Source organism: Pseudotabrizicola sediminis (assembly GCF_004745575.1).
Taxonomy (GTDB): Bacteria; Pseudomonadota; Alphaproteobacteria; order Rhodobacterales; family Rhodobacteraceae; genus Pseudotabrizicola; species Pseudotabrizicola sediminis.
In genome coordinates this window covers 1-112,998 of record NZ_RPEM01000008.1, presented here as the reverse complement: position 1 = coordinate 112,998, position 112,998 = coordinate 1, and the positions used below count along the sequence as shown (strand labels likewise).

General features: G+C 62.8%; 111 protein-coding genes, 2 pseudogenes and 2 riboswitches (1 of these 115 only partly in view). Of the genes and pseudogenes, 61 read left to right on the top strand and 52 right to left on the bottom strand.

Annotated elements, in window-relative coordinates; all coding sequences use genetic code 11:
* Nucleotides 1–947 carry the 5' portion of an aldehyde dehydrogenase gene (aldA, locus tag EEB11_RS12905; RefSeq protein ID WP_135432005.1) on the bottom strand. The gene continues 535 nt to the left of window position 1, outside the view, so only the first 947 of its 1,482 coding nucleotides appear in the window; it begins with the start codon at nt 945–947; the stop codon falls past the left edge of the window.
* Between the two features lie 20 nt (nt 948–967).
* Nucleotides 968–2,011: a 4-hydroxythreonine-4-phosphate dehydrogenase PdxA gene (gene pdxA, locus EEB11_RS12900; RefSeq protein ID WP_135432003.1), complete on the bottom strand. Its 1,044-nt coding sequence runs from the start codon at nt 2,009–2,011 to the stop codon at nt 968–970.
* 171 nt (nt 2,012–2,182) lie between these two features.
* Between pdxA and EEB11_RS12895 the strand changes: the two genes are divergently transcribed.
* A complete protein-coding gene (locus tag EEB11_RS12895; protein WP_167852737.1) occupies nt 2,183–2,962 on the top strand; it encodes a DeoR/GlpR family DNA-binding transcription regulator in 780 nt (259 codons plus the stop codon).
* A 7-nt stretch (nt 2,963–2,969) separates the two neighbouring features.
* Here the strand turns inward: EEB11_RS12895 and EEB11_RS12890 are convergent, their stop codons facing one another.
* Together EEB11_RS12890 and EEB11_RS12885 are read right to left on the bottom strand one after the other, a co-directional pair.
* Complete coding sequence (locus EEB11_RS12890; protein WP_135431999.1) at nt 2,970–4,013, bottom strand: four-carbon acid sugar kinase family protein; 1,044 nt, start codon at nt 4,011–4,013, stop codon at nt 2,970–2,972.
* A 45-nt stretch (nt 4,014–4,058) separates the two neighbouring features.
* Nucleotides 4,059–4,895: a MurR/RpiR family transcriptional regulator gene (locus tag EEB11_RS12885; RefSeq protein WP_135431997.1), complete on the bottom strand. Its 837-nt coding sequence runs from the start codon at nt 4,893–4,895 to the stop codon at nt 4,059–4,061.
* 242 nt (nt 4,896–5,137) lie between these two features.
* Between EEB11_RS12885 and EEB11_RS12880 the strand changes: the two genes are divergently transcribed.
* The 5 genes from EEB11_RS12880 to EEB11_RS12860 all read left to right on the top strand — a co-directional run bounded on the left by EEB11_RS12880 (nt 5,138) and on the right by EEB11_RS12860 (nt 9,534).
* Nucleotides 5,138–6,394 (top strand): ABC transporter substrate-binding protein, encoded by a 1,257-nt coding sequence (locus EEB11_RS12880; RefSeq protein WP_135431995.1) that lies wholly within the window; start codon nt 5,138–5,140, stop codon nt 6,392–6,394.
* Between the two features lie 84 nt (nt 6,395–6,478).
* The gene (locus tag EEB11_RS12875; RefSeq protein ID WP_135431993.1) at nt 6,479–7,405 is read left to right on the top strand and encodes a carbohydrate ABC transporter permease; all 927 of its coding nucleotides are present in this window, start codon (nt 6,479–6,481) and stop codon (nt 7,403–7,405) included.
* Nucleotides 7,402–8,265, top strand: coding sequence for a carbohydrate ABC transporter permease (locus tag EEB11_RS12870; RefSeq protein WP_135431991.1), 864 nt, complete (start codon nt 7,402–7,404; stop codon nt 8,263–8,265). Before EEB11_RS12875 ends, EEB11_RS12870 begins: the two co-directional genes overlap by 4 nt.
* Nucleotides 8,266–8,291: 26 nt before the next feature.
* Complete coding sequence (locus tag EEB11_RS12865; RefSeq protein WP_135431989.1) at nt 8,292–9,287, top strand: ABC transporter ATP-binding protein; 996 nt, start codon at nt 8,292–8,294, stop codon at nt 9,285–9,287.
* Nucleotides 9,220–9,534, top strand: coding sequence for a PfkB family carbohydrate kinase (locus EEB11_RS12860; protein WP_135431987.1), 315 nt, complete (start codon nt 9,220–9,222; stop codon nt 9,532–9,534). The genes EEB11_RS12865 and EEB11_RS12860 overlap by 68 nt, the downstream gene beginning before the upstream one ends.
* Nucleotides 9,535–9,608: 74 nt before the next feature.
* Here EEB11_RS12860 and hydA read toward each other — a convergent pair whose 3' ends face one another.
* From hydA to EEB11_RS12825, 7 genes are all read right to left on the bottom strand, one after another.
* Nucleotides 9,609–11,009 carry a dihydropyrimidinase gene (gene hydA, locus EEB11_RS12855; protein WP_135431985.1) on the bottom strand — a complete coding sequence of 467 codons (1,401 nt, stop codon included), beginning with the start codon at nt 11,007–11,009 and terminating at the stop codon, nt 9,609–9,611.
* Nucleotides 11,010–11,022: 13 nt separating this feature from the next.
* Nucleotides 11,023–11,919, bottom strand: a complete 897-nt coding sequence (locus EEB11_RS12850) for a MurR/RpiR family transcriptional regulator (RefSeq protein ID WP_135431983.1) — start codon at nt 11,917–11,919, stop codon at nt 11,023–11,025.
* An 11-nt stretch (nt 11,920–11,930) separates the two neighbouring features.
* Nucleotides 11,931–12,671 carry an amino acid ABC transporter ATP-binding protein gene (locus EEB11_RS12845; RefSeq protein ID WP_280950276.1) on the bottom strand — a complete coding sequence of 247 codons (741 nt, stop codon included), beginning with the start codon at nt 12,669–12,671 and terminating at the stop codon, nt 11,931–11,933.
* Nucleotides 12,668–13,768, bottom strand: a complete 1,101-nt coding sequence (locus tag EEB11_RS12840; RefSeq protein WP_135431981.1) for an amino acid ABC transporter permease — start codon at nt 13,766–13,768, stop codon at nt 12,668–12,670. Before EEB11_RS12840 ends, EEB11_RS12845 begins: the two co-directional genes overlap by 4 nt.
* Nucleotides 13,758–14,936 carry an amino acid ABC transporter permease gene (locus tag EEB11_RS12835; protein WP_135431979.1) on the bottom strand — a complete coding sequence of 393 codons (1,179 nt, stop codon included), beginning with the start codon at nt 14,934–14,936 and terminating at the stop codon, nt 13,758–13,760. Before EEB11_RS12835 ends, EEB11_RS12840 begins: the two co-directional genes overlap by 11 nt.
* A 125-nt stretch (nt 14,937–15,061) precedes the next feature.
* Nucleotides 15,062–16,072, bottom strand: a complete 1,011-nt coding sequence (locus EEB11_RS12830) for an amino acid ABC transporter substrate-binding protein (protein WP_135432143.1) — start codon at nt 16,070–16,072, stop codon at nt 15,062–15,064.
* Nucleotides 16,073–16,112: 40 nt separating this feature from the next.
* Entirely contained in the window at nt 16,113–17,354 is a 1,242-nt protein-coding gene (locus EEB11_RS12825) for a cysteine desulfurase-like protein (RefSeq protein WP_135431977.1), read from the bottom strand.
* Nucleotides 17,355–18,017: 663 nt separating this feature from the next.
* On the opposite strand from EEB11_RS12825, the gene EEB11_RS12815 reads away from it, so the two are divergent.
* The 8 genes from EEB11_RS12815 (at nt 18,018) to rsgA (ending at nt 26,437) form a co-directional block, all read left to right on the top strand.
* Nucleotides 18,018–19,136 (top strand): ABC transporter permease, encoded by a 1,119-nt coding sequence (locus tag EEB11_RS12815; RefSeq protein WP_135431973.1) that lies wholly within the window; start codon nt 18,018–18,020, stop codon nt 19,134–19,136.
* Nucleotides 19,133–19,930 (top strand): ABC transporter ATP-binding protein, encoded by a 798-nt coding sequence (locus tag EEB11_RS12810; protein ID WP_135431971.1) that lies wholly within the window; start codon nt 19,133–19,135, stop codon nt 19,928–19,930. Before EEB11_RS12815 ends, EEB11_RS12810 begins: the two co-directional genes overlap by 4 nt.
* 4 nt (nt 19,931–19,934) lie before the next feature.
* Complete coding sequence (locus EEB11_RS12805) at nt 19,935–21,656, top strand: MCE family protein (RefSeq protein ID WP_135431969.1); 1,722 nt, start codon at nt 19,935–19,937, stop codon at nt 21,654–21,656.
* Between the two features lie 31 nt (nt 21,657–21,687).
* On the top strand, nt 21,688–22,314 hold the full coding sequence (locus EEB11_RS12800) for an ABC-type transport auxiliary lipoprotein family protein (RefSeq protein WP_135431967.1): 627 nt from the start codon (nt 21,688–21,690) through the stop codon (nt 22,312–22,314).
* A 145-nt stretch (nt 22,315–22,459) separates the two neighbouring features.
* Complete coding sequence (locus tag EEB11_RS12795) at nt 22,460–23,377, top strand: calcium/sodium antiporter (RefSeq protein WP_135431965.1); 918 nt, start codon at nt 22,460–22,462, stop codon at nt 23,375–23,377.
* A 76-nt stretch (nt 23,378–23,453) separates the two neighbouring features.
* Nucleotides 23,454–24,224: an inositol monophosphatase family protein gene (locus tag EEB11_RS12790; protein ID WP_135431963.1), complete on the top strand. Its 771-nt coding sequence runs from the start codon at nt 23,454–23,456 to the stop codon at nt 24,222–24,224.
* A 247-nt stretch (nt 24,225–24,471) separates the two neighbouring features.
* A complete protein-coding gene (locus EEB11_RS12785; protein ID WP_135431961.1) occupies nt 24,472–25,326 on the top strand; it encodes an amidohydrolase family protein in 855 nt (284 codons plus the stop codon).
* 76 nt (nt 25,327–25,402) lie between these two features.
* Nucleotides 25,403–26,437, top strand: coding sequence for a ribosome small subunit-dependent GTPase A (rsgA, locus tag EEB11_RS12780; protein ID WP_210134419.1), 1,035 nt, complete (start codon nt 25,403–25,405; stop codon nt 26,435–26,437).
* Between the two features lie 32 nt (nt 26,438–26,469).
* Here the strand turns inward: rsgA and EEB11_RS12775 are convergent, their stop codons facing one another.
* On the bottom strand, nt 26,470–27,495 hold the full coding sequence (locus EEB11_RS12775; RefSeq protein ID WP_245298897.1) for a LacI family DNA-binding transcriptional regulator: 1,026 nt from the start codon (nt 27,493–27,495) through the stop codon (nt 26,470–26,472).
* Between the two features lie 64 nt (nt 27,496–27,559).
* Between EEB11_RS12775 and EEB11_RS12770 the strand changes: the two genes are divergently transcribed.
* The 5 genes from EEB11_RS12770 to EEB11_RS12750 all read left to right on the top strand — a co-directional run bounded on the left by EEB11_RS12770 (nt 27,560) and on the right by EEB11_RS12750 (nt 32,337).
* Nucleotides 27,560–28,639 carry an ABC transporter ATP-binding protein gene (locus tag EEB11_RS12770; protein WP_245298896.1) on the top strand — a complete coding sequence of 360 codons (1,080 nt, stop codon included), beginning with the start codon at nt 27,560–27,562 and terminating at the stop codon, nt 28,637–28,639.
* Complete coding sequence (locus EEB11_RS12765) at nt 28,636–29,766, top strand: extracellular solute-binding protein (RefSeq protein ID WP_135431957.1); 1,131 nt, start codon at nt 28,636–28,638, stop codon at nt 29,764–29,766. Before EEB11_RS12770 ends, EEB11_RS12765 begins: the two co-directional genes overlap by 4 nt.
* 78 nt (nt 29,767–29,844) lie before the next feature.
* A complete protein-coding gene (locus tag EEB11_RS12760; RefSeq protein ID WP_135431955.1) occupies nt 29,845–30,711 on the top strand; it encodes an ABC transporter permease in 867 nt (288 codons plus the stop codon).
* Between the two features lies 1 nt (nt 30,712).
* A complete protein-coding gene (locus EEB11_RS12755) occupies nt 30,713–31,537 on the top strand; it encodes an ABC transporter permease (RefSeq protein WP_135431953.1) in 825 nt (274 codons plus the stop codon).
* A 5-nt stretch (nt 31,538–31,542) separates the two neighbouring features.
* Complete coding sequence (locus EEB11_RS12750) at nt 31,543–32,337, top strand: phosphodiesterase (RefSeq protein ID WP_135431951.1); 795 nt, start codon at nt 31,543–31,545, stop codon at nt 32,335–32,337.
* Nucleotides 32,338–32,701: 364 nt separating this feature from the next.
* On the opposite strand, the gene EEB11_RS12745 is transcribed toward EEB11_RS12750, so the two are convergent.
* The 8 genes from EEB11_RS12745 to EEB11_RS12710 form a co-directional block, all read right to left on the bottom strand.
* Entirely contained in the window at nt 32,702–33,109 is a 408-nt protein-coding gene (locus EEB11_RS12745; RefSeq protein WP_135431949.1) for a universal stress protein, read from the bottom strand.
* 92 nt (nt 33,110–33,201) lie between these two features.
* Nucleotides 33,202–34,803 (bottom strand): MBL fold metallo-hydrolase RNA specificity domain-containing protein, encoded by a 1,602-nt coding sequence (locus EEB11_RS12740; RefSeq protein WP_135431947.1) that lies wholly within the window; start codon nt 34,801–34,803, stop codon nt 33,202–33,204.
* A 27-nt stretch (nt 34,804–34,830) separates the two neighbouring features.
* Nucleotides 34,831–36,561, bottom strand: coding sequence for a PHA/PHB synthase family protein (locus EEB11_RS12735; RefSeq protein ID WP_245298895.1), 1,731 nt, complete (start codon nt 36,559–36,561; stop codon nt 34,831–34,833).
* A 315-nt stretch (nt 36,562–36,876) separates the two neighbouring features.
* Nucleotides 36,877–38,451 carry a Na/Pi cotransporter family protein gene (locus EEB11_RS12730; protein WP_135431943.1) on the bottom strand — a complete coding sequence of 525 codons (1,575 nt, stop codon included), beginning with the start codon at nt 38,449–38,451 and terminating at the stop codon, nt 36,877–36,879.
* A gap of 85 nt (nt 38,452–38,536) precedes the next feature.
* Complete coding sequence (locus tag EEB11_RS12725; protein ID WP_135432140.1) at nt 38,537–41,140, bottom strand: cation-transporting P-type ATPase; 2,604 nt, start codon at nt 41,138–41,140, stop codon at nt 38,537–38,539.
* Nucleotides 41,140–41,910 (bottom strand): SDR family NAD(P)-dependent oxidoreductase, encoded by a 771-nt coding sequence (locus EEB11_RS12720; protein WP_135431941.1) that lies wholly within the window; start codon nt 41,908–41,910, stop codon nt 41,140–41,142. The genes EEB11_RS12725 and EEB11_RS12720 overlap by 1 nt, the downstream gene beginning before the upstream one ends.
* Before the next feature lie 37 nt (nt 41,911–41,947).
* Complete coding sequence (locus EEB11_RS12715) at nt 41,948–43,663, bottom strand: cation:proton antiporter (RefSeq protein WP_135431939.1); 1,716 nt, start codon at nt 43,661–43,663, stop codon at nt 41,948–41,950.
* Nucleotides 43,663–43,890 (bottom strand): helix-turn-helix domain-containing protein, encoded by a 228-nt coding sequence (locus EEB11_RS12710; RefSeq protein ID WP_135431937.1) that lies wholly within the window; start codon nt 43,888–43,890, stop codon nt 43,663–43,665. Before EEB11_RS12710 ends, EEB11_RS12715 begins: the two co-directional genes overlap by 1 nt.
* Before the next feature lie 209 nt (nt 43,891–44,099).
* Between EEB11_RS12710 and EEB11_RS20320 the strand changes: the two genes are divergently transcribed.
* Both EEB11_RS20320 and EEB11_RS12700 read left to right on the top strand, forming a co-directional pair.
* Nucleotides 44,100–44,336: a universal stress protein gene (locus EEB11_RS20320; protein WP_135432139.1), complete on the top strand. Its 237-nt coding sequence runs from the start codon at nt 44,100–44,102 to the stop codon at nt 44,334–44,336.
* A gap of 15 nt (nt 44,337–44,351) precedes the next feature.
* Nucleotides 44,352–45,230, top strand: a complete 879-nt coding sequence (locus EEB11_RS12700) for a universal stress protein (RefSeq protein ID WP_135431935.1) — start codon at nt 44,352–44,354, stop codon at nt 45,228–45,230.
* Between the two features lie 85 nt (nt 45,231–45,315).
* Here EEB11_RS12700 and EEB11_RS19575 read toward each other — a convergent pair whose 3' ends face one another.
* The 4 genes from EEB11_RS19575 to EEB11_RS12685 form a co-directional block, all read right to left on the bottom strand.
* Nucleotides 45,316–45,468 carry a hypothetical protein gene (locus EEB11_RS19575; RefSeq protein WP_167852735.1) on the bottom strand — a complete coding sequence of 51 codons (153 nt, stop codon included), beginning with the start codon at nt 45,466–45,468 and terminating at the stop codon, nt 45,316–45,318.
* A gap of 36 nt (nt 45,469–45,504) precedes the next feature.
* Nucleotides 45,505–47,427 (bottom strand): ATP-dependent zinc metalloprotease FtsH, encoded by a 1,923-nt coding sequence (gene ftsH, locus EEB11_RS12695; RefSeq protein WP_354002098.1) that lies wholly within the window; start codon nt 47,425–47,427, stop codon nt 45,505–45,507.
* Nucleotides 47,428–47,694: 267 nt separating this feature from the next.
* On the bottom strand, nt 47,695–47,934 hold the full coding sequence (locus EEB11_RS20455; protein ID WP_167852734.1) for a hypothetical protein: 240 nt from the start codon (nt 47,932–47,934) through the stop codon (nt 47,695–47,697).
* 513 nt (nt 47,935–48,447) lie between these two features.
* Nucleotides 48,448–49,416 carry a LysR family transcriptional regulator gene (locus EEB11_RS12685; RefSeq protein ID WP_135431933.1) on the bottom strand — a complete coding sequence of 323 codons (969 nt, stop codon included), beginning with the start codon at nt 49,414–49,416 and terminating at the stop codon, nt 48,448–48,450.
* A 90-nt stretch (nt 49,417–49,506) separates the two neighbouring features.
* Between EEB11_RS12685 and EEB11_RS12680 the strand changes: the two genes are divergently transcribed.
* The 4 genes from EEB11_RS12680 (at nt 49,507) to EEB11_RS12665 (ending at nt 53,354) form a co-directional block, all read left to right on the top strand.
* Nucleotides 49,507–50,409 carry a dioxygenase family protein gene (locus tag EEB11_RS12680; protein ID WP_135431931.1) on the top strand — a complete coding sequence of 301 codons (903 nt, stop codon included), beginning with the start codon at nt 49,507–49,509 and terminating at the stop codon, nt 50,407–50,409.
* Nucleotides 50,406–51,365, top strand: a complete 960-nt coding sequence (locus EEB11_RS12675; protein WP_135431929.1) for a VOC family protein — start codon at nt 50,406–50,408, stop codon at nt 51,363–51,365. Before EEB11_RS12680 ends, EEB11_RS12675 begins: the two co-directional genes overlap by 4 nt.
* Nucleotides 51,305–52,015, top strand: coding sequence for an alpha/beta hydrolase (locus EEB11_RS12670; RefSeq protein WP_354002097.1), 711 nt, complete (start codon nt 51,305–51,307; stop codon nt 52,013–52,015). The genes EEB11_RS12675 and EEB11_RS12670 overlap by 61 nt, the downstream gene beginning before the upstream one ends.
* A gap of 64 nt (nt 52,016–52,079) precedes the next feature.
* Entirely contained in the window at nt 52,080–53,354 is a 1,275-nt protein-coding gene (locus tag EEB11_RS12665) for an ABC transporter substrate-binding protein (protein WP_135431925.1), read from the top strand.
* Between the two features lie 35 nt (nt 53,355–53,389).
* On the opposite strand, the gene EEB11_RS12660 is transcribed toward EEB11_RS12665, so the two are convergent.
* Nucleotides 53,390–54,994, bottom strand: coding sequence for a XylR N-terminal domain-containing protein (locus EEB11_RS12660; protein WP_135431923.1), 1,605 nt, complete (start codon nt 54,992–54,994; stop codon nt 53,390–53,392).
* Between the two features lie 340 nt (nt 54,995–55,334).
* Between EEB11_RS12660 and EEB11_RS12655 the strand changes: the two genes are divergently transcribed.
* From EEB11_RS12655 to EEB11_RS12575, 17 genes are all read left to right on the top strand, one after another.
* Nucleotides 55,335–56,153 carry an SDR family NAD(P)-dependent oxidoreductase gene (locus EEB11_RS12655; protein ID WP_135431921.1) on the top strand — a complete coding sequence of 273 codons (819 nt, stop codon included), beginning with the start codon at nt 55,335–55,337 and terminating at the stop codon, nt 56,151–56,153.
* A 66-nt stretch (nt 56,154–56,219) separates the two neighbouring features.
* Nucleotides 56,220–57,515 (top strand): ABC transporter substrate-binding protein, encoded by a 1,296-nt coding sequence (locus tag EEB11_RS12650; protein WP_135431919.1) that lies wholly within the window; start codon nt 56,220–56,222, stop codon nt 57,513–57,515.
* A 22-nt stretch (nt 57,516–57,537) separates the two neighbouring features.
* A complete protein-coding gene (locus EEB11_RS12645) occupies nt 57,538–58,266 on the top strand; it encodes an ABC transporter ATP-binding protein (RefSeq protein WP_135431917.1) in 729 nt (242 codons plus the stop codon).
* Complete coding sequence (locus EEB11_RS12640; RefSeq protein WP_135431915.1) at nt 58,263–58,988, top strand: ABC transporter ATP-binding protein; 726 nt, start codon at nt 58,263–58,265, stop codon at nt 58,986–58,988. The genes EEB11_RS12645 and EEB11_RS12640 overlap by 4 nt, the downstream gene beginning before the upstream one ends.
* A complete protein-coding gene (locus EEB11_RS12635) occupies nt 58,975–59,832 on the top strand; it encodes a branched-chain amino acid ABC transporter permease (RefSeq protein ID WP_135431913.1) in 858 nt (285 codons plus the stop codon). Before EEB11_RS12640 ends, EEB11_RS12635 begins: the two co-directional genes overlap by 14 nt.
* A gap of 78 nt (nt 59,833–59,910) precedes the next feature.
* A complete protein-coding gene (locus tag EEB11_RS12630; RefSeq protein ID WP_245298894.1) occupies nt 59,911–60,867 on the top strand; it encodes a branched-chain amino acid ABC transporter permease in 957 nt (318 codons plus the stop codon).
* Nucleotides 60,864–61,874 carry a zinc-dependent alcohol dehydrogenase gene (locus EEB11_RS12625; RefSeq protein ID WP_135431909.1) on the top strand — a complete coding sequence of 337 codons (1,011 nt, stop codon included), beginning with the start codon at nt 60,864–60,866 and terminating at the stop codon, nt 61,872–61,874. The genes EEB11_RS12630 and EEB11_RS12625 overlap by 4 nt, the downstream gene beginning before the upstream one ends.
* Before the next feature lie 12 nt (nt 61,875–61,886).
* Nucleotides 61,887–62,675 (top strand): alpha/beta fold hydrolase, encoded by a 789-nt coding sequence (locus EEB11_RS12620; protein WP_135431907.1) that lies wholly within the window; start codon nt 61,887–61,889, stop codon nt 62,673–62,675.
* 27 nt (nt 62,676–62,702) lie between these two features.
* Nucleotides 62,703–63,923, top strand: a complete 1,221-nt coding sequence (locus EEB11_RS12615) for an acyl-CoA dehydrogenase family protein (RefSeq protein ID WP_135431905.1) — start codon at nt 62,703–62,705, stop codon at nt 63,921–63,923.
* Between the two features lie 55 nt (nt 63,924–63,978).
* Nucleotides 63,979–64,539 (top strand): flavin reductase family protein, encoded by a 561-nt coding sequence (locus EEB11_RS12610; RefSeq protein ID WP_135431902.1) that lies wholly within the window; start codon nt 63,979–63,981, stop codon nt 64,537–64,539.
* Nucleotides 64,526–66,145: a GMC family oxidoreductase gene (locus tag EEB11_RS12605; protein WP_135431900.1), complete on the top strand. Its 1,620-nt coding sequence runs from the start codon at nt 64,526–64,528 to the stop codon at nt 66,143–66,145. Before EEB11_RS12610 ends, EEB11_RS12605 begins: the two co-directional genes overlap by 14 nt.
* Nucleotides 66,146–66,277: 132 nt before the next feature.
* A complete protein-coding gene (locus tag EEB11_RS12600) occupies nt 66,278–66,997 on the top strand; it encodes an ABC transporter ATP-binding protein (RefSeq protein WP_135431898.1) in 720 nt (239 codons plus the stop codon).
* Entirely contained in the window at nt 66,994–67,707 is a 714-nt protein-coding gene (locus EEB11_RS12595; protein WP_135431896.1) for an ABC transporter ATP-binding protein, read from the top strand. The genes EEB11_RS12600 and EEB11_RS12595 overlap by 4 nt, the downstream gene beginning before the upstream one ends.
* Nucleotides 67,704–68,567 carry a branched-chain amino acid ABC transporter permease gene (locus EEB11_RS12590; RefSeq protein WP_135431894.1) on the top strand — a complete coding sequence of 288 codons (864 nt, stop codon included), beginning with the start codon at nt 67,704–67,706 and terminating at the stop codon, nt 68,565–68,567. Before EEB11_RS12595 ends, EEB11_RS12590 begins: the two co-directional genes overlap by 4 nt.
* 9 nt (nt 68,568–68,576) lie before the next feature.
* On the top strand, nt 68,577–69,614 hold the full coding sequence (locus EEB11_RS12585) for a branched-chain amino acid ABC transporter permease (RefSeq protein ID WP_135431890.1): 1,038 nt from the start codon (nt 68,577–68,579) through the stop codon (nt 69,612–69,614).
* A complete protein-coding gene (locus EEB11_RS12580; protein ID WP_135431888.1) occupies nt 69,611–70,447 on the top strand; it encodes a dioxygenase family protein in 837 nt (278 codons plus the stop codon). The genes EEB11_RS12585 and EEB11_RS12580 overlap by 4 nt, the downstream gene beginning before the upstream one ends.
* A 7-nt stretch (nt 70,448–70,454) precedes the next feature.
* Nucleotides 70,455–70,787, top strand: coding sequence for a hypothetical protein (locus tag EEB11_RS12575; RefSeq protein WP_135431886.1), 333 nt, complete (start codon nt 70,455–70,457; stop codon nt 70,785–70,787).
* A 4-nt stretch (nt 70,788–70,791) separates the two neighbouring features.
* On the opposite strand, the gene EEB11_RS12570 is transcribed toward EEB11_RS12575, so the two are convergent.
* Nucleotides 70,792–71,742, bottom strand: a complete 951-nt coding sequence (locus EEB11_RS12570) for a LysR family transcriptional regulator (RefSeq protein ID WP_135431884.1) — start codon at nt 71,740–71,742, stop codon at nt 70,792–70,794.
* A gap of 91 nt (nt 71,743–71,833) precedes the next feature.
* On the opposite strand from EEB11_RS12570, the gene EEB11_RS12565 reads away from it, so the two are divergent.
* The 8 genes and pseudogenes from EEB11_RS12565 (at nt 71,834) to EEB11_RS12535 (ending at nt 80,744) form a co-directional block, all read left to right on the top strand.
* A complete protein-coding gene (locus EEB11_RS12565; RefSeq protein ID WP_135431882.1) occupies nt 71,834–72,916 on the top strand; it encodes a maleylacetate reductase in 1,083 nt (360 codons plus the stop codon).
* A gap of 54 nt (nt 72,917–72,970) precedes the next feature.
* Nucleotides 72,971–74,728 (top strand): FAD-dependent oxidoreductase, encoded by a 1,758-nt coding sequence (locus tag EEB11_RS12560; RefSeq protein ID WP_135431880.1) that lies wholly within the window; start codon nt 72,971–72,973, stop codon nt 74,726–74,728.
* Nucleotides 74,729–75,325: 597 nt separating this feature from the next.
* Nucleotides 75,326–75,862, top strand: a complete 537-nt coding sequence (locus tag EEB11_RS12555) for a TRAP transporter small permease (protein ID WP_167852733.1) — start codon at nt 75,326–75,328, stop codon at nt 75,860–75,862.
* A gap of 3 nt (nt 75,863–75,865) precedes the next feature.
* Nucleotides 75,866–77,167, top strand: coding sequence for a TRAP transporter large permease (locus tag EEB11_RS12550; RefSeq protein ID WP_135431876.1), 1,302 nt, complete (start codon nt 75,866–75,868; stop codon nt 77,165–77,167).
* Between the two features lie 57 nt (nt 77,168–77,224).
* Complete coding sequence (locus tag EEB11_RS12545; protein ID WP_135431874.1) at nt 77,225–78,331, top strand: type 2 periplasmic-binding domain-containing protein; 1,107 nt, start codon at nt 77,225–77,227, stop codon at nt 78,329–78,331.
* A 64-nt stretch (nt 78,332–78,395) separates the two neighbouring features.
* Complete coding sequence (locus tag EEB11_RS19565) at nt 78,396–78,572, top strand: hypothetical protein (protein WP_167852732.1); 177 nt, start codon at nt 78,396–78,398, stop codon at nt 78,570–78,572.
* A gap of 21 nt (nt 78,573–78,593) precedes the next feature.
* Nucleotides 78,594–79,763, top strand: coding sequence for an FAD-dependent oxidoreductase (locus EEB11_RS12540; protein ID WP_135431872.1), 1,170 nt, complete (start codon nt 78,594–78,596; stop codon nt 79,761–79,763).
* 173 nt (nt 79,764–79,936) lie between these two features.
* A pseudogene (locus tag EEB11_RS12535) lies at nt 79,937–80,744 on the top strand (IS5 family transposase).
* A gap of 254 nt (nt 80,745–80,998) precedes the next feature.
* Here EEB11_RS12535 and cobF read toward each other — a convergent pair.
* From cobF to cbiT, 6 genes are read right to left on the bottom strand one after another with little or no spacing between them, the layout of a single operon-like run.
* Complete coding sequence (gene cobF, locus EEB11_RS12530; RefSeq protein WP_135431870.1) at nt 80,999–81,772, bottom strand: precorrin-6A synthase (deacetylating); 774 nt, start codon at nt 81,770–81,772, stop codon at nt 80,999–81,001.
* Nucleotides 81,769–82,512, bottom strand: coding sequence for a uroporphyrinogen-III C-methyltransferase (gene cobA, locus EEB11_RS12525; RefSeq protein ID WP_245298893.1), 744 nt, complete (start codon nt 82,510–82,512; stop codon nt 81,769–81,771). The genes cobF and cobA overlap by 4 nt, the downstream gene beginning before the upstream one ends.
* On the bottom strand, nt 82,509–83,846 hold the full coding sequence (locus tag EEB11_RS12520; RefSeq protein WP_135431868.1) for a cobyrinic acid a,c-diamide synthase CobB: 1,338 nt from the start codon (nt 83,844–83,846) through the stop codon (nt 82,509–82,511). Before EEB11_RS12520 ends, cobA begins: the two co-directional genes overlap by 4 nt.
* A gap of 8 nt (nt 83,847–83,854) precedes the next feature.
* Nucleotides 83,855–84,628: a precorrin-4 C(11)-methyltransferase gene (cobM, locus tag EEB11_RS12515; protein WP_135431866.1), complete on the bottom strand. Its 774-nt coding sequence runs from the start codon at nt 84,626–84,628 to the stop codon at nt 83,855–83,857.
* The gene (locus EEB11_RS12510; protein WP_135431864.1) at nt 84,625–84,993 is read right to left on the bottom strand and encodes a cobalamin biosynthesis protein; all 369 of its coding nucleotides are present in this window, start codon (nt 84,991–84,993) and stop codon (nt 84,625–84,627) included. Before EEB11_RS12510 ends, cobM begins: the two co-directional genes overlap by 4 nt.
* A complete protein-coding gene (gene cbiT, locus EEB11_RS12505) occupies nt 84,990–86,168 on the bottom strand; it encodes a precorrin-6Y C5,15-methyltransferase (decarboxylating) subunit CbiT (RefSeq protein ID WP_135431862.1) in 1,179 nt (392 codons plus the stop codon). Before cbiT ends, EEB11_RS12510 begins: the two co-directional genes overlap by 4 nt.
* Here cbiT and EEB11_RS12500 point away from each other — a divergent pair.
* Nucleotides 86,167–86,934, top strand: a complete 768-nt coding sequence (locus EEB11_RS12500) for a cobalt-precorrin-6A reductase (protein WP_135431860.1) — start codon at nt 86,167–86,169, stop codon at nt 86,932–86,934. The two genes, cbiT and EEB11_RS12500, sit on opposite strands and share 2 nt — an antisense overlap.
* On the opposite strand, the gene cobJ is transcribed toward EEB11_RS12500, so the two are convergent.
* From cobJ to EEB11_RS12465, 7 genes are read right to left on the bottom strand one after another with little or no spacing between them, the layout of a single operon-like run.
* Nucleotides 86,907–87,644, bottom strand: a complete 738-nt coding sequence (gene cobJ, locus EEB11_RS12495; protein ID WP_135431858.1) for a precorrin-3B C(17)-methyltransferase — start codon at nt 87,642–87,644, stop codon at nt 86,907–86,909. The genes EEB11_RS12500 and cobJ overlap by 28 nt on opposite strands.
* Nucleotides 87,641–88,387 carry a precorrin-2 C(20)-methyltransferase gene (locus EEB11_RS12490; protein WP_135431856.1) on the bottom strand — a complete coding sequence of 249 codons (747 nt, stop codon included), beginning with the start codon at nt 88,385–88,387 and terminating at the stop codon, nt 87,641–87,643. The genes cobJ and EEB11_RS12490 overlap by 4 nt, the downstream gene beginning before the upstream one ends.
* A 14-nt stretch (nt 88,388–88,401) precedes the next feature.
* A complete protein-coding gene (locus tag EEB11_RS12485; RefSeq protein WP_135431854.1) occupies nt 88,402–89,031 on the bottom strand; it encodes a precorrin-8X methylmutase in 630 nt (209 codons plus the stop codon).
* Nucleotides 89,028–90,167, bottom strand: coding sequence for a precorrin-3B synthase (gene cobG, locus EEB11_RS12480; protein ID WP_135431852.1), 1,140 nt, complete (start codon nt 90,165–90,167; stop codon nt 89,028–89,030). Before cobG ends, EEB11_RS12485 begins: the two co-directional genes overlap by 4 nt.
* Nucleotides 90,164–93,409 carry a cobaltochelatase subunit CobN gene (gene cobN / locus EEB11_RS12475; protein ID WP_135431850.1) on the bottom strand — a complete coding sequence of 1,082 codons (3,246 nt, stop codon included), beginning with the start codon at nt 93,407–93,409 and terminating at the stop codon, nt 90,164–90,166. The genes cobG and cobN overlap by 4 nt, the downstream gene beginning before the upstream one ends.
* 9 nt (nt 93,410–93,418) lie before the next feature.
* Nucleotides 93,419–94,465, bottom strand: coding sequence for a cobalamin biosynthesis protein CobW (gene cobW, locus EEB11_RS12470; RefSeq protein ID WP_135431848.1), 1,047 nt, complete (start codon nt 94,463–94,465; stop codon nt 93,419–93,421).
* Nucleotide 94,466: 1 nt separating this feature from the next.
* Complete coding sequence (locus EEB11_RS12465; RefSeq protein WP_135431846.1) at nt 94,467–94,823, bottom strand: DUF1636 family protein; 357 nt, start codon at nt 94,821–94,823, stop codon at nt 94,467–94,469.
* Nucleotides 94,824–94,914: 91 nt separating this feature from the next.
* Nucleotides 94,915–95,140, bottom strand: a riboswitch (cobalamin riboswitch).
* 42 nt (nt 95,141–95,182) lie between these two features.
* On the opposite strand from EEB11_RS12465, the gene cobO reads away from it, so the two are divergent.
* Nucleotides 95,183–95,839, top strand: a complete 657-nt coding sequence (cobO, locus tag EEB11_RS12460) for a cob(I)yrinic acid a,c-diamide adenosyltransferase (RefSeq protein WP_135431844.1) — start codon at nt 95,183–95,185, stop codon at nt 95,837–95,839.
* Nucleotides 95,840–95,843: 4 nt separating this feature from the next.
* Nucleotides 95,844–97,289, top strand: a complete 1,446-nt coding sequence (locus EEB11_RS12455) for a cobyric acid synthase (protein WP_135431842.1) — start codon at nt 95,844–95,846, stop codon at nt 97,287–97,289.
* 1 nt (nt 97,290) lies between these two features.
* Here the strand turns inward: EEB11_RS12455 and cobD are convergent, their stop codons facing one another.
* The 7 genes from cobD to EEB11_RS12420 form a co-directional block, all read right to left on the bottom strand.
* Entirely contained in the window at nt 97,291–98,292 is a 1,002-nt protein-coding gene (gene cobD / locus EEB11_RS12450; protein ID WP_135431840.1) for a threonine-phosphate decarboxylase CobD, read from the bottom strand.
* Nucleotides 98,289–98,984 (bottom strand): 5,6-dimethylbenzimidazole synthase, encoded by a 696-nt coding sequence (gene bluB / locus EEB11_RS12445; protein ID WP_135431838.1) that lies wholly within the window; start codon nt 98,982–98,984, stop codon nt 98,289–98,291. The genes cobD and bluB overlap by 4 nt, the downstream gene beginning before the upstream one ends.
* Before the next feature lie 44 nt (nt 98,985–99,028).
* Nucleotides 99,029–99,222: riboswitch (cobalamin riboswitch) on the bottom strand.
* Between the two features lie 166 nt (nt 99,223–99,388).
* A complete protein-coding gene (locus EEB11_RS12440; protein WP_135431836.1) occupies nt 99,389–99,595 on the bottom strand; it encodes a hypothetical protein in 207 nt (68 codons plus the stop codon).
* Nucleotides 99,596–99,680: 85 nt separating this feature from the next.
* Nucleotides 99,681–100,526, bottom strand: coding sequence for a propanediol utilization protein (locus EEB11_RS12435; RefSeq protein WP_135431834.1), 846 nt, complete (start codon nt 100,524–100,526; stop codon nt 99,681–99,683).
* Nucleotides 100,523–101,167 carry a hypothetical protein gene (locus EEB11_RS12430; RefSeq protein ID WP_135431832.1) on the bottom strand — a complete coding sequence of 215 codons (645 nt, stop codon included), beginning with the start codon at nt 101,165–101,167 and terminating at the stop codon, nt 100,523–100,525. Before EEB11_RS12430 ends, EEB11_RS12435 begins: the two co-directional genes overlap by 4 nt.
* Nucleotides 101,168–101,171: 4 nt before the next feature.
* A complete protein-coding gene (locus tag EEB11_RS12425; RefSeq protein ID WP_135431830.1) occupies nt 101,172–101,900 on the bottom strand; it encodes a CbtA family protein in 729 nt (242 codons plus the stop codon).
* A gap of 12 nt (nt 101,901–101,912) precedes the next feature.
* Complete coding sequence (locus tag EEB11_RS12420) at nt 101,913–102,119, bottom strand: CbtB domain-containing protein (protein ID WP_135431828.1); 207 nt, start codon at nt 102,117–102,119, stop codon at nt 101,913–101,915.
* A gap of 209 nt (nt 102,120–102,328) precedes the next feature.
* Here EEB11_RS12420 and EEB11_RS12415 point away from each other — a divergent pair, with 209 nt between their 5' ends.
* Entirely contained in the window at nt 102,329–102,886 is a 558-nt protein-coding gene (locus EEB11_RS12415) for a histidine phosphatase family protein (RefSeq protein ID WP_167852731.1), read from the top strand.
* Between the two features lie 406 nt (nt 102,887–103,292).
* Here the strand turns inward: EEB11_RS12415 and EEB11_RS19975 are convergent.
* The 4 genes and pseudogenes from EEB11_RS19975 to EEB11_RS12395 form a co-directional block, all read right to left on the bottom strand.
* A pseudogene (locus EEB11_RS19975) lies at nt 103,293–103,726 on the bottom strand (transposase); the annotation flags it as partial.
* A gap of 82 nt (nt 103,727–103,808) precedes the next feature.
* Nucleotides 103,809–104,288 carry a DUF411 domain-containing protein gene (locus EEB11_RS12405; protein ID WP_135431822.1) on the bottom strand — a complete coding sequence of 160 codons (480 nt, stop codon included), beginning with the start codon at nt 104,286–104,288 and terminating at the stop codon, nt 103,809–103,811.
* A gap of 98 nt (nt 104,289–104,386) precedes the next feature.
* Nucleotides 104,387–105,694 carry an MFS transporter gene (locus EEB11_RS12400; protein ID WP_135431820.1) on the bottom strand — a complete coding sequence of 436 codons (1,308 nt, stop codon included), beginning with the start codon at nt 105,692–105,694 and terminating at the stop codon, nt 104,387–104,389.
* Nucleotides 105,695–105,952 carry a metal-sensing transcriptional repressor gene (locus EEB11_RS12395; protein ID WP_135431818.1) on the bottom strand — a complete coding sequence of 86 codons (258 nt, stop codon included), beginning with the start codon at nt 105,950–105,952 and terminating at the stop codon, nt 105,695–105,697. It lies immediately after the preceding gene.
* Nucleotides 105,953–106,431: 479 nt separating this feature from the next.
* On the opposite strand from EEB11_RS12395, the gene EEB11_RS12390 reads away from it, so the two are divergent.
* The 3 genes from EEB11_RS12390 (at nt 106,432) to EEB11_RS19560 (ending at nt 108,781) form a co-directional block, all read left to right on the top strand.
* Entirely contained in the window at nt 106,432–107,157 is a 726-nt protein-coding gene (locus tag EEB11_RS12390; protein WP_135431816.1) for a HupE/UreJ family protein, read from the top strand.
* 16 nt (nt 107,158–107,173) lie between these two features.
* On the top strand, nt 107,174–108,001 hold the full coding sequence (locus EEB11_RS12385) for a hypothetical protein (protein ID WP_245298892.1): 828 nt from the start codon (nt 107,174–107,176) through the stop codon (nt 107,999–108,001).
* 624 nt (nt 108,002–108,625) lie between these two features.
* A complete protein-coding gene (locus EEB11_RS19560) occupies nt 108,626–108,781 on the top strand; it encodes a hypothetical protein (protein ID WP_167852730.1) in 156 nt (51 codons plus the stop codon).
* A 264-nt stretch (nt 108,782–109,045) separates the two neighbouring features.
* Here EEB11_RS19560 and EEB11_RS12380 read toward each other — a convergent pair whose 3' ends face one another.
* Both EEB11_RS12380 and EEB11_RS12375 read right to left on the bottom strand, forming a co-directional pair.
* Nucleotides 109,046–110,449 (bottom strand): ATP-binding protein, encoded by a 1,404-nt coding sequence (locus EEB11_RS12380; RefSeq protein WP_135431814.1) that lies wholly within the window; start codon nt 110,447–110,449, stop codon nt 109,046–109,048.
* Nucleotides 110,446–111,171: a response regulator gene (locus tag EEB11_RS12375; protein WP_435531110.1), complete on the bottom strand. Its 726-nt coding sequence runs from the start codon at nt 111,169–111,171 to the stop codon at nt 110,446–110,448. The genes EEB11_RS12380 and EEB11_RS12375 overlap by 4 nt, the downstream gene beginning before the upstream one ends.
* Nucleotides 111,172–111,352: 181 nt before the next feature.
* Between EEB11_RS12375 and EEB11_RS12370 the strand changes: the two genes are divergently transcribed.
* The 4 genes from EEB11_RS12370 to EEB11_RS12360 form a co-directional block, all read left to right on the top strand.
* Nucleotides 111,353–111,862 (top strand): EF-hand domain-containing protein, encoded by a 510-nt coding sequence (locus EEB11_RS12370; RefSeq protein ID WP_135431812.1) that lies wholly within the window; start codon nt 111,353–111,355, stop codon nt 111,860–111,862.
* 76 nt (nt 111,863–111,938) lie between these two features.
* Nucleotides 111,939–112,055 (top strand): SHOCT domain-containing protein, encoded by a 117-nt coding sequence (locus EEB11_RS20515; RefSeq protein WP_494338051.1) that lies wholly within the window; start codon nt 111,939–111,941, stop codon nt 112,053–112,055.
* 15 nt (nt 112,056–112,070) lie between these two features.
* Nucleotides 112,071–112,457: a DUF302 domain-containing protein gene (locus tag EEB11_RS12365; RefSeq protein ID WP_135431810.1), complete on the top strand. Its 387-nt coding sequence runs from the start codon at nt 112,071–112,073 to the stop codon at nt 112,455–112,457.
* Nucleotides 112,458–112,675: 218 nt separating this feature from the next.
* Nucleotides 112,676–112,998: heavy metal-binding domain-containing protein (locus EEB11_RS12360; RefSeq protein WP_135431808.1), on the top strand; the 323-nt coding region annotated here is incomplete at its 3' end.

Below are 112,998 nucleotides of genomic sequence, written 5' to 3'. Positions count from 1 at the left end.
GGGTCGCCCAGCCGCAGCGCCTTGGTGGCCTGCACGAAGCGGGCGACAAAGGCATCGTAGACCTTTTCGTGCACCAGCATCCGTTCGTTGCAAATGCAGACCTGCCCGCAGTTCATGAAGCGCGAGGTGACCGCCGAGGCCACGGCGAGATCCAGATCGGCATCCTCCATCACGATCAGCGGGGCCTTGCCGCCCAGTTCCAGCGAGACGGGCACGAGGTTCGGGGCGGCGGCGGCCATGATGCGCTTGCCGGTCGGCACACCGCCGGTCATCGTCACCAGATCAACGTCCGGGTGCGTGGTCAGAGCGGCCCCCACGGTGTCCCCCGCGCCGGTGACAATGTTCACCACCCCGGCAGGCAGACCCGCCTGTTCAAACAGCCGCGCCATGTACAGCGCCGAAAGCGGCGTTTCTTCATGGGGTTTGAGGACGATCGTGTTCCCGGCAATAAGGGCAGGGGCCACTTTGCGGCTGACAAGGGCGGCGGGATAGTTCCACGGAATGATGCCGACGACGACGCCGACCGGCACGCGCTGAATCCAGATCTGTTCGCCGGGCGCGTCAGAGGGCAGGATCTCGCCCTGAATGCGGCGGGCAAATTCAGCGAAATAGGTGAAGAACTCGGCCGCACCCCCCACTTCGCCACGCGCTTCGGTGATGGGCTTGCCCTGTTCGCGCACGACCAGCCGCGCAAGTGGTTCGGCATGGTCGCGGATCAGCCCCGCGATCTTGTGCATATAGACCCCGCGTTGCAAAGGCGACAGCCGCGCCCAGGCGGGTTGTGCGGCGCGGGCTGCGTCGATGGCCTGCAAGGCCTGTGCCGCGCTGGCTTCGGGGGCATTGGCAAACGCCTCTCCGGTGGAAGGATTGATGACGGGGCGGGTGCCTTCGGCCCCCTGTTCCCAGTGCCCGCCAATCCACATGCTGCTGTGATCGTCGCTTTGCATCCTGTCTCCTCCCAAAGATCTTATTCCGTGATGGTGTTGCCAGCCTTGCTGCTTACCAGTGCCAGGGCGTAGTCGATGGCCTCGATCAGGCTTGTCGCCTCGGCAATGCCCTGACCCGCGATGTCGAAGGCGGTGCCATGATCGACAGAGGTGCGGATGATCGGCAGGCCAAGGGTGACATTCACCCCACTGAGCCCCACCCAGCGGCCGGTTGCCGGATCAACGGTAAAGCCAAGCAGCTTGACCGGAATATGCCCCTGATCGTGATACATCGCGACCACCGCATCAAAAGCCCCGCCGCGCATCTTTACAAAAACCGTATCGCCGGGCACCGGGCCGGTGATGTTCAACCCTTCGCTGCGCAGTTGTGCCACCAGAGGTTCGGTCACGTCGATATCCTGCCGCCCGAAGATGCCGCCTTCGCCCGCGTGGGGGTTAAGGGCGGCAATCGCGATGCGGGGGGTGGCAATGCCCAACCTGCACAGCGCGGTGTGGGTCAGGGTGACAACGTGCCGGATGCGTGCGGTGGTGGCCCGGGCTGGCACTTCTTCCAGCGCGCAATGCGTCGTAACATGTGACACGCGAAACGCCCCATGGGCCAGCATCATCACGCTGCCCTTTGCCCCGGTCAGATCGGCCAGCAATTCGGTGTGGCCCGCGTAGGCATGGCCTGCCAGATGCAGCGCCTCTTTGTTCAGGGGGCCGGTCACGATGGCATCCGCGGCCCCGGTCATAGCAAGCGTGGTTGCCTGCACCACCGCACGATAGGCCTGATCGCCCGCACCGGCGGACACGGTGCCGGGCAGGATCGGACCCGCAGGCGGAACCGTCGGCAAAATTGCTACGCCGCACAGGCTGCGCACGTCACCCTGCGCAATGAAGGGTGGGCAGGGCAGGCCAAGGCTGCCCGCGGTGCGCTGCAGGGTTGCTGCATCGCCGATCAGGACAAGCGCCATGTCCTGTGCAGACAGCCTGTCCGACAGGGCATGGCACGCCTTCAGCGCGATTTCGGGGCCGATCCCGGCAGGGTCACCGATCGAGATGGCCAGAACAGGTGTTGGCATCTTTTGAAGCACCCTTTCCGGTGACTGCAGCGATTCGCAGCAGATTATGACCATTTATGGCGCATAATGAACTATTTTGGTAGTTTCTTGCGAATGTGTGAGAGCGGGCTGGAATATTTTTGCGGTTTTGTGCCAGACTGTGCAGGCAAGTCAGCGATCAACAGGGCGCATATGCTACCAGCAAAAAGACAGGCCCGGATACTGGAGGTGCTGCGCGCCGAACAGATGGTGTCTTTGAAAGACCTGTCGGAAGCCTTGGGCATCTCGATATCGACGGTGCGCCGCGATGTCGATTATCTGGAAGATGCCGGGTATCTGGCCCGCACCCATGGTGGCGCGATTTCCACCGCGCGGGCCTCCACCACGTTTGAGCCCGAAGCGGCCATCGCCTCGGCCTTCGAAAGTGCGGCAAAGGTGGCCATCGGTGCCGCTGCCGCCCAGCTTATTCAGCCGGGGCAGTCGGTGTTGTTTGACAGCGGGACCACAACGGCAGCGGCGGCCAAGGCGGCTGCCAGCCTGAATATTCCCTTCACCGCCATGACGAATGATGTGCAGATCGCGTCCTGCCTGTCGCAGAATGCGCTGGTGCAGACCAGTGTGACAGGCGGGACCATCCGCGCCGGGACCACCACATTGCTGGGGGCGGATGCGGTGAACTCTGTGGCGCGGCTGCGGGCCGATATCGCCTTTGTCGGCACCCATGCAATCACGCCAGAGGTGCTGTCAGATACGTCGTTGGAACTGGCGGACCTGAAGCGCCGGTTTCTGGCAGCGGCAGACCGGGTGATCCTGCTGGTGGACAGCAGCAAGTTTTTCAACCGGGCGTTCTGTGCCTTTGGCGAAACCTCTGCCGTTGATCTGTTGCTGACCGACAGCCGGATCAGCGCGGATGCGATTTCCGCTTTCAAAGACCGGGGCGTTGAGCTGCGGATGGTTGATGTCGCACCGTGAGATCTGATCAGCGCGGCGCGGCGCAGGCGATCAGCCGCGCCACCGTATCCGGCGCGCCAAAACCACCGGATTTGGTGACGATCTGAAGCCCGGGCCATCCTGTCAGTGCGGTTGAAACCGGCAGTCCCGGCAGCACCTCTCCCCGCACCTCAAGCAACCCGATGCCAAGCTCGGACAGGACCGCTTCGGCCGTGGAACCGCCACAGGCCAAAACTGCGGCGGGCTGTGTGGCTTTGACCCATAAGGCGACGCCCGTGGCAAACCGGGCCGCTGCCTGAAGGGGCGATGCTTCAGAGCGGCCGGGTTGCATCTGCAAGATCATCACAGGGTCTGACGCCGCCGGTGGCGGGGGCACAGCGCCATCGGGTGCCGGGGCAACATTGAAACCTGCCAGTTGCGCCAGCGTGATCGGATCACGCGATCCGATTGCAAACAGGGCAGGGGACGCCAGCCCCAGATGGGCGGCTGGCGGGGCGCTGCCGGTCAACCGCCGCGCCAGAGCTTCTGCCAGCCCGGCAGCGCCCACCAGCACGGCAGTGTCAGGCGCCGCTGCAAGCCCGGCGTCAATCTGCGCCTCAGTCCGGGCATTCAGCACGGCAGACACGTCAACCCCGGCGCGCGCAGCCACGGGTATGGCATGCTCAATGCCCATGCCTGTGACATGGCCAGCCTCGACAAACCGGCCCAGCCGTGGGATGGCCGGGCAGACCAGCACAGGCTGGCCCGGGCTGCAAAGCGCCTGAAGCTCGGCGGCGATGTGCCCCTTCATCCGGCTGTCGATTTTTTTGAAAACTATAGCAGTTCGGGCCAACGGGTCGCCTTTCACAGCCGCCCGCACCTGCACAATGCGGGCGACAGCGGCGTCCTGCGTATCGTCGCGCGATCCGGTCGAGACCGCGATCACCTGCGCCCCGCTGTGCAGGGCAGCGTCAAGATGATCGGTCGAGGTGGCACAGATCACCGCCATGCCACGCGCAGCAAAGGCGACAGAGCTGTCCAGCGCGCCAGTCAGATCATCGGCAATGATGATTACCTTTGGCCCAAGGGTCATGCGTTGGCCTGACCGCACAACCGACATATTCCGACAGGGCGCATCCTAGCGGTTTTCCCTTGGCCGGGTTTCGTTGACGGCAATGGCAAGGGCCTGCAACACGCAGGTTCCGATCACCAGCGGATGCGAGGCAATCGGGCTGCGCTGGGGGGTCTCGATCGTCACTCTGGCGAGTGCAGCCAGCGGGCTGAGCACATTGTCCGTCACTGCAACCACAATGCCGCCCCGCGCGGCATGCAGCTTTGCCCCGCGCACAACCGAGGTCTGATAGGGGGCAAAACTGATGGCCAGAATGGCATCCTCCACCCCCAGAAGCTCGATCTGGCGGCCAAAGAATGACCCCGCCTCATCCAGCATGTTGGTGGGCGTGCCAAGGCTGAGCGCGGTGGCGTGAAAGATGCTGCCAAGCGCAAACGACGTTTGCTGCGCCAGAACGTGGATGCGGTCCGCCCGCACCAGTTCGATCACGGCGCGGTCGAATTGCTTGCGGTCCAGTTCCTTGAACAGCCGGTCCAGATCGCGGCGTGCCTCGCTCACCAGCGCGTCTGCAACCGCGATGGCCCCGCTGGCGGGATGGGCGCTGATCGCCTCACGCTCTCGGATTTCGCCCATCCGGTACACAAGGTTGTCCCGGAAGTCGCGTTTCAGCTCGTTGAACCCGGCATAGCCAAGGGTCTGTGCAAAGCGCACCATACTGGAAGGCGGCACACCGATTCGTTTGGCAAGCTGCTGCGCGGTTTCCACCGCAACGGTATCGGCGTTCTGGATCGAAAACTCGGCGATGGCCCGCAACTGCGGACTCAGTTCCGGATAAGCGCGGGCAATACGGTCCCGCAAGCTGGCAAAGGCCCCGTTCGTCTCGGTTTCGGCGATATTCCCCAAAATGAGGCCCTTTCGATCTGCGGTTCAAAAATTCCAATACTGCTTTCAGAATGAAAATTCAATCGTTGACAGGTTTGCGAATTTACGGGTTACTGGTGGCAGGAGGGTAGCGATAGCAGAGTTTCGACCCGTTTTGGAGGACGTGTCGCAACGGAACTTTGGCTTTGACAGCCAGAGAGACCGCAGGACAAAAGCAACCAGGGAGGAAAACAATGAAATTTTGACGCAGAACGACAACGTTCATGCTGACAGCGGCACTGGCACTGGAAACGACCGCGCTTTCCGGACTGTCCAGCCAACTGGCGGCGCAAGAGCGCACGCTCAAGGTCTGGTTCGGGCGGGATCAGTTTATCCCCGAAGATCAGTTCGCACAGTTCAAGGCCGAGAACCCCGATATCGCGGTTGAGTTCGAAGTGATCCGGCTCGAAGACGTCAGCGCGCAGCTTGTGCTGGCCACAAGGTCCGGCAATGCCCCCGATATCGTGCAAATTCAGGCACGCGACATCACCCAGCTTGCGCTGGGCGGCATGCTCAAAGAATTCGACGCGCAGATCGAAACCTTCAAAGAGCAGTTTCCCGACACCTATAACCAGCTTTCCCCCATCGCATGGGAAGGGGCCTCAAGTGCCGATGGCAAGCTTTATGGCGTGGCGCTGTTTGTGCAGTCGATCTACCTGACCTACCGCAAAGACCTGCTGGAAGCTGCGGGTATTGCGATGCCGCTGGAAACCACTGACAAGGTCCTTGCTGCGGCAAAGGCAGTCAGCACCATTCCAGGTGGGGGCGACATGCTTGGGTTCAGCCTGATTGGCTGCTGTGTCGCGCCGACATGGGAACTGCCGCTGTTTCTTGCCATGGGCGGGCAGTTCATCGACGGCGTGCCGCAGATCGACAGTGACGTCGGCATCGAATGGATCGAGTTCTACCAGACCCTGATGCGCGATAAATCGGCCAGCCCGGATTCTGCAAGCTGGGATTCCGGCCAGATGCGCGCAGCCTTTGTCGGCGGGCGCGCCGGCGTGATGCACGAAGGCGAGCATATTTACGTCGAGATTGAAAAGACCATGCCCTATGCCGAGGGCAAGTGGACGTTCGAGCGTCTGCCAACCCGTCCGGGTCAGACAGAGCCGCATGTGCAGTCGGGCTTTGCTTTTCCCTTTGTCGTGACCACGGCAGCGGATGATGATGATGCGGTTGTCCGTGCGCTGGAATATCTGGCCCGCCCTGATTTTGCCAAGCAGGTCGCCATCCGGTATCAGCCGACCACCAATTCGGCGGTCTCGAACGACCCGGAATATCTGGCGGCAAAGCCATGGGCGCAGGATATCGCACCTTTGGCCGCATCGCTGGTACCTTTGCCGACCCACCCGACACGGGTGATCCAGATCTATGACGTGCTGACCCAACTGCGGGATCGGTCTGTCGCCGACACCACGACCCCGGCTGCCGATCTGGCCAAAGAATACCAGGATCTGGTGAACAAGGCCGCGGGTCTCTGACCAACCAACTTTTGCTCCCAAGCAACTGCGGTGCGGATTTATCCGTACCGCCCTTTTCACCCACGCTTAACGTCAGAGGCCCGTATGTCACATACCACGCCCATGGTTGAAGACGGACCAACAGGTGCCGACCGCCTGAAACCGTTTGTTCCCTATCTGCTTGTCTTGCCGGGACTGCTCTTTGTGATGGGCGTTCTGGGCTATGCCGTTGTGGGCGGTATCATCTTGTCTCTGAACGAAACCGACATGTTCATGAACAAGACATTCGTTGGCCTCAAAAATTACATCGATGTCTTTGCCGACCCCCGGTTTCAGGCCGCAATGCTCCGCACGCTGAGCTTTGTGGTGATCAGCATCGTGCTGGGCATCTTCATGTCCATGAGCTTTGCGCTGGTGCTTTACAAAGTGGTGCGTGGGCGGCGGTTTTTTCGCGGCCTCAGCCTTGTGCCGTATTTCGTGTCGGGCATCGCCACTGCCGTCATGTTCCGCTTCATCTTCACCACCAGCGGCGGTTTCGTGAACACGGTGCTGGCGCAACTGGGTCTGCCGGCGCAATCCTGGCTGGGCGATCCGACTTTGGCCTTTGTGGTGGCGATCATGGCCAATTGCTGGTTCATGGTGCCCTTTGCCTCGCTGATCCTGCTGGGCGGGATACAGACCATCGACAAGGATCTGTATGACGCGGCCGCGATTGACGGGGCGAACCCGATCCAGATTTTCTTCCGCATCACCCTGCCGCTGATCAAACCCATGCTGGGGGTCAGCCTGATCTGGGTGTCGTATATCAGCTTTTCCACCTTCGATATCGTGCTGGCCCTCACCTCCGGCGGGCCGCTCAAAGCAACTGAGCTGGTGTCGATCTACATGTATGAACTGGCGTTCCGGCAACTGAACTTCGGTCAGGGCGCGGTGCTGATGGTGGTTCTGCTGGTGTTCAACACGGTGCTCAGCCTGATCTATATCAAGATCTTCGTGATGGGTGACCGCCGCCATTCGGAGGCAGGCAAATGAGAGTGCAAGAGTCCGGCCCGATGGCGCTGCTGTTCCAACGCCTTGGTCCCAAGGTGCTGATCTGGTTCACCCTGACCTTTCTGGTGATCTGGACAGCAACCCCGATCATCTGGGCGATCCTGTCGTCCTTCAAAGACCCGCTTGAAATCTATGAGAGCAAAAGCCTGTTGCCCGAAGTCTGGCGGCTGGATGCCTACCGCAAGGTGCTCAGCATGCCGGGGTTCAGCACATGGCTGATGAACAGCGTCATCGTGACGGTGGTGGCAACGATCGTGCCGCTGATCCTTGCCATTCTGGCGGCCTATGGCTTTGCCCGCTATGCGTTCAAATTCCGCCACGTGCTGCTGCTCTTGTATCTGATCCCGCGCATCATCCCGCGTGTCAGCCTGATCGTGCCGCTGAATGACCTGATGAGCGATCTGGGCCTGATCAACACCTATTCCGTGCTGTTCATCACCTACATTGCCAGTGCGGTGCCCTTGGCGACATGGATTCTGGTGGGCTTTTTCGGGTCGATCCCGAAAGAGATCGAGGAAAGCGCCACGCTGGACGGCGCCAATATGTGGAACCGCCTGCGCCATGTGATGCTGCCGATGGCCTGGCCGGGTGTGGTGACGGCGGCGGTGCTGTGCCTGCGCGAAGCCTGGAACGAGTTTTCATTCGTGCTGGCCCTGGTGAACCAGACCGATATGCGAACGCTGCCCTATCAGCTCTATATGCTCAAGGATTCCATGGGGATACAGGATTACGCCGTCTACAACGCCTTTACCATCCTGACCGTGCTGCCGCTCTTGCTGGTCTATCTGCTGCTGGAACGAAAGGTCGTGGACAGCATCGTATCGGGGGCGGTCAAATCATGACAACGCAAGTATCGGAAGGACAGAAAATGGCAGAGGGCTATGTCGAGTATCGCAATCTGCGCAAAAGCTTTGGCGGGCTGGAAATCCTGCATGGCGTTGACCTGACCATCCCGGAAGGTGCCTTTGCCGTGCTTGTCGGACCATCAGGCTGCGGGAAATCGACGCTGTTGCGGATGACGGCGGGGCTGGAGGATGTGACCAGCGGCGAGATCAACATTGCCGGGCGCATGGTCAACAACGTGCATGCCAAGAACCGCGGCATTGCCATGGTGTTCCAGTCTTACGCGCTTTATCCGCACATGAGCGTCGAAGACAACATGTCCTTTGGCCTGAAGATGCGCAAAACACCGCTGCACCTGATCACCGACCGGATCAAGCGCGCGGCGGCGATCCTTAAACTTGGGCCCATGCTGGACCGCCTGCCATCGCAACTGTCGGGCGGGCAACGCCAGCGCGTGGCCATGGGCCGCGCCCTGACGCGTGAGCCGGAGGTGTTCCTGTTCGACGAACCGCTGTCCAACCTGGACGCCAAGCTTCGGGTGGAAATGCGGGCCGAAATCAAGGCATTGCACCAGCGCCTGAAGACCACGACGATCTACGTGACGCATGATCAGATCGAGGCGATGACCATGGCCGATCTGGTTGTGGTGATGCATGACGACCGGATCGAACAGGTGGGCGAACCGCTGGCCATCTATGATCGCCCGGCCAACCTGTTTGTGGCGGAATTTCTGGGCTCGCCGGCGATGAACCTGATCCCCGGCACCATCGCGCAGGATGCAGACGGCCGCTTTGTGCAGACCGAGGCCGGGCTGCGCCTGCCGTTGGAACCCGAAGCAAACGGCACCGTGGGGCAGGCGGTGGTCTACGGCATCCGCCCGGAGAAACCCGACGGTCGCGGCAGAGGCGGCCGATATCCTCCGGGTCATTGCGTCGGCAAAGACCGTGCTGTCGATGGGCAGCATGAAGCTGCTGGTGGCGTACTTCCCCGAAGGCGCGGTCGTGCTGCCGCGCGGCGGTGAGGCTACGTTCATCCCTTCGGTAGACGTTCCTCCGGAAAAAGTCATCGGGGCAAACGGGGCAGGGGATGCTTTTGCTGCAGGCGTGATCTACGGCCTGCACCAGAACTGGCCGATGGAAGACACCGTAAGGCTGGGCCACGCCGCCGCTGCCGTCTCGCTTCGCAGTCTTGGCACAACCGATGCGGTGTTGCCGGTGGCCGAGTCCTTGGCGCTGGCGAAAAAGTGGGGATGGCGCATAGCAGCCTGAGGCGCAGCGCATTCGGTAAGGCAGACGCCTTGCCGTCGCGTCTACAGCCGGTGAACGGCCGGCTTGGCCCGTGGTCAGCCGATCCTGGGCAGCCCTCGGGACACATAGGCCCCAGCCCCTTGCGCCCCGCAAAGTTGTTCGTTTTCGACCATGACGGTGCCGCGCAAAATGACGGTAACCGGCCAGCCCGTGACGGCAAAGCCTTCATAGGGCGAATAATCTGATCCGTCATGCAGGTCCGCATGGCGGATGATCCGCTCGGCCTCAGGATCCCAGATTGTGAGGTCGGCATCCGAGCCGATGGCGATGGTCCCCTTCCGGGGGTAAAGCCCATAGGTTTTTGCCTGATTGGTCGCGGTCAGCGCGACAAAGCGGGACAGGTCGATCCGCCCTTTTGACACCCCTTCCGAGAACAGGATCGGAAGGCGGGTTTCCACGCCGGGTATGCCATTGGGGACATGCCGAAAGGATGTTCGGCCCTTGGGATTTAGTTTGCCCTTCGGGTCGTCATAAACAAATGGGCAATGATCGGACGAGACCAGGTCGAAGATGCCCATGCGGATGCCTTCCCAGCACGCCTCCTGATCGGCCGTGGTTCTGGGCGGGGGCGAGCAGACGAACTTTGCCCCGCTCCAGTCCATGGCTTCCAGATCATCGGCTGTCAGCACAAGGTATTGCGGGCAAGTTTCGCCTACCACTCGGCTGCCGCGGGCACGGGCGCGGGAGATTTCCTCCATCGCCTCGCGGTTTGAGACGTGGACGATGACGACCGGCACATCTGCCACCTCTGCCAGTGCCATGGCGCGATGGGTGGCTTCGCGCTCTGCCGATACCGGGCGGGTTCGGGCATGTGCGGCGGGCACCAGATCACCATTGCGTTCCGCCCTGTCGACCAGAAACCGGATGACATCCTCATTTTCGCAATGGACCATGATCAGCGCCCCGGCCCCCTGTGCGGCGTCCATGGTCGCCAGGATCTGCGCGTCGTTCAGACGCAACCCCTCATAGGTCATGAACACCTTGAACGAGGTATAGCCGTCGGCCACCAACGCGGGGATTTCCTGCCCCAGGATCTGATCTGTCGTATCGGGAATGATCACATGAAAGCTGACATCGGTGTAACAGGCCCCTTCGGCCAGATTATGATATTCCTGCAACGCGGCGCGCAGCGACTGGCCCTTGGCAGGCAGGCAAAACGGCAAAACCATCGTGTTGCCGCCAAACAGGGCCGATAGCGTGCCAGAGGCAAAATCATCCGCCATCTGGATGCCATCGCCTGAGGCTTGGGCAATATGCACATGGCTGTCGATGCCGCCGGGCAGAACATACTTTCCGCTGGCATCAATCACACGGGCGGCCTCACCCAGATCAAGGCCGATCTGCACAATGCGTCCGTCGCGAATGGCAATGTCGGCTTTGTACACATCGGCGGCTGTGGCCAGGGTGCCGCCCCGGATGATCAGATCGAATGCCATTCGTCGTGTGTCCTTACGCGTTTATATCGTCGATATCGAAATCGTCTCGCTCACCGCGCTTGCGATAGGCAATGCCCATCATCAGCGTCTGCACCAGCGACAACAGGGCGGTCAGCGACCGAAATCCGTGCAACTCGGCATCGTCCACCAAAAGCACTTCTGCCGCCCCTTCGGTGATCGGGCTGATCGTGCTGTTGGTGATGGCCAGAACCGGATTTCCGCGCGCAAGCGCCACACCTGCAACCGTCACTGTGTCATCGGCATAGGGCGGAAAGCTGATGGCAACCAACAGATCGCCGGGTGCCATGACATTGGCCTGATCGGCCACCGAACTGCCCAGGCCCGCAATCTGCACACATTGCACACCCGCCCGGTTCAGTGCGTAAGACAGATAGGACGCAGCGGCAAAGGACCGGTCTGCCCCGATCACATGCACAACCCGCGCGCCAAGGACCAGATTGATCGCGGCCTCCAGCGGCATGCGGTCAAGTTTTTCGGCCAGATGGGTCAGCGATGCAATATTGGCCTGCGCAAAAGACAAGCCTATTGCCACCACATCGTTCGGGTTGGGGATGACCTGTTCCCCCTGCGAATGGCGGATCCGTTCCTCGAGCGAGGCGGGGTAGGCTTCGCGCAACGGATCGCGGAACAGGGCCTGCATTTCGGTAAAGCCTGCAAAACCCATGGACTGGGCCAGCCGCACAAAGTTGGCGCTTGCAAGGCCCGACCGCGCCGAAAGCTGGGATACCGGGCTGAAGGCGACCTCTTTGGGGTTGTCGATGACATATCCGCCCGCCTCCAGCATCTTGGGAGTAAAGCGGTCCCGTTCCTGCATCAGCAGGTTCTGAAACTCTGAGGCCGATGCCGGTTTGCGCGGCTTGTGAGCCTCTGATTTCTGGGCATCTCTCACAAAAGCAATCCTCAATTCAACCTGACCTGCGACAAGAACAGCTTTGCCCTGTCACTCTGCGGATTGGAAAAGAATTCGGCGGGGGGGCCCTGTTCCACGATTCGCCCGGCATCCATGAAGATCACGCGATTGGCGACATTGCGGGCAAACCCCATTTCATGCGTCACGCAGATCATGGTCATGCCTTCTGTCGCCAGCTCGGTCATCACATCCAGCACTTCCTTGATCATTTCCGGATCAAGCGCGCTGGTGGGTTCATCAAACAGCATGATCTTTGGTTTGGTGCACAGCGCGCGGGCAATCGCTACCCGTTGCTGCTGACCGCCCGAAAGCTGAGCCGGGAATTTGTCGGCTTGTTCGGGAATATGCACCCGGTCGAGATAGTGGCGCGCCACCTCTTCGGCATCGCGGCGCTTGCGGCCCTGAACCCAGACCTGTGCCAGCATCAGGTTCTGCAAAACGGTCATGTGCGGATAAAGATTGAAGGACTGGAAGACCATGCCGATATCGCGCCGCACCAGATCGAGCGTTTTCAGCTCGGCGTCCACCTTGATCCCGTTCACCACGATGTCGCCCATCTGGTGATGTTCCAACTGATTGATACAGCGGATCAGGGTCGATTTGCCAGACCCCGATGGGCCGCAGATGACCAGCTTTTCGCCCTCGGCAACGGTCAGGTTGATATCGGCCAGCACGCGCATCTGGCCAAACCATTTGTTTACGCCCCGCATGGCAATCATGTCGGTGCTCATCGTGACGCCCCCAGTCCAAGCCGCCGCTCAAGATACATTGAATAGCGCGAGAGCGAGAAGCACAGGATCCAGAACCCCATGGCCGCAAAGACATAGCCGGTTTTTGTGACCGATGCCGACAACCAGTTCGCATCGGCAACTCCAGCCTGAACAATGCCCAACAGATCAAACAGACCGATGATCAGCACAAGGGTGGTGTCCTTGATGATGGCAACCCAGGTGTTGACCAACCCTGGTATCACCAGACGCAGCGCCTGCGGCAGGATGACAAATCCCATCATCCGCCAATAGCCCATGCCTGCCGCTGTTGCCGCCTCATACTGGCCTTTGGGAATGGCCTGCAAGCCACCGCGCACCACTTCGGCCATCAGCGCACCATTGAAGACCGCCACCCCGATCAGGGCGCGCAACAGCTTGTCCAGACTGAAGCCGGTGGGCAGGAACAGGGGCAGCATGACCGAGGCCATGAACAGCACGGTGATCAGCGGTACGGCGCGGAACAATTCGATGAACAGGGTGCAGAACGTGCGGATCGCAGGCATGTTCGACCGACGCCCAAGCGCCAGCAGAATTCCAATCGGCAGCGAGCCGACAATTCCCGTGATCGCGACCACCAGCGTCAGCATGAAGCCGCCCCATCTGGCGGTTTCCACCACCGGCAGGCCGAAGACCCCGCCATAAAGCAGACAAAAGGCCAGCACGGGATACAGCGTCAGCAGAAAGCCGATGATCCAGCCCTTGCCCCGCACCATCGGCAAGACCAGCGGTACTACCGACAGCGCCAGCATCGCGAATGTGACATTGACGCGCCAACGTTCGTCAGCCGGGTAAAACCCATAGATGAACTGGCCCCAGCGTGCCGAAACGAACGCCCAGCAGGCACCGCCGTTGGCGACGCAGTCATCGCGCGTACCTTGCCATGTGGCATCCACAAACAGCCAGCCCAGCAACGGGGGCACACCCCTTATGACCGCATAAAGCACGATCAGCGTCAAAGCCGTCTGCCGCCAATCTGTAAACAGGTTGCGCCGCATCCACGCCAGCGGCCCGGCCGATACAACAGGCGGTGGCAGAAAGGCGGTGTGGTCAGTTGCCATGGCGCAGCACCCGGTAGTTGAGGAAGTTCATGACAGCGGCAATCGACAGGCTGACGCTCATGTAAAACAGCATGGCCAGCGTGATCGCCTCCAGCGCCTGCCCGGTCTGGGTCAGCGTGGTGCCTGCGACGATAGAGATGATTTCCGGAAAGGCGATTGCGGCAGCCAGCGAGGTGTTCTTGGCCAGCGACAGATACTGCGTGGCCAAAGGTGGAATGATGATGCGCATGGCCTGCGGCAAGACCACCAACCGCATAATATCTCGCCGGCCAAGCCCCAGCGCCGATGCCGCCTCGACCTGCCCCCTGTCCACGCCCTGAATGCCCGAGCGCACGATCTCGCCGATCGCCGCCGAGATATAGAACCCAAGTCCCAACAGGGCCGCCAGCATTTCCGGCAGCATCAGCATGCCGCCGCGGTAGTTAAAGCCGCGCAATTCGGGAATGACAAAGGACAGGCTGGCACCGCTGAGCACGTACGCGGTGAGGGGAAGGGCGAACAGTCCGATGGGCCACCAGAACCAGCATTTCGGGCCATGGCCGGTTTTCAGCCGCTGCTGTCTGGCACGCAACGTCATGACCAAAGCCATACATAAACCAGCCGCGAAGCACACCATAATCACCCAGCCGCTCTGATCGACCTGGGGGCGCGGCATGTACAGCCCACGATTGTTCAGAATGACCAGATCGGCCAGAACCAAGCTTTCCTTCGGCCCCGGCAATTGGCGCAGGATGGCAAAATACCAGAAGAACAGTTGCAGCAGCAGCGGGATATTGCGGAAGATCTCGATGTAAACGGTTGCCAGCCGGGCAATCAGCCAGTTTTTTGACACCCGCGCCAGCCCAAGCCCGAACCCCAGCACCGTGGCCAGCACAATCCCCAAAGCCGACAGCACCAAGGCGTTGACCACGGCCACCCAGAATGCCCGGCCATAGCTTGAATCACTGGTGAACGGCAGGAAGGACAGGGAAACGTCAAACCCAGCCCGTTGCGACAGAAAGCCAAAGCCCGAAGCGATGCCCTGCCTCTGCAGGTTGGCCGTGGTATTGGCAAACAGAAAGTAAAAAAGCCAGGCCAACCCACCCAGAAACACCGCCTGCACCACCAGCGACTTCACGCGGCGGCGGGTCCAGAATATCTGGCGCGGAGGTAACACAGGTGCGGTCATGGGGCGCTCGAAAATATGAGAGACGTAGCGCAACACGCAGGGTGCGCGCGCACAAGAGGGGAGTGAGATCACAGAGCCGCGGGAAGGGGCGGGCCACCGGCACCGCCCCCGTCTGAATGCCTGTCTTACTTGATCGGCATGGCGTACTGGATGCCGCCGTTGGTGTAGAGCTCGTTCAGCCCGCGCGCGAGCTTCAGCGGGGTATCTGGCCCAAGGTGACGGGCCCACAGCTCCCCATAGTTGCCGCCTGCGGCAATGGCGCGTGTGGCCCAATCATTGTCGAGCCCGACCCACTCGCCGGTGCCGGTTTCGCTTGATCCCAGCAAACGCTGGACGTCCGGGCTGCCTTCGGCCTTCATCTGATCGATATTGGCCGCAGTCACACCAAGTTCTTCGGCCGCAATCAGCGCGTAAACGGTCCATGTTACGATATCGAACCAGGCATCATCACCGTGCCGGACAGCCGGAGCCAATGGCTCTTTCGAGATGGTTTCCTTTAGCATCACATGCTCGGCCGGGTTCTGCATCACAAGGCGGCGTGCGGCAAGGCCGGACAGATCTGATGTGTAGACGTCGCAGCGACCGGCATCATAGGCCGCCAGAACTTCATCAGCCTTTTCAAAGCGGACCGGTTCATAGGTCATGTTGTTGGCGGTGAAATAGTCAGCCACGTTCAGCTCGCTGGTCGATCCTGCAGACACGCAGACGGTCGTGCCATCCAGTTCCATAGCTGATGTGATGCCCGAGCTTTCGCGAACCATGAAACCCTGACCATCATAGAACACCACCGGCGCAAAGTTCAGGCCCAGTGCGGTATCGCGGTTCAGCGTCCGCGTTGTGGTGCGCGACAGAATGTCGACCTCGCCCGATTGCAGCGCCGTAAAGCGTTCGGTGTTGGACAGCGGGGTGTAGCGCACCGCATCGGCATCGCTCAGGACAGCGGCAGCCACGGCGCGGCAGATATCCACGTCAAAGCCGGTCCAGTCTCCGGCATCATTCGGGTTCGAGAACCCGGGCACGCCTTGTGTCACGCCGCACTGGATGTGGCCACGGGCCTTGATGTCATCCATTGTGCCGGCAAGGGCAAAGCCGGTTCCGGCCAAGGTTATGGCGGTGGACGCAGTCAGCAGTTTCATCATGGTCTGGTATCCCTGTTGGTTGGATGTGGGGGGAGGTTCAGGCGGCCTGTCTGCGCAGGCCTTCAAGAAGGGTGATCAACCGATCGATTTCGTCGATTGTGTTGTAATGGACGGCAGAGGCGCGGATCACCGCATTGCCGCCGGGCAAGTGCAGGCTTTCCACCAGCCGCTTGGAATGGAAATCGCCATGCCGGATGCCGATGCCCGAGGGGTCGATGGCGCGTACCACCTGTTCGGCGGTCAGGCCGTCGATGGTGAAAGAGATGGTGGGAACGCGGCGATGCTTGTCGGCAGAAGTATCTCCGATCACCGTCACGTCGGCGCGGGCATTCAGATAGTCCAGCAACCGCGCCGACAGTGCGGCTTCGTGCTCGGCAAAGATTTCGAACGCTGCTTCGACCGCTGGCCTGCCCTTTGCATTTGCCCCATGCGCGGCAGCAAAGGCTTCAAGATAGTCAATTACGCCCAAACAGCCGTACGCCAATTCGTAATTGGCATTCCCAGGCTCCAGCTTGCCCGGCACTTTGTCTTCGCCATAGAAATAGTGGTTTACGTTGCCTGCCTTGTGCCGCAACAGGTCGTATTTCCCGTACAAAGCCGCATGATGCGGGCCATAAACTTTGTAGACCGAAAACCCGTAAAAGTCGGCATCGAGTGCCTGCACATCGATTGCACGGTGGGGCGCATAGGCGACGCCATCCACGCAAATCAGTGCGCCGGCTGCGTGAACGGCGTCTGCGATGTCGCGCACTGGCAGAATGGAACCGAAGATATTCGACGCATGCGTGACCGCAACCAGTCGAGTCCGGTCGTTCATCAGCGCCTGCAGGTCGCTGAGCTTCGGCTCGAACTCACCTTCCGGCAACCGCCATTCGCGAATGACAATGCCCTGCGCTTCCAGCCTGCGCCATGGGCCAATGTTGGCTTCGTGGTCAAAGCCGGTCACAATCACCTCGTCGCCGGGCTGCCAGTGCTGAACCAAGGCGCGCGCAAGTTGGTCAAACAATTGCGTGGTGGTGGCACCCATCACCACCTCTTCGGGACGGGCCGCGTTCATCAACAGCGCCAAAGCGGCGCGGCCTTGTGCCACCTGCTCCCCTGCCTCCACCGAGGCACCGTAGCTTGCACCAAGTTGCACATTGCGGCCCAGCAGATATTCCGTAATCCGCTCTGCCACCGGGCGCGCAACCTGGCTGCCGCCTGCGTTGTCCAGAAAGACGGCCCCTTTGGTCAGCGAAGGGAAATTTTCATGGATGAAGTCCTGCTCAATCGCCGCCATTGTCGCCACACTCTCTCGTTTGCTCCAAAGTTTGGAGGGAATATTTCGCTTTGGAATAGGTCTGATTGAAACGTTTCATCCAGTCAAACAAAAATGGCAATATTCCAATCTTTTCTGCAACTGCCCAAATTTTGGGTGCTTCGGATGACACTGTTCATCAAATTCGGGCAAAGTGGACCTGGGTCGGGCCTCGTTCTCGTTTCACAGCCAGAGCATGACGGCTGCGGCGCGGGCGATGGCGGAGAGGAAGACCTTCGGGCATCTGCGCGCGCGAAGCTTGCGATCATGCAGGCCGGCCCTCGGACCAATGGCGGGCCAGCCCTTATTATTGCTGCTCTGACGGCGTGCGTGGTCGTGGCGCTCTCGTGACGACCTTGTCCCATGGTGCTTCCTTCCATTCCTTGGCAAGGATCGCACCATCAAACCGTGGCATCAGACACCTGGAGCGCCACCAAACCTTTGCCCTGAATAGCAAAAACCTTTGCACACAGGACACATTGCGCTATTGATTTCATTTGAGAAAATTGGGGCCTTGGCAATAACCATAGCCCAACTGACAACGTGCGCGTGAAAGCGCGATGGCTGCGCTTTCCTTGGTTCCGGGATGATGATAGCCCTGAACGCTCAACTGTGGGGTAAGTCAGGGTCTTGGACCGCCGGAATATGCCAGCAACTGTCACCACAGATCAGACCGATGACGGCAGCTTGCTGCGGCTTGGCGGCGGGTTTTCGCTTGCCGACCTGACGGGGCTGCATGCCACGCTGATGCAGGCGGCGGCTTTGGGGCCGGTGACGGTGGATCTGACCGAGGTGACGCGGCTGGATACGGCGGCGGCCTGGGCCATTGCCGAGGCGGAAAAGACAGCGCAAGCAGCCGGGCATTCGCTGCGCCTTGTGGGCGCCACCGAGGGTGCCGCCGCCCTGATCGACACGGTACGCGCGGCGCTGCCAGACCCGGACCAGCAGGCCACCCCAGCGTTCTCGCTGATGGTGTGGCTGGATGGCTTTGGCAGGTCGGTCGCGGCGGGTGGGGTGTTTCTGGGGCAGCTTCTGGGCATTCTGGGGGTGTTCATCGCGCGGCTGGGCCGGTCTTTGCTGCATCCGTCGGAATTCCGCCTGACATCGCTGGTGCACCATTGTCAGGAAGTGGGGCTGAAGGCCGTGCCGATTGTGGCCTTGATGGCCTTTCTGATTGGGGTCGTGCTGGCGTTTCAGGGCGCGGCACAGCTGCGCCAATTCGGGGCCGAGGTGTTTGTCGTGGATCTGATCGCGGTGTCGATCCTGCGCGAACTTGGCATCCTTTTGACCGCCATCATCGTAGCGGGGCGGACGGCGTCGGCCTTCACCGCCGCCATCGGGTCAATGAAGATGCGCGAAGAGATTGATGCCATGCGCACGCTGGGGATCGACCCGGCCACGGCACTGATCGTGCCGCGCGTGCTGGCTCTGCTGTTGATGCTGCCGATTCTGGGCATGATTGCCAATGCGGCGGGCCTCCTGGGCGGCGGGCTGATGAGCTGGATCGAGCTTGGGATTTCACCTGCGCTGTTCGTCTCGCGGCTGGTGGAAAACACCGGCGTGTCACATCTGATGGTGGGGATGATCAAGGCACCCTTCTTTGCCATCGTCATCGGCATCGTGGGCTGCCATGCCGGGATGCAGGTGGGCAACAACGCCGAATCGCTGGGGCGCCAAACCTCATCCGCGGTGGTCACGGCAATCTTTTCAGTGATCGTGATCGACGCGCTGTTTTCCATCTTCTTTGCGCAGGTTGGCATATGACGGTCGCGCCAGAACAAGACCCCGTGATCCGTTTGCGCGGCATCCGCACCCAGTTCGGCAGCCATGTGGTGCATGACGGGCTGGACCTGGATGTGTATCGCGGCGAGATTCTGGGCGTAGTCGGCGGATCGGGCACCGGGAAATCGGTGCTGCTGCGCGCGATTGCCGGTCTGCTGCGCCCGGCAGAGGGCGAGATCGAGGTGCTGGGCACCAACGTGCGCGAAGCGGGTGAGGCAGAGCGCGCCGCGCTGGAACGGCGTTGGGGCGTGATGTTTCAGGATGGCGCGTTGTTTTCATCGTTGAATGTGCGCGAGAATGTCGAAGTGCCTATGCGCGCGGTAGAAGGGCTGGACCCTGCCTTGCGGCGCGCGATGGCAGATCTGAAAATCTCGATGTCGGGCTTGCCGTATCTGGCGGGCGACAAATATCCGTCAGAACTGTCGGGCGGCATGCGCAAGCGTGCGGGTCTGGCGCGGGCGCTGGCGCTGGACCCCGAGATTGTGTTTCTGGATGAACCGACGGCCGGGCTTGACCCGATCGGGGCTGCTGATTTCGACACGCTGATCCGGCAGCTGAGCGATACCATGGGGCTGACCGTGTTTCTGGTCACGCATGATCTGGACACGCTGCACGCGATCTGCGACCGGATTGCGGTCCTTGCCGAAAAGAAGGTGCTGGTCACGGGAACCATGGACGAGATGCTGAAAGTCGATCACCCTTGGGTTCACGATTATTTCCACGGGCCGCGCGCCCGCGCGGCGCTGGCTGCAAAAGACGCCCAGAAAGAAGGTTGATTCGTTGGAGACCAAGGCAAACTATATTCTGATCGGTGCCTTCACGCTGGCCGGGCTTCTGGGAATTCTCGGGTTTTTCCTGTGGTTCGCGCAGGTGCAGCTGGACCGGCAGTTCAGCTATTACGAGGTGCGGTTCACGTCGGTCTCTGGTCTGGCCGGGGCGTCGGATGTGCGCTTTGCCGGTCTGCCGGTGGGGCAGGTGGTGGATGTGCGGCTGTCGCCCGATGGCGATGGCACGGTGCGGGTCCGGCTGGAAATCGGGGCGGAGGTGCCGGTGCGCACCAGTTCGGTCGCCACGATTGAATCGCAGGGCGTGACGGGCGTGTCCTTTGTCGGGATCAGCCCGGGTGAACCGGAAGATCCGCTGCTGCGCGGATCCGGTGTCGGCGATGTGCCGGAAATCGAAGCGGGGCGGTCGATTTTGCAAAGCCTGTCCGAAGATGCGCCGCGGCTGGTGGAACAGGCCGTGGCGGTGATGGAGGATCTGACCCAGCTTGCCAGCACCGAGAATATTGAACGGGTCAACAACATTCTGGCCAATGCCGAGACGGCCTCGGCCGGTCTGTCCAAGGCGCTGGAGGATTTTTCGGTGGTGGCAGAGGCGGTTGCCGATTTTGCCGACAATATCTCTACTTTCAGTACCACGGTCGAAGGCTTGACGGGGCAGGCGGAAAGCCTGTTTGCAACGGCAGAAAACACGCTGACCAACCTTGATGCCTTGATGGCTGACACGCGCACGACGGTGACCAGCGGCACGGCGACACTGGATCAGGCCACGACAACCCTGTCATCGGCAGACAGCTACATTCAGGACGAGCTGCGCCGGACCACTGAAGAGCTGCGGGCGGGCATTGCCGAGATCCGGGTGCAGATTGACCAGATCGGGGCAGAGGCGCGCGAAACCGTGGCTGAATTCCGCCGCACGGGCGTGGCCGCCACCGCGCGCCTGACCGAGGCGGAAGCCACGATCGAGGCGACTGATGCGATGATTGCCGATCTGACTGCCACATTGGAGTCGGTCAGTACGGCTGCAGACAATTTCGACTCGCTGATCACGGTCGATGGCGCGGCACTGGTGGCCGAGGCCCGCGCCGCGATCCGCCCGATTTCAGAGGCGGCCAATGCCGATCTGCCGGCTGTGGTCGCGGATATCCGCTCTGCCGTGGAAACCGCCAACCGTACGATTGCCGAAGTGGGGCAAAGCCTGACCAGTGCCAGCGGCAGGGTTGACGGGCTGGTCGACACTGCCAATACGACATTGACGACCGTGACCGACACCTTTGCCAATGCCAATGTCACGCTGGGGTCGATCAATTCGGCGCTGGAAGTGGGGGAGCGTACCTTGTCTGCTGCAGAGCGCACGTTTGACGGTGCGGACCGGGTGATCAACACCGACGTCGCGGCGATCACCGCCGATCTGCGCAAGACCATCGACTCGCTGGATCAGGCAATTGCGCAGGTGTCGGCGGATATTCCGGGTGTCACGGCAGACCTGAAGGCGGCAAGTGAATCGGCGCGCCGGGCCTTTGACGAAGTGGCGGCCACGGTGGCCGCGTCCGGCGGGCCGGTGCGCGACTTTTCGACCAATGCCCTGCCGCAGTTCACCCGGCTGGGGCGCGAGATGCGTGACCTGATCAACAATCTTGACCAGCTGACCCGCCAGATCCAGCGCGATCCGGCGCGGTTCTTCCTGGGGGGCACCAACACGCCCGCCTATCGCCAGTAATGTCCATCGCCCTTAACGAAAGAGCCCTGCCATGCTTCGGCCCATCCTGACCCTCCTTGCCGCAACGGCGTTTCTGTCCGGGTGCGCGGCGATTTCGGCGCTGAGCGGGGCGGCGACGCCGCTGGAAAGCTATGACCTGCAGGCCCCCGCCGACGGGCCGGTGGCGCGCAGCAGTCTGGCGCGGCAGCTGGTGGTCGAGGTGCCCTCGGCCCCCGGCGGGCTGATGACGGAACGGATCATGATCCGTCCGCGCCCGTTGCAGGCGCAATATCTGACCGATGGCCAATGGTCGGCAGAGGCCCCCTTGATGATCCAGACGCTGATGGTGCGCACGCTGGAAGACAGCAACGGCTTTCGCTATGTCGGGCGCCGCCCGCTGGGCAGCTTTGGCGATTACGTGCTGATCTCTGAGTTGACCGACTTGCAGGCCGAGGCGGCGCAACAGGGTGACGGGGCGACTGTCCGCGTCCGCCTGACCGCCCGGCTGGTGCGTGAAAGCGATGCGTCGGTGCTGTCGGCGCGCACCTTCAACGTGTCGTTTCCGGTGGCCAGCACGGAAACGATTGATCTGGTCGAAGGCTTCAATTCGGCCACGCAGATCATGCTGAAAGACCTGTCGGCCTGGGTGCTGGCCTCGCTTGGGGTGCGCGTGGGGTAAGGGGCGGGTCGCGAAACAGCGCGCAGGCCCCTCTGTGCTACCTGCGCAAACGGAAAGTTTAATTCCGGCTCCACCTTGCGCGTGATCCTCCGGACACACAGCTTTGCGAGCAGGGCAGATCACCTGCCTGTGGGAGCGGTTGGACGTGGACTATGTTTATCTTGTCATCGGCCTGATCGGCCTGTTTTTCGGCGGCGAGGCGCTGGTGCGCGGCAGTGTCGGCATCGCCCGGCGCATGGCGATCCCGCCCTTGCTCATTGGCCTGACCGTGGTGGGCTTTGGCACCTCGACGCCCGAGCTTCTGGTGTCGGTCGATGCGGCGCTGCGCGGGGTGCCGGACATTGCGCTTGGCAATGTCATCGGGTCCAACATCGCCAACATCCTGCTGATCGGTGGTCTGACCGCGCTGGTCTGGCCGATCCGGGTCACCGGTGCGACCCTGAAGCGTGATACGGCAGTAATGATCGGGGCCGCGCTGGTGCTGGTGCCGATCTTCGCTTTTGCGCAGATGGGGCGACTGTCGGGGCTGGTGCTGGTGGCGGGCCTTGCCGCCTATCTGGTCTGGGCCTACCGCCAGCCCGGTGAGGCGGTGGCCGAAGACGCGGACGGGCCGCTGCCCGCATCGACACTGGTTTCCCTTCTATGGGTTCTGGCAGGGCTGGTCGCCCTCATGGTGGGGGCGCGGTTCTTGGTGGATGGCGCGGTATCCATCGCGCGGGGCTATGGCATTTCAGAAGCGTTCATCGGCCTGACCATCGTGGCCGTCGGCACGTCACTGCCCGAACTTGCAACCTCGCTGATCGCCGCGTTCCGGCGTCAGTCTGAAATTGCCATCGGCAATATCGTGGGGTCCAACATCTTCAACGTGCTGGGCATTCTGGGGGTGACCGCGCTGATCGCGCCGATTCCGGTGGCGTCGCGATTTCTGACCTTTGATCTGCCGGTGATGATCGGCGTGTCGGTGGTTCTGACCGCGCTGCTGCTGACCCGCCCGGTGATCGGGCGTGGCTTTGGCGTGGCGATGCTGGCGGGATATGTCGCCTATGTGGTCGCTGCGCAATAGCGGTCCGATCTTGTTGCCCGTCCCCGATCCGGCATAGGATCGGGGCCGCCGGCCATCACATCTTGCGGATGTTTCCATGTTTGACGTTCTGACCCCGCTCGCCCATGCGGCGGGTGATCTTGCCCTGAGCCACTTTGGCAACCTGTCGCAAGCGGCCATCAGCGCCAAGGGACCGCTGGATTTGGTCACTGAAGCTGACCGTGCGGTCGAGGCCTTGATCGTCGCCGGGCTGCGCGCGGCCTTTCCGCAAGATGGTATCTTGGGCGAAGAGGGTGGGATGCTGCCGGGCACGTCCGACCGGATCTGGGTGATCGACCCGATTGACGGCACGTTCAACTTTGTCCGGGGTGGCAGGCAATGGGCGGTGTCGATCGGGCTGTGGCAGGCGGGGGTGCCGGTGGCGGGCATCATCCACGCCCCGGCGCTGGGCCTGACGCTGGCGGGCGGTGCTGACCATGCGCCCACGCTGAATGGCCGCGTCCTGCCCCCGCTGACCACCTATCAGCCAGACCGGGCGGTGGTGGGTGTGGCCCTGGGTCGCGCCATGCCGGTGGCCGGGCGCATCGGCACGCTGCGCTATCTGGCCGGGGATGCCGGGGTGCTGTTCCGTTGCTGCAATGCCTCCACCATCGCCCTGCTGGAGCTGGCGACCGGCGAGGTGGACGGCCATGTCGGCTGTGGCGAAAGCGCGTGGGATGTCATGGCGGCCTGGCCGATCCTTTTGGCGCTTGGCGCGACATCCACGCTGGACTGGCACCAGACCCCGCTGGACGCAAAGCTGCGCTATGTGATCGGCAAGCCTGCGCTGGTTGAGGCGATTGCGTCACTGGGCGCGCCGATGGTGTGATCCGGGGCAATTCATTCGCAGGTCAAAACTAATTTAGTCAACAATACGTCTCTCGTCGAACATGCACTTGCATGTATTGCAGCAGCGCGCCAGCCGCAGGCCAGAAGGGCCGCCGCCGAAAGGGCGCTGCGCGAGGGCCGGCCATACCTTGCTTCAGCCACCTGCACAGGTGACATGTATCGCCAAGTCCCATACACCGGGGCAAAGAGCTGGCACCGAGGCTGCCGCGATGAAAAAGGACCCGCCAATGATCTTTGACACGCATCTGCATCTCGTGGACCGCAGCCGGTTGTCCTACCCTTGGCTGACGGGCGCCCCGGCGCTGGATCGCGACTGGAACTATGAGGATTATGAGGTCACCGCCCGCCGCATCGGCATTACCGATGTGCTGCATATGGAGGTGGATGTGGCCGAGGCCGATATCGAGGCGGAAACCGCCTTTGTGGCCGAGCTGATGCGGCGGCCGGGCAGCCTGATCCGCGGGGCCATCGCTGCGGCCCGGCCCGAATCTGCCGGGTTTGCCGACTGGCTGGAGCGGGCAGACCTGACTGTGGTCAAGGGCGTACGCCGGGTGCTGCATGTGGTGCCTGATGCGGTGTCACAAACCCCGCTGTTTCGCGACAACATCGCGCGTCTGGGCAAGGCCGGACTGCCGTTTGACATCGTAATGCTGGCGCGGCAACTGCCGCTTGCTGTCAATCTTGCCGATGCCTGCCCCGACACTGTCTTCGTGCTCGACCACTGCGGCGTGCCCGACATTGCGGGCGGGGCGTTCGACGCTTGGGCCGCTGCCATTGCCGGACTGGCCCGCCGCCCGAATGTGATCCTGAAACTGTCGGGCATCACTGCCTATACCGGCGGCAGTTGGACGCTGGCCGGTTTGCGCCCGTGGGTTGACCATGTGCTGGACCAGTTCGGCCCCGACCGCATGGTCTGGGGCTCTGACAGCCCGGTCTGCACCCTGCATTCCGGCCTTGCCGAATGGGTTGCCACCAGTCAGGCGCTGCTGGCAGAGCTGACGGTTGCCGAGCGGAGTGCGATCCTGCACGCGAACGCCTGCAAGATCTGGGATATCGCGCAGCGGGACAGGCTGTCGGCGTGACGGCTGCGGCAGGCTGTCTTCCAAGGCAGGTGACAACCTCTTGCATTGCAGCGAAGTCGCGATCATGCAGTCAGACATGACCCAAAACCCAGATTCCGCGCCCATCTCGCCGCCCGCCCTCGGATGGTCTGCCTTTTTTGACGATCAGCTGAGCGCCGGGGAGCAAAGCCTTGAACGCATGCGCATCGCCACGGTTCACCGTGCCCGGGTGACGGCAGTATCTGATGGCGACCCGGTGCGGCTGTCGATGTCGGCGCAGGCCAGCACGGCCGATTATGCGGTCGGCGACTGGGTGCTGGTTGACCCGCAGACCCGGCTTTTGCTGCGGCGGCTGGACCGCAGGTCGGTGCTGCAGCGCCATACCGAAGGCGCGCGCGCGCCGCAGCTGATTGCCGCCAATGTCGACACGCTGTTCATCGTCACCTCGTGCAACGAAGATCTGAACCCTGCCCGGCTGGAACGCTATCTGGCCTTCGCGAACGAGGCCGGAACCAACCCGGTGATCGTGCTGACCAAGGTGGATCAGGTGCCTGATGCGGCCCCCTACATCGCACAGGTGGCGGGGTTACAGCGCGGGCTTGCGGTTGTGGCGTTGAACGCCCAGTCCGCACAGGCCGCCGACCTGCTTGCGCCGTGGTGCACGCCGGGCCAGACCGTTGCCCTTGTCGGCTCATCCGGGGTGGGGAAGTCATCGCTGCTGAACACACTGGCCGGGAAATCCGGCGAGGACGCGCAGGAAACCGGCAGCGTCCGCCTGTCCGATGCCAAGGGGCGGCACACCACCACGGCGCGGTCGCTGCATCCGATCACGGGCGGCGGCTGGGTGATCGACACGCCGGGCATGCGGACGCTGCACATCAGCGACACCGCTTTCGGGCTGGACCGATTGTTTGCCGAGATCACCGAGCTGGCCCCCGCTTGCCGCTTTCGCGACTGTACCCATGCGCATGAACCCGGTTGTGCCGTGCAGGCCGCCATCGCTGCCGGCACGCTGGACCCGGCGCGGTTGGAGCGTTGGCGCAAACTGCAGGACGAAAACTGCGCGAACACCCCGGTTCAGTCCGGCCCGCGTGGCAACCGGACCACAAAACTGCCGACAAAACGCCGGTGATCGGTTGGGGCCGCACGGCGGGGTGACAGGCCTTACAGGCTTTGGCGGATGCGCAGGGTCGGGGGCAGCCGGATTGTGAAGGACGCTGCGGTTTCGCCCGCGATCCGGCGGGTCAGAAGATCCAACGACGCGCGGACAGTCTCAACCACCGGGTTGGCAACCGTCGTCAGGCTGAAGGGCTCCCACGCCGCTGCCGGAATGTCGTCGAACCCGCAGATGCCCACGTCTTCGGGCACACGCAGGCCAAGGCGGCGGGCGGCGGCAACGGCCCCGATGGCCATGGCGTCGTTGCCGCAGACGATCGCATCGGGGCGATCCGGCCCGGTCAACAGGGCCAGTGCCTGCACCATGCCGCTGTCGGTGCTGTAATCGCCGGAGCGCATTTCGGTCAGCGACCGTCCATGCCCCGCCAATGCCGCCGTCAGCCCGTCAAAGCGCTCGACATTGGAAAACGTATCCGCCCGCCCGCCGATCCAGGCAATGCGGCTGCGGCCGGTGGCAACCAACCGGTCCGCGACCATGGCCATTCCGGCCCTGTTGTCGCAACAGACCGAATCTGCCCCGCCACCATCCAGCACCCGGCCGACAACCACGATCGGCGCGCCATTGGCCGTGCAGCGTTCGGCCAGCTTCTGGTTCACCGATCCGGCGGCGATCACGGCACCATCGACCTGATAGGCCAGCGCATGATCCAGCGCCGGTTCAATCTCTTGCCCCGGCGACACCGGCACCAGGAGTGGCCACAGGCCCCGGCTGCGGATGCCTTGCGACAGGATATCCAGAAACCAGCTTTCGTAAGGGCTTGAAAGCGACCCGACCACCACGGCAATCAGCCCGGTGGCCCCCCCGGTCAGGCTGCGTGCCATCAGGTTGGGCCGATACCCCAGATCATCTGCCACCGCGAGGATATGGGCACGTTTGTCAGGCTGGATACTGGCCCCTTCGGTAAAGGCCCGCGACACGGCAGAGCGGGAAACGCCCGCCCTGGCCGCCACATCATCTGCCGTCACCCGCATGCCGCCCCCGAGTGAAATGAACTTTGAACGCGATTTCAACATAGACATATGCTTGTTACATATCAAGTCTAATTAGCCTTGACACAAAGGATGAAGATGACAAATCATGAATGCACACGCTTTCAAAACCGCGTCGGGGGAGGACGATATGGGAGTTGAGGCGCTGGCGCTGCATGGCCTGTCCATTCGCTTGGGCGGGGCGCAGATCCTGCATGATGTCACCCTGAATGTGCCAGCGGGCAGCTTTACCTGCCTGCTGGGTCCGTCAGGCTGTGGCAAGACCACGTTACTGCGATCCATCGCCGGTTTTGCGCCGCCTGCATCGGGCGATATCCGCTTGGGCGCGCGGTCCATTGCCGATCTGCCGCCGGAAAAGCGTGGCACGGCGATGGTGTTCCAGTCCTACGCGCTGTGGCCGCATATGACGGTGGCGGGCAACCTGACCTATCCGCTGAAGCTGCGCGGCATTGTCCGCGCCGAGCGGGACGCGCGGGCCGAGGCGTTGCTGGACATACTGGGTCTGTCGGGCTTCGGTGCGCGCAAGGTGGGCAGCCTGTCGGGCGGCCAGCGCCAGCGGGTGGCGCTGGGCCGGGCGCTGATCATTGATCCGCCGATCCTTTTGCTGGACGAGCCGCTGTCGAACCTTGATGCCGCGATCCGCCGCAATTTGCGCGGCGAATTGCGCCGCCTGCAGCAGCGGCTGGGAATCACCACGATCATGGTGACGCATGATCAGGAAGAAGCCCTCGCCATGGCCGATACCATCGTGCTGATGCGCGCGGGCCGCGTGGTGCAGGTCGCCGCCCCGCAAGACCTTTATGCCCGCCCCGCCGATCTGGATGCCGGTCGGTTTCTGGGCGTGGACAATATGCTTGCCGGCCGCCCCGATGATCCGGTGGCGGCGGCAACGCTGGGGTTTCGCAGCATGGATGCGCGCATCCATGCCACGGCCCCGCAAGACGCCCTTGTCCGGCATGGCACGGTTCTGGACTGTGCCTATACCGGCGGGGGCTATCACCTTCAGCTGCAAAGCGGAGCCGAGGTGATTTCAGCGGTCTCCGGCGTGCCAGTCACGCCGGGATCGCAGGTGTGTGTCGCTGTGCCGACCGCATCGCTTATGGCGTTCGGGGCGGACCAGATGTTGCTGCCGAACGGATCCCCACCCATAGCGGAGACTGTCCAATGAAACGATCAATTGTTCTGGGAGCGGCCTTTTGTGCCGTCCTGAGCCTTCCCGTTGCTGCCCAGACCCTGAATGTGGTCACCGCGGGCGACACCAATATGGTGGATTACATCAACGACTACCTTGGCCCCTTGTTCGAGGCGCAGAACCCCGGCGTGACCGTGCGCGCGCTGGGTACCGGCCCCGGCGATGGCGGCTCTCAGGCGCTGTATGAAAAGCTGTCCGCGCAAAAGGGCAATGATGTCTGGGATGTCGATGTCGGCGTCGTTCATCAGCGCATGGCCGGGCAGATGGTGGCCGAAGGCATGTTGCAATCTTACCGCGACAAGACCGCAACCAGCGCTCTGGTCACGTCGGGCAATGCCGAAAATGCGCTGGGCATGAACGTGGGCGGCTATGTGATGCCGATGTTCCAAAGCCAGATCGCCATCGCCTACAACCCGGCGCTGGTCACCACGCCACCGCAAAGCTATGCTGATCTGGTGGACTGGGCACAGGCCAACCCCGGCCAGTTCGGCTATAACGGCATCACCGGCGGTATGGCGGGCGTGGGCTTTGTCTTTGGCTGGATGTATGCGTTTTCCGACATGTCCGAGACGCTGCGCAACGGCCCGTTTGACGCCGCTGCAACGGAAACATGGGGTCCGGCGCTGGAAAGCCTGAAAGCGTTCAACGCGGTCGCCACCATCACTGCGGGCAATGCGGGCACGCTGGATGCGATGAACCGCGGCGAAATCGCCATGGGTCCGGTCTGGATGGACATGTTCTACACCTGGGTTGCCGATGGCCGCCTGAACCCGGACCTGAAACTTCTGATCCCCGCGCCGGGCATGCCCGGTCAGCCGATGTACTACGTCGTGCCGGAAAAGGCCGCAGAGGCCGAGCTGGCGGTGAAGTTCATCGAATTGGCCACCTCGCCCGAAGTGCAGGCGGAAGGCATCGTGCGGCGTTTCAACTGGTTGCCGGGCATTGACGCCAATGCGGTCAAGGAAAACCTGACGACCGAGGAGTGGGACGCTCTGTTCACCGACGTCTCGCCCGATGTGCTGGCCGAACGGGGTCTGTCGATGCCGCAGGCCGACTACTTCCGTGCGATCCTTGAAACCTATGAACGGCAGGTCGCCAACTGACCGATAGCTGATCATCGACCGGGGCGCGGCCATACCGTCGCCCCGGCCCTTTCTGTTTTTGCCGAAAGTCTGCGCCTGATGTCCACAGCTGATGCCTCACCACCCGCATTGCGCGGAATGCTTCCCGGTTTGTTGCTGATTGCCCCTGCGCTTTTGGCGATTGCGCTTTTGTATGTGGTGCCATTGGCCCGATCGGTGATTTTTGCCTTTGTGGATGAGGGCGGCGGGCTGACCACGGCGCATCTGCGCACCGCAGTCGAGCTTTATGGCCGCGATGTCGTGTTCACGGTGCTGGTGGCGCTGGCCTCGCTGATCCTGATCTCTGTCGTGTCGATTGCCATTGCCGGATACCTGACGCTGGGTGCCACCCCTTGGGCGGTGACGGCGCTGCGCTGGTTGTATCGCTGGCCCTTGTTCATTCCGTTCATCGTGGCGGGGCAGACCGCGCGCAGCTTTCTGGCGCGTAACGGGCTGATGAACGGCCTGCTGATCGATTCCGGGCTGATGGACCCTGCGATGGCGCAAAGCCTGCTGGACTGGCGCGGGCTGGTGCTGACCTTCGCATGGAAACAGGTGCCGTTCGTCACCCTGCTGCTGGCCGGGGCCATGGCCTCGATTGACCGGTCCACCATCGAGGCCGCGCGCAACATGGGGGCAGGGCGCTTTCGTTGCCTGATCGAGATTGTGCTGCCGCAGGTGCGCGGCACGCTGCTGGTGGGGCTGATCCTGTCGCTGGTGACCATCATGTCGGTGCTGTCGGTGCCGATGATGATCATTGCCGGAAACCCCACGATGATGACGTCAATGATGGCGCATCGGGTGACCTATTACGGTGATTATGCTGTGGCCAATGCCCTGGGGCTGTTTTCATATCTGATCACTGCCGTGGCGGCCTACGCCTATCTGCGGATGACCCTGACCCAGCATACAGAAGGGGCACGCTAAGATGGCACTCGCAACCCTTGCCCGGCGCGGAGCCGCAAATCTGCTGCCCGCCGTGATGATCGGCCTCTGCGCCTTTGTGGTGTTTGGCCCGCTGACCAACCTGTTCCTCTGGGCCTTTGCCGAAAAGTGGTTCTTTCCGGCCCGCTATCCGACCGAGTACGGCTTTGATTTCTGGCAACGCGTGTTCCGGCCCCGCGCGGGGGCCTGGACCTCGCTGTTCAATTCGGTCTGGATCGCGCTGGCGACGGTGGGGCTGTCGATGGCGCTGGCCGTGCCTGCGGGCTACGCGCTGGCGCGGCTGATGCTTCCGGCGCGGGCCTTCATCATGCTGATCTTTCTGTTGCCTCAGGCCTTCCCCAGCCTGCCGATCTTTGTGAACATCGCCCACATGTTCTACGGTCTGGGGCTGAACGGCACCTATACCGGGGTGGTTCTGGTGCATTCGCTGCCCGGGCTGGTCTATGCGGTCTGGATCGCCACCGCCGCCTTTGGTGCCGTGGACCGCACGATGGAAGAAGCCGCCCGAAACCTTGGCGCGGGGCCGATGCGCACCTTCCGGGACATCACCCTGCCGCAGGCGTTTCCCGGTCTGGTCGCGGCGTCGATCTTCGTGTTTCTGGACAGCATCGACGAATTCACCGGCACATTCTTTGTCGGCACGCCCGACATATCAACGCTGCCGATCCTGATGTTCAATGCATCCATGGGCGGCAACTACCAGATCGCCTCGATCACCGCGCTGATCCTGCTGGTGCCGTCCATCGGCTTCATGCTGGTGATCGAGCGGTTCCTGAAAGCCGACGTGTTGTCGCGGATAGGAAGGTGACCGACATGCTGATCGCACATCTTTCCGACCTGCACATTTCCGCAGGCCCGCCCGAAACCGCCCCGGTGCGGCGCGATGCGCCCGATATGGCCCGGCTGGTCGTGGCCGATCTCATGGCGCTGCCGCAGCGCCCCGATGCCGTGCTGATCACCGGCGATGTTGCGGATGGCGGATCTGAGGCCGATTACGCTTTGGTGCGGCAGATCCTTGCGCCATTGCCGATGCCGGTTTTCGTGGTGCCGGGCAACCACGACCAGCGCGGCCCGATGCGGGCGGCCTTTGGCACCACGGTCCCTTATGCCGCGCCGGATACTCTGCAGTTTGAGGCACAGCTGCCCGGCGTGCGCATCATCGGGCTGGACAGTTTGGTGCCGGGCCGGGTTGAAGGCAGGCTGGACGCCGCACAGCTTGACTGGCTGCAAGAGCGTCTGGCCACCGGCACCGACCCGGTGTTCCTGATGCTGCATCATCCGCCGTTTCCCACCGGAAATGCGCATTGGGATGCATCTGCCCTGCGCGACGGGGGAGAGAGGCTGGGCCAGATCCTGCAGGCCAGTCCTGCGCCAGTGCGCCTGCTGTGCGGGCATGTGCATCAACCCTTTCACACGCAATGGGCCGGGTGCTATGCGTCCGTCGGGGGCAGTCCGGCGTTCCAGTATGGCTTTGGCTTTGACCAAGACGCAGAGCCTGCGCTGACCGACGGCCCCTACGCATGGTGGATGCATCACCGCCGGGAGGGCGGCAGTTTTGCAGTGCATCCCCGGTGTCTGGCCCTGCCTCCGCGCGATGACCTGCCCTGAACGCCCGCCCGTTCTGCGCGCGACCCCATGGTCTTCAAGTGGCACCGGCAGCAGGCATTTTCCGCGGGTGCCCCCGGGTTTTCCTGTCGTCGGAAACAAGCATACCTAGACCTTCAACACCGCCGGGTGGTATGCTGACACACGTGATTGCAACTTCCGGACACCCTACACCCCTAAAGACCGCCAAGTCTGCGCACCCATAAGGCCAATGATCCACGACGGCACCATACAGCCGTGCCTAGCCGTGACTGACAGCCTGGCCGCTGACCACCGGGTCAGCGACGACCGCCGCGGCGCTCAGTTCCTGGCCTGCCCGAATCAGGCACTCACGGGGTGAGGCCGGGGCAAGCCAACAGACGCCAGGTCAGCGGATCACATGGACCGAACATTGCGCGTGGCGCACGACCCTGCCGGCCGTGCTGCCCAGAAAATAATCCTGCAATCCCGGTCGGTGCGACATCATGACAATGCAATCCACCTGATTGGCTTCTGCATATTCCAGAATCGTTTGCCCCGAATGCCCGTCGATCAGAACGCCCACGCCGTTTTCAAACCGCGCGGCCACCCCTTCCAACCGTTCACGGATGGCCACTCTCAGAGTGGCGTCATAGTCCTCAGGAATGTATGACAGCGCGTAGCTCGGGATCATCTCCTTCACATGCAATACCGTCACCTTGCCGGCGGGCGACAACAGCAACTTTGTGGCCTGCAAAGACCGTTCCGGCGCATCATCCGTGTCAAAGGCCACGGCAACCAGAATATGTTGATACATTTCATCCTCCCAAGTGTCACTTTGTGCAGTTTTCCAGATCGAAGCCAGCCGCGCATTGACAAGGATCAATCACATGCGCAGCAGCCGCGTCATCAGGTTTGGCGCTCAGCCTCCTTAAGCGCGCGCTGCAACCGGCGGATCAGGGCGGCGCGGGTCTTTTCGTCCGGGCTGGCCAGAAGGCCCTCATTGATCTCCAGCAGAAGACGCGAGACGTCGTTGTGCCAATCAAGGTGCGCAACTTTTTCAGGCGAAAGTCGCGGTGGAGTCGCCGACGCAAGGCTTTGAGCGCCGTCTGGCGTCAGCACAAAGCCCTCATCCAACTTCGGCTGCAAGACACTGTCCACCGCGACAATTCCATCCAGTCGCGCCGCAAGCCCTGCCATCGCGGGCTCTTCGCCATGAACAAGAAACATCTGATGCCGGATCGGCAGCCGCTCCTTGATCCAGTCGCGCAATTCAGTGCCGTCGGCGTGACCGGAGTAAAGGTCAAGCGACCGGACCCGGGCGCGCACGGCAAAGTCCTCGCCCTGGATGCGCACCGATTTCGCGCCGTCCTGCAAGATGCGCCCCAGCGTGCCCACCGCCTGAAAGCCGGTGAACAGAACGGTGGCCTCGTCACGCCACAGCCAGTTCTTCAGCCGGTGCCGGATGCGCCCTGCGTCGCACATACCCGAGGCGGCGATGACGATGTGAAAATCCTGCAGCCGGTCAAGTGCGATGCTTTGCTCGCGCGTTTCGGTGAAGTGCAGGTGGCGTGATTTCAAGCCCTGCATGAGCACCGCGCCTTCCTCCAACTCTTTGTGATGCTTGGCGAAGACGCGCGTGGCCTTGGTGGCAAGCGGGCTGTCCACATAGATCGGGATCTGCGGCAGCGCCCCTTCGGCGATCAGGCGGCCCAGATCGCTGATCAGTTCCTGCGCGCGTTCTACCGCGAACGACGGAATCAGCAGCGCCCCATGGGGATGCATGGCCGCGCGCACTTCTTCGCAAAGCATTTGGCGGCGGCGGTCGGCGGTGGCGTCGATGCGGTCGCGGTCGCCGTAGGTCGACTCGCAGATAAGATAGTCCACGCCGCTTGGGCCTTCGGGATCGGGGTGCATCAACTTGTAGTCTGGTCCGATGTCCGCCGAGAAAAGGATGCGCAGCGGGCCACCCTCGGCCTGCGCCAGTTCGACCTCGACCGATGCAGATCCCAGCAGGTGCCCTGCGTTCCAGAACCGCGCCTTCAGGCCGGGCAGGACGGCAAACCAGCTGTTGTAGGGGTGCGAGCAGAACTGGTCGAGACAGGCCGCTGCATCCGCGCCGGTATAGATCGGGCTAACTGAACCGCGATCGCGTCGGGCGGCGCGGCGGTTGAACTGTTCAACCTCGATCTCCTGAATATGCGCACTGTCGGGCAGCATCACCCCGGCCAGATCGGTTGTGGCAGGCGTCGCGTGGATCGGCCCCGAGAACCCATGTTTCACCAGTTTGGGCAGCAGGCCCGAATGATCGATATGCGCATGGCTGAGGATTACAGCTGCAATCTTCTCGGGCGCAAAGGGGAAGGGACGGTAGTTCAGTTCCTTTTCGGTTTTTGATCCCTGAAACAACCCGCAGTCGATCAGGATGTCTCCGTGATCGGTTTCCAGCCGGAAACAGGACCCTGTCACCGAACGGGCCGCACCGTGAAATGTCAGGCGGGGGTGGGGCATGGCGTTATCCTGTTGTTGGTTTCAGGGTCAAGGCTGCATCACATAGCCGCCGGGGGCGGGGTAAAGCGGGGCAAGACCCCTATCCGGGGCCCCGGTTGCAGGGGCATCCGCCAGACCTCCGCCCTGCGCCTTGAGCCAGTCCGCCCAAGCCGGCCACCAAGAGCCGGACTTTGGCTTGGTTTCTGCCAGCCAGGCGTCGGGGCCGATATAATGCGCCCCTGCCGGGCGGTGCGAGAGGCGGTAGTGGCGCCCCTTGTGGCCCGGTTCGCTTAGGATGCCGGTGTTGTGCCCCCCCTTGGTCAGCACAAAAGTCAGATCACTGTCGGTGAACAGCTTGGTCTTGTAGACCGACCGCCATGGCGCGATGTGATCGGTTTCGGTGCCGATCACGAACAGCGGCACCGACAAATCCTTCAGCGCAATGACCCGGCCTTCAACAGCAAAACGCCCTGCCGTCAGCCTGTTTTCCAGAAATAACCCGCGCAGATATTGCGAATGCATACGCGCAGGCATCCGCGTGGTGTCCGACAGCCAGACGCCAATATCGGTCGGCACATCCTCGCGCCCAAGAAAATAGCGCTGAACGGCGCGGGTCCAGATCAGGTCTTCGGCCCTGATGGCAGCAAAGGCGCGGGCCATCTGCGGGCGGTCGAGATAGCCCTGTTGCCACATCAGATCTTCCAGAAACGCCACCTGGCTTTCATCGAGGAACAGGAGAAGCTCACCCGCCTCAACGAAATCCACCTGCGCGGCCATCAGCGTGACCGAGGCAAGCCGGGTGTCGTGGTCACGGGCCATCGTTGCCGTAGCAATCGCCAGAATGGTGCCGCCAAGGCAATAGCCGACCGCCTGAACCTGCGTCTCCGGCACGACGGTCGCCACCGCATCCAGCGCGGCCATCACCCCGCGCTTGCGGTAATCCTCCAGCGAAAGGTCGCGGTGCTCGCTTTTCGGGTTGATCCACGAAATCATGAAGACGGTGAAGCCCTGCCCAACCAGATAGCGCACCATCGAGTTTTCGGGCGACAGATCGAGGATGTAGTATTTCATGATCCAGGCCGGAACGATCAGGATCGGGCGGGCGTGGACCTGCGGTGTCTGCGGTGTGTACTGGATCAGTTCGATCAGATCGTTGCGGTAGACGACCTGACCGGGTGTGCAGGCCAGATCTTCGCCGATCCGGTAGCCTTCGGGGGCCGGATCGCGTTGGCCGGTCAGGGTTTTCATCGCGTCATGCGCAAAATGGGCCGCCCCCTCGGTCAGATTGCGCCCGCCCGTCTTTACCGTTTCGGCAATGATCTCGGGATTGAGATGCGGCGCGTTCGAGGGCGACAGCACATCTAGCGTCTGTCGGGCCAGAAAGCGGGTGCGCTCGGCGTCTTCAGGGCGCAGGCCACGCATAGGTTCGGTGGCGTGGTCCCACCAGTCCTGCATCGCCAGAAACCCCTGCTGCCACAGCTGGAACGGCGGCTTCTGCCAGCCTTCATGCTTGAAACGGTGGTCATAAGGCTTTGGCTCAAAGGGCGGTGCACTGCCGGGGGTCGTGGCCAGCGCCATCAGCTTCAACAGGTTGCGCTGTGCGTGTTCCGCCAGTTCCATCTGACGGCCCGGGGCGCGGGCCAGATGCTGCGCCCAGTCACTCCATGCCTCAAGGAAGGCATGGGTCGAAACACCCCCCGAAAGCCGCGCCACAGCGGCCCGGGCCGCGCGGTCAAAGTTCTGGTGCGGATGGTCGGCTGGTTGTGAAGTCTCAATCACGGCCGGAAGCCCGGCACTCACCAACGGGGCGCTGGGCTGAGGTTTCTTCCGAGTGGGAGGAGCCATCTTGACCTCTTTCCTTGTGAACAGGAGGTGCATTCAGCCGAGCAATTCGCTCGGCCGTGCCGGACGTGATCTTTTTCACCGGTGCCGGATACCTTTTCTGATCCAGACCGGCCCGAGCAACGAAGCACAAACCAACGCGTAATCTGCCACTGACTTAGGCGATGATGATCACGGGTCGATTCGGTTCTGTCCTTGATTCAGGTCATTCAGACCCGCCGGATCGGCGCAACGCAGTCTGCAACGTATACCTCAAACCGGGCGCTTTGCGTTGATCTGCGGACCTGCGGCCTGCGCGCCGTAGTGCTCGATCCGTTCGGCATGTTCGGCAACCCGGTCGAGCCAGCGCAGCGCGTCGGTTTCGCGAAACACCTCCACCGGGCTGATCATGCCGGCATGTTCGCGCAACAGCGCCCCGCGCCGGTGCCGCAGCGCAAGGCCCCGGATGTGGGCGAACAGACGGGCAGCCTGACCTGCCTTGCGCGGTTTGGCAAGGGCTGCGGCAATGGTCCGGGCAGGTCGGGCCAGTCGCGGGTTGTCGGCCAGATGGGCGATACGGGTATGTTCTTGGCTGCGCGCGGCCAGCCGGGTGATGTGGTCGGTCAGATGCATCAGTGCGGCCATCCGGCTCAACAGCTCTGGCCGGTCTGGCGGAACGTGCAGCCGCGAAAGCCAAGTTTCCAAAGCCTTGCGGGCGGGCACTACCTGGCCTGGCAGCGCGGCCAGCGGGCGCAGATCGCGTGCGTGTTGCGGGGCAAGTGCGGCCTGCAATGCCTGCCCGATGGCTTCGGTGATGGCCGTCGCGGTGCGCGCGGCGGCATCCAGCGCGGTACCGCTGTCAGCCAGAAGCTGCGGGTCCAGCGCCATGGCCAGGGTTACCGGGCGGTCCGGCACCAGCCGGATCACCAGCGCCGCGAAGGGCTTTGTCAGCGGCAGGAACACGGCCGCCCCAAACAGGTTCAATCCCGTGTGGAACAACACCAGCGCGGTCTGATCATCCGGCCCGGTGTTCAGGGTGTGCAGCAGCGGCACCAGTACAGCGATCAGCGGCAACGCCAACATGGCCGAGACGAGATTGAACAACAGGTTGGCAAGGGCTGCGCGCTGCATTTCGCTGCCGCCGCCCAGACTGGCCAGGAAACCTGTCAGGGTGGTGCCGACGTTCATGCCCGCCACCATTGCCGCCGCCTGCCCAAAGCTGAGCGTGTCCGCCCCCAGCAGGATCAGCGTCAGCGCGATTCCTGCCGACGAACTTTGCATGATCGCCACGAGCACCAGTCCAATCGCCGCCATCATCAGCCGTCCGGTCCAGGTGTCTTGGGGCAGCCAGTCAGGCGTGATGTGCGCGTTCACCCCCGCAGCGGCGGCCTGCATCAGGTCCAGCCCGATGAACAGCAGCGACAGGCCCGCCAGCATCCAGCCCACCCGCGCCACCTGTCCTTCGCCAAGGACCCCCATCAGGGACGCTGCAAACAGGACGGGCAGGGCAAGCACACCCAGCTTCAGCTTTACCCCGACCAGCATGATGATCCAGCCGGTCATCGTCGTGCCGATGTTGGCGCCGTAAATGACGCCCAGCGATTGCGAAAAACCGATCAGCCCCGCGCCGACAAAGCCGATGGTCATCACCGTGACAGCCGTTGACGACTGGACGACAGCGGTAATGCCTGCCCCGGTCAGGACGCCGCGAAAGGGGGTGGATGTCATGCGCAGCAGCCAGCGCCGCAACCCCTCACCGGCAAGCGACCGCAGGGCCGATGTCAACGTCTCCATCCCGAACAGGAAGAGCCCGATGCCGCCCAGAAACCCCAGAAGTCCCCCTGTCATGGATCGACCGCGCAGCAGGCCAGCCGGCGCCGCAGGTCATGCCGACGGGACATCAGAGATCGTTTCTTGATTTCTGCCATCCTCTTCATCCCCGGAAGCCCAGTCTGATCTGCTTCTCGATTTCGATTATTGCAAAGAAGGCTACGCCGACGCCGATGATGAGCAGGCCGTCGCGGAACGGCACCGCTTCGGTCCCCAGAACAGCCTGCAGGGGCGACAGGTAGGTGACACCGAACTGCGCGGCGGTCACCGCGACGACCACGGTCCAGACCACCCGTGTTCCGCGCACGGCCGCCCATGTCAGCGAGGTGCTGTGGATGTTGCGGATGAAGAAGAGCTGGAAGATCTCCAGCACCACCAGCGTGTTCATCGCCATCGTCTGGGCCAAGGCCAGCGGATAGCCCTTGCCGATAGCATAGGTGAACACGCCGAAGACCGCAGTCAGAAAAAGCAGCGCAACCAGAACGACGTGCCAGACCAACTCACCCGACAGGATGGGCGCATGTCGTGGGCGCGGCGGGCGGGTCATGGTGCCGGCCTCGGTCGGCTCGAAGGCCAGCGCGAGGCCGAGGGTGATGCCGGTGATCAGGTTGATCCACAAGATCTGCACAGCCGTGATTGGCATGGCAAGGCCCAGAAGCAACGCCAGCACCACCACCATCGACTCGCCCGCATTGGTGGGCAGGGTCCAGCTGATCACCTTCTTGAGGTTGTCGTAAACGGTTCGACCTTCGCGTACCGCAGCGGCAATGCTGGCAAAATTGTCATCCGCCAACACCAGATCGGCGGCCTCTTTTGCCGCTTCCGACCCTTTCAGCCCCATGGCGATGCCCGCATCGGCCCGCTTGAGCGCGGGCGCGTCATTCACCCCGTCGCCCGTCATCGCAACCGCCAGGCCATGCGCCTGCAACGCGGTCACCAGCCGCAATTTGTGTTCCGGGCTGGTGCGGGCAAAGATGTCGACATCCGCCACTTCCAGCGCCAGTTGGGCATCGTCCAGCTTGTCCAGATCAGCGCCGGTCAGCACACGGTGCGGGTTGGCCAGCCCGATCTGTGCCGCAATGGCGGCGGCGGTTCCGGCATGGTCCCCGGTGATCATCTTGACGCGGATGCCCGCGGTCCGGCACTCGGCAACGGCGGCGATGGCTTCGGGGCGGGGCGGGTCGATCAGGCCGACGAGGCCAAGAAAGGTCAGCCCGCCTTCGAGGGTCGCGGGATCGATCCGGTCCCCTGTCCCGGCCCGCTCGGCCAGTGCCAGAACGCGCAAACCCTGCCGTGCCAGCTGTTCGGCCCGGTGGTGCCAATGGGCATGATCCAGCCCTGCGCACATCCGCAAGACCCGCTCGGGCGCGCCCTTCACGTGGATCAACCGGCCCTGCGCGCCTTCGGTCAGCACCGCCATGAAGCGGTGGCGGCTGTCGAACGGGATCGCATCCAGCCGCCGCTGTCCACGATCGCTGCCGACCTTGCCTGCAAAGGCCAGCAGCGCGCCTTCCATCGGGTCGCCCTCGACCGTCCAGACCCCGTCCTTGCAGTGAAGGGCGGCGTCGTTGCATAACGCTGCCGCGCGGGCGAGCGGAACCAGATCCCCTGCCGGGGTGATGGCGCCTTCGGGCGCATACCCCTCGCCATCGATGGCAAAGGCACCGTCCGCTGTCTCCGCTGCGGTCACCACCATTTCGTTGCGCGTCAGGGTACCGGTCTTGTCGGTGCAGATGACCGAGACTGAACCGATCGCCTCGATTGCAGGCAACCGGCGCACGATGGCGTTCCGCCGCGCCATAGCCTGCACGCCGATGGCCAGCGTGATCGTCATCACTGCGGGCAAGCCCTCCGGGATTGCCGCCACTGCAACCCCGACCACAGCCATGAACAGGTCTGCAAAAGGCATGTGGCCAACGTAGTAGCCCCACACAAGCAATAGCCCCGCCACCAGCAGGATCAGGACCGACAACCAGCGCGCGAAATGGTCGATCTGTGCGACCAGGGGGGTGGTCAGTTGTTCGACCCCAGCCAGAAGCCCGCCAATGCGGCCGATCTCGGTGCCCGCGCCTGTCGCCACCACCAGCCCGCGCGCGGTGCCTTGAGTGACCAGCGTACCCGACCACAGCATTGACCGGCGGTCGCCAAGGGCGGCATCGGTGGCAACCGGGGTCTGGCCTTTTTCCACCGGCACGGATTCGCCGGTCAGGATCGCCTCTTGCGCCGCCAGCCCTCGGGCCTCGATGACCCGCAGATCAGCGGGCACCTTGTCGCCAGCTTCCAGAAGAACGATGTCGCCCGGCACAAGATTGGTCCCGTCCACGGAAACCCGCCGCCCATCGCGCAACACGGCGGCCTTCGGTGCCAGCATGCTCCGGATTGCCGCCATCGCCGCCTCGGCCTTGCCCTCCTGGATGAAGCCGATCACCGCATTCGCCAGCACCACCGCCAGGATCACGCCGGTATCGACCCAGTGCTGCAGGGCTCCCGTCACCACAGCAGCACCGATCAGCACATAGATCAGCACATTGTGGAACTGCCGCAGGAAGCGGACCACTGGCCCCCGCGCCCGCACTTCGGGCAATCGGTTCGGCCCATGTTCAGCCAGCCGCCGCGCGGCCTCGGGCGCAGTCAGGCCATCCGGGGTGGCGTCAAGACCGGCAAGGCAGTCGGCGGCAGGGGTGGCGTGCGGGTCGGTCAGGCCCATCATCGCGCCGTGTAACCGCCGTCGATGACGATTTCGGTGCCGGTGACGAACTTTGCTTCATCCGAGGCGAGCCAGACCACCGCCCAGGCGATGTCGTCAGGTTCGCCCATTGTGCCAATGGGATGTGCGGCCCCCGCCGCCGCCTTTGCCGCCTCCAGATCAGGGGCGGTGGCGCGCAGGTGGTTTTCGACCATTGGCGTCCAGATATAGGCTGGGTGGATCGAGTTCACCCGGATCTTTTCGGACGCATAGGTGATGGCGTCGTTCTTTGTCATCAGGCGCACCGCGCCCTTGGAGGCATGATACGGTGCGAGGCCGCCGATGCCGATCAGACCTGCAATCGACGACAGGTTGATGATCGACCCCTTTCCCGCTGCGCGCAGATGCGGGATCGCGTGTTTGGTGCCGAAGAAAACGCCCTTGACGTTGACAGCCTGTACAAGGTCCCACTCGGCTTCGGTCACCTGATCGGTGGGCTTTGGGCTGCCGGAAATACCGGCGTTGTTCACCAGCACGTGCAGGCCGCCGAACCGGGCGGCTGCGGCGTCGATGGCGGCTTTCATACCGGCCTCGTCCGTCACATCAACCGGCCAAAAGGCGGCCTCGTGGCCCGCAGCCGTCAACTCGGCGGCAAACGCCTTGCCCTCGGCCTCCAGCATATCAAGGATGGCAACCTTGGCACCTTCTTCGGCCATGCGGATGACACAGGCCCGGCCGATGCCGACGGCACCCCCGGTCACAATGGCGGTTTTGTCTGCAAGTCGGTTCATGATGTTCTCCTTTTGGCTGTCAATTCGGCTTTGGACTTCATCCTACTTCGCGACCTTCTGCGGCGATCTCGGGAAACTCGGTGCGCTGTTCTTCGGTGGCGCCGCATAGCAGATCTACGGCGCGGTCGGCGGCGTCCTGGAAAGGCTCCAGCACCAGATCGGCACCCGCGCCGAACAACACCTCAGTGTCGCCCGCACTGTGCGAGGCTGCTGCCATCCGGCCCGAGAACCCGGCGGATCGTGCCAGCTGGATGAGGGTCCGGCGGGTATCTTCGTGGCTCAGGCCCGTGGAGTGGATCGGCACCGTTGACACCATCCACTCTGCCCCCCGGAACGGTAACTCTGCGACAAACTCGGGGTCACTGGCATCGCCAAAGTCGGCCTCAAGGCCAAGGTCGCGCCACCGACGGACCGCTTGCGGGTTGAAGTCCACGCCCAGCACCCGGATGCCACGCTTCTTCAGGCGCAGCCCGATTGCGGTGCCGAACCGTCCCAGACCGAAGATGATGACCTTGTAGCCGCTCGTTGCATGCGCGCCCACGTCGGACGGTTCGCGCGGAGTTCCCTTGCGTTCGAAGACGCCAAGCAGCGGTTCGAACACCGTGTAGATCTGGTGTGAGTAGGTGATCATGTAGGTCGAGGCTGCGATGGTCACGAGGCCCACCATGGTGACAAGACCAAGCGCATCGTCGGTCACATGGCCAATCGACACGCCCATGGCAACGAAGATCAACGAGAACTCGCTGATCTGCGCCACGGTCAGCCCGGCCAGAAAACCGGTGCGCTTGCGGTAGCCCATCGCCCCCATGATCGCCAGCACGATCAACGGGTTGCCGATCAGCACGAATATCGAGAACAGGATCGCCCCGGTGACATGCGTGCCCAAGAGCGACAGGTCCAATGTGGCCCCAAGCGCGATGAAGAAGAACAAGAGCAGGAAGTCACGCAAGGGTGCCAGCCGGGCGGCGATGGTCTCGCGGTAGGGGGTCGAGGCCAGCGCCACGCCCGCCATCAGGCCGCCCACCTCCTTTCCCAGACCAACGAAATCGCCGACGGCGGCGAACATTGCGGCGAGGGCAATGGCGAAGATCACCAGAAGTTCGGGCGCGCGGGCCAGCCGTTCCGTCAAGGGATCGGCGGCGTAGCGCACGAACAAGACCACCACCGCCACCAGCGCCAGCCCGGAGGCCAGCACCATCGCCACCGACCCGCCGCCATGCCCGCCCTCTGCGGCGCCGATGCCGATGGCCGACAGCACGATCATCGCCAGCACCACCACAAGGTCCTGCACGATCAGGAACCCCAGCGCGATCTGGCCGTGCAGCGCGTCGATCTCGCGCTTGTCGGACAAAAGCTTGACGATGATGATGGTCGAGGAAAACGTCAGCGCGACTGCGACGTAAAGGCTTGTGATGTGACCAAGCCCTAGCGCCAGACCGATCAGATAGCCGAAAAACGCGGTAAAGACGACCTGCCCCAGCCCGGTCAATACCGAGACCACCCCCAACGACCGGATCAGCTTCACGTCCAGCTTAATGCCGACCAGAAACAGCAGAACCGCAATGCCGAGTTCGGACAGCAGGTCTATCTGCGCGTCCGACCGCACCACATCCAGCGCCGAAGGCCCCGCGATCAGCCCGACAGCAATAAAGCTGACGATCAGCGGTTGCCGCGCCAGCGTGCCGACAAGACCGATCACGGCAGCCATGACAAGAAGCAGGGCCACTTCGGCGAAGGAGGTCAGTACCGGCATCAAGGCTTCCCTTCTGCATCAAGACCGTTCGGTTCATCGCTGTGCTGCCTCGGTGCAGTCTGATGCAGGCGCAGGAATTCGTTCAGATCGACATTGGCAATGCGCCAGCCTTTGCCGATATCGATGGCGCGCAACTGGCCGATTTTGATCCAGTGACGCACGGTCGCCTCGGCCACCTTCAGGCGTTCAGCGACTTCCTTGACGGTTTGATACTGATCAAGCGGCATGGCCTTCTGCTTCCCATACGGTTTTGTAAAGAATAGCGAAGGATTGTCGCGTTTGATTGATCTGCATCAATCCATGTGACCATCCTGAGTGTTTGAATTGCCTTCATCCCAAGGACAGGAGGGCAGACCATGAAAAGGATCATGTTCGCGACCGATTTCTCGGAAAGGTCTGATCGGGCGCTCAGACGTGCGGTCAAGCGCGACAGTCTCTGGCGGCGTTCATCGCACGGCTGGGGATTGAACAGGCAGAAAAGGTCGTCCGGCCTGATGAAACGACCGTCGCCAATGAAATTCTCAAGGCGGCGGAAGAGCCTAAAGCGGACCTGATCGTCGTTGCGAACCAAGGTAAAGGCGCAGTCGCCCGCATGGTTCTGGGCAGCGTGGTCCAGCAGGTCCTGAAAGACGCGAAGTGTGACGTCCTGACCATTCCGCCCGAGGCGGCCTGATTGGCGCTATGCCGTTTGCAAGAATCCCACACTGCAACTGTCAAAGGAGAACACAACTTGCCTGATTGCATTGTCTACATCCCCTTGAACACCTATCCAGAAGCCGCCTCCGACGATGCCATCCGGGGCGCGATCAGCTTTGCAGGCGCGCTCGGATGCAAGGTGCATGTCACGACTTTCGCGGTGCAGTTTCCTCCGGTGCCTTCACCGATCGGGGGGTATCTCATCAACGTGGAGGGCCTGTCACGCGCAGCGGAAGCGCGCAGTCGCGCAGAGTGCGAACGTCTGCAAGCCCTTGTCGAGACGGCTGGCGGTTCCGGCGTCGAGGTTTCCGTCACCCGTCAAGACGTCGTGGTGGGCCAGGTGCCGACAATCGCCGCGGCAGAAGGGCGCTACTTTGATCTGTCGTTGGTGCTTTGGTCGGCAGAGTCTTTTGCAACACAGGAAATGGCACAAGCCATGATCTTTGGGTCTGGGCTTCCCGTGATTCTTGTACCTCCAAACGCCACAGCGGGAACCGTCGACCATATTGCCATCGCTTGGGACGAGAGCCGTGTTGCGGCTCGGGCGCTTCGTGACGCGCTGCAAATCCTGCCGACAGGGGGCAGGATTTCTGTCCTGACAGTGCAAGACGAAAAGACGCTGCGTCGGACCGGCCTTGCGCAGACCCTTGTGTCGTCTCTTGATCTGCGAGGCTATGAGGCAAAAGCTGTCGACCTGACGCTGGACGGAAGAAGCATCGCAGCATCTCTTCAGGATACGGCCCTTGCCGAGGGCGCGCAACTTCTGGCCATGGGCGGCTTCGGCCATTCCCGGATCCGCGACTTCATTCTTGGAGGGGCGACCAAAGGCGTTCTGACCGATCTGAGAATGCCAGTTCTTCTAGCGCACTGATCGCCAACTTTCTTGAGCCCAAAGGGTAAAGAAAAGGCGAATGAGAACACCTCGCGTCGTTTCTGCTACGGACCTGTCAACCCGATCAGATCGTGCCGTCTACAGAGCCATGCGACCGGGCGAAAGTCTTCGCGCACGGTGCCGGATCGTATTTGTAGTCCATGGTGAAATTCCGAAGAACAGGCTGACTGACCGAGACCTTGGTCAGGCCCTTGGTGCGAAAGATAGTCTCGGACATGGTCGTCATCCTGCGCTGCTCTTGTCCGCAAAAGTCCTATCGGGTTCGGTCGGCGGCGGGTTGTTTGCGTCCTGCCCGGCCTTTGACGAAGGGGGTGACGGTGTCATTCGGGCCAAGGCATTCCCGTATCGCTGGCAGGTCGAGGGTTTCATCGGCCTCCAGCCGGGCGACAAGTTGCTCGATCGGGTCGCGGTGCGACTCGATGATCAGCAATGCCTGCGCTTCGGCTGCGTGCAACAGGGAGATCACCGCCTGATCCACCCGCGCAGCCGTCTGGTCCGAAAAACTGCGCGGCTGGGCGATCTGCTGGCCAAGGAACGGGTGATCTTCGCTGTCGCGCAGATCGACCGGGCCGATGTCGGGGTCCATGCCCCAGCGCGCCACCATTGAACGCGCCAGCACCGTGGCGCGGCGGATATCGTCATCGGCCCCCGAACTGACCGAGCCGAGCAGCAACTTTTCCGCCGCCCGCCCGGCCAGAAGCGTGGTCAATTGCACCTGCAAATATGCCTCGGGCAGGGTGTGGCGGTCATGTTCGGGCAGCATGTGGGTGCTGCCAAGGCTGCGCCCGCGCGGAATGATCGTGACCTTGTAGATCGGATCGGCACCGGGGTTGTAGAAGGCCACAGCGGTATGCCCAGCCTCGTGCACGGCAAGGCGATGCTTTTCGTCCGGCTGAATCGCCAGTGTGCGCACCGTGCCCATCATCACCTTGTCGCGCGCCTGATCCAGATCTTCGGGGGTAATGTCTGCCGCCGACCGGCGGGCCGCAGTGATCGCTGCCTCGTTCAAGAGGTTCTTGAGATCTGCCCCGGAAAACCCCGGAGTCCCTGCTGCCACCTGATCCAGATCGACATCATGGCACAGCGGCAGATCCTTGACATGCACATCAAGGATTGCCCGCCGGGCGATCTTGTCGGGCAATTCAAGCGTCACATGCCGGTCGAACCGGCCGGGGCGCAACAATGCAGGGTCCAGCACATCGGGGCGGTTGGTGGCGGCCAGCACCACCACCGCCTCGCGCGGGCTGAATCCGTCAAGCTCGGCAAGGATCTGGTTCAGCGTCTGTTCGCGCTCGTCGTGGCCACCGCCAAGGCCGGTGCCGCGCGTCCGGCCGATGCTGTCCAACTCGTCGATGAAGATGATCGAGGGCGATTGCTTGCGCGCCTCTTCGAACATCTTGCGCACCCGGCCTGCGCCGACGCCCACGAACACCTCGATGAACTCGGACCCGGAAGTGGAGAAGAACGGCACATTTGCTTCGCCTGCCAGCGCGCGGGCGAGCAGCGTCTTGCCGGTGCCGGGCGGGCCCATCAGCAAGACGCCATGCGGCACGGTTGCGCCAACCTTGGAAAACCGGTCCGGATCGCGCAGGAATTCAACCAGTTCCGACACCTCGCGCTTGGCCTCGTCCTGGCCTGCGACATCGGCAAAGGTCACCTTGCGGGTGGGTTTGACAGGTTTGGCCGCCCGTCCGCCCAAGAAATCCCCGATACCCCCCGGAAGGCCGCCACCCATACCGCCGCCCATCCCGCCCATCATTCTACGGCTGAGCCAGAAGTAGAAGCCGATGATCAGAAGCCACGGCAGCAGGGATATCAGAGCCGACGGTGCTCGTGGCTCTTGGGCTGTCACCGTCACACCCATTTCCTCAAGCAGTGGTAACAGGCCGGCATCAGGTTGCTGCGGGGTGATGGCGCGCACCCGGTTGGCACCTGTGGCGGTCGGGCTGTGCAGGGTGGCGACGATGGCTGACGCTTCAAGGGTCGCTTGGCCCACCTGTCCGCCACGGATGAGAGCCTTGATTTCACTATATGAAACCTCGGTTGGTGCCGAAGTCCCCGAGGGCATCTGCGTGGACAGAAACGCAAACCCAACCAGCATGAAAACCACGGGCCACAGCAGCCGTGCCAAAGTCGGCCGTTCTGACGGTTCTGGCGGTGGTACGTGATTTTCCATGTCTCATCCCAATCAAAACTGTGTCAAGGAAAGCCAACCCCCGAAACAGGTGTGCGTGAATGCGCCATTATTGCCTGGGCAGACATCCAGGGCCTTGATGCAGATCAGATCGTGGTCGCGAAAGTTTCGAATGCGCTGCGCACCTGCCGGAGAGCGGCCGGCTATTCGTCTTCATGAAGGGCAGGCAAGGTTGCGATTGCGCCCTTTAACATGATAATATTGCATGAAATTCAGCCGATTGCACTTTGGTCACCAGGGTCATGTAGCTTACCGAAGGACGATCAAGCCATAACCACTCGTTGCGCGACAGAAAACACCAAAGCCTTTGGTGCCTTCATGACCACCAAGTTCCAAACCGACGCAATTCTGGAACTGATTTAGGCTCTTTGAGCCGACCATTTCGAGACCCACCCCCACGAGATTGACTGGGGCCACGTCGGCTTCCTGAACCACTACGCTAGCCTCCTGCATCAGTTCACCGACAGCGCCTTCAAGGAAGGCGAACATGTCGCGTGATCCTGCCCAGCGCTACCACAACGACCTGATGTCGTGCATCACTGCCTTAGTTGCCACGCTCGACCAGTAGACGAACCCGCCATGGCTAAGGAAACTCAGGTCATCGTCCTCGGTCCCGGGGCACAGCGCCCCCAAAACAGCGCCCTGCCGCTGACAAGGGGGGGGGCGGGCCAGCGGCAAAGATCGTGGTGACGACGATGATTGAGCGCGACTGGCTGCAGGGGCCAATGCCAAACCTCGCCGCAATGAGCCGCTCTCGCGCGAGACCGGTGACGGGAATGTCACCACGCTGGTTGCCGCGGACGCGGGGCTGCTGGCTATCGTATCGAACCGGTGGTGGTCAGGACCATAGTGGCGATCTGCGACGGTGCCAAACGCGGGCTGTTCCGCGCTGAACAGGATCGATCACTCGTCTTGCCGCTGCCCGCTCGGTGAAAGGGGTCGTATTTGGCCCAACTTGGTCGCCGGTATTCGTAAAGTAGGCAGTCGCCGCGCTGCATTTTGTCAGCTTTCGCTCTCCGGGCCTGCACCCCAGATCACAGAGCGTTCGTGACGACGGATCACATGTTTGAGGTCATCAAAAGCCGAAATGATGTAGCCAGAAAAACGCTCGACTGCGGGGTTGCGGGCGGCCGTGGTCAATCGCAGAATTCCGAGCGAGCGGTTGGGTTGAGGAATGTCATAGGGGAGCACTACGATCCGATTGTCTTGCCGCTGCGCGAATACCACCGAAAACGGCAGGACTGCCAAGGCATCGGTTTCCGCCAGAACATGAACCACACTCATCAACGATCCGCCGGAATACCGGATGTTCAGGTCTGACATACCAATCGACATCAGGATCATCTGGAGATCGGACATCAGCGGCGATCCGGGCAGCGGGGCGACCCAAGGATAGCGGGTCAGGTCGCCCGCCTCCAATGGACGTTTGCGCATAAGCGGATGCCCCGGACGGCAGGCCACAATATTGCGGCCCGGCAAGATCTCGGTGAACACAAAGCGCGAGCCGAGTTCCAGCGCCCCGATCGGCACGATACCAAGATCGATCTGATGTGCCTCCAGGCCTGCCGCTAATTCGGGCAGGTTCATATAGGCCTGCTGAACGGTAATGCCGGGTTCAAGATTGAGAAACTCGCCAATCATCCGGCTGATCATTGCGTCGATGAAAAATGGCACGCCGCCCACGCGCACCTGTCCGGTTGTGCCGCGCACAAAGCCCTGCACCACATCGGACGCCCGCCGGGATGCGGATATGATCGCCCGCCCCTGCACCGCAAGCTGGCCGCCCAAAGCCGTGGCCTGCAACGGACGACGGCCCTTGATAAACAGGGGCTCGCCCACCCGTGCCTCGAGCATGGCAAGTGAGCGGCTGACGGCGGGCTGAGTCAGGCCCAGCATCGCGGCCCCTTCGGAAACCCCGCCAGCATCAAGGACTGCCGCCAGCTGCATCAGATGTCGTTCATTCAGCTTCATGCCATAGTGCTATACTGTGCGGCGAACAACTCAATCAGATTTCTTCCGGATCACGATATTCCTGTCTCAAGGGGAGGGAGGCCCCGATGGATGGAAGGGCAGCATGGCAGGCTGCGTGCGGGAGAAAACCCGCCACAGGCCAGGAGGGTTTCAGCAGAGCTGGCGGACCGGATGGCCCGCGCAGGCACGTCCCGGCTGCACGAGACGCTGGGTGCCGTCGTTTTGGCCATGCATGACCTGATCGAAAATCTGCGCCTTACCCCCGCCGAACTGCGTGCGGGAATCGAATTTCTGACCGAAGTGGGGCACGTGGCCGACCCCCGCCGTCAGGAATGGGTCCTGTTGGCTGATGTGATGGGTCTGTCTTCGCTGCTCGATGATCTGCAGGCTTTGCGCCCGGCGGGTGCCACGCCCAACACGGTTGCCGGGCCATTCTATCGCGCTGACGCGCCCGATCTGCCGCTTGGCTCCGATATCTCGCGGGACGGCAGGGGAGAGCCACTGTCGGTGGGCGGCAAGATCGCAAGCGTGACCGGTAGGCGGCTATCGGACGCGCTGGTGGAGGTGTGGCACGCCAATGCCGAGGGGAAGTACGAAAATCAGGAACCCGATCTGCAGCCAGAACACAATCTGCGCGGAAGGTTTCGCACCGATGCGCTGGGTCGCTTTGCCTTTCGTTCCGTGATGCCGCGCGGCTACGTTCTGCCCTCTGACGGGCCGGTTGGTCGGCTGATGGAGACGCTCGGTCTGTGCCTTGAACGACCGGCGCACCTGCATTTTCGCGTCTCGGCCAAGGGCCATGAAACGCTGGTTACCCATATCTTTGACCGCGCCGATGATGCCATCGGGCGAGATGCGATTTTTGGCGTGAAACCCGAACTGTTGGCAGAATTCCGTTCTGCAAAAGATCCAGCCGCGGGGCGCATGCTTGACGTAAACCTGGTGCTTTGTCCGCTGAGGCAAAGCAGAATTGAAACGGAGGAAACACCATGAGCCAGATCAGCGGCTTTCACCACCTGACTATGTCGACCGACGGTGCGCAGGAGGATTTTGATTTCTACACCAAAACGCTCGGCCTTCATTCGGTCAAGCGTACGGTGCTGTTTGATGGCACCATCCCGGTGTATCACCTGTATTACGGCTCGCCCTCGGGAGACGCCTCTACAATCATCACCACCTTTCCGTTCCGCAAACCCGGTGTGTATGGTCGACGCGGCACAAACCAGTCGCGCACGATCCTGCAGTCCATTCCCAAGGGTGCGTCACAGTTCTGGGTGGATCGGCTGAACGCGCGCGGTATTGCGGCAGAAAAGATCACCCGCTTCGGCGCTGACCGGGTGGCCTTTGCACATCCCTGCGGGATTCCGCACGAATTGGTGGAAAGCGATGGCGATCCGCGTACGCCGATCACCAACACTGTGCAGGGCATCGGGGCCGAACATGGGATCAAGGGAATTTATGGCGCGGTTGTCGCCTGCTTTGACCGCACCGCGATGGACGATTTCATGACGATCGCCCTGCCGTTGACCAAAGAAGCCGATAGCCACGAAGGGATTGTCTATCGCGTTCCGGATGCGAATGGCGTGGTACAGCGCCTTGAGGTGATCGAAGATCGTGACAGCCCGGCCGGTACATGGACCTTGTCGGGGGGCACGATCCACCATCTGGCGCTGAACACCGGGGATGAGGACAGCCAGATGAAGCTGCGAGCCCATATCGAGGGCTTGGGGTTCACCGACATCTCGGAACAGAAGGACCGCAACTACTTCAAGTCCTGCTATGTCCGCAGTCCGGGTGGTGCGTTGTTCGAGCTTGCGTGGACCACGCCCGAAGGCTGGGCCAAAGATGAACCCCCCGGTCAGATCGGCAAGACGCTGGTGTTTCCGCCATGGTTCAAGGACCGCGAGGCGGAACTGCGCGAAGGCCTGGAAGCGGCAGAATTCGTCTGATGATGGGGGGCGCGCTCTGGATGGGGGCGACGGATGGGGCAAGGGCGGTCTGCGTTCTTGTCCACGGCCGGGGCCAGTCGCCTGAAGAGATGCAGGCCCATGTTCTTGCGCGACTTGATACGCAGAATGTGTGTTTTGTGATGCCCCGGGCTCAGGGCGGGGCTTGGTATGCCGCCCGCGCGACAGATGCGCTGACCGAGGACACCCGAAGTGCACTGTCTGCCGCGCGGCATCAACTGCAGGCCGATATCGTTGCGGCGCGGGCCGCCTGTCCGGGGCTTCCACTGGTGCTGGCCGGGTTCTCGCAAGGAGCGTGCCTTGCGCTGGAATATGTGTTTTCCGGGCACCCCGCGCCCGACGCACTGGTGGGCTTTACCGGCTGTCGCGTGGGTCAGCGCGGCGACGCACGCCCGCAGGCCTTGCCACCCGACCTGCCGGTTTATCTGACCGGATCGGATGCCGATCCGTGGATTCCGGTGGCAGCCTTTGCCGATGCGGTGCTCGATTTGGGGCAGGGCCGGGCGCGACTGCGCGCAGAACTTTTCCCGGGACGTGCGCACGAGGTCTGCGATGCCGAGGTCAGCATGCTGGGAACCATTCTGACCGATCTGATCCGCACCAAGACAAACAAGATGGCGGCCTTGCAGTAGGGCCGTCTGTCGTCACATCTGCGGTCGGTACAAGCACGGCCGCGCAACTCAAAGGGAGAAAAAGATGATCACCAGACGCTCATTCCTGCGTACCGCTTCTGCCACCGGCCTGACACTTTCAGCATCAGCTCTGGCCGCACCGGCGATTGCTCAGGGTGCCAAGATCAAACTGGGGTTTGTCTCGCCCCAGACAGGCCCGCTGGCCGGGTTTGCCGAAAGCGACGCCTTCAACATCGAGGCATTTCTCGCCTCTGAGATCGGCCGAGAGTTCGAGGTGATCGTCAAGGACAGCCAGTCCAATCCCAACCGTGCGGCAGAGGTGACCAAGGAGCTGATCCTGAACGACGAGGTAAACCTGATGCTGGCCGCATCGACCCCGGAAAACACCAATCCGGTTGCCGGCGTGTGCGAGGGCGAGGGGATCCCCTGCATCACCACCGTTGCGCCCTGGCAGCCGTGGTTCATCGGCCAGCAGGGCAACCCGCGCGATCCGGCAAGCTGGAAGCCGTTTGACTATGCTTTCCACTACTTCTGGGGCATGGAAGATGTGATCAGGGTCTATACGGCCATGTGGAATCAGTTGGAAACCAACAAGAGCGTTGGTGGCCTGTTCCCCAACGATGCCGATGGCAATGCCTGGGGCGACAATGACAATGGGCTGCGCCCTGGTTTGGCTGCGGCTGGTTTTGATCTGACCAACCCCGGAAGCTTTCAGAACTTGACCGATGATTTTTCTGCGCAAATCAACGCGTTCAAGGCGGCAAACACGGATATTATTACCGGTGTGCTGATCCCGCCCGATTTCACCACATTCTGGAACCAGCTGCGTCAGCAAGGCGTCAGCCCAAAGGTGGTAACGGTGGCAAAGGCTCTGTTGTTCCCGCAATCGGTGGAAACATTGGGGGCCGCCGGGCACAACCTCTCGTCCGAAGTATGGTGGACGCCGTCGCACCCGTTTGCATCGTCGATCACCGGGCAAAGCTCTGCTGATCTGGCGGCGGCCTTTACCGAGAAAACAGGCCGCCCATGGACGCAGCCGATCGGCTTTGTCCATTCCCTGTTCGAGGTTGCGGCAAATGTGATGGGACGTGCGAGCGACCCGACCGATGGCGATGGCGTGGCAGAAGCGGTGGCCGCCACCGATCTGGACACGATCGTGGGCAAGGTGGCGTGGAATGGCGCGGGCGTGCCGGAGTTTGCTGCGCGCAACGTGTGCAAAACCCCGTTGACCGGTGGCCAGTGGCGAATGAAGGACGGCGGCGGCTATGATCTGGTCATCGTCGAAAACGGCGGTGCGACCGAAATCCCGACCGGCGGCACCATGGAAGCGTTGTCCTGATGCAAGCAGCGGCGGAGCCAAGCCTTGGCCCGCCGCTATTTCTGCCCAACCTTTTCCCGGTATGCCAATTGGGCCCGACTGATCCCCAACAGCCGCGCCGCTGCCGAAAGATTGCCGTTGGCCTGCAGTTGCGCCAAGGCACGGATGCGGGCTTCGTGTGCGGGCAAGGAAAAGGAACCTGCTGTCATCTGCGCCGCGATCTGCGCCTCAAGCTCATTTGACTCACCCAGCAGTTTTGGCCGGGGCGCCACACGCTGACAGGCGCGTGCGACCAAGGTGGCCGTTATGGGCGCTCCTTCTGGCGTATCCACCAAAATCGCCGTCAGAATGGCCTCCAACCCCTCGACGCCGTGGAGGGGGGGCTGATCACCAAGTTGGTCGAGTGCACCCGGAGCAACCACCGGTGGATCAAGACCCAACTGTGCCGCCAGGCGTGGCAAGCGTAATTCTGCCAGGTGCGGCAGATCCGCCAGGCGGTCAGCCAGTCCGGGCAGTTCTGTCGAAAGTGGTGCGAGCCTCGCCCAGAGCGAGGGCAGAACACCCCCAGCGGCCAGATGTGACAGAGGAAGTGCCGATGTGACCACCAGCCGGGACCACGTCTGCGGTTCCTGAATGCTCAGCGCGGACGCAAGTTCTTCCTGTGCGGGGGCGGGCATCGCCTCGATGCGGTCAAGAACCAGTGCGGGAGGGAAATCCCTGCGGCGCGGTTTGCGCTGCTGGGCCAATGCTGCACGCAAGGTCTCGACACCAGTGTTGGCCCCCGTCAGCCGCAGCGCTCCATCAGCGCGACCCGACAGCCGCAGCAGATGTGCAGTTGCGACCTCTTGCCCGCAACTGCCTGCCCCGGCGATCAGACAGGGCAAAGGCAACAGCGCCGCCTTTTCAAGCCAGCGCAGCACAGGGGCCAAAATCGGCATATCCGCCGCATCGGGCACCTGACCGGCCTGCGGCTTGCGCCGGGGGGCCTCTGGTATCCGAGGCAGTATTCGGTTGCGGAACAAGATGACATCCGGGTCATCCTCGCCCCAGCCTGTCGCCAACCTGCCTTGAACGCGGCAACAGCGATGCCCCTGAGCGACACATTGGGTTTCCTTGTAGATGACAGGCACCCCAAAGAAAAAACTGGCGTATCCAGACGCATAACCCAGTTGCTGCCAGCACACTGGGCGGTCCGACTGTCGGGGCTGGTCTGGCCCATCTTCGGCCTCTACCGAGTTATGCCAGAGGAACTCTGCAGAAAACCGGCCTCGCGCAAAATCGAAATCATTGTGGATGGTTTCGACCCGGACGATGCCGCTAAACATATGCAGGCGTGTGCCGGCAGAGAAAGCATCGCCCCGGTCCAATGCAGGCCAGGATTGCGCGACAAAACCCGCATCATGCTGCCCCATCCGAAACCCGCGTCGCAGCATCAGTATCCGCGCCTCATCCTCGCCAAGCAAAAGCACAAGTTCGCGTCGCAGAACGCGGTCTGCCTCTGCAAGTTGCAGGGTGACCCGCTCGCCGTTCAGGTGGAGCGCGCCGGTCAGCGCATCAAACGCCAGACCGCCCAGCAGTTCGCGCACCGTGGGGCGGCCTCCGCGATCCAGTAATCCAGGAGAGTCGATTGTACGTTTCAGGGGAAGCAGCGGAGACTTCATGCCGTCAACTCTTTGCAGTTATTCTTAAATAAGCAAAGAAATTTAATCATTTGATGAATCAAATTTTGCCACAGACTAGAGGTTACTGGTCAATTTTGATTTTATCATTATTTATCAGTATTTTACACTTATGCTGAAATGATATATTAACCGCTGACTTCCGCATTTGACTTGTAGGTCGGTTCACATGTTCACTGAAGGTATTGGTTCCGCTTTCTGGGAGGTGGGTGGGATCTTTCCGCAAATGCTTTTGGGAAGACCCGGCGCGATCGGGTCCCTTTGAGTGCCTTTGGGCTCAACTGCGGGTGGATTGCAGGCACACTGTCCGGAGGGGGATCAGATGGCAGCACTTGAGACAATGTTCGATGTCCGCGGCAAATCGACAATCATAACCGGAGGGGCCAGCGGCATTGGTAAGGCCTACGCCGAAATCATGGCCCAACAGGGTGCGAGAGTCTGCATCTTTGACATCGACGCCACTGGACTGGATCAGGCCGTCGCCGAAATGGTTGCGCAGGGATGGGATGTCTGGGGCCAGATCGTTGATGTCGGTGATCGACCGGGCATGGCTGCCGCCTTTGATACGGTGGCCGTGCGCCACGGGTGTATCGACACGGTGTTTGCCAATGCGGGCATCGACCCGGGGCCAGGGTTCAATACTCCGACTGGTGAGCGCAACCCTGACGGGGCCATCGAAAACATTCCGGACGAACAATGGGACCGTGGTATCGAGATAAACCTGACGTCAGTTTATGTGACGATAAAGAACGCCGTGCGGCACATGAAACCCGCTGGCAAGGGCGAGATCATAGTGACCTCATCCATCGCCGCGCTCATCAATGAAAGCATCGTCGGCACCAGCTATATGCCTGCGAAAGCGGCCGTGAACCAGTTTGTGCGCCACATGGCGATGGAGCTGGGGGCGTATGGGATACGGGTCAACGCCATTTTGCCGGGGCCGTTCATTACCAATATCGCGGGTGGGCGGCTGCGCAACAAAGCCGACCGCGCGGCGTTTGAGTCGCAATCACTGATCGGGCGGATCGGAGATGTCGATGACATCAAGGGTCTGGCGCTGCTGCTGGCCTCGCCTGCGGGGGCATATTTCACCGGATCGCTGATTGTGATCGACGGTGGTTCATTAATACGGATGACGTGAGTTCATCGCCTTGCGGCCTGTGAGGAGGAAGCAGGTCGTATGGTCAACAAGAGGGAGGAAACAACGATGACCTATTACAATACACTGGTCAAATCGGGGATCAGTCGCCGGTCTGTGCTTCGGGGCATGGGTGCCGGCATTGCTGCTTCGACACTTGCAACGCCAACCTATCTGCGCGCCCAGACGGCGGGTAAGGTCAAGATGGCCTATATCAGCCCGGCGACCGGTCCACTTGGTCTTTTCGGTGAAACCGACGGCTATACCGTGCAAAAGATCCGCGACGCGCTGGGCGGCACTTTTCAGGCTGCCAATGGCAGTACCTATGAGCTGGAAATCCTGGAGCGCGACAGCCAGTCGAACCCCAACAAGGCCGCCGAACTGGCCGGTGACTTGATCCTGAACGAAGAGGTGCATCTGATGGTGCCCGCCTCCACCACCGACACCATCCTGCCGGTGATGGAGCAGGCGGAGTTGTATGAGGCCCCCTGCATTTCATCCGGGGCCCCGTGGCAGGCGGTAATCATGCCGCGGGGGGGTGGTGACTTTGACTGGACCTATCACTTTTTCTGGGGTCTGGACGAGGCGCTGAACACCTTTGTCGGCCTGTGGGACGGTTTGGAAACCAACAAAAAGGTCGGCATGCTGTTCCCGCAGAACATCGACGGCGAGACCTGGGGCAACAACGACTATGGCCTGCCGGTGCCCACGCGCGCTGCAGGATACGAAGTCACAATTCCCGGCTATTTCCAGCCGCGCACGAACGACTTTTCCGCTCAGATTGCCGCGTTCAAGCAGGCCGGAGTCGATATTATTGGTGGCATCACCTATCCGGATGATCTGAAAACCTTTGTCACGCAGTGCAACCAGCAGGGCTTCAAGCCACGCGCCGTGACCGTGGCGGCGGCGCTTCTGTTCCCCGGCGGGGTGGAGGCGATGGGAGAGCTTGGCAACGGGATGTCGAGCGAAGTCTGGTGGACGCCTGCCTTTCCGTTCAACTCGACCATCACCGGGCAGAACAGTGCCGCATTGGCAAGTCAATGGGAGGCCGACCAGAAGCGCCAATGGACACAGCCGTTGGGCTATTCTCACGCGCTGCTGGAGGTGGCGATCGACATCCTCAAGCGTTCCACAGACCCGATGGACCGCGAAGCCAACCGCGAGGCAATGGCGGCGACCGATATCACCACGGTTTGCGGCCCGGTAAAATTCGGCGGCACCCCGCACAAGAACATCTGCACCATGCCGATCTTTGGCGGGCAGTGGGTAAAGGGCGAAAGCTGGCCCTATGATCTGAAGATCGTCGACAATTCGGTAAACCAACTGTTCGAACCCGAACAGGCCATTGTGCCGATCGTCTGGTGAGCCTGCAATCGGAGGGGCGGGAATGAGCCAGAACGCATTTTTGCAGGCCAGAGACGTGTCGAAAAGTTTCGGCGCGGTTCGGGTGCTGCACGAGGTCAGCTTCGATGTGTATCGGGGCGAGGTGCTGGGAATTCTTGGCCCCAACGGTGCAGGCAAGACGACTCTGTTCAATATGATCAGTGGCGATATCAAACCCTCAGGCGGGGAAATCCGCCTCGGGGGCACGGCGCTTGGTGGCGAACCGCCCTTCAAGCGCTGCCGCATGGGCATCGGGCGGACCTATCAGATCCCCCGGCCTTATTCGGGCATGACGACCTTTGAAAACCTGCTGGTCGCAGCAGCCTTTGGCGGCGGACGGTCCGAGCGGGACGCCTATGCGTTTTGTGCGCAGGTCCTGACCGAATGTGAGTTGGCCAGCAAAGCCAACACCCCCTCGGGCAGTCTGACCTTGCTGGATCGCAAGCGTCTGGAACTGGCGCGGGCGCTGGCGTCAGATCCAAAGCTCTTGTTGCTGGATGAGATTGCGGGCGGACTGACGGAAGAGGAGTCGCAGTCACTGGTCGCGCTGGTGCGGCGCATCCGCGACCGCGGCGTAACAATCGTGTGGATCGAACACGTGCTGCACGCGCTGATGGCGGTGGCTGATCGGCTGCTGGTGCTGAACTTTGGGGAAAAGATCGCTGAAGGCCTGCCGCAGGAGGTAATCGCCAATCCAGAGGTCAAGCGAGTCTATATGGGGGTTGAGGCATGACGGTGCTTTCCACCCATGGTCTTGTTGCCCGATACGGTGACTTTCAGGCGCTGTATGGCGTTGATATCGACGTGGCCGAAGGCGAGGCTGTGGCGCTGATTGGCGCGAACGGCGCGGGGAAATCCACCTTTTTGCGCTCCATCATGGGATTGATGGCGGTGAAGCCCGAAATGGTGCGGCTGGACGGCCAGCCCATCGGAGGGACCCCAACCGATCGCATGGTTCAGAAAGGCGTGGCCATCGTGCCCGAAGGCCGTCGCCTGTTTACCGGCATGTCGGTGGATGACAACCTGCGCGTGGCAATGGATCAGGCCGACAGGCTTGGGCGAACGGGAGGCTGGTCGCTGGAGCGGCTGCACCGCCTGTTCCCGATCCTGAAGGAAAAAGCCCGGACCGAGGTGCAGAACCTGTCGGGTGGACAGCAACAGATGGTGTCGATCGGCCGCGCGCTGCTGAGCCAGCCGCGCGTGCTGTTGTGTGACGAGATCAGCCTGGGTCTGGCACCCAAGGTGATCCGCGAAATATACGCGGCCTTACCCGAGATCAGGGCCCAAGGCACTGCCATCATCGTGGTGGAGCAAGATGTCGGCCTCGCGCAATCCGCCTCGGACCGGATTTTCTGTCTGTTGGAGGGGCGCGTGACCCTGACCGGAGCCTCGTCAGCCATTACTCGAGAACAGATCGCCGGGGCGTATTTCGGAGGCTCTCATGCAGTGGTTTGACGCGCTGATCCAGGGTATTTTGCTTGGCGGCATGTATGCGCAATATGCCCTTGGCATGGCCTTGATGTTCGGTGTGATGCGGATCGTGAATGTCAGCCATGGCGATCTGGTAATTCTTTTGTCGTTGATCGGGATTTCGCTGGCCTCCAACTTTGGCTGGGGTCCGTTCACGGTGATGGTCGCGCTTGTGCCGTTGGCAATTGCGCTGGGGTGGCTGCTGCAAAAGGTCGTGCTGAACAAGGTGGTAGGCGACGATCCGTTGCCGTCGCTGATCGCGACCTTTGGCCTGTCGATTGCGCTGCAAAACATGATGTTGCAGATCTGGTCGGCCAACAGCCGATCATTGCCGGGGGGCGGCATCGAAAGTCAATCGATCCAGATCGGCGGCATCTATGTCGGTCTGTTGCCGGTGCTGGTGCTGACCTTTGCCACCGCCCTGACCTGGGGCCTCGACCTTGTGCTGAAGCGCACCCGCTTTGGCCGGTCACTGCGCGCAGCCTCGGCCGATGTGGAGGCCGCGTCGATGAGTGGTATCAACGCCCGCGCCGTCTATGCCTCGGCCACCGCCATTGCCGTCGGTATCCTCGGCTTTGCCGCCGTATTTCAGTCGCTGCGCTCAACTGTGGCTCCGGCCGACGGTGGCGCGCAGCTGATCTACGCCTTTGAGGCGGTGATCATCGGCGGCATGGGCTCGGTCTGGGGGGCGTTCATCGGGTCCATGGTGCTGGGCGTCTCGCAGGCCATCGGCTTTCGCATTGACCCCGGTTTTGGTGTGCTGGCCGGTCACCTTGTCTTTCTGCTCGTGCTGGCCATCCGCCCGCAGGGACTGTTTGGAAAGGTCTGAGATATGACAACTGTTGCCCTTTCCCCAGCACTGCCGCGCGTGACTGTTCGCAGACAGACACCTGGCGGGCGTGTCGCCATGGTGCTCTTCTTGTTGGCGGTGGTTGCTCTGGCCGCGATGCCGTGGTGGGCAAAGACCGGAACGATCCGCATGGTTCTTGAACTTTGCTGTTATATTGCGGTCGCCCAGATGTGGAACATGTTGGCGGGCTATGCCGGTTTGGTGTCGGTGGGCCAGCAAGCCTTTATGGGGGCTGCGGGGTATGCGCTGTTCGTGCTGGCGCAGACCTTTGGTGTGAACCCGTTTCTGGCAATTTTCATCGCTTTGCTGGTTCCCGCCTTTCTGGCTGTGCCCTGCTACATGCTGCTGCACCGGCTGGACGGGCCTTACTTCGCCATCGGCACCTGGGTGGTGGCAGAGGTGTTCCGGCTGGTGGCGTCGAACATGGGCTTTCTGAACGCCGGCGCGGGTATGTCGCTGAATGTGATGAAGGAATACTCGCTGTTCGAGCGCAATGTCGCCATGTCGCTGCTGTGCGCGCTTCTGATCTTGTTGACCATAGGGGGGAGCTACTGGTTCTTGCGTTCGCGGTATGGCCTTGCCTTGATCGCCATGCGTGACAACCCTGTGGCAGCCGCCAGTCAAGGTGTGAATGTGCGGCGATTGCGCTTCATGATCTATGTTGCGGCGGCCGTGGGCTGCGGATTGGCGGGCGCGGTTTACGCGATGGCGCAGCTTCGGATCAACCCGCCTTCGGCTTTTGATCCGATGTGGGCGAATGTGGCGATCTTCATCGTGATGGTCGGCGGTATCGCTTCGATCGAGGGAGTGCTGATCGGCTCGCTGATCTATTTCATCGCCGACCGCTGGTTCGGCCAGTATGGCGCCAGCTATTTCGTGGTGCTGGGGGTGATGACCGTGTTTGTCGCGCTTTATGCACGGGGCGGCATCTGGGGCGCGGTGTCAAAGCGGTGGGATGTGCACTGGTTCCCGATCCGTCGCCACCTGGTCTACACACCGGAGGAAAAGCCATGAAAGCAGCCTTTTTTGACGCGGTCGCCACCCCGCTGCGGATTGGTGTGCAGCCCGACCCAGCACCTGGCCCCGATGAGGTGGTGCTGCGTGTTGCCGGCTGCGGCATCTGCGGTAGCGATCTGCATATCACCGAAGATCCTGCCCCCTTTGGAATTGGTGCGGGTTTTGTGCTTGGTCATGAGATCGCAGGTGAGGTGGTGGCCGTCGGGGCAGAGGTTCACGAATTCACGCCCGGTGATGGCGTGGCTGTGGTGCCGATGCGAGGCTGCGGGCGCTGCGCGCGCTGTCTGGCCGGTGATCCGGCGCGTTGCGCGCAGATGGTACTGATCGGTGGCGGCTATGCCGAATTCGTCACCGTTGCAGCGCGGCAGTGCCATAAGCTGCCGCCTGCCGTCGCGCTTGCAGATGGTGCTTTGGCCGAACCGCTTGCGGTGGCTTTACACTGCGTGGTGCGCGCAGGGGTAAAGCCCGGCGACCGGGTTGCGATTCTTGGTGCCGGACCTATCGGCCTGCTGGTCGCCTTTTGGGCGCGACGGATGGGGGCCTTGCATGTGGTGATGGCCGATCTTCACACCCATCAGCGCGCGCGCGCGCTGGCACTTGGGGCCACCGATTTTGCGCTGTCAGGCGACAGATTGGCCGAGAACATCGCTGATCTGTGCGGGGGGCCGCCCGATATCGTGTTTGAATGTGTCGGCAAGCGCGGCCTTTTGCAAGCAGCGGTCCAGGCGGTGCGGTTGCAAGGCAAGGTGGTGGGCGTCGGCCTGTGCGTCGGCGGCGATGAATGGGACCCGTTCATCGCGCTGACCAAAGAGATCGACTTGATTTTTGCGGTGTTTTTTCACCAGCGCAACGAATTCGGCGTGGCGCTGGATGCGCTTGCGGGCGGTCTGCCGCAGCAGATCGTCACCGATCGGATCGGTCTGACACAAGTGCCCCAGGTGTTTGAAAGCCTGCGGCGGCGCACCACACAATGCAAAGTGCTGATCCAGCCAGAGCTGTCCTGAGGAGAAACCAAGATGTCCGTGACGTTCGAGACTTTGGAATACGACGTTGGCGCGGTCCATGCCGTGGTTAAAGCGATTGGCGCGGGAAAACCCGTGCTGTTCTTGCATGGTGCGGCCACGCTGGAAGGGTTTGACTTCGCCGCGGGGTTGGCCGACCGCTTTCGCGTGCTGCTTCCCAGCCATCCCGGCATGGGGTTTTCCGGTCCGGACCCGCATGCGGCGGGTATGGCGGATATGCTGGTGCATTACCTGAACCTGCTTGATGCGCTGGACCTGTCTGAAAAGCCGCACCTTATGGGCTTTTCAATGGGTGGCTGGATTGCCACCGAGCTGGCCGCGATCGCGCGCGAAAGATTTGACCGTGTCGTGTTGGTTGCGCCTGCCGGATTGAACGATCCGGCGCATCCGGCCACACCGCTGGGCGATATCGTCCCGCAGGATTTCCCGGCGTATCTGGCGCATGATCCTGCCGTTGCACTGCCCTATTTTCCCGACGGATCAGACCCTGCCTTTGCCGAGGCCTTTGGCGCAGACCGCGCCCGTGAGGGCGAGGCGGTGGGCCGGCTTTGCGCCCCCTTTGGCATGGGGCACCCGAACCTGCGCCGCATGTTGGCGCGCATCACCAACCCCACATTGCTGGTCTGGGGCGATGAGGACCGCCTGCTGCCCGCAAGCCAGGCCCCGCTTTGGGTTGAGGCACTGCCCGACGCGACGCTGCTGAGCGTTCCGGGCGCGGGCCATCTCGTTTTGCAGGAAAAGCCCGCCGCACTGACCCAGATCGGCGATTTTCTTGCCGCCTGAAACCGATTGTCCGAGGAGGAGACAGCCATGAACAAACCGATAAAGCATAGCTATTGGGGCAATACCGTCGATCATAGCGACCTGCTGGCGCGGATCGCTGAAATCGGCCCGAAACTGGAGGCCAACGCCGCCGCCGATGAAGCTGCGGGCGAGTTGACTCCCGAAAGTTTTGAACTGCTGCGCCCGCTGCGTTTGTCGCATCTGCTGGCGACCGAAGCTCTGGGCGGCGCGCAAATGCGGCCGACCGAAGTTCTGAAACTGCTTGAGGCGGTCACCTGGTGGTCGGGATCGGCTGGCTGGGTGTCGATGGTGCACTGCTGCATCGGCGCGATGTCGGCGGCCTTCCTGCCCGACAGCGCTGTGGAGCGCCTGTTCGCTCCGGGCACAGAAAACCGCTTTTCGGGGCAGGGCGCGCCACTGGGCATGTTGAAGAAAGTCGATGGCGGTTACAGCCTGACTGGCAAATGGAGTTATGGCTCAGGCTTTTCCCATGCAACTTGGTCGCATTCGGCCTGTTTCGTCGATGATGGCACCGGCAAACCTGCCAAGGATGAAACCGGCAATGTCATCATCATGTGTGCTCATGCGCCGGTCCCGGAACACAAGCAGCTGGGCAACTGGGATGTGCTTGGATTGAAAGGCACCGGGTCGATCGACTACGGCGCCGAGGATGTGTTCATTGCGGAGGATTTGGTGTTCCCGATCCTGACCGCGCCGCCGCAGCGGCTTAAGGAACTGTTCAGTCTGGGGATCGTCGGGCTGGCGGCCATAGGCCATACCGGCTGGGCCATGGGCGCGGGGCGGCGGATGCTGGATGAGATCGCAACATTTGCCCGGTCGAAATCTGGCCGCGCCGGGCTTTTGGGCGAAAGCGAAAAATTCTGGCATGATTACGGCCGCGCCGAAGCCAGTTACCGTGCCGCCCGCGCCTTTGTGATGGAAGTCTGGAGTGACATCGAGGCGACAGCCGAGGCAGGCAAGCAGATGACCACCCGTCAGATCAGTCTTGTCCATTTGGCCAAGGCACAGATCCACGAGACCGGGGTAGAGGTGTGCACCTTCGCCTATCGTGCCTCGGGCGGGGCGGGGCTGCGCGCCGGGGTGATCCAGCGTACGTTCCGCGACATGATGGTGGCGGCGAACCACTTCACGATCGCGCCGTCGATCGTGACCTCGGCGGGTCGTGAAGTGGGCGGGCAATGGACTGACCGCAGCTGGCAGTTCTACGACCTGATCGAGAAAAAATAAGCCAAGGCCCACTGGCCGGCTTGGTCCGGCCGGCCGGGATACAGGAGATCTGCCGATGACCGCGCCTGCGCTGTCCCACGCCTTTCGCGAGGCCTTTCGATGTCATCCGGCCGGGGTCGCGGTCATTACCGCCGACCCCGGCAATGGCCCTGTGGCGATGACGGTGTCATCGCTGATCTCGGTCAGCGCAGACCCGCCCACGGTCGCCTTTTCGCTTTCGGCCCGGTCGGGCTCTGCCACATCGGTGATGGCGGCGAGCGGCCTGATCATTCACCTGCTGCGCTACGCGGATCTTGACCTGGCGCTTTTGGGGGCTGCGCCGGGGGCCGACCGCTTCGGCACGGCCGCTCCCTGGGAACGTCTGTCCAGCGGCGAGCCGCGCTACACAGCCGTGGCCACATGGTTTCGCGCACAAATCACTGGCACGCTTCCGGTGGCGGGCGCCACCGTTGTCACCGCCGAGTTGCTTGACGGGGTCTGTGGGACGCCACTGGGTGCGCCGGAACTGGAATCGCTGATTTACATGGACCGGCGCTGGCACCGCTTGCGCGAAACGCCAGACGGGGCTGCAAGCCTGACGCTGATGGATACAGAGTACCGCGATGTCTTTCGCTGACTCACCCGCCGATTTTGGCTGTTATGATGTGGTGATCGTCGGGGCCGGGTCCTCGGGCTGTGTCCTTGCAAACCGGCTGTCAGCAGACCCGCGCCGTCGCGTGTTGCTCATCGAGGCCGGGGGCAGTGACAATCACCCGTGGGTTCATATCCCCGTTGGCTATTTGTTTGCAATCGGGCATCCCCAACTGGACTGGGGCTTTCGCACTCAACCCGTGCCGGGGCTGAACGGGCGCAGTCTGATTTACCCGCGCGGCAAGGTGCTGGGCGGCTGTTCGTCGATTAACGGCATGATCTACATGCGAGGTCAGAAGCAGGATTATGACCTGTGGCGCGATCTGGGCAATCCGGGCTGGGGCTGGGCCGATGTCTTGCCGCTGTTCCGACGCTCGGAACGGCACTTCGGGGCTGCGGACGACCACCATAGCACGAGCGGCGAATTGCGGGTAGAGGAACAGCGGTTGCACTGGCCGATTCTGGATGAGGTGGCACGGGCGGCGCAGGACATGGGGATCGCCGCCACCAGCGATTTCAACGCGGGCGACAATGAAGGCGTTGGGTATTTTCCGGTAAATCAGCGGCGTGGCTTGCGCTGGAATGCGCGCAAGGCGTTTCTGGACCCGTCGCGCGGCCGTTCCAACCTGCGCATCATCACCGGGGCGCAAGTACAGTGCCTGACATTTGACGGGCGGCGGGTGACCGGTGCCGTTTTCCGCGACCGAAGCGGCCTGCATCATGCCCGCGCCGGGCAAGAGGTGGTGCTGTCGGCCGGTGCCATAGGCACGCCGCACATTCTGGAACTGTCCGGAATTGGCCGCCCCGAAGTTCTGAGTGCAATCGGTGTTCCCGTCCGCCATGCGCTGCCCGGGGTGGGGGAGAACCTTCAAGATCACCTGCAACTTCGCACGGTCTTTGCGATCACCGGTGCCCGCACTTTGAATGACCGGGCGCGCAGTCTGTGGGGCAAGGCCGGGATCGCGTTGCAATATGCATTGACTCAATCGGGGCCGATGGCGATGGCCCCAAGCCAACTGGGTATCTTTACCCGCTCGGGGCCAGAACATGACCGGGCAAACATCGAATATCACGTACAGCCGCTGTCGCTGGACGCGTTTGGGCAGCCGCTGCACCGCACGCCCGCGCTGACGGTTTCGGTGTGCAACCTGCGCCCGACCTCGACAGGTTCATGCCATGCGGTCAGTGCAGACTCATTTGCTGCACCGGCCATTCAGCCGAACTATCTGGCCACGGAGGCAGACCGCAAGGTCGCCGCCGACAGTATTCGTCATGCCCGCCGGCTTATGGCTCAGCCCCATCTGGCCCGCTTTTCCCCGACCGAGCTGAAACCGGGGCCTGGCGATGCGGATGATGAAAGCCTTGCGCGGCTTGCGGCACAAATCGGCACCACGATCTTTCACCCGGTGGGCACGGCGCGGATGGGCAATGACCCCCTTGCAGTCACCGATGCTGGGTTGCGGGTTCATGGTCTGGCAGGGCTGCGGATCGCCGATTGCTCGATCATGCCACGCCTTGTGAGCGGGAACACCCATGCGCCCGCTGTGATGATTGGAGAGAAAGCGGCAGAGTTGATCATGGCGACGGGCTAATCGCCTGCCCAAGCGGCGGGTTCATACCGAAGTGTGATATTGATGCGCAGCCATCCGATCAAATCAGCCAGATCCTCCGACTAACCTGCCGACAGGGAAGACCCGCCGAAAAAGCGGGGGAGAGAGGTCCGTATGGCGATCCTGTCATTGCAGGGCGTGTCGAAAAACTTTGGCGCGCTGAAAGTGACTGACGATGTAAGTTTCGACCTTGCCCCCGGCGAGGCGCTTGGGATCATTGGTCCGAATGGCGCCGGAAAATCGACGCTTTTCAATCTGATCACTGGCAATCTGCGGCCTGATGCCGGGCAGGTTTTGCTCGATGGCCGCGATATCACGCTTGAAACTCCGATGCAGCGCTGCGCCAGCGGTGTTGGGCGGTCATTCCAGATCCCGCAGCCGTTTGATCATCTGACGGTATATGAAAACCTGCTGGTTGCGGCCCGGTTCGGTGGCGGGCTTGCGGCGTCCGAGGCACCTTTGGCCTGCATGGACATCTTGCACCGGACCGGACTGTCGGCTCTGTCGGATCGCAAAGCCGGGGCGTTGCCGCTGCTGCACCGCAAGCGGCTGGAACTGTCGCGCGCGTTGGCGACCCGCCCACGCGTGATCCTGCTGGATGAGATTGCAGGCGGGCTAACCGATGGCGAATGCGTCGATCTGGTCGCCACCATTCGCTCCTTGCACGCAGAGGGCACGGCGATCATCTGGATCGAGCATGTCTTGCACGCACTGACATCGGTTGTGACCCGCCTGATCGCACTGAACTTTGGCCGGGTCCTGATGACGGGCACCCCGGACGAGGTGATGGCCGCGCCGCAGGTCCAAGAGATTTATCTGGGGATCGAGGCATGACCGGACTGCTGGAAATTCAGGGCCTGACCGCGCATTACGGCGACTTCAAGGCGCTGTTCGGTGTGGATCTGATTCTGGAAGAAGGGCAGACGCTGGCGATCATCGGGGCCAATGGAGCTGGCAAGACCACTTTAATGCGTGCCATCACCGGCATCGCCCGTGTCAGTGGTGGTAGCATCCGGCTAAAGGGCCGCGATCTTGCGCAACTTTCTGCGCCCGACATCCTGACGGCCGGTATCGCAATGGTGCCCGAAGGCCGCCGCCTGTTCCCCAGCCTGACCGTCGAAGAGAATTTGCAGATTGGTGCGCATGCGCGTACGGGCAACCGGTTCTGGACGCTGGACCGCATCTTCACCCTGTTTCCCATCTTGCGTGAACGGCGCAGCCAACCCGGCACCGCGCTGTCGGGTGGCCAACAACAGATGGTGGCGATTGGCAGGGCGCTGATGTCTAACCCAACCGTTTTGCTGTGTGACGAGCTGAGCCTTGGCCTTGCCCCGGTGGTAATTCGCGAGATTTATGCTGCCTTTCCCACCATCCGCGATAGCGGGGCGGCGATTATCGTGGTGGAGCAGGACATCAGCCAGGCGCTCAAGGTGGCCGATCACGTGCATTGTATGATGGAGGGACGGATCACCTTGTCGGGTCGCCCGCAGGAGTTGAGCCGCGGGGCGATCCATGACGCCTATTTTGGAGTGAAGCACGCATGATGTTGCTGGATACATTGGTGCAGGGCGTGATGCTGGGCGGGCTTTATGCGCTGTTCGCCGCTGGGCTGAGCCTGGTCTTTGGCATCATGCGACTGGTCAATCTGGCGCATGGCGACCTGATTGTGGTGGGCGCCTATCTGATCCTCGGGATCGGCACCTCCATTGGTATCAATGCCTTTCTGGCTGCGGCAATTGCCCTGCCGATCATGTTTGCCTTTGGCTGGCTATTGCAGACCGCGCTTTTGAACCGGGTGCTGGGCGATGACATTCTGCCGCCCCTTCTGGTCACCTTTGGCCTGTCGGTGGTGATCCAAAACGTGCTTTTGCAGACCTACAGCGCCGATAGCCGGAAATTGCCCGTGGGTCCGATCGAGTCTGCGTCCTTGCCACTGGGTCCGGTCACGGTCGGGGTGATGCCGCTGATCACCTTTGGGTCGGCAATTGTGGTCATATTGGCACTGAACTGGTTGTTCTATCACACCGCATTGGGCCGGGCGTTTCGGGCCACGTCGGATGATCCGGTGACCGCGCAGCTGATGGGGATCCGTCCGCGCCGAGTTTTCGCCATCGCCACGGGCATTGCGCTGGTCGTGGCCACGATCGCCGCGCTCTATCTTGGTGCGCGGGCAAACTTTGACCCGTCGATTGGTCCGGCGCGGCTGCTCTACGCATTTGAGGCGGTCATCATCGGAGGTCTTGGCAGCCTGTGGGGCACTTTGGCGGGCGGCATGGTGATCGGTGTGGCGCAAGCCGTCGGCGCGTCAGTGAACCCAGAATGGCAGATCCTTGCCGGGCATATCGCCTTTGTCGCGGTCCTGCTGGTGCGGCCGCGCGGCTTGTTTCCGCGCGCAAATGACTGAGGGGCAGGAATGAAAGCTGTTTTGACACTCGGTGTAGGTCTGGCCGTCGTGCTGGCTTTGGCGCTGGTGCCGGTGATCGGCCCGCGTATTCTGGTGCAAGACCTGTTCAAGGTGCTGTGCCTGCTGGTGCTGGCGCTGAACTGGAACCTTCTGGCAGGGTTTGCCGGGTTGGTCTCGGTCGGGCAGCAAGCCTTTGTCGGCATCGGTGCTTATGTGATGTTCGCCACCACCATTCTCTGGGGATGGGATCCGCTGGCTGGCATGCTGATCGGCGGCATGTTGGCAATGGCTCTGTCGATCCCGATTGCCTTTTTCGCCTTTCGTCTGAATGGGGCCTATTTCGCAATCGGGACATGGGCGGTGGCCGATATTGCACGGCTGTCTTTTGGACAGTGGCGCGCGCTTGGCGGTGGCACCGGCACCGCACTGCCGCGCGACGCCACGCGTGAGATGTTTGGCGTGGGTCTGGTGCGCGACCTGCTAGGGGTATCTCCGGCGGCGGCGATCGATGCCGTGACGTATTGGCTTGCGCTTGGCTTGGCCACGGTGATGCTGGTGGCGTGCTGGCTGTTCTTGCGCTCGCGCATGGGTTTGGGCTTGCAGGCGGTGCGTGACAATCCGGTGGCCGCGCAGTCGGTCGGCGTGGACCCGACCCGTCTCAAGGCGCTGGTCTTTCTGCTGACGGCCTTTGTCACAGGGCTGTGTGGGGCACTGTTGTTTATCCAGATCGGTCGCATCACGCCGGATGCCGCTTTTTCCGTCATCGACTGGACGGCCTTTGTGATCTTTATTGTCGTGATCGGGGGGATCGGCACCCTGCCGGGCCCGATCGTCGGGGTTCTGGTGTTTTACGGACTGCAACGATTGCTGTCCGATTACGGCACCGTTTATCTTATTGCGCTGGGGCTCATCGGCATTGCGATCATGCTTTTTGCGCGGCGCGGCCTATGGGGTGGCCTGATCCACTGCATTGGATTTGATCCGTTTCCGCTGGGCCATGCCGCGCCCAGACTTGCCCGTCAATCCATCAAAGAGGATGCAGCATGAGTTATTTTTCCGAAAGCGGTTCGGCCGAAGCGGTCAACAGCCGAATGGGCGATCAGACCGATGCCCGGCTTGCACTCGTGATGTCAAGTCTTGTGACGCACATTCACGATTTCATCAAGGATGTAGGCTTGACGCAGCAAGAATGGGAATACGCCATCGATTTCCTGACACGCACCGGCCAGATCTGCTCTGGCGAGAGGCAGGAGTTTATCTTGCTGTCCGATACGCTGGGCGTGTCCATGCTGGTCGATGCCATCAACAACCGCCGTCCGGAACCAGCGACCGAAAACACGGTCTTTGGTCCGTTTCATGTTGCGGATGCCCCGATCCGCGCCATGGGCGACACTATCTCTTTGGATGGAAAGGGCGAAAGCTGCCTGTTCGAGGGCCGGGTGCTGAACCTGAACGGCACCCCGATCGAGGGCGCGACGGTCGATGTCTGGTGCGACAATGCCGACGGGTTTTATGATGTTCAGCAGCCCGGCATTCAGCCGAAATGGAACAACCGCGGGCGTTTTGTCACCGGCGCAGATGGGGTCTATGTATTTCGTGGGGTCAAACCGGTCAGCTACCCCATTCCGGATGATGGACCCGTGGGGCAGATGTTGGGCCTGCTGGGGCGCCACCCCTATCGCCCCGCGCATATGCACTATTTGATTACCGCACCCGGCTTCCAGAAGCTGGTCACCCATACCTTTGTTGGTGGGGATGACTATTTGGCCTCGGATACGGTGTTCGGGGTCAAGGACACGCTGATCGCCCCGTATGAGCGCGTTGAGGGCGGCGACACGCTCTGGCACTCGCCTTTTGATTTCGTATTGGTCCCCAGCTGAGGCCACCATGCCCAATGTGAAGCTGTTCATTGACGAGGCGCACTATCAAAGCCTGCACTCCGGACTTGTTGCGCTGCTGGCCCCGTTGCGCGACATGCTTTGTGCCGCGCTGTCAGTTGATCACGCAGCGTGTCATATCGCGGTGATCCCGGTCATTGGCCTGCCTGACCAGCCTCAGATCAATGCCGAGCTTTCCTATTTGCCGCGCCCCGAACGCACACCGACCCTTCTGCGACAGGTGGCGCAGGAGGTGCGGTCGCAACTCCACTCCGCAACAGGACTTCCCGTCGCGGTGCGGATCGCGGCGCTTGATCCGGCCAGCTATATAGCCCTGAAATAGCTCTTCAGCCCCGCCGCCGGGTGACTTGTTGATCGTGGTCCATCCGGGCTTGAAGACGCTGGCATTCGGTTTGAAGGAAATTGATGAACTGAGCAACGGCAGGCGGGCCTTGCCTGTCGACCATCGTCAGCATGCCAAGCTGCCGGTCCGGGTGGTCAATTTTCAGCGGCAGCGCCTCCAGCTGAATCGTGCGGCGCGACATGAAGACCACCGAATATGGCAGCACCGTCAACGCATCCGACCCCGCCAGAACCGACTGTATCGATGCCAGCATCCCCCCCGAGAAGTTTACCCGGAAATCTTCTTGCCCGATGGATTTCAACGCCTGCAGCAGATCGCGGTAGAGCGGACTGTTCTGCGGTGGAGCGACCCAAGCATAAGGCGCAATATCGGCCAGGGTGATGGCCCGCGCGCGGGTCAGCGGATGCCCGGCCCGGCAAGCAATCACGTTGTTGCCCGAAAGCAGCGGCGCAAACTCCATATCCTGAGGCACCTGCCTGGGATGCAGCGGCAGGATTGCCAGATCCAGCCCGCCATTGCGCAACCCGGTTTCCAGAGAGTCCAGATAGCCGTACGTCTGGTCGATCTGCACATCGACGTGGCGGGTCTGGAATTCAGCCACCATGCTGGCCACCACCCCATCCATGAAGATCGGCGAGCCGCCCACCCGCAAGCGCCCGGCCAAGCCTTGGCGAAAACGGCGCACCAGCAGACTTGCCTCTTGATTGGCGCTGCGTATCCGGCTTCCAAGACGCGCGAGGCTTGCCCCCAATTCGGTCGGGCGCAGCGGGCGGCGGCCAGGCTCGAACAGCGGCATGCCGATGCGGTCTTCCAGCAGCGCCATGCTGCGCGATACCGAAGGCTGCGATTTGCCAAGCGCTTCCGCGCCTTCGGTCAACCCGCCCTTTTCGACAATGGCCGATAGAATTTCCAGATGTTCGCTGTCTATCTTCATAGCAATAAGCGATATTACATCGGTATCATCCGATCAATATTTCTCTGGTGCTGGGCTAGGTTTCCCAAGTCCGACGAAGGAGAGGAGTCCGATGTCCTTTTTCCGCGAAGATTTCACTGCACGCAGCGCGTCTGTACGTGTGCGCTTTGGGGCAGGCATCCGTGCTGCCGTTTCGGAAGAAATGGACAATCTTGGCGTCAGCCGTGCCTTGATCCTGACCACGCCTCAGCAGTCCGACATGGCCGATGAGTTTGCCAACTATTGCGGCGCCAAGGCAGTCGGGCGCTTTACAGGCGCTGCCATGCACACGCCAGTTGATGTGTCGGAACAGGCCACCGATTTGGCGCGCAGGCTGGGCGCGGACGTGCTGATTTCGGTCGGGGGCGGGTCAACCACGGGTTTGGGCAAGGCAATCGCCCTGCGCACCGATCTGCCGCAGATCGTGGTGCCCACCACCTATGCCGGGTCAGAGGCGACGGGGATTCTGGGCCAGACCGAAAACGGGGTGAAAACCACTCTGACAAGTGCGAAAGTTCAGCCCGAGGTGATCTTGTATGATGCCGAACTGGTGGCCACGCTGCCCTTGTCCATGACAGTCACTTCGGCCCTGAACGCGATGGCCCACGCGGCCGAAGGGCTTTATGCCCGTGACCGCTCGCCGATATCGTCGCTGATGGCAGTTGAAGGTTTGCGCGCTTTTCGCGACAGCCTGCCAAAGGTGCTGGCGGACCCCGGCAATCTGACCGCCCGAGGCGAAACGCTTTACGGGGCGTGGCTGTGCGGCACCGTGCTTGGGCAGGTTGGCATGGCGCTGCACCACAAGCTGTGCCACACGCTGGGCGGCAGCTTTGATCTGCCCCATGCAGAAACCCACGCCATCATCCTGCCGCACGCTATTGCCTTCAACGCATCAGCCGTGCCCGATTTGCTGGCACCGCTGGCTGATCTGTTCGGCACGAGCTCCGGCTTTGGCGCCGGCACTGGCCTGTGGCAGTTTGCGAAATCCGCCGGTGCGCCATTGTCGTTGCGCGATCTGGGACTTGTGGAGGCTGATCTGGACCGGGCCACCGATCTGGCCACCGCCAACCCCTACTGGAACCCGCGCCCCGTTACGAAAGACGGCATCCGTCGTCTGTTGCAGGCGGCCTGGGCCGGGGATCGCCCTGACATCTGATATACCGTGCGGATTATCCCCGCGCTTCGACTGACATACCGAGAGGACATTTCCATGGCTGACATCAACACAGACGTTCTGATCATCGGCACCGGCCCTGCAGGGTCAGCCTCTGCAGCGCTTTTGTCCAGCTACGGCGTCGCCAACATGGCGGTGAACCGGTACCGCTGGCTGGCCAATACCCCGCGCGCCCACATCACAAACCAACGCACGATGGAGGTCTTGCGCGACCTAGGCCAGGATGTGGAGGACGAGGCCTATATGTTCGCAACCCATCAGGATCTGATGGGCGAAAACATTTTTTGCGAAAGCCTTGCGGGTGAAGAAATCGGGCGGATGAAGGCTTGGGGAAATCATCCGCTAAGCCGCGCCGAACATCAGATGTCGTCGCCCACCAAGATGAATGATCTGCCGCAAACCTTCATGGAACCCCTGCTGTTCAAGACCGCCTGTCAGCGTGGCACGCAGGCCCGGATGTCCACCGAGTATCTGCGCCATGAACAGGACAGCGAAGGCGTCACCACCACCTGCCTTGACCGGCTGACCGGCAAGGAAGTGACGATCCGCTCCCGGTATCTGATCGGGGCGGATGGTGGGAAGTCGCTGGTGGCAGAACATGCTGGCCTGACGTTCGAGGGCAAGATGGGGGTCGGTGGCTCGATGAACATCCTGTTCCGCGCGGATCTTTCCAAATATGTCGCCCATCGGCCCAGCGTTCTGTATTGGGTGATGCAGCCGGGTGCCGATGTGGGCGGTATTGGTATGGGTCTGGTGCGGATGGTGCGGCCGTGGAATGAATGGCTGATCGTCTGGGGCTATGACATCAATGGACCCGAACCCGAGGTAACGCCCGAGTTTGCCACCGGTGTTGCCCGCCAGCTGATCGGCGACCCGGAGCTGGAGATCGAATTGCTGTCGGCCAACGTCTGGACGGTGAACAACTATTACGCCACAAAAACCGCCAATGGACGGGTGTTCTGCATGGGCGATGCCATCCATCGTCATCCGCCATCCAACGGCCTGGGTTCCAACACCTCGATTCAGGATGCGTTCAATCTGGCGTGGAAACTGGCGATGGTGCTGAAAGGTCAGGCCGGAGAGCGCCTGCTGGAAACCTATGACGCTGAACGCGCACCCGTGGCCAAGCAGATCGTCACCCGCGCCAACCAGTCGATCGCCGAAACGGGTCCGATTTTCAAAGCGTTGGGCATGGCCGAAGGTGTGGATCCGGTGCAGATGCAGAAAAACCTGCAGGCCAGAACCGAAGGCTCAGCCGAGGCCGAGGCGCAGCGGGCGGCAATCCGCAAAGCGATTTCTTTCAAGAAATATGAATTTGATGCCCACGGCGTCGAAATGAACCAGCGCTACCGCTCTGGTGCGGTGGTTACCGATGGCCAGATCGAACCAGCGTTTCAGATGGACGCTGATTTGCATTATCAGCCGACCACCTGGCCTGGCGCGCGGCTGCCGCATGCCTGGCTGTATCGCCATGATACCGGGGCGCAAGTCTCCACGCTTGACCTGTGCGGCCGTGGCCACTTCAGTGTGCTGACCGGGTTGGGCGGTGAAGCATGGGCAGAAGCCGCGAGCCGTGCAGCGGCCGACCTGGGCATTTCGATTGCGGTGCATATCATCGGACCCCGGCAAACCTATGTCGACCATAGTGGTGAGTGGGCGCGACTTTCTGAAATCCATGACAACGGCTGCTTGCTGGTGCGCCCCGATCACCACATCTGTTGGCGTGCAACAGAGCTGAGCACAGACCCTGCCGCAGATCTTGGCCGGGTGCTGCGCACCGTTCTGGCGCGCTGAAGGCTAGGGGGCTTTGGGTGGTAGCATCCAAAGCCCCAGGCATCGATGCTCTGCCGGCGGGAGCGGGGAAAGATCAGCGCAGCGAGGGTGAGGGCTTCGATGTGGCCTTCTGTCAGCCGGCAGACTGCCTGCGGTGTTGCAAGCTGCAGCAAATGCGATCTGCGTGGCCCGCTTTGCACGATGATGCAGTGTGCGCGCGCTGAGAGTGACGCGATCAAAAGGGTTGGAATGGTCTCTTGCGGCCGCAAACGCCTGCTGGGGCCGCTCGCACAGGCGCGCGACGGGGCGTGCAATCACAGGGCTCGTTTGATGGATCACCCAACGTTGATCACAAATTCAGGTGGGTTACGCGCGCAGCATCGCGCCAGCGCGCGGTGTCGAAACTGACCTGCAAGCCAGATTCGGACGACTTCCATACGACGCATAGCAAACCGCTATGCAAAGGCAAAGAAATCTCATTCCTGAGGCCCCGCACCTGCGTAACCTGTTTGTATCCGGTGGGGAGGCCCGCCCAGAGCGGAGGCATCGGATAAGTCTGCAATCAAGAAGGTGCCGCTGGCCGCATGAGAGTGCGCTCGGCGCATAAGGGGGTATATGATGTATCGTGTTTTTCGGCGCGCGCTGGATGCCGCAATCTCGGCGGCCATGGCAGTGGCGGAAATCGCGATGGCGTTGATGATGCTGCACGTGGTGCTGCAAATTGCGATGCGCGGTATCTTCCGCATCTCGATCGACAGCGTCCCGGAAATTGTTGCGTTCTACTACATGGCCGGCATGATCTTTTTGTCCTTTGCGTATGTCACCCGCGAGGACGGGCATATCTCTGCGTCATTGTTTACCGACATGCTGCCCCGTCGTGCCAATGAACTGCTGCAAGGGCTGATATTTGTGGTCCTTGCCATCGGGATGGGCCTGTTTGCGTGGGAAACCCTGCATGAAGCCATCCGAATGACCCGTATTGGCGAATTTCACCAAGGGGCCAGCATCAACCTGCCCAAATGGCCGACACGCTGGTTTGCGCCCATCGGGTGCGGGCTGATGGCGCTGTCGGCCCTGGTGCTGGCGCTGGACAAGATCGTGGGTCGGCCCGTGGGCATGACGCCAAGTGCGGTTACGCACGCCGCAAAAGGATAAGCCATGTCAAATCTCGCCATCGGGTTTTCGGGATTTCTGGCCATTGTCGCCTTGATCGGATTGCGCGTTCCTGTCGGGCTTGCCCTGTTGATCGTCGCGTTCTTCGGCATCTCTATTGTGACGTCGCCGGGAATTGCGTTTTCGTTGGTGCGTGTGGTTCCGTTCGATTTCGTGGCGAACTGGGATCTGTCCGCGATCCCCATGTTCCTGCTGATGGGGGCCATTGCGCATCGGTCCGGCATGACGTCCAGTCTCTTTGACGTGGCGCGCTTGTGGTTATCGGGTTTGCCGGGCGGGCTGGCAGTCGCAACGAACTTTGCGTGCGCGGGGTTCTCGTCGGCATCGGGATCATCTTTGGCCACCACGATGGCCGTCGGGCGCATCGCTATCCCTGAAATGCGGAAGTATAAATACGATGACGGTCTGGCCTGTGGGATCGTAGCCTGCGGTGGCACGCTGGGTGTCCTGATCCCGCCGTCGATCATTCTCGTCATCTATGGCATCTTTGCGGAAGTGTCGGTTGCAAAGCTGTTCATCGCAGGGATCATTCCTGGACTGCTGACGGCGGGCATTTATACGGCACAGATCATTATCCGCTGCAAACTGGATCCGTCCCTTGCGCCGCCTGTTGATGAAAAGCCAACCTGGGCGGAACGCTTTGCCGCTTTGGCAGAGATATGGCCGCTGCCGCTGCTGATCCTCGCTGTTATCGGCGGCATCTATTCCGGTATCGCCACCCCGACGGAAGCGGGGGCGCTGGGAGCGTTTCTGGCCCTGTTGATCGCTCTGGCTCAGCGCCGCATGACACTTGCCATCTTTCGCGAGGCGGCGCGCGAAAGCATCGTGGCCACGGCGGCGGTGTTCTTTGTCGCGGTCGGTGCCGTGCTGCTTACCCGTTTCATGGCGTTTTCGGGCGTGCCCATGTATCTGGCATCATTGGTCGCGGATTTTGGTGTCAGCCATCTGGCCATCATTCTGACGATCATGGTGATCTATCTGATCCTTGGCATGTTTCTGGACCCGCTGGGCATGATGCTGCTGACGCTGCCGGTGTTCCTGCCGCTGTTGATTGCAGCCGACATGGACCTGATCTGGTTCGGCATCCTTATGGTGAAGTTCATTGAGATCGGGCTGATAACGCCACCTGTCGGGCTGAACGTCTATGCCGTGAAATTGATGCAACCCGAGATACCGCTTCAAAAAATCTTCAGGGGCGCGGTGTGGTTCCTGCTGTCCGAAGTGCTGATCGTCGGATTGCTGATTGTGTTCCCAATTATCACGCTGTGGCTGCCCAGCGTCATGTGACCCGGTTTCTGCCCTGCCAAGGCCAATTCCAGACTTAAACCAGAGGAGGAAATACCAATGAAACTTAAAGCTTTTGTCGCTGCGCTCGCCGTGGTGGCCATCCCGGCCAGTGCCGAAACATTCAAATACTCGGCCTGGACACCCCCGCCTGCGCCGAACAACCGGCTGGGCACTGTGCCGATGTTCGAAAAGATAACAGCCGAAACGGCGGGCACCGAAAATGAAATGACATTTGAAAACTTCATGGGCGGACAGGTGTTCAACGCCTTTACGACGTTGGCAGGTCTGCGCGACGGGGTTGTGGACGGGGGCATCCTCGTGCCGGGCTATAACTCGGCCGAGTTGAAAACCCACACCACGATGGGGGAACTGCAGGCGTTGGCAAAGGAGGGCTACGCTGCGGCTGGCGCCGGAACCGAAACCCTGCTGTTGAACTGCCCGGAGTGTCTCGAAGAATATGGCGCGCAGAACGTGATGCCGATGGGGGTCTATGCGACGGCGCCCTATCATCTCATGTGCAACTTCGACCTTACCTCGATGGACCAGTTACAGGGCAAGCGCTCTGCGGAAGGCAACCCGATGTTCAACCGTTGGGCCGCATCGCTTGGCATGTCGCGTCAGGGCCTGCCGCCAAACGAATTCCAGCAGGCACTGGCACGCGGCACGGTTGATTGCGTGTTTGCGCCCAAAGATTGGCTGGTGGCATTCTCGCTCGCGGATGTGGTCAAGACAGTTGTCGATGATGTGTCGCACGGCGTGTTCCCGGCCGTTGTGATGATGGGTGTCAACAAGGGCACCTGGGACGGGATGACACCCGGTCGCAAGGAAATTTTCGCCCGCGAAATCCCCCAGGCGATCATGAATGTGGTCGACGGCTACTATCTGGATGAAGTCAAAGGCAAGGATCTGGCGCTGGCCAATGGCGCGAAGTTCATATCTCTGGGTGATGGATTTGCCCAAGCCTGGGCGGATTTTCAGGCCTCGGAACGAACCGAGGTGATCGCCGCCGCCGAAGCGCGTGGTGCCACTGGCGCTGCCGCCGCGGTCGACGCCAATATCGCCCTGTTGGCGGAGTGGGAGGCGATTGTCGAAGACGTTGGCAAGGACCCCGTGCTTTTGGCGGCACGCCTGCATGAGCGCGTTTTTGCGACGCTCGTCGACTAAGTCTGTGGGGCAGGTCATCGGCCTGCCCCGTTGTTCCGCCGCGGAAAAGGAAGAGCATGCCGATATGACTCGCACGCTTGTGACAAGTGGGCTGGCCATCCGGCAGGTGATAGCGCGATCAGAGGCGCCGCGTGTGATCCATGCGCAGTTCTGGGTTTGCGGTGGTCATCTGGACCGGGCCACGCCAGGTTTTCCGCCAAACCGTGGCACCGTCTGGCGCTTTTGTCCGCCCGAGATTTGAGTGAACCAAAGGGAGGTTAAGATGGATAATATTGCAGATTTCATCGTTGTTGGTGCAGGGCCGGTCGGTCTGTTGACGGCCCTGGGCCTCGCCCGCGCCAATGCCAGTGTAATCGTGCTGGATGCGGATGCGCAGTTGAATGACAGCCCGCGTGCAATGACTTATACGGACCCGACGCTGGTTTTGATGAACCGTCTGGGCATTCTGGACGCCGCCGAGAAGGTTGCCATCCGCAATCGCGAAATCAACTTTGTCTGGCCACAGGATGATCTGGTCGTCACGATCGACACGCTGAAAGCCGAACCCACCCGCACCTATGCTCATAACCTCCATTTCGGACAAGAAGCCTTGGGTCAAATCGCCATGGATGCGTTTCTGACCTATCCCATGACGGAAGTGCGTTTCAGCACCAAGGTTCGCGCGATCAGCCACGGAACCGCCCATGCAACTGTCACGGTAGAAACCCCAAACGGCGTCCGCGAGTTGCGGGCAAAATGGGTTATCGGATGCGATGGCGGCCAGTCCACGATCCGCAAGCTGCTGGGGCTGGAGTTTGAAGGGTTCACATGGCCCGAACGCTTTGTGGCGACAAATGTGCGCTATGACTTCACCGGCAAGGGGTGGAAAAATGTTCACATGATCTGTTCTGGCCCATCCTGGGGTCTGGTGGCCAAGATCAATGCCGAAGGCCTGTATCGCGTGACCTTTCCCGAAGATCCTGACATTCCGGTCGAGGAAGTGGGCCGGCGCATACATGATCATTACAAGCGCATCATGCCCGATGATGAAGCTTACGAAATCGTCAGCTGGGCTCCGTACCGGGTACACGAGCGCACTTGCCCAACCTACAACATGGGCCGCGTGGTCTTGGCGGGCGATGCCGCGCATATTTGCAACCCCTGTGGCGGGCGCGGTCTGACGGGTGGGATCATGGATGTGGACCGTCTGGTGACAGCCTTTGAGAACGTTCTGTCGGGCGCGAACGAGCGTGATGAACTGGACGCTTATACCAAGGATCGTCGGACCGAGTTTGTGGAAGTTTCATCCCCATTTGCCAGCATGATGAAACAGATGTGGGAACGCTCTGACCGTGACGCGCAAAAGCGGGATCAGGCGGAAATTATGAAACTGTCGGTGGGCTCATCCTCGATCAGTTTGGCCGGAATCAAGAGGCGGGACGCTGTGGCTTGAAGCGTTAGTGCGGCTTGTCTCGGCGGTAGTCGCACTCTCACAGATCAAGGGAACTGGCGCCATCATCGACAGATCGCCTTGTCCCACTTTCTTGTTTTAGGGCCAGGACCCATTGATCTGCTTGAGGCTGCCGCTGCTGCGTGTGTCGAGGCCCCTGAGCTACGCGGGTGATCATGAGCACTCCAGTCTGGCTGACGGGCGAGCAGGTGGAGCGGCTGAGACCGTTCTTTCCAAAGAGCCATAAGAAGCCGCGCGTCGATGATCGGCGGGTTTTGAGCGGCATGATTCTTATCAGTCGCAACGGCTTGCGGTGGTTTGATGCGCCCAAGGAATATGGCCCGCCGAAGACGCTCTACAACCGATGGAAGCGGTGGGGCGACAAGGGTATCTTCGCGAGGTTGATGGAGGGGCTGGCCTCAAAAGGCACTGGGCAGAAGACCATCATGAGCGACGCGACCTATCTGAAGGCGGACCCATTGCCCGGCAGCACATGCAAGGCATGTGCGAGTGGGGCACAGCCACCAGACTGCGGTCGAAGAAGGGGAGCCATAGGACCAAAGGAGCCGCCTGATCGGCCGAACCAAGGGCGGCATGAAAACCAAACTGCACGCCGTTACCGATGCGGAAGGCCGCCCGTTGCGCGTCTTCACGACCGCAGGCCAGGTCAGCGACCCTATCGGGGCAGCTGCCCCGCTGGGCGGTTTGCCAAAGGCGGGGTGGCTGCTGGCCGACCGGCGTTGCGATGCCGACTGATCCATAGATGTGTTGAAAAACAGGGGGATAAAACCCTGCATCCTGGGCCGGAAGTCGCGCGCCAAGCCCATCAAGCACGACAAGCGCCGCTACAAACGACGCAACAGGATCGAGATCATGTTCGGGCGGCTGAAGGACCGGAGGCGCGGCGCCACCCGTTACGACCGATGCCCGAAGGTTTTCCACTCCGCCGTCGCTCTGGCAGCAACCGTCATGTTCTGGCCATGAAACGAGAACGAGTCCTGACCCTGGAAAATCTCAGTAGCCGTCCAGGCCATCGCTCCGAATGGTCGCAGCTTTTCCGCAGAGACGCACGACGCTGTCGCCGGTTTATCCCGAGTTAATTCCAGCCGTGCAGGGACTGTTCCGACTGTGTGGAACATCTTTGCGCCCGGTGACGTCGGGGAGGGCCGCGTCAATGTTGCGTGCAACTTTTGTCGTGCCAAGCATGGCAGACTCTTTTGAATGTGAATGTGCCGACCTCATGGCCGCCGCAGCAGGTAGATGTCCATGATCCAGCCGTGCCGCGCGCGTGCCTCGGATCTGGTGGTTATGATCTGTGCCGACACGTCAGGCAGCAAACCTGTGATCAGGATTTCTTCGGGCAAACCCAGGTAGGCCCCCCACCAGATCATCACGCCGGTCTGGTCAATGGCATCGAACGCGCCACCACTGTCAAGCATCACCACCAAGGTTTTTGCGTCGGGTGGCCAGCCGAGGGTACGCAAATTGCGCGCCGTCGTGATCAGAACCGGGGCGGCCAGATCGTTCAGCGGAATCGCATGGGCCGCGCACAGCGCCTGAATTGCGGTTATGCCGGGGATGACCGTCAGGCGCAGGGGCTGGCGGTGCTCCACCCGCGCGGCGATCCGCAAGGTGCTGTCATACAGCGACGGATCCCCCCAGACCAGCAGCGCTATGCGCGGGCCGCCTCCGGCTGCCAGATGCCGGGCAATACGTTCATGCCAAATGGCGGCGATGGCGTCGTGCCAGTCGTTGACACGGTCCAGATACGCGGGCGTTGCGGGGTTGCGGTTGGGCAGATCGAAGGTTTCGATCCGGGTTGCCGGGTTGGTTATGCAGTTTTGACAGATTGTCATTCGCAAACCGGCGAGGTCTGCCTTGTCCTCACCCTTCAGCGGCACAAGAATCAGGTCAGCAGACGCTATGGCCTTGGCGGCCTGCACCGTTACATGGTCGGGGTTGCCGGTGCCAATTCCGATCAGGAACAGGTCAATCGTGATGGGGGACGTCATTCTTCTGCCAACGGGCCGTAGAGGATCAGCGCCGGTTGATCGCCCGTATCCAGTGCCAGTTGGGCGGCAAGTGCCGCAATGGTGGACCGGGTCAGTGTCTGGTTCGCATGGCCCACCGACTGGGCCAGAAGAGCCGGGGTGTCGGGGGAAAGGCCATGGTCCATCAACGCGGTCGCAAGCGCCGGAAAGGTGCGCTTGCCCATGAACACCACCGTGGTCGCCGTCGCATCCGCCAGCGCTGCCCAGTTCATCGCTTGCGGAAGATCGCCCGTCACATCGGCCCCGGTGATGAACTGCACCCGCCGCGCCGTCAGTCGCCGGGTCAGCGGGATGCCCGCCGCGGCCGCCGCCGCGCATGCCGACGGCACACCCGGCACGATTTCGAAGGCGATGCCAGCGGCTGTCAGTGCAGTGATCTCTTCCTCAAGCCGCCCGAAAACCCCGGCGTCCCCCGATTTAAGCCGGACCACCCGCGCACCGGTCAGGGCGTGATCGACCAGCAACCGGCTGACGTGGTGCTGCTTTGGCGACGCACGCCCGGCGCGCTTGCCCACGGCCACCAGTTCTGTTTGCGGGCCGACATGCGACAGCACCGGCCCCGAGGCGAGATCGTCAAACAGCACCACGTCCGCCTGCGCCAACAGACGCGCGGCCTTGATCGTCAGCAGGTCCGGGTCGCCCGGCCCGGCAGAAACGAACGAAACAAAGCCGGTCTTGGCCCCGATCATAGCCCCGGTCATGCTGCGGCCTGCGGGCTTGCGGGCGCGATCAGATGGAAAAAGCTGCCCGTCACGCAGCCGCCCTCCGTTTGTCGCCACGACCCGGTTTCGGCCACCGCGGCCCCGGTGGCATCGGTGACCTGTGCCAGCGGCGCGTCGGGTTGCGCCACGATGCTGGCGTAGTGAAATTCATGCCCGCGCAGCGCACTGCCTGCCGCAAAGCCGCCAAAAGGGTGCTGCAGGCGCGCCAACCGATAGCCCAGATGCATCCGCCGCTTGGCAAAGCTGGTTTCCAGCCCCAGCAACCCCACCATCCGGTGTCGCGTGCCGTCCGCGGCGACCAAGCCTTCTCCCAGCGCCATGTAGCCCCCACATTCGCCATGCACGGTCCGGGTTTCGGCAAAGCTGCGCAGGCCGCTGCGAAAGCGTTCGCAGGCGGCAAGTCGACCGCTGTGCAGTTCGGGATACCCCCCCGGCAGCCAGCAGGTGGTGGCCGAAGGGTCCGGGCCTTCGTCTGCCAGCGGTGAAAATGGCAAGAGGGTGGCACCTTGCGCCCGCCAATCCGCCAGAACATGCGGATAGACAAACGAAAACGCGGCATCGCGCGCCAAGGCGATCCGCGCGCCGGGGGCAGGGATTGGTGCCGCATCCGGCACGTCACGGGCGCTGCCGGCGCGCGCGGCGGCGAGGATGGCGGCCAAGTCACAATGCGCGGCCACGAATTCGGCGGCATCGGCCAGCAGTTGCGTCAGTGCTGGCAACTCCTCGGCCTGCACCAGGCCCAGATGGCGTTCGGGCAGGGCGGTCTTGGCGCTGCGCGGCAGCGCACCCAGTACGGTCAGGCCCGCTTGCGCCATGCCCGCGCGCACCAAAGCCTCGTGCCGGGGCGAGGCGACCTTGTTCAGGATCACGCCCGCCACCGGCAGCCCCGGCCGAAAGCGCGCCATCCCCAGCGCCACCGCCGCCGCCGTCTGCGCCTGACCCGACACATCCAGTACCAAGATCACCGGCCAGCCCATCAGGGCGGCAAGCTCAGCACTGGCCCCTGACCCCGCCTCGCCGGGCTGGGCCACGCCGTCGAACAGACCCATTGACCCTTCGGCAAGGATCAGGTCCGCGCCGTGCCCCGCCTGGGCCTGCCGCGTGATCTGGTCTGCCGTCATCGCCCAGGTATCGAGGTTGACCGAAACCCGCCCTGCTGCCGCCGTGTGGAACGCGGGATCGATATAGTCTGGCCCGCTTTTGAACGGTTGCACGCTCAGCCCTTGAGCGCGAAACGCCGCCAGAAGCCCCAGCGCGACGGTGGTCTTGCCGGTGCCCGAGGCGGGGGCCGAGATCAGCAATCCGGGGGGCATTGCGCGCGTCATTCGGGAAACCGCGGGTCGGTGCCGACCGGGCGATAGCGGCGGTCGTAATCCCCCGCGTAAAGGCGACTTTCGTCGAAACCGGTCGCAGCAAGCGCATGGCCCACCAGGATCAGGGCTGTCCGCTCGCCCACCCCGATCGCCGGGTCCAGCGTCGCCAGCGTGGCTCGGATCACCCGCTGTTCCGGCCAGGATGCGCGAAACACCACCGCAACCGGGCAATCGGCACCATACTGCGGGATCAGCCGGGCCGTCACTTCGTCCAGCAGATGCACCGAAAGATGGATGGCCAGCGTGGCACCGGTTGCGGCAAAGTTCTCAAGGCTTTCGCCCTCTGGCATTGCCGATGCGCGCCCCGACGTGCGCGTCAACACCAGCGATTGCGCCACCCCGGGGAGCGTCAGCTCGGCCTCCAGCGCGGCGGCGGCGGCGGCAAAGGCTGGCACGCCGGGGGTCACGTCAAACGGGATGTCCATCGCGCGCAGGCGGCGCAACTGTTCCCCCATCGCAGACCAGATCGACAGATCGCCTGAGTGCAGCCGCGCCACGTCCTGACCTTGCGCGTGGGCCGCTGCGATTTCAGCAATAATGTCATCCAGGCTGAGCGAGGCCGTGTTCACGATCCGCGCGCCGGGCGGGCAATGCGCCAGCAGCGCGTCGGGCACCAGACTGCCCGCATAAAGGCAGACCGGGCAGGCGGCGATCAGGTCGCGGCCGCGCAGGGTGATCAGATCGGCCGCGCCGGGGCCTGCGCCGATGAAATGCACGGTCATGGGTGCGCTCCGTTGCTGAGGGCCATTGCACAGGTTGCCATGCCGTCGGGAGAGGTCATGCGCCCGACGATCAGCGTGGCGTCCGGGCCTGCCCCCGAAAGGGCGGCAGCCTCGGCGACCGATCCGGTGCCGAACATCGCTTGCACGCGCGGCGACCGGGTTGGGGTTGCAACACCGGCCACCGGCACCGCCAGTACAACCAGACCACGCTCGATTGCGAGAGCGCTCAACGCCGCAGCCCCGGCTTTGCTTGTCGCTGTCGCCAGCGCGGTGGCAGGCCCGCCCGCCTGTTCGACCAGCCCCAAGGCCGCGCGAAGGGCCACCAGCGGCGCGCCGTCGCGAAATCCGAACCCAGCGACTTTCATGCCGTCACACTCCATTGCACAATAGGGCGTGCTGCGTGCCAGCCCCTGAAGGCCCCCAGCGGCACAGCCTCGGCCAGATCAATCCGCAGCAGGCTGCCGCCGTGGCGGGTGTGGCGCGCGGCAAGCACCGCCTCGCCCTCCAGCGTCACTGCGTTGGCAATCAGCCGGGCACCGTCGGGCAGCATCGACCACACTGCGTCGTGCAGGCAAGCATCACCACCTCCGCCGATGAACACCGCATCCGGGTCTGGCAGATCGGCAAGTGCGGCCGGGGCGTCGCCCTGCACGACAGACAGCCGATGCGCCAGCCCAAAGGCTTCAGCGTTGTGGCGGATGTTGGCGCAGCGATCCGCCCGCTGCTCAATCGCTACGGCGCGACCGCCCGACAGGCACCATTCCACCGCGACAGACCCCGACCCCGCCCCGATGTCCCACAGCATCTGCCCCGGCCTGGGGGCCAGCGCCGACAGCGTCAGCGCCCGTACAGGACGTTTTGTGATCTGGCCATCATGGGCAAAGGCGGTATCAGGCAGACCACTGGCGCGCGACAGCCCGGCATCGCGCGGCAGATCGCAGCCATCCAGGGCCACCGCAACCGGGGCTGCGATGTCGGTCCAGTTTGCCCCCTTGCGCACCCGTTCGTCTGCGCCGCCCATCGCCTCGCACACTGTCATCTGCACCCCGGCAAAGCCGTTGTCCGCCAGCCAGCCCGCCAGTTCGGCCACCGCTGCCGCATCGCGCAGCGTGCAGATTGCCCGCACGCCGCGCGCCATCACCGGTGCGAGCCGCGCAAACGGCGCCGCGTGCAGGCCAAGGCACAGCGTGTCCTCCAGCCGCCAGCCCAGCCGGGCCGCGACCAGCGAAAACGTACCCGCCACCGGGTAGGCCAGCCATTCGTGCGGGGCCAGATGCGCCGCCACCGACCCGCCCGCGCCAAACCAGAACGGATCGCCCGACACCAGCATTGCCACCCGGCGTCCCCGCAGGGCCAGCAACGGAGCCAGATCGAACGGCACCGGCCAGTCGCGCCCCCGCGGCCCGATCTGCACGAGGTCCAGATGCCGGGGCGCCCCAAACACGATCTCGGCCCCCGCCAGCGCGTCACGGCTTGCCAAGGGCAGGCCCGCCAGTCCATCACTGCCCAGACCTATGATCGACAACCACGGATCAGACATGACGCGCATCCTTTTGCTGGGTGGCACGACCGAAGCGGGCGCATTGGCCCGCGCACTGGCAGGTGCGGGCATCGACGCGGTCTATTCCTATGCCGGGCGCACGGCGGCCCCGATGGATCAGCCGATCCCGGTGCGGACGGGCGGCTTTGGCGGTGTGGCGGGATTGGCGCAATTCCTCCACGATCAGCGGATCAGCCATGTGGTCGACGCAACACATCCGTTTGCCGCGCAGATCAGTCAGAACGCCCTTGATGCCTGCGCGCAGGCCCGCGTGCCGCTGGTGGCACTGGAGCGTCCGGCATGGCAAGTGGCCCCGGGCGATGACTGGATCTGTGTGCCCGATCTTCCGGCCGCGGTCGCCGCTCTGCCTGACCAGCCTGCACGGGTATTTCTGGCGATCGGCAAGCAGACGCTGGCGGCTTTCGCGGCCAAACCGCAGCACCACTATCTGCTGCGGCTGGTCGATGCGCCCGATGGCCCGCTGCCGTTGCCGGACGCCGTGGCCGTGGTCGCGCGTGGCCCGTTCGATGTTGCGGGAGACCTTGATCTGCTGCGGGCGCACCGGATCAGCCATATCATCGCCAAGAACGCGGGTGGGGCAGGGGCCGAGGCCAAGCTGATTGCCGCCCGCGCGCTGGGCCTGCCGGTGATCTTGATCGACCGGCCCGATTTTGACCAGCGCGTGTTGCCCCCGCGCCATGTGCTTGGGTCGGTGGCGCAGGTGATGGCCTGGCTGGGTCATGCGGGCACCGAGCGGGGGGTGTAGATCCAGCGCCCGATCCGGCGGGTGGCGGCATTTCCAACGATCACGACTGTACGCATGTCGGCCATCTCAGGCACGGCTTCGGCCAAGGTGACGGTGCTCAGGGCTTCGTCGGGGGTTGAAACCGCGCGCGCAAACAGGATCAGCCGCGCCGGCTCGCAAGTCTCGCGCAGCACATCGAGCACGTGGCCGAATTGATGGGGTCGAGAGTTCGATCGCGGGTTGTAAAATGCCATCGCAAAGCCGCCAAGCGCTGCATGGCGCACCCTGCGTTCCACCTCGGACAACGGTTTGAGGTTGTCGCTCAGGTTGATCGCGCAAAAATCATGGCCCAGCGGCGCGCCCGCCCGCGCCGCTGCCGCCAGCATCGCGGTGATGCCGGGCAGGATGCGAATGTCGGTCGCATCGGGGTTTCCGCGCGCGTCGATCGCTTCGAACAGGGCCGAGGCCATCGCAAATACGCCCGGATCGCCTGACGACACGATCACCACCCGCCGTCCCGCCGCCGCCAGATCGAGCGCGAGGCCCGCCCGGTCCAGCTCCACCCGGTTGTCAGACGGGTGCAACACAAGCCCCGGACGCGGTGCCACCCGCGCCACATAGGGAAAATAGCCCACCACATCGGTCGCCTCGGCCAGCGCAAGGGAAACTTCGGGCGTCACCTGCGCCTCTGCTCCGGGGCCAAGGCCCGCGACAGTGACCCAACCGGTCATTCCTCGCCCCCTGCAACGGGTCTGCGACCCCGGCCATGCACCAGCACAATGGCAAAATACGGGCAATCGGCGGCCTCGACCTCTGCCAGCCGCGCGATGCGCTGGCCCGGCATCGTGCCGCGTTCCACCAGCCAGGCGTCGTCCAGCCGCCCTGCCTGCGCCAGCGCCCGGCGCACCCGCGGCAGGTTGCGTCCGGTCTTCATGATCACCAGCGCGTCGGTGCCCTGCATGTGGCGGGCCAGATCCGCCTCGGGCAGGGTGCCCATCAACACGGTCAGCACGTCATCGCCCCAGGTGATCGGCACGCCGACCGCGTTCCAGCAGCCGACCATGCCGGGAATGCCGGGGATCACCTCGACTGCCACCTGATCCTTGAGCCGAACATAAAGGTGCATGAATGACCCGTAAAAGAACGGATCCCCCTCGCACAGCACCACCACATCGGTGCCCGCCGCTGCCAGTGCTTGCAACCGCGCAGCCCAATCATCATAGAACGTGGCCAGCAGGTGTATGTATGCCTGGCTATCGAACGGCAGTTCGGTGGTGACGGGATATTCCATTGCCATCTCCCGCACATCCGCCCGCAACATGCCGTCCACCATGCGCCGTGCCTGACCTTGCCTGCCGGACTTGCGGAAATAGGCCACATGCCCCGCAGCCCGGATCACCCGGTCGGATCGCACCGACAGCAGGTCGGGGTCGCCGGGACCAAGCCCGGCACAGATGATGCGGCCAGCCGTCATTCCGTTTTCCATCGTCATTCGCGCCGACTTGCCAATGCGTTGACAGCCGCGACAGTGATCGCTGATCCACCAAGGCGGCCTTCGACCACCACCGACGGCACAGGTGGGGCCGCAATCAGCGCTGCCTTGGATTCCGCAGCGCCGACGAACCCTACCGGACAGCCGATGATCGCTGCGGGGCGCGGGCAGGTGGGGTCGTCCAGCATGTTCAGAAGGTGAAACAGCGCTGTCGGCGCATTGCCGATCGCCACCACCGCCCCGGCCAGATGCGGCCGCCACAGTTCAACCGCCGCAGCCGACCGGGTGGTGCCAAGCCGGGCGGCAAGCGGGGCCACGGCCTGGTCTTGCAGCGTGCAGATCACCGCATTGTTCACCGGCAGCCGGGTGCGGGTGATGCCCTCGCTGACCATGCGCACATCGCACAGGATCGGCGCTCCCGCCTCCAGTGCCGCGCGCGCGGCGATAGCCATGCCGGGGGAAAAGCGGATGAACCTTTCCAGCCCGACCATGCCCGCGGCGTGGATCATGCGGACCGCGACCACTTCTTCCTCGGGGGTGAAACGGGCAAGGTCGGCCTCGGCGCGGATGATGGCAAAGGATTGCAGATAGATCGTGGCGCCGTCGGTTTCATACTGGTGGATCATCGAAACAGTCCTTCGCTCTCTATCTCGGCGGCCGCAAGACCCGCGGCTTCGGGCAGGTCCTGGGCCGAGCCTTGCCTGATCCGGTCAAAGCCCTTGGCCGTCGCCACCAGCGTGATATCCGCTGCACCCGGATGGGCGCAACCCTTGGCGCAGCCTGTGACGTGAAGGGTTTTGCCAAGTGGCACCTGGTCTGCCAGGCGTCGCGCCAAGGGACGCACTGGCGCATGGGCCTGCAAACACCCCGGCGCGCCAGTGCAGGCGATCACGCGGCGGCGCGGGTCGTCGACGGCTACGATCAAGTCGGGCCTGTCGGGCAGCGCGGTCAGGCCTTCGATCAACAGCATGCGCCAAGGCGTCACGCGCACATTGCCCAACGCTGCCAGTGCCGCCAGCGTTTCGGCCTGTATCTGGCCAAACTCGAACCCAACCAGCGCGCCCATCGGGTGCAACCCTGGACCGTAGGCCGAAGGGGGCGGGGCGGGTGCAGTATCGGCCTGCTCGGGTCGCACGCCGCGCGCGATCAGAGCGGCCATCCGGCCCCGGCCTGCCGTCACCCCACCCGCCGCGACAAACCAGTGCGCCAGATCAACCGCCCGTTGTGCAGCATCTTGCGGCGTCACCGGCGTGCCCAGCGGCACCCCGTCACAGCGCAGGATCAGACCTCCCGCTGCGCAACGCTCCAGCCGGATGTCGGCTGACACAGCCTGCAGAACAGGTGCAGGCCCCGTATCCACCGCAAATCCGAATTTCCCTGGCAGCACAGGCCCTTGCGTCAACTCTGCCGCCAAGCGACGGGCGAGGCTACTGGTTGTGGCATCGGCAAACGGTGTCACCATGATGGCACGCCTGGCCTCGGTCGCAGCATCAGCGTCGATCAGGTCGAGCGCGCGCAGATCCTCGATCAGCCCCGGATGGCTGGCCTGCGTAACGCCCCGCACTTGCACATTGCCGCGCGACGACAGATCAATCAGCCCATTGCCGTGCGTTCGGGCGGCTTTGGCGATCCCGGCGGCTTGTGTGCGGGTCAACCGCCCGGCATCCGGGCGGATCCGCACCACCAACCCATCGCCCGACAGCATCGGGCGCAGCGCGCCGGGGCACCAGCCCTGCACCACAAACTCCGAAGCGCCAGTCATGGCGTCACCAGTGAGGCTGCAATCGAGTTGCGCCGCGTCACCCACAGTCCGGCCTCGGCCAGCCTTTGGAACAGGTCTTGCACCGCCGCCAACGCCCCCGGATTGGCGATGGCCATGAAATCCACCACCTCCGGCCGGCCCAACGTTGCGTCGTGGTACAGGTCGAACAGATGCGCTGGAACCACCCCCGCCAGATGCGCAAAAGCGGCCATGTGGTCCAGCGTCGCGGCAATCTCGGCGGCCCCGCGAAAGCCGTGCGCCATCATGCCGTCGGCCCAGGCGGGGTTGGCGGCGCGGGCGCGCACCACGCGGGCGATTTCTTCGGTCAGGGTGCGGGCGCGGGGGCGGTCGGCTTGCGTTGCATCAAGGTGGTAAAGCGCGGGTTGCGCCGCCCCCAGTCGGGCCAACGCCGCCGCAAAGCCTGCCTCGTGCGCGGCATAATCGGCGGCCATCAGCACATCGCTTTCCGGCAGATCCTGCGCATGCACAAAGGCATCCGCGCCGCGCAGCCGCGATTCCAGCCCCGCACGGTCGTCGCGGCTGATGCCGTCGGTGCCGATCGCCCAAGAAGACGCGGCCAGCCACGCCTCGCCTGCCGCCGTGCGGGCTTCGGCGCTGAAATCGTCCATCGCGCTGCCCATACCAAGGCCATACTGCCCCGGAGCCGGGCCGAACACCCGCGCGGCGCGGCATGCATAGGGGTTGTCCTGGGCGGCCTCGTCGCGCGCGGCCAGCGCTGCCGCCCCGGTTTCAAACAGCGCCGCAAGCCCCGGAAACACATCACGAAACAGCCCCGACACCCGCAACGTTACGTCAATGCGCGGGCGTCCCAGCAGCGCCAGCGGCACCACCTCGACCCCCGACACCCGGCCCGATCCCGCATCCCAGATCGGGGCCAGCCCGGCCAGATGCAGCGCCATCGCGAATTCTTCGCCGGCCGTACGCATGGTGGCGCTGCCCCACAGATCGACCACCAGCCCGCGCGGCCAGTCGCCGTGATCTTGCAGGTGTTTGCGCAGCAACTCCTCGGCCAGCTTGACGCCCATGGCATGGGCCGATTGCGACGGCACAGCCCGTGGATCGACGGCGAACATGTTGCGCCCTGTCGGCATCACGTCGCGCCGCCCGCGCGCGGGCGAGCCGGACGGCCCCGGTGCGACCCTGCGCCCCGCCAATGCGGTCAACAGACCCTGGCGTTCGGCATCGCCACAGGCACCGCGCCCCAGCACATGGAGACCCTCGCCGAACTGGCTTTCCTTGATGTCACAGACAAAACGGTCGATCCGGGTGATCGCTTCGGCCAGACTGGCGGTGGCGGGCAGGCCCAGGTCGGCCACGATGCCTGTGCCCTGCGCCTCGGACCTGATATCACCGATCAAGCGGTCGCGGCGTGCTGGGTCCAGACCGTCGGCGGTAGAATATTCGTCCAACAGCCGTTCCAGCCGCTGCAGTGCGGGCGGCACCACGGCACGGATCTGAGGTGGCGGCAGATGGCCCAGCGTGACCGCCCCGATCCGCCGCTTGGCTTGCGCGGCCTCGCCGGGGTCGTTCACGATGAACGGATAGATCACAGGCAGTGTGCCCGTCAGCGCGGCAGGCCAGCACGCACCCGACAAGGCCACGGATTTGCCCGGCAACCATTCCAGCGTGCCATGCGCGCCGATGTGCAGCATGGCATGCAAGCCCTGAGATTGCAGCCACAGATAGAACGCCACATATGCATGGCGCGGGGCGCGCGACAGATCGTGATACTGGGCGTCGCGTTCGCCGGGATCGCCCCGTTCGGGTTGCAGGGCGACCAGGGCATGCCCCCGGTGAAGCGCCGCGAACTGGAACGCTCCCCCGGCGCAGGCGGGGTCATCCTCGGGTTGACCCCAGGCGCTGTGCAGCGCCTCGCGCAAGGGCGCGGGCAGGGTGGTCAGGGCAGCCACATAATCGGCCAGCGGCCAACGCAGGCGGGCGGTCTGCAACTCCGTCAGATCGCTGCCCGCATCGGTGGTATAGCCCGTGTCCGCCAGATCGCCGAGCAGTTGCGTCGTAGAGGCCAGCGCATCCAGCCCCACCGCATGGGCCATCTGATGTGCCTTGCCGGGATAGGTCGACAGGATCACCGCCAGCTTCCGGTCGGCGGCTGGGGTGACGGCCAGCCGGTGCCACGCCTGCACCCGGTCGGCCACCGCATCCACCAGTGCCGCATCGGGCCGGTGGGCAAAGCGCGAGAATTGCAGGTCAACGTCGCGCGGGGCCACCGACTTGAACGACGCAACCCCGGCGAAAAGCCGCCCGTCCACCTCGGGCAGCACGACGTGCATCGCAAGGTCTGCAGGCGACAGACCACGGTCCGATGCGGTCCAGTCCCGCTTGCGTGCGGTGGACAGCGCCACCTGAAACACTGGGCATTCCACCGCGTCAAATGGCGTGCTGCCGTCATCGCCGCGCGCTGAAAATGCGGTGGCGTTGACGATGGCGACCGGCGGTGCGGCCAGCAGATGCGGGCGCAGCCAGTCGGCAAAGCCCGGCACCTTGAGCGAGGGCGCAAACACCCCGCAAGCCGCAAAGCCCCGCGCCCGGAATGCCGCAATCAGCGCGTCGATCGGGGCGGTGTCGGCGGCGGTCAGATAGCTGCGGTAAAAGCTGATCAGCACCAGCGGTGCGGTGTCAGTCTGGCCGGGTATCTGCGCCGTCACCCCCAGCGTCGGGTCATAAAACCCGAATTGCGCCACCCGCTTGTCGCCCGCGACAGGGCCGGCATACAGCCCGGCGGCGAGGCTGAGTTGCGCCAGCGCCGCCTGCGCCGCCACCGCTCCCCCGGCATCGCACAGCTCTTGCAGCCGCCGCAGGGTCGAAACCGGCAGGGTTGATGCCGCATCCAACGCAGGGTCTGCCCGCCCGTCGCCGGGAAGGATGGCCAACGCAATCCCGCGCCGCCGCGCCAGATCTTGCACCGATGCGATTCCATAAGGCCAATAGGCCACCCCGCCGATCAGCCGGATCAGAATGGCCTTTGCCCCTGAAAGGGTACGCTCAACATAGGTATCGACCGACACCGGATGTTTCAGCGCCACGATGTTCTGCAACCGGGTGCTGGGCAGTTTGCCCGCCGCACGCTGCCAGCCCGCCGCAAATGCCCCAAGGTCGCTGTCGGAATACGACAGCACCACCAGATTCGCCGGATCTTGCGCCGGATCATAGGGGGCTGCGGTTTGATCCAAGCCATGGGTTTCACGAAAGACGACGTGCATGATGCGAAATCAGGCCAGCAGAACGCGGCGGATAGCGTCCGCGTCGATGGCGTGATGTTCGCCGATCACCACCAGCTGCGAGACGCGCGCCGCAGTGCCCCACGGGCGGTCGAACTGATGGCGCACCCGTTCGCCCACCGCTTGCACCAGCAGACGCATCGGTTTGCCCGTCACCGCGACATACCCCTTGACCCGCAGCACGTCCTGTTCGCGGGCCAGCGTCTGGATGCGGGCCACAAGTGCGTCGATGTCGGCAACCTCGGGCAGATCAATCACCACGCTGGCGAAATCGTCATGCTCGTGATCCTCGCCGTCGTGGTGGCTGGGGCGCGCGGCAAGATCGTTTTCCGCCGCGGCTTGCAGGCCCAGGATCACGCGGGGGTCGATGATGCCATCGGTCATCGGCAGAATCGGCACGCGGCGCGGGCTTTCGGCCTCGATCACCGCGCGGGCTGTGGCAAGGCCCGCCTCGCCCGCAAGATCGGCCTTGGACAGCAGCACGATGTCGGCACAGGCGATCTGATCCTCGAACACCTCGGACAGCGGGGTTTCATGGTCGATGGCGTCGTCGGCCCGCCGCTGCGCGTCTACCGCCGCCACATCGGGGGCAAAGCGGCCCGCGGCCACCGACTCGGCATCGGCCAGCGCGATCACCCCGTCCACGGTGATGCGCGACCGGATCGCCGGCCAGTCGAACGCCTTGAGCAGCGGTTTCGGCAGCGCCAGCCCCGAGGTTTCGATCAGGATGTGGTCGGGGCGCTGCGGCAGGGCCATCAGCGCCTCGATCGTGGGGATGAAATCATCGGCCACGGTGCAGCAGATGCAGCCGTTGGCCAGTTCCACGATGTTTTCCACCGGGCAATTCACATCAGCACAGGATTTCAGGATGTCGCCATCGACCCCCAACACCCCGAATTCATTGACCAGAATGGCCAGCCGCTTGCCCTGCGGATTTTGCATCAGGTGGCGTATCAGCGTGGTTTTTCCAGCGCCGAGAAATCCGGTGATGATGGTGACGGGGATCTTGGTCAGGTCGGGCGTAGTCAGATCGGGCATGTCAGGACTCCAGCGGGGGAAGACGGGCAATACTTTGCTTGCGGAAAATCACCGGGCGGTCGCGCCAGGGCACCAGCCCGTCGGTCGTGGCGGCATAAAGCCCGGCTCCGCGCAGAATCTCTGGCGCATCGGCGGGCGACATCCGGCCGTAAACATAGGACCAACCGCCGGGTTTTGTCACGGCAACGGTGCAGCCATGATCACAAGCCGACAGACACTCCACCCCGCGCAGCGTGACGCCATCAGGCACCTCGGCGACCGTCAGCGCCGCCATCAGTTGCGCACCGGGGGCCAGCTCGCCCTCGGGCAACGGTTGTCCGGCACGGCAGGTCATGCAGACGTAAAGTATCGCGGTCAAAACAGTCAGCCCTCGGTATGGAACGGGGCATAGCCTGCGGGGCGGGCGACGCGCGCCCACATCCGAAGGTCACGGAACACCCCGTCCGTGCGTTTCAGTTCGATCGCTGGCAGGTCTCCCGGCTTGCGGATATCGGAACCACGGGGGTTTCGGCGCTCTGGCCGCCTTCCCAGCCTTGCGGCCAGTGGCATGGACAGACCTTTCCGGTCACGGTCGCGGGGGCGGCTGCGCTTGGCTTTGCAACGCGAGTGTCGCAAAACTTGTCGCATTCCCTTTTAGCCTGCCATAGGACAGGCACCAGCAATATTGCCCCACCTGTGACACAGGCATGGGCAGAGTCAAGGAAAAGGAAGGGCAAGATGACAGACAGCAGCGACACCCCCCTGACAATCCCGGATGCCGACGTTGCCCAAGCTGAATTGGCCCGTCACGCCGCCAAGATGGCCAAGATCAAAGCCGCACGCGACAAGATGATGGCGGGCAAGGCGGGCGAGAAGGGCCTGATTATCGTGCATACCGGGGCGGGCAAGGGCAAATCCTCATCCGGGTTCGGCATGATCCTGCGCTGTATCGCCCACGGCATGCCCTGTGCAGTGGTGCAGTTCATCAAAGGCGCCTGGGACACTGGCGAGCGGCGGCTGATCGAGGAGAACTTTGCCGACATCTGTCAGTTTTACGCGATGGGCGAAGGCTTTACCTGGGAAACTCAGGATAAGGCGCGCGACATCGCAGCGGCGCGGCGGGGCTGGGAAAAGGCCAAGGAGCTGATCCGGGACCCCGATATCCGTTTTGTGCTGCTGGACGAGATCAACATCGCCCTGCGCTATGACTACCTTGATCTTGACGAGGTGCTGACGTTTCTGCGCGATGAAAAGCCACCCCTGACCCATGTCTGCCTGACCGGGCGCAACGCCAAGGACGCGCTGATCGAGGCGGCGGATCTGGTCACCGAGATGACGCTGGTCAAGCACCCCTTCCGGTCGGGCATCAAGGGCCAGCCGGGCGTGGAGTTCTGACCCCATGGCCGCACTGATGATACAGGGCTGCGGGTCCAACGTCGGCAAATCGATGCTGGTGGCGGGCCTTTGCCGCGCGGCCCGGCGTCGCGGTCTGACAGTAGCCCCGTTCAAGCCCCAGAACATGTCCAACAACGCCGCCGTGACGGTCGACGGCGGTGAGATCGGCCGCGCTCAGGCCTTGCAGGCGCTGGCTTGCGGGATTGACCCGGTCACGGACATGAACCCAGTGCTGCTGAAGCCTGAAACCGATGTGGGATCGCAGGTCATCGTGCAAGGGCGGCGCGTGGCCACCGTGCGGGCGCGCGACTACGCCGCGATGAAGCCCGCGCTGATGGCGTCCGTGCTGGACAGTTTCGCGCGGTTGCGGGCGGGATACGATCTGGTGATCGTCGAAGGTGCGGGCAGCCCGGCCGAGATCAACTTGCGGCCCGGTGACATTGCCAACATGGGCTTTGCCTGTGCGGCGGACGTGCCAGTGGTGCTGGTGGGTGATATCGACCGGGGCGGGGTGATCGCGCAGATCGTCGGCACGCAAGCGGTCATTGATGCCGCAGATGCCGCGATGGTCGCAGGATTTTTAATCAACAAGTTCCGCGGTGATCCGCGTCTGTTTGACGACGGCTATGCGATGATTGAGGCCCGAACCGGCTGGCGCGGTTTCGGCGTGGTGCCGTGGTTTGGTCAGGCCCATCTTCTGCCCGCCGAAGATGCGCTGGACATCGCCTCGGGTCCTGCAGGCGATGGTGTGGTGATCGCCTGCCTGACCCTGTCGCGCATTGCCAATTTCGACGATCTGGACCCGCTGAAAGCCGAACCCGGCGTGCAACTGGTGATGGTGCAGGCGGGGCAACCGATTCCGGCTGCGGCGCGGCTGGTGATCATTCCGGGGTCGAAATCGACGCGCGGGGATCTGGCGTTTCTGCGCGCCCAAGGCTGGGACATTGATCTGGCGGCGCATGTGCGGCGCGGCGGGCATGTGCTTGGCATTTGCGGCGGCTATCAGATGCTGGGCCGGGTGATCGACGACCCCGACGGGATCGAGGGCGCGGCGGGGGCTTCGGCGGGTCTGGGCCTGCTGGACGTGGCGACGGTGATGACGCCGGACAAACGCCTTGCGCGGGTTCAAGCGGTGCATGCGGCCAGCGGGCTTGCGGTGGCGGGGTACGAGATCCACATCGGCCGCACCGATGGCCCTGATTGTGCGCGGGCGTTTGCCCATGTGCAGGACCGGGCCGAGGGGGCGATCAGCGCCGATGGCCGGGTGACCGGCAGCTACCTGCACGGGCTGTTCGCGTCGGATGCCTTCCGCACGGCGTTTCTACACGGTCTGGGGATTGCGGCCCCGCTGCGGTCGCACGGCGCATCGGTCGAGGCGGCGCTGGATGCGCTGGCTGACCACGTCGAGGCGCATCTGGATGTGCCGGGGTTGCTGGCGCTGGCGCGTTGACTCAGGCCAGCGCAGCCGTCAGGCGTTGCCATTCATCTTCCGGGCCCGGCAGGCCAAGGCGCAGCCAGCGGGGGGAGTAGGGGAAGATCCTGCTCCAGATGTGATGGCGGGCCAGCCGGTCGCGGGCGCTGGTGGCGTCTGGCGTGTCATAAAGCCGAAACAGCGCGGTGCCGCCCACACAGGCCCAGCCCGCCCCTTGCGCCAGTCGGTCGGCGCGCACTGCGTCGGCGGACAGTTGCACCCGCATCGCATCGGCCCAGGCGGTGTCGGCCAGCGCCGCCCTTCCGATCTCGATGGCAGGCCCCGCGACGGGCCAAGGCCCGGCCATCCGCGCCAAAGCGTCGATCAGGGGTGGCGCGCCAAATGCAAACCCCAGCCGCAGCCCGGCCAGCCCATAGAATTTGCCGAACGACCGTAGGATCAAAATGTTGGCAGGGCAGGCAAACGGCAACAGCGACAGTGCGGGCTGCGCATCGGCAAAACTTTCGTCCACCACCAGCAGCCCCACGCGTCCGGCCAGCCCGATGAGCGCTTCTGCGCTCCAGCACCGCCCGTCAGGATTGTTCGGGTTGACCACCACAGCCAGATCGGCTCCCGCCAGATCGTCTAGCGCATGACAACCCTGCACGTCCCAGCCGCAGGCGCGCAAGCAGGCGGCGTGTTCGTTGTATGTGGGCACCAACACACCTGCGGTCGCCGCAGGCCGCAGGCGCGGGACCATTTGAATAGCCGCCTGCGCGCCGCCCAGGGCCAACCCTGCCAACCCTGGCGCAGCCCCCCACGCCGCCGCGGCTGCCGCGACCAGCCCCGCTTGCGCGCTATGGGTTGGCAGGCCGCGCCACGCATCTTGCGTCAGCGTGGGCAGCGGATAGGCCCGCCGGTTGATCCCGGTGGACAGATCAATCCAGTCCCCCGCCCCGAACCGCGCGATGGCCGCGTCGATGTTGCCGCCGTGATCTTGGCCGCCATGATCCTCGCCGCCATGATCCCCGCCGACGGTCATTGGGCTGCATCCGGCGCGGTTTGCCCCCAGCGGTCGGCGAAGATCAGATCCGCCAGCGGCAGCCGCCGGGCCCAACCGCGCGCCTGCAACTCGGGCTCTTCATAAAGGGCGTCCACATGGCCCAGACACAGATAGGCCACCGGCACGACAGTTTCTGGCAGACCCAGGATGTCGCGCACTTCTGCCTCGTGAAAGATGCTGACCCAGCCGACGCCGATGCCCTCGGCCCGCGCGGCAAGCCACAGGTTCTGCACGGCGCACACCGTCGAATACAGATCCATGTCGCGATTATGGGTGCGCCCCAAACCCACCGGCCCGCCCCGGCTGCGGTCGCAGGTGATGCACAGGTTCACCGGGGCATCAGTGATGCCTTGCAATTTGATTGACGCGTAAAGCGCGGACCGGTCGGCTGCAAACATCGCCGCGGCTTCTGTATTTGCACGGGCAAAGGCGGCATGCACCTGCGCCTTGACCGTCAGGCTGCGGATCACGATGAAATTCCACGGCTGCATCAACCCGACCGAGGGTGCGTGATGCGCCGCCTCCAACAGGCGGAGCAGGGTTGCGTCATCGACCGGGCGGTCGGTGAACTGGCTGCGTACATCGCGGCGGGTTTCAATCGCGCGGTAAACGGCGGCCTGTTCGGCTGCACTGAACGGTCCCGCAGGCGCGGGGGTAACGGGTGGCTGCATGACAAATCCCCTGTCACGGACACTGACTGCCCGTTGACCATCGGGCAGCCCGGTTGCGTCTGGCCGGTCTTCTGACTTGGTATCAACCAGGGCTGCACCTTCCCGGCACGGGGCCAGTGGCATCTTGCAGCCCCGTCCACCTTACAGCGTTGGGCACGTCGCGGAGTTGCACCGCGTTCCCGATTCTTCACCCCAGCGCAATCCGCGCCGGGCTGACACCAGACAAAAACACGCTACTGTCGGTGCCGGGGGGACGCAATCGCCCAATGCTTGCCGCAACCACATCGATCAGAGCGATACAGGCCGGCAAGGGACGGCGACAGAGCACGAGGTCCCGGCGCAAATCGCAGGGCAAGAGGTCGGCAGAGCCGACGTTGCCCCAAGGTTCGTCTGCGATGTGGTCTTCATAAATCCGTGGCCCCGACAGCCGCATCCCCAACGCCCCGGCCATCGCGGCCCATGCAGGCCAGCGTCGCAAGCGGGCGCGCCGACACGGCGGCATCGATCACTTCGCCCAGCCGGGCAGGGATCAGGGTTCCCCCGTCGACGACACGCGCAGAGGCCCAGCCAAACGCCTGATGGCGAGGAGCGCGACGGCAGAACCAAGTCACCGACTGCCCGATCCGCGGTAAAACCGGCTCGGCCCGCCCGCCACCGCGTTGATCGCCGTCGCAACCACCATCATCGCCGCAAAACTCATGCCCGCCCGCCGCTGAATTGCAAAATGCCCCGCATGCCTGCGTCCCGCAACGCCTGTGCCGCGTGATCCGGCACCCGGCCCGGTGCAAAGATCAAGCCGCGCGCCGCCCCGGTATGCGCGATGATCCACCCCAGCGCGCCCAGCCTGCTGGCCAGATCGGCGGTCGGATCCTGCGCTGGGCCACGAAGGTCCAGGCTCCGTCGTGCCGATACGCTTGCCAGCGCGGCAAAGCCTTCCAGATCGCGTGCGGCCTTCCACAAAGGGACGAGGTCCACGATATCGGGAAAGGCGCTGTCGGCCGGGTCAGTGATCCGCGGCAGCCCGAAAAACCCGCCGATCACCTCATAGGCGGGCAGGGCGGGCAACCGTGCCAGCGCGCGCCCTTGGCGCGAGGCCCACAACAGCCGCTCGGGATTGCGCGACATCAGCGGGTCTGACGCGCCCTCTGCCCGCAGACAGGCCCGCGCCAGCATTGATGCCGGACCCCGCCAGCGGGCCAGCCGTGCCAGCGCCAGCAGACTGGCAGTGGAAACTCCGGTGCCCAATCCGGCCTCGGCGCACGCCTGCACCCTGACGCCATACGGCAGGTCAAGCCCGAGATATGCAATGAACCGAGCCGCGGCGGCGGCGCCGTGCGGGCCGTCCAGACCGGCCCCCCGCAGGTTTTGCGCGCCCGCATCCATGCTTGCGGTGACACCCAGCACTGCGCAGGGCAGGGTAATCAGAACCACCGGGCCACCGGGGCCAAGCCGTCCCTGCATCCATTCGCCAAAATGCCCAGACAGATGCAGCGCCCGCGCGGGCGCGCCGTTGGCACAAGAATCCTGTCGTGCTGCGGTCAAAGTACTGCGGCTTTGGCGGACCAGCGGACAAACATTGCTGCGGCCAAGATCAGAAACCCGCCCAAGCCGCCAAGGCTGGCGACAGTTGCAGGATGACCCACCATGTCGGTCAAAACGGGCTGCACCACTGTCGCCGTGTCATAGGGTGTGGCGCTGTAGTTGCAAAACTCCAACGCCGTGGACGACGCGATCATGTCTGTGTCCACCCGGCGTGCCAGATCGACAGCGGCAGGCGTTCCGCCCTCGGCGGTCATTCGCAGCAGCAGGTCGCGCATCGCCGCCAGATAGGCGTGGGAACAGGCATTGAACGGACTGAACTCGTCCGAAATGCTGCCGGGGACCAGCCCCCACAAGCAATAGGCCCGCTGGATCTTGGCGTAGTTCAGAACCCGCTGAAAATCTGCTGTCGTCACAGGCTGCCGTGCGGCAAGAGCAAGAATGTCAGACCCATGGCGGGCGATCACTGGCATCTGGCCATGCGTGATCTCTACGATCGGCACGCCTGCAACGGGCACGTTGCCCGAGCCTGACACATGCGCATTGGCGGACCCAGTCTGCAGGGCGACCAGCAAGACGACACCGCGCAACAGCCGCCGCACGCGGTTGTGCGCCGTTGTCGTTCTGGCGTACTGCCACAGCATCGGATCAGACGGCAGCAGGCCGCCTGACCTGCCGCCCTTCCAGAAGGCGTTCCGCCACTGCGCCAAACCCAAGCCCGAGGATCAGCCAAAGTACCACATGGATGCCCAGCGAAGACACGCGAAAGTTCCAGAGCACCGCGGGATCAAAGCCTGGGGGCATTTCGTTCACTGACGGCAGGGCAAGGAAACTGGTTGCGGTCAGACCGAAAAACACCGTCCCCGCGATGATGCTTGCCGACCAGCCGCCGCGTTCACGCCACAGGCGTCTGGCGATCAGCACCGTCACCGCCATGCAGATCACCGACAAGACCAGCATCAGAAAGAACAGCGTCGTGCGGGCCGCTATTGTCTCTGCCAAGCCCACGGCGGGCGGATTGGCAGGATATTTCAACTGCGGCACCAGTGCGGTTGACACGAATGCCGCCAGACCAAGCAGCGCCGCCATGCCACGCGCCCTGACCGCGCACAGCCGGCCATAGGTCAGAGCGAACACCAGCGCAAAAATGCCCCCGACGGCCGCCCCATACCCCACAAGCCCAACCGCCAGACCAATGCCAGCCTGCGTTTGACGGCTGACAGCAGGCAGCCCTTCGTCCGCCCCGCCGCTCACGGCGGTTTGAAATGCGATGGCCAGATCAACCTGTGGTTCACCAAAGATGAACGCGAACACATAGGCACAAAGACCGGCGATAACGCCGACAATCATGCCGCGCAGCAAAAGCGCACCTGTCATGTCACGCTCCTGTCAGTGGCAGGGAAAGCCAAGCAGGTGGCGGCCGTCATGCATGAATTCGTGGATCATGTCGCCCTGCACCACGGCCGAAGCGCCCTGTTCGGCACCAACGAAATAGATCGCGAACGCCAGCATCAGGATGCCGAAAAGGGCCCATGGCAGGACCTCGCGCGCCGGCAGCGGGGCAACGGCAACATCTGTGGCAAGTGCAGGTGTCATATCTGTCTCCTCGGGATTTCGCGTCCCACTCAGGGTTGATCGGATACAAAAAGGTCTGACTCTCGCAAAAGCGAATACAGGGGCGCGACCGTGCCGGGTTTTCACCGACTTCTTTCTGATCTTCAAGTCACAGAGATGGCATGTTACGATTGAACAAGTCAATCGCTTGGCGCGTTCCGGTCGTGAAATCGGGCTTTGATGGGGACTTGATGACAGTTGTTCTAACGCTTGTGTCGCATGGGGCGACCACAGCGTCGCTGCGCGCGGCTTTTCCGGCAGACGACTCCCTGTTGGACAACAAGGTGCCGATGATGGCACCCGCAGGGTGGCGCAGCCGACACTGCATTTGCAGCCCGATGGCGGCATGCCTTCAGATGGCGCAGCATTTCGGACTTCAGGCGCGCGTCGAGCCTGACCTGCGCGACCTTGATCACGGGCGCTGGTCTGGGATTGAAATTGCGGCAGTTGCGCAGTCGACCCCCGAAGCTTTGGAGCTCTGGGTCAACCAACCTGCATTCCGCGATCATGGTGGAGAAAGTCGTGATCAGTTGGCGGACCGGATGGCGGCCTGGCTGGACCGTGTTGCCAGTGACGGTAATCATGTGGTGGCCATAACTCATTCAGCCGTCATCCGGTCAATTGTGTGCCGCGTTCTTGGCGCACCGCCCACTGCGTTCTGGTTGATTGACATTGCACCCGGAACTGTAACCGACCTGCGCCACGACGGTCGCAGGTGGGCGCTCAGGCGGCTGAACTGTGCAGGCTGAATGGCCCGTCATCTGCAAGTGAAGTGACTGTCTTACGCGCCCATGCCGCCGACATAAAAAGTGGCTTTGCCGCTAAATGAGCCGCGTTTTAGGTTGGTACCCATCAGTTCTGCCTGACGCGCGCATGACGCTGTCTGGTTGATCGATCCGCCCATAGCGATTGAATTACATCAAGATATTGTAAATAAATAGTAAATCTAATATTTGTCAGTTTATCTTACCCTCGCATTGAGCGATTCCGGGTTTATGGGAAGGATGCAATTCAGCCCCGGAGACCAGGCCATGACAAACTGCCGCACCACCGCCCCCTGATCATTTCGACACCCATCCCGACCAGATCAACCGGGGCGACGGTGGCACCATGACCGATTACGCCAGCCTGCTGCGCCAGATCCCGGAAAGCTCCCCCCTTACGGCGCAAGAGCACGAACAGCCGCCGATATCCGACCGGGGCCGTTCACTGGTCAGGTGGCACAGCAGGCCCCGCAGCGCCGTGTCAGGCGCCCCACGCGACTGGTATCGCACCATCTTCCGACCCGGCGCAGCAATCTGGCACGCCCGGCGTTCCGACAGCCCGAGATGGTCTTCAGATGCGCAACAGACTCGCGCATCACCATTTGTCTGGCAGCAGTTCCTTTATCATGGCCATGTCGAGCATCTGCTCGGCCAGCCGCTGCTTCAGCTTGGCGTTCTCGTCCTTAAGCGCCTTTAGCCGCCTGGCCTCTGACACTGTCATTCCGGAATACTTCGCCTGCCAGGCATAGAGCGTGCCTTCGACATGCCGTGTTTGCGGAAGAGATCGGTACACTTAGCGCATGCCTCACGCCGCTCTGGCCGCAGAAGGAGAGAAAATCCATTTGCAGGTCAGACACTTAGCGGCGGGCCCGTTGCCTCCGACCACATGTCACTCAGGCAGTTCCGCTTACGCTGCGGCGTACGCGCTGAAAGCCTCGGTGCTTCCGTCGCGCAGCATCAAGTAGACGACGTAAGCCTCGCGCTCTGTCTCAGGCCCCATGCCCGGCGAGCCGTAGGGCATGCCCGGCACCGAAAGGCCGACGGCTTCGGGACGTTCTGCCAAAAGGCGACGGATGTCGGCGGGGGGCACGTGGCCTTCGATCACATAGCCGTCCACGTGCGCTGTGTGGCAGGATGCCATGTTTTGCGGGATGCCGCTGGCGGCCTTGTGGGCTTGCAGGGCATCGTACTCAAGCAGTTCGATGGTGGCGTTGAAACCGTCGGCTTCGAGGATCTCGACCCACGCCGTACAGCACCCGCAGTTTGGATCCTTGACCACGCGGATTGACGCTTGCGTGATATCGGCGGTTGCGGGGCGCAGGCTGACCACAAGACCTGCAGCCAATGAAAACAGGGCGGTGCGGCGGGTCAGGCGTGTCTGTTGCATCTGTGAAAATCCGGTCTTGGCGGGAGAACTTCCCCTATACTTTGGGTCCTTTCCATCCAACCTGCAATGAGCACAATGCACACGGTCACGCCATTGTGTCAGGCCGCCTTTGGCCAGCGGCGATGAAGGTCGTCAATCACGAAGGCATGTGAATGATGGGGACCATGCTGTGAAATGTGGGGGTGATCTGGCGGCAGGTCCGGATGGTCATGCGGCAGGACGCTGTCAACCTCAGCAGGCCATATCTTGAGCACGGCAACCAGCCCAAGCGCGCCAATGCCGGCCAGAAGCAACGCGGCTTCAGACAGCCCCGCCCCCGCACCAACCCATCCGGCAACCGGATAGGTCACCAGCCAGCAGGCATGGCTGAGCGCGAATTGCGCGGCAAACACAGCGCCCCGGTCGGCTTCACGGGCGCAACGGTTGATGATGCGGCCAATCGGCGTCTGCGTCAGCGAAAATCCAAAACCGATGAGCGCCCACAATGCAATCAGGCTGGTCAGACCGCCCACCAGCGGCACAAGTGCCACGCCTGCCACCATCAGGGCCGCGCCGCCGATCATCACCGGCCGATCCGCCAGACGTTCAAGCATGCGCGGCAGCAGGAAGGCCGCCAGCATGGACCCCGCGCCAAAACCCGCAAAGGCAAGGGCGACGGCTTGCTCACCCAGACCCAGCCGTGCCTGCACCAGAACGACCGTGTTGACATAGACCATCGCCCCGGCAGCGGCGACGGCGGCCTCCATGACCATCAACCCACGCAGGCGGGGCGTTCGGGTGTAGATGCGGATGCCTTTGGTGACGTCTGCCCAAAACTGGCTGTTCTCGCCGCGCACCCGGTCCGGCAGCCGCGCGGTCACAACCAGCAGCGCCGAGGCGAAAAATCCCACCACCGTGCCCGCAAACAGAATTGGAAAACTGACCACCGTCAGCAGCAGCGCCGCGATCATGGGCGAGGCGAGTTGTTCCAGATCCTCGGCCAGCCGCAAAAGCGAGAGGGCGTTGGTATAGTCATCCTCGTCCTTCAGCACATCCGGAATGACAGCCTGAAACGCCGGTGTGAACCCCGCCGATGCCGCCTGAAGAAAGAAGATCAGCACGTAAATCTGCCAGACCTGATCGACAAAGGGCAGGCAGGCGATCACCCCGGCGCGGATAAGGTCAAGCGCCACCAGAAAGGTGCGTCGCGGCAAGCGTTCGGCCACTGCCGCCGCAATCGGGGCAAGCAGGACATATGCCACCATCTTGATGGCCAGCGCCGTGCCCAGAACCGCCCCGGCATTATCGCCTGCGAGTTGCCAGGCGAGCAGCCCCAGCGCCACTGTGGCCAGACCAGTGCCCAAAAGGGCTACGATCTGCGCGGCGAAAAGGTGGCGAAAGGCCGGGTTGCGCAGGGTTTTCAGCATCTAGAGCAGTTTCGTGAGGGATTTGATTTCGGCCAGATCGTGTTCGCCCCCGGTTGTCACGCAATGGTCGATGTGATCATGGATCAACGCCCGCTTCGCCTCGGCCACCGCGCGTTCGACGGCGTGCAGTTGCGTGGCCAGATCGATACACGGCCGACCCTCCTCGATCATTCCGATCACCCGCCGCAGATGCCCTTCGGCGCGTTTCAGCCGGGCGGCGATGGCAGGGTGGCTTGCATGGGCATGTGGTTCTGACATAACGAAAGCGTATCCCCCCGAGGGGGATCGCGCAAGCAACGAACAGGGGAGTTCATCCCCAAAGGACAAGGCAATGCAGAGCCAGTCGGCAGGATGGGGCAGGATCTGGGCGCTTTGTGCGGCCCTTGTCATGGCGCTATCCTTGGCCGCAGCGCCTGCAATTGAGGCAGTCAAGCATGGTCCTGGCGCACTGATGGCCGAAGCCGAATATCGCGCCTTTCACGCCACGCACGGCCATTGGCATGACTTGCCCAGTGGCCATCACGACTCTGGTGACCATGACCATGTGAGCGTGGTCGTCCTGACATCCCCCGGCACAGAGCATCATGCCCCGTCCGAGCGTACCTTGCGGCCAGACGGGATGCGTGCGCAAAGCACGATCCGAGAGGGCCCGCGACGGCCGCCACGTTTGAGGATGACCTGAACCGCCGCCCGCACCAAAGGGCAGTCAGACAGTTATATCAGTCAGGATCAACGATATGATACCCAACGTCCGGGCGCTTTTGCGCCGTCCGGTGCCGTGGCCAGCCCTTGGCGCCCTGTGCACCCTTTTCGCATCCCTGCTGCTTGCCGGTGCAGCATTGGCCCACAACGTCACCGAAGGCGATGCGGGTTATGTGCAGGAGGTGACGGGCTTTCGCCCCATCGCGTTCATCTACCTTGGTGCAAAGCACATGGTCACCGGCTATGACCACCTGCTGTTCCTCGCGGGGGTAATCTTTTTTCTCTACCGCGCCAAGGACATCGCCACCTATGTCAGCATTTTTGCCATCGGTCATTCGGTCACGATGATTGCGGGCGTCTGGTGGCAGATCTCGATCAACGCCTACATCATCGATGCGATCATCGCGTTTTCTGTGGTCTACAAGGCGCTGGACAATTTGGGCGCGTTCCGGCTGTGGTTCGGCGTGCAACCGAACACCAAGGCCGCCACGCTGATTTTCGGCCTGCTGCACGGCTTTGGTCTGGCGACCAAGATTCAGGAATACGAGATTTCGGCCGATGGTCTTCTGGGCAATCTGATCGCGTTCAACCTGGGCGTTGAGCTTGGCCAGTTGATGGCGCTGGCGCTGATCCTGCTGGCAATGACCCAGTGGCGCGCGCGCCCCGCCTTTGCGCGGCAGGCTTATGCCGCGAACGTTCTGATGATGGTGGCTGGCTTTGCCCTGATGGGCCTGCAGTTCACCGGCTATTTCGTCGCCTGAAAGGAGGGCGCAACTCATGACCAGTCGTTTTGACTCTCAAAATGCCTCCCAGCGGGCCGAACCCCGCCAACCGGCATTCGCATCACCCGGTGTGCAATCAGTGCCCGCCTCTGCGGGGGGCCTGATCCGGTCAACTCTGTTGGCGGCGGGTGGGGCGGGCGCGATCCTTACCTTCTTCTGGCTGCCCGCCGAATACGGGATCGACCCGACCGGCGTAGGCGCCCTGACCGGCCTGACCGAGATGGGCGAGATCAAGCAGCAACTTGAGGCCGAGGCGGAGGCGGACGCACAGGCCGCAGCTGTGGCGCCACCCTTGCCACCGCCGCAAACTGTGGCCGCAGCACCCGAGATCATCGCACGGCTGGACCGCATCGACGCCCAGCTTGCCGCGATATCGGCGGTCATCGGCACACGGCCCAGTCCTGAGGATACCGCGACCGTGGCCCCGTTGGCGGCCGACCCCGCGCCAGAGGACGTCGCCCCGGCTTCCCCTGACCCGATTGAGGCTGCCGTCGCAGAAGCAGTCGCCCCCGAATGGCGCGACGAGGTCAGCTACACGCTGAACCCCGGTGAGGGGATCGAGGTCAAGCTGGCGATGGAAGCAGGCCAGGTCGCCCTCTTCTACTGGACGGCGAATGGCGGCGCGGTGAACTTTGACCTGCATGGCGATGGTGGCGGGCAGAACCTGAGTTATGAGCAAGGCCGTGCCGTGCCAGAGCAGACCGGCGAACTGGTTGCCGCCTTCACGGGCAACCACGGCTGGTTCTGGCGCAACCGCTCGGACGCGCCTGTGACGGTCACGCTGCAAACGGGTGGCGAGTATGCTCAGATGAAGGCCCCCTGACAAAAAATGCGGCAGGCGGTTCATTCGCCTGCCGAACAATGGGTCAGGGTGCGCAGACGGTGTGGTGCGCAAAAGCTCACCCATGCGGTCCGCGCTTCAGGTTGCAAATGTGCCAGTCAGATTGGTGTCCAAAAGCGCGACCGCAGCCTTTTCGGGGACTTGGTCGCCTTCACACCCGCACCTGACCCCGAAGAGCCGCATCATGCTATGGCGTGGGGACCACGACCAAATCCTGTGGCAGAAGGCTCCCGCCGTTGAGAATGCTGCAACAAATCGATACAATCGTGCAGCGGTGTCGTAGTGTGCGAATGCCGGTCAGCGCAGGACAAAGGTGACATAGAAGACAGATGTTGCTGCAGCCGACCACAGGTAAAGCAACCAAAGGGAAAATCCGCGTCGTCGATGATGACGGCGAGATCTTGTCGCTTGTCGCCAAACTCCTGCGCGCCAACGGGTTTACTGTCACGAGGCCGTCCTGCGTCAAAGCCGGTCTGTTGATGGGGGGACGCCGCAATGCGACTGAATGGCGCCTGGCGGATCGGTTGCTGACCATCAAGCGCACGCTGGCCGGGTTGCCGGTTCTTCTGGCACCGGCGCCTGCTGATCACCGGGGTTCTGGCGGCGGTGACCACATCGCACAGTTTCGCCACGCAGCTGCCACGCGCGTTCCTGCCGCCGTTAAGCGAGGGCACACTGACCCTCAGCATGCTGTTCAGCCCCGGCATTTCGCCGGAAGAAAGCCAGCGCAACGGTCTGATGGCAGAGCGGTCGATGAATTAGGTGGCCGAGGTCGTGCTGGTCGGGTGCCGGACGGGCCGCGCGGAACTGGATGAACACGCCGAAGGAGTGCATCGTTTCGCGGATCGTTGATGGCAATAGCTGCTTTGACGTGGTGCTGCGCCGGAGGACGAAGATCGCACGACACGCGATCCTGGCGATCTGTTGATCGAAATCCCGACCGGCTGGCTCCCTGTCAGCCAGATTGTCGAAGTGGTCGAAACCGACGACCCGAACCAGATCCTGCGCGCAAAACGGCAAAGCTGTTCACGCCGATCCCGTCGGCAAGGTCACGACCGCTTCAAGCCCGCCTTTGCGCTGATTGCGCAGCTTCACGCTGCCGCCGTGTGCCTGAATGATGGTCCGGGCGATGGCGAGGCCCAAGCCGACGCCGCCGGTATCGCGGCTGCGGGACTGTTCAAGGCGGACGAAGGGTTCAAACACCGCCTCAAGCTGATCTTCCGGCAGTCCCGGGCCCTTGTCTGCAATGGTGATGATCGCTGTGCCCGGCTCTTGCGCCAAGGCCACCTGCGCCGAGCCGCCATAGCGCACCGCATTGTCGATCAGGTTGCGCAACGCGCGGTTCAGCGCCGTGGGACGGATGGTAACGGGCAGGGGTGGGGACGGGACCAGCGTTGCCCTTTCGCCGCCGACATCGCCCACCAGATTTGCCAGCAATACCGCAAGGTCGACATCAGAAGGGGGTTCGGCCTTGGCGACCCCTCGCGCAAATTCCAGCGTGGCCTCGACCATGGCCTGCATTTCCTCGACCAGCGCTTTCAGCCGGAGGCTGTCCTCGGTGTCATCGAGCATCTCGATCCGCAGGCGCATGGCGGTCAGGGGCGAGCGCAAGTCGTGGCTCAGGGCGGCAAGCATATGCGTGCGTTCGTTGACGAAACGGGTCAGGCGGTCTTTCATCCGGTTGAAGGCCTGCGTGGTTTCGCGCACCTCGGTCGGCCCTGACAGCGGCAGCGCTTCGACATCAAGGCCGCGGCCCAGCCGGTCAGCGCCAAGCGCCAAAGCCCGCATCGGGCCGACGACACGCCGCGCGGTCCACCATGCCACCAGCGCGACTGCCACCGCCATCAACACAAGCGGCAACAGGGCCTGCGGTGACAACTGCAAGCCCGGACGATGGAACATGGTGCTGACATTCAGCCAGTCGCCCCCCGCCAGCCGGATGGAAAGCGTCAGTTCAACGGGCTCGATCCGCCCGGCCATCATTGCATCGTGCATCGGGCGCATGTTGGCGGGAACACCGTCCGGCATCGGCAGGGACACGGGGGAGGGGGCATGAACATCGGCGCGGACGTCGCGTTCCGCCTCGCCCAGGATCTGGCGGATCTGGCGCAAAACCACGTCCGAGTCGGCGCTGTCATGCAGTGCTTCCGGCTCTGGCCCGATCTCAAACCTGACCAGAGGCGAATCTGCTGCCCGCAGGATGGACGGGCGCAGATCGGCTGGGGCGCTGTCCAGAAGCAAAACCACATTGGCGGCTCGCCCAGCCGCTTCAAGCCCCAGCGCGGCGCGCACCGCGCGGTTCCGCTCGTCCGTCAACAAATGAAGCCCAAGCCCATGCGTGATGGCCAGCGCCAAAAGCAGCATGACCAGCAGCTGCCCGCCAAGCGATTGCGGGAACAGTCTGCGCAAAAGGGCGGGGCGCAGGCTCATGGCAATGTCCTTACATCGGCGGCCAAGCTGTAGCCGCCGCCCCAGACTGTGGCAATCAGCGCGGGCCTGGCCGGATCGACCTCGATCTTGCGGCGCAGACGGCTGATCTGGTTGTCGATCGTGCGGTCGAACACTTGCGCCGCGCGACCCGAGGTCAGATCAAGCAATTGCTCGCGGCTGAGCACGAAGCGGGGCCGTTCCAGAAAGACGGTCAGCAGGCGGAATTCGGCAGTGGTCAATGCGACCTCGGTGCCATCTGTGTCAGTCAGGGTCCGGCGGTCGGTATCAAGCACCCAGCGGTCAAAAGCCAGCCTGTGCCCCGCAAGGCTGCCGCCAACCACTTCCCCCCGGTCAGACCGGCGCAGGATCGCCTTGATCCTGGCCAGCAACTCGCGCGGGTTGAAGGGTTTGGGCAGATAATCATCGGCGCCAACCTCCAGCCCGACGATGCGGTCGGTCTCGTCCCCTAACGCCGTCAGCATCAGGATCGGAATGTCGCCCTGTGCGCGAAGGCGGCGGCAGACCGACAGGCCATCTTCGCCCGGCATCATCACATCCAGCACGATCAGATCGAACTGCCCCACCTTCATCGCGGCATCCATCGCGACGGCATCGGCGGCAGAGGTCGCGCGCATGCCGTTCTTTTCCAGATACTTCACCAGCGCATCGCGGATCTCGCGGTGGTCATCGACGATCAGGATATGGGGCGGCTGGGTCATCATCTTGTCTCCTGATGGCGACCCTAGCGGAACCTGCAGGCATTGCGGACAGAAGATTGTCGCAAAGCTCTCTCAGCATCCGTCCTTGCGACAGATTGATACAAAACAGGCGTTCCCCTGACAAACCTGTGGGACATCTGACCCCCAGATTGCAGCTATCGCAATCCAGTCCAGGAGAGACAGAATGAATCGCTCGACAAAATTCGCCCTCGCAGCCGCAGCCGCCCTTGGTATCGCCGCTGTTGCCGGGCCGGTCGTCGCCCAACAGGGTCAGATGCAGCATGGCAATATGCAGCATGGTGGCACGATGAAGGGCACCATGGGCCAGCATGGCGGCATGATGGGTGGTGGAATGGGTATGATGGGGGGTGGCCAAAGCTATGCCATGGCCACGTTCGACACCAACAAGGATGGCACGCTCAGCCCCGAGGAAATGGCGGCGGGCATTCAGGCCGAACTCAAGACCTATGACACCGATGCCAACGGCACCCTGTCGCTGGAGGAATTCGCAGTGATGCATGCAGCCCATATGCGGCCAATGACCGTGCGCGCCTTCCAGATGCACGACGCCGATGGCGACGGGCAGGTAACCGATGCCGAAATGGCTGCCATGGCAGAGATGATGCAAAGCCATATGGGCGGGCAGCAGGGCGGCATGCCGGGCATGGGTCACGGCATGATGGGCAACAACTGACACGCGGCTTTCCCGCCGCCAACCGGACAAATGTCCGGTTGGCGGCAGAAATCCCAACACAGATCAGGAGGCTGTGATGATGAATGGCTATGGTATGGGCGTGGGCATGGGTTTTGGCTGGCTCTGGATGATCGTCATCCTTGTGCTGGTCGGCCTCGTGATTGCGGCGCTGGTCAAATACCTGCGGAAATAAACGAATGGAAACCCGATGGATTATACAATCAACCGCCTGATCACCGGCGCGGATTTTGATGCGGTCGACGCGCGGACCCGTGCCGCACTGACCGCGCAGGGCTTTGGTGTTCTGACAGAAATCGACGTCAAGGCGACGATGAAGAAGAAACTGGATGTGGATATGCCAGCCTATAGCATCCTTGGTGCCTGCAATCCGAAGATGGCACTGGAAGCGATCGGGATGGAACCGCGCGTGGGGGCGATGCTGCCCTGCAACGTGATCCTGCGCGAAGTCGAGGGCGGGGTTGAGGTCAGCGCCGTCGATCCGGTGGCCTCGATGCAGGCCATCGACAACACCGCTTTGCACAGCGTCGCAGGTCAGGTGCGCGATCTGCTGGCCAAGGCTGTCGCAGCGATCTGATCTGCCCTGCGGCGCAATCCGCGCTTGACCCTCCCGCACTGGGAAGGCGCACCCTGGTACTAGAGGGCCGTGCACCGGTCTTCACGCGGCACTGACCGCGACAAGGAGAACGCCATGTCCAAATCAGACCCGCACGCAGATCATACCCATGTAGGCACCGAGATGCCTGAAAGCCGCATGGGGATGCCTGATCCTGCCGGGCCGACAGCGATCNCCGCATGGGGATGCCTGATCCTGCCGGGCCGACAGCGATCGACCCTGTCTGCGGCATGACGGTGAGCCTTAAGCCAGAGACGCGGACCGAGAGTTTTGGTGCAGAGGCTTTCCAGTTCTGCTCTGAGAACTGCCAGACCAAGTTCAAGGCCGATCCGTGGTTCTACGCTTCGGGCCGTGCCGCAGGACGGGAAAAGGCCGCCCCGGCCAACGTCCAGTACACCTGCCCGATGCATCCAGAGATCATCCGCGACGCGCCGGGGGCTTGCCCGATCTGCGGCATGGCACTGGAGCCGATGGTGCCGTCGGATGAGCCCAGCGAGGAGCT

Bases quoted from the DNA above. Each gene is read 5' to 3' on its own strand.
- pdxA (WP_135432003.1), bottom strand. From the start codon at position 2,011: ATGCCAACACCTGTTCTGGCCATCTCGATCGGTGACCCTGCCGGGATC.
- EEB11_RS12895 (WP_167852737.1), top strand. From the start codon at position 2,183: ATGCTACCAGCAAAAAGACAGGCCCGGATACTGGAGGTGCTGCGCGCC.
- EEB11_RS12890 (WP_135431999.1), bottom strand. From the start codon at position 4,013: ATGACCCTTGGGCCAAAGGTAATCATCATTGCCGATGATCTGACTGGC.
- EEB11_RS12880 (WP_135431995.1), top strand. From the start codon at position 5,138: ATGCTGACAGCGGCACTGGCACTGGAAACGACCGCGCTTTCCGGACTG.
- EEB11_RS12875 (WP_135431993.1), top strand. From the start codon at position 6,479: ATGTCACATACCACGCCCATGGTTGAAGACGGACCAACAGGTGCCGAC.
- EEB11_RS12870 (WP_135431991.1), top strand. From the start codon at position 7,402: ATGAGAGTGCAAGAGTCCGGCCCGATGGCGCTGCTGTTCCAACGCCTT.
- EEB11_RS12865 (WP_135431989.1), top strand. From the start codon at position 8,292: ATGGCAGAGGGCTATGTCGAGTATCGCAATCTGCGCAAAAGCTTTGGC.
- EEB11_RS12860 (WP_135431987.1), top strand. From the start codon at position 9,220: ATGGGCAGCATGAAGCTGCTGGTGGCGTACTTCCCCGAAGGCGCGGTC.
- hydA (WP_135431985.1), bottom strand. From the start codon at position 11,009: ATGGCATTCGATCTGATCATCCGGGGCGGCACCCTGGCCACAGCCGCC.
- EEB11_RS12845 (WP_280950276.1), bottom strand. From the start codon at position 12,671: ATGAGCACCGACATGATTGCCATGCGGGGCGTAAACAAATGGTTTGGC.
- EEB11_RS12840 (WP_135431981.1), bottom strand. From the start codon at position 13,768: ATGGCAACTGACCACACCGCCTTTCTGCCACCGCCTGTTGTATCGGCC.
- EEB11_RS12835 (WP_135431979.1), bottom strand. From the start codon at position 14,936: ATGACCGCACCTGTGTTACCTCCGCGCCAGATATTCTGGACCCGCCGC.
- EEB11_RS12830 (WP_135432143.1), bottom strand. From the start codon at position 16,072: ATGAAACTGCTGACTGCGTCCACCGCCATAACCTTGGCCGGAACCGGC.
- EEB11_RS12825 (WP_135431977.1), bottom strand. From the start codon at position 17,354: ATGGCGGCGATTGAGCAGGACTTCATCCATGAAAATTTCCCTTCGCTG.
- EEB11_RS12815 (WP_135431973.1), top strand. From the start codon at position 18,018: ATGCCAGCAACTGTCACCACAGATCAGACCGATGACGGCAGCTTGCTG.
- EEB11_RS12810 (WP_135431971.1), top strand. From the start codon at position 19,133: ATGACGGTCGCGCCAGAACAAGACCCCGTGATCCGTTTGCGCGGCATC.
- EEB11_RS12800 (WP_135431967.1), top strand. From the start codon at position 21,688: ATGCTTCGGCCCATCCTGACCCTCCTTGCCGCAACGGCGTTTCTGTCC.
- EEB11_RS12790 (WP_135431963.1), top strand. From the start codon at position 23,454: ATGTTTGACGTTCTGACCCCGCTCGCCCATGCGGCGGGTGATCTTGCC.
- EEB11_RS12785 (WP_135431961.1), top strand. From the start codon at position 24,472: ATGATCTTTGACACGCATCTGCATCTCGTGGACCGCAGCCGGTTGTCC.
- rsgA (WP_210134419.1), top strand. From the start codon at position 25,403: ATGACCCAAAACCCAGATTCCGCGCCCATCTCGCCGCCCGCCCTCGGA.
- EEB11_RS12775 (WP_245298897.1), bottom strand. From the start codon at position 27,495: ATGTTGAAATCGCGTTCAAAGTTCATTTCACTCGGGGGCGGCATGCGG.
- EEB11_RS12770 (WP_245298896.1), top strand. From the start codon at position 27,560: ATGAATGCACACGCTTTCAAAACCGCGTCGGGGGAGGACGATATGGGA.
- EEB11_RS12765 (WP_135431957.1), top strand. From the start codon at position 28,636: ATGAAACGATCAATTGTTCTGGGAGCGGCCTTTTGTGCCGTCCTGAGC.
- EEB11_RS12760 (WP_135431955.1), top strand. From the start codon at position 29,845: ATGTCCACAGCTGATGCCTCACCACCCGCATTGCGCGGAATGCTTCCC.
- EEB11_RS12755 (WP_135431953.1), top strand. From the start codon at position 30,713: ATGGCACTCGCAACCCTTGCCCGGCGCGGAGCCGCAAATCTGCTGCCC.
- EEB11_RS12750 (WP_135431951.1), top strand. From the start codon at position 31,543: ATGCTGATCGCACATCTTTCCGACCTGCACATTTCCGCAGGCCCGCCC.
- EEB11_RS12745 (WP_135431949.1), bottom strand. From the start codon at position 33,109: ATGTATCAACATATTCTGGTTGCCGTGGCCTTTGACACGGATGATGCG.
- EEB11_RS12740 (WP_135431947.1), bottom strand. From the start codon at position 34,803: ATGCCCCACCCCCGCCTGACATTTCACGGTGCGGCCCGTTCGGTGACA.
- EEB11_RS12730 (WP_135431943.1), bottom strand. From the start codon at position 38,451: ATGACAGGGGGACTTCTGGGGTTTCTGGGCGGCATCGGGCTCTTCCTG.
- EEB11_RS12725 (WP_135432140.1), bottom strand. From the start codon at position 41,140: ATGGGCCTGACCGACCCGCACGCCACCCCTGCCGCCGACTGCCTTGCC.
- EEB11_RS12720 (WP_135431941.1), bottom strand. From the start codon at position 41,910: ATGAACCGACTTGCAGACAAAACCGCCATTGTGACCGGGGGTGCCGTC.
- EEB11_RS12715 (WP_135431939.1), bottom strand. From the start codon at position 43,663: ATGCCGGTACTGACCTCCTTCGCCGAAGTGGCCCTGCTTCTTGTCATG.
- EEB11_RS12710 (WP_135431937.1), bottom strand. From the start codon at position 43,890: ATGCCGCTTGATCAGTATCAAACCGTCAAGGAAGTCGCTGAACGCCTG.
- EEB11_RS19575 (WP_167852735.1), bottom strand. From the start codon at position 45,468: ATGTCCGAGACTATCTTTCGCACCAAGGGCCTGACCAAGGTCTCGGTC.
- ftsH (WP_354002098.1), bottom strand. From the start codon at position 47,427: ATGGAAAATCACGTACCACCGCCAGAACCGTCAGAACGGCCGACTTTG.
- EEB11_RS20455 (WP_167852734.1), bottom strand. From the start codon at position 47,934: ATGTTCGCCTTCCTTGAAGGCGCTGTCGGTGAACTGATGCAGGAGGCT.
- EEB11_RS12685 (WP_135431933.1), bottom strand. From the start codon at position 49,416: ATGAAGCTGAATGAACGACATCTGATGCAGCTGGCGGCAGTCCTTGAT.
- EEB11_RS12680 (WP_135431931.1), top strand. From the start codon at position 49,507: ATGGAAGGGCAGCATGGCAGGCTGCGTGCGGGAGAAAACCCGCCACAG.
- EEB11_RS12675 (WP_135431929.1), top strand. From the start codon at position 50,406: ATGAGCCAGATCAGCGGCTTTCACCACCTGACTATGTCGACCGACGGT.
- EEB11_RS12670 (WP_354002097.1), top strand. From the start codon at position 51,305: ATGGTTCAAGGACCGCGAGGCGGAACTGCGCGAAGGCCTGGAAGCGGC.
- EEB11_RS12665 (WP_135431925.1), top strand. From the start codon at position 52,080: ATGATCACCAGACGCTCATTCCTGCGTACCGCTTCTGCCACCGGCCTG.
- EEB11_RS12660 (WP_135431923.1), bottom strand. From the start codon at position 54,994: ATGAAGTCTCCGCTGCTTCCCCTGAAACGTACAATCGACTCTCCTGGA.
- EEB11_RS12655 (WP_135431921.1), top strand. From the start codon at position 55,335: ATGGCAGCACTTGAGACAATGTTCGATGTCCGCGGCAAATCGACAATC.
- EEB11_RS12650 (WP_135431919.1), top strand. From the start codon at position 56,220: ATGACCTATTACAATACACTGGTCAAATCGGGGATCAGTCGCCGGTCT.
- EEB11_RS12645 (WP_135431917.1), top strand. From the start codon at position 57,538: ATGAGCCAGAACGCATTTTTGCAGGCCAGAGACGTGTCGAAAAGTTTC.
- EEB11_RS12640 (WP_135431915.1), top strand. From the start codon at position 58,263: ATGACGGTGCTTTCCACCCATGGTCTTGTTGCCCGATACGGTGACTTT.
- EEB11_RS12635 (WP_135431913.1), top strand. From the start codon at position 58,975: ATGCAGTGGTTTGACGCGCTGATCCAGGGTATTTTGCTTGGCGGCATG.
- EEB11_RS12630 (WP_245298894.1), top strand. From the start codon at position 59,911: ATGGTGCTCTTCTTGTTGGCGGTGGTTGCTCTGGCCGCGATGCCGTGG.
- EEB11_RS12625 (WP_135431909.1), top strand. From the start codon at position 60,864: ATGAAAGCAGCCTTTTTTGACGCGGTCGCCACCCCGCTGCGGATTGGT.
- EEB11_RS12620 (WP_135431907.1), top strand. From the start codon at position 61,887: ATGTCCGTGACGTTCGAGACTTTGGAATACGACGTTGGCGCGGTCCAT.
- EEB11_RS12615 (WP_135431905.1), top strand. From the start codon at position 62,703: ATGAACAAACCGATAAAGCATAGCTATTGGGGCAATACCGTCGATCAT.
- EEB11_RS12610 (WP_135431902.1), top strand. From the start codon at position 63,979: ATGACCGCGCCTGCGCTGTCCCACGCCTTTCGCGAGGCCTTTCGATGT.
- EEB11_RS12605 (WP_135431900.1), top strand. From the start codon at position 64,526: ATGTCTTTCGCTGACTCACCCGCCGATTTTGGCTGTTATGATGTGGTG.
- EEB11_RS12600 (WP_135431898.1), top strand. From the start codon at position 66,278: ATGGCGATCCTGTCATTGCAGGGCGTGTCGAAAAACTTTGGCGCGCTG.
- EEB11_RS12595 (WP_135431896.1), top strand. From the start codon at position 66,994: ATGACCGGACTGCTGGAAATTCAGGGCCTGACCGCGCATTACGGCGAC.
- EEB11_RS12590 (WP_135431894.1), top strand. From the start codon at position 67,704: ATGATGTTGCTGGATACATTGGTGCAGGGCGTGATGCTGGGCGGGCTT.
- EEB11_RS12585 (WP_135431890.1), top strand. From the start codon at position 68,577: ATGAAAGCTGTTTTGACACTCGGTGTAGGTCTGGCCGTCGTGCTGGCT.
- EEB11_RS12580 (WP_135431888.1), top strand. From the start codon at position 69,611: ATGAGTTATTTTTCCGAAAGCGGTTCGGCCGAAGCGGTCAACAGCCGA.
- EEB11_RS12575 (WP_135431886.1), top strand. From the start codon at position 70,455: ATGCCCAATGTGAAGCTGTTCATTGACGAGGCGCACTATCAAAGCCTG.
- EEB11_RS12570 (WP_135431884.1), bottom strand. From the start codon at position 71,742: ATGAAGATAGACAGCGAACATCTGGAAATTCTATCGGCCATTGTCGAA.
- EEB11_RS12565 (WP_135431882.1), top strand. From the start codon at position 71,834: ATGTCCTTTTTCCGCGAAGATTTCACTGCACGCAGCGCGTCTGTACGT.
- EEB11_RS12560 (WP_135431880.1), top strand. From the start codon at position 72,971: ATGGCTGACATCAACACAGACGTTCTGATCATCGGCACCGGCCCTGCA.
- EEB11_RS12555 (WP_167852733.1), top strand. From the start codon at position 75,326: ATGTATCGTGTTTTTCGGCGCGCGCTGGATGCCGCAATCTCGGCGGCC.
- EEB11_RS12550 (WP_135431876.1), top strand. From the start codon at position 75,866: ATGTCAAATCTCGCCATCGGGTTTTCGGGATTTCTGGCCATTGTCGCC.
- EEB11_RS12545 (WP_135431874.1), top strand. From the start codon at position 77,225: ATGAAACTTAAAGCTTTTGTCGCTGCGCTCGCCGTGGTGGCCATCCCG.
- EEB11_RS19565 (WP_167852732.1), top strand. From the start codon at position 78,396: ATGACTCGCACGCTTGTGACAAGTGGGCTGGCCATCCGGCAGGTGATA.
- EEB11_RS12540 (WP_135431872.1), top strand. From the start codon at position 78,594: ATGGATAATATTGCAGATTTCATCGTTGTTGGTGCAGGGCCGGTCGGT.
- cobF (WP_135431870.1), bottom strand. From the start codon at position 81,772: ATGACGTCCCCCATCACGATTGACCTGTTCCTGATCGGAATTGGCACC.
- cobA (WP_245298893.1), bottom strand. From the start codon at position 82,512: ATGACCGGGGCTATGATCGGGGCCAAGACCGGCTTTGTTTCGTTCGTT.
- EEB11_RS12520 (WP_135431868.1), bottom strand. From the start codon at position 83,846: ATGCCCCCCGGATTGCTGATCTCGGCCCCCGCCTCGGGCACCGGCAAG.
- cobM (WP_135431866.1), bottom strand. From the start codon at position 84,628: ATGACCGTGCATTTCATCGGCGCAGGCCCCGGCGCGGCCGATCTGATC.
- EEB11_RS12510 (WP_135431864.1), bottom strand. From the start codon at position 84,993: ATGAAAGTCGCTGGGTTCGGATTTCGCGACGGCGCGCCGCTGGTGGCC.
- EEB11_RS12500 (WP_135431860.1), top strand. From the start codon at position 86,167: ATGACGCGCATCCTTTTGCTGGGTGGCACGACCGAAGCGGGCGCATTG.
- cbiT (WP_135431862.1), bottom strand. From the start codon at position 86,168: ATGTCTGATCCGTGGTTGTCGATCATAGGTCTGGGCAGTGATGGACTG.
- cobJ (WP_135431858.1), bottom strand. From the start codon at position 87,644: ATGACCGGTTGGGTCACTGTCGCGGGCCTTGGCCCCGGAGCAGAGGCG.
- EEB11_RS12490 (WP_135431856.1), bottom strand. From the start codon at position 88,387: ATGACGGCTGGCCGCATCATCTGTGCCGGGCTTGGTCCCGGCGACCCC.
- EEB11_RS12485 (WP_135431854.1), bottom strand. From the start codon at position 89,031: ATGATCCACCAGTATGAAACCGACGGCGCCACGATCTATCTGCAATCC.
- cobG (WP_135431852.1), bottom strand. From the start codon at position 90,167: ATGACTGGCGCTTCGGAGTTTGTGGTGCAGGGCTGGTGCCCCGGCGCG.
- cobN (WP_135431850.1), bottom strand. From the start codon at position 93,409: ATGCACGTCGTCTTTCGTGAAACCCATGGCTTGGATCAAACCGCAGCC.
- cobW (WP_135431848.1), bottom strand. From the start codon at position 94,465: ATGCCCGATCTGACTACGCCCGACCTGACCAAGATCCCCGTCACCATC.
- cobO (WP_135431844.1), top strand. From the start codon at position 95,183: ATGACAGACAGCAGCGACACCCCCCTGACAATCCCGGATGCCGACGTT.
- EEB11_RS12455 (WP_135431842.1), top strand. From the start codon at position 95,844: ATGGCCGCACTGATGATACAGGGCTGCGGGTCCAACGTCGGCAAATCG.
- cobD (WP_135431840.1), bottom strand. From the start codon at position 98,292: ATGACCGTCGGCGGGGATCATGGCGGCGAGGATCATGGCGGCCAAGAT.
- bluB (WP_135431838.1), bottom strand. From the start codon at position 98,984: ATGCAGCCACCCGTTACCCCCGCGCCTGCGGGACCGTTCAGTGCAGCC.
- EEB11_RS12430 (WP_135431832.1), bottom strand. From the start codon at position 101,167: ATGCTGTGGCAGTACGCCAGAACGACAACGGCGCACAACCGCGTGCGG.
- EEB11_RS12425 (WP_135431830.1), bottom strand. From the start codon at position 101,900: ATGACAGGTGCGCTTTTGCTGCGCGGCATGATTGTCGGCGTTATCGCC.
- EEB11_RS12420 (WP_135431828.1), bottom strand. From the start codon at position 102,119: ATGACACCTGCACTTGCCACAGATGTTGCCGTTGCCCCGCTGCCGGCG.
- EEB11_RS12415 (WP_167852731.1), top strand. From the start codon at position 102,329: ATGACAGTTGTTCTAACGCTTGTGTCGCATGGGGCGACCACAGCGTCG.
- EEB11_RS12405 (WP_135431822.1), bottom strand. From the start codon at position 104,288: ATGCAACAGACACGCCTGACCCGCCGCACCGCCCTGTTTTCATTGGCT.
- EEB11_RS12400 (WP_135431820.1), bottom strand. From the start codon at position 105,694: ATGCTGAAAACCCTGCGCAACCCGGCCTTTCGCCACCTTTTCGCCGCG.
- EEB11_RS12395 (WP_135431818.1), bottom strand. From the start codon at position 105,952: ATGTCAGAACCACATGCCCATGCAAGCCACCCTGCCATCGCCGCCCGG.
- EEB11_RS12390 (WP_135431816.1), top strand. From the start codon at position 106,432: ATGATACCCAACGTCCGGGCGCTTTTGCGCCGTCCGGTGCCGTGGCCA.
- EEB11_RS12385 (WP_245298892.1), top strand. From the start codon at position 107,174: ATGACCAGTCGTTTTGACTCTCAAAATGCCTCCCAGCGGGCCGAACCC.
- EEB11_RS12380 (WP_135431814.1), bottom strand. From the start codon at position 110,449: ATGAGCCTGCGCCCCGCCCTTTTGCGCAGACTGTTCCCGCAATCGCTT.
- EEB11_RS12375 (WP_435531110.1), bottom strand. From the start codon at position 111,171: ATGATGACCCAGCCGCCCCATATCCTGATCGTCGATGACCACCGCGAG.
- EEB11_RS12370 (WP_135431812.1), top strand. From the start codon at position 111,353: ATGAATCGCTCGACAAAATTCGCCCTCGCAGCCGCAGCCGCCCTTGGT.
- EEB11_RS20515 (WP_494338051.1), top strand. From the start codon at position 111,939: ATGATGAATGGCTATGGTATGGGCGTGGGCATGGGTTTTGGCTGGCTC.
- EEB11_RS12365 (WP_135431810.1), top strand. From the start codon at position 112,071: ATGGATTATACAATCAACCGCCTGATCACCGGCGCGGATTTTGATGCG.